The following is a 110,235-nucleotide window of genomic DNA, read 5'->3' as shown; positions in this document are numbered from 1 at the left end:
CTCGGCATCAGTCCAGAGGCGCGGCGCCATGCTGACAATCCGGCCATCGGCCAGGGGATCAGCGACTTTCCGGCCAGCGGATGGAACGCTGGGCAGCGTGGACCAAGCCGAATCGGCGCCGCAGATGACCCTCACGCCATGGGCAGGATAGGCGACATGCAGCAGCCCATACTCCACGGCGGAGCGCAGCTGGTGCGAGACATTGGCCACGGATGAGCCGGTGGCCTGCGCCATCTCAACATTGCTGGGCGCCGGCTTGCTTGCCAGGCCCTGGAGATAGGCCGCCAGGCGCAGCACCTTGGCGACGGCGACGGGCAGCTTGCTCATTGTTTCCGCTCCACATCACGGGAGAGGCCCTGCACCCGCTCACGCAGGGCCGCATGGGCGTCCTCGACGCCGCGAAGGCGGCGCATTTCCTCACGGGCCCCGGGGCGGGACCAGCGCAGTTCGACACGGCCCAGGCACAGGCTGGGCCACCACAGATCGACACCCCAGCCCCAGCCACAGCGGTGGAAGCGGATGGAATCGCGCAGCTTCGCGGCGACGGCGCGGAGGGCGGCCTTCATCCGAATTCCTCCAGCGCCGCGCGCAGGGCCTGGGCCACCTGCACACGCTGCGCCTCATCCAACCGCTGGGCCGCGCGCAGCAGGGCGGCGCAGATCTCGTCATCCTCCCGCATCATGCGCAGCACGGCCTCACCGGAGGGCGTGGCTTCCTCGCGCCGCCAGCGGGCGCAGGTTTTCGGGTGCTGGCCCGAAGCCGCCGCCAGGCGCTTGTCCGCAAATCCGGAAAGGGCGGTTGCAAGGGTCATTTGGGAGCAGACTCGCTCCCTTGAGGGAGCGGACATGCTCCATGCTCCTGCAGTAGTTTCGGGGCATGGAGACTGGTGTTACGCGACTTGGTGACCTGCGCGGGGGGAAGGTTGCAGCCTTCCTCCCGCACCCACCGGAGCGCCTGGCGCGCGGCTTTCAGCAGCTCCGCCCCATGGGCATCGCGCAGGGCGCGCGGCGCCACCAGACACAGACATTCCAGGCGGTCCGCCCGATCGGCCTCATCCGGGGCCTCATTGACCCAATCCAGGGCAAGCCGGGCGATGGAAACCGAACCCTGGCAGGCGCGCAGGACGCGCATGCGAAGGGCGACGCCGGCAGGGCGAGGCGGAAGGCAGATGGCGGTCATGCCACCCCCGGCAGCGCGCGCCGGCCAGCGATGGCGATGGACGCCATGCCGGCCGGCGGTTCACCATGGGGCTGCAACACACAACCATGGAGAACCGAGATGAAAAGCCCGTACATCGATCCGACCCAAATCGAGATCAAGGAATTCAGCAGCCGCCTGATTTCCCGGGAAAAGCCACCGGAGGAAACATACTCGCTCTCGGTGCGGATCGACTTGCCGAGAACCGCCGGCGTCATGTTCAAGCTGAAAAGCTTGCAGCTGGAAGCAACCAGCGCCTCAGTGGAGATGATCACGCAGCAACAAGCCTTAGACCTCATGCTCGACGCGCTCATCGAAACAATCCAGCGCGAGCGAGCAGCACGCCCGCCTGCACATCCGTCAGGGGCATGAGGCGCGATTCCGGCTCGGGCCCCGGGACACCCATGAAGCGCGGCCCGAACTCCGGATCGCGCGACCACAGCGCATAGGCACCCGTGCCCCAGTCGCGGATCAAGTAGAGGAGCGGCGCCAGCTCGGTTTGGGCGCGGTAGCGATCAGGCATGCCGGCAGGCTGGCGCGGTTCGGCAGAAGGTGAGCGGGGGCAGTTTTGGACACAGGGAGACAGGACGGATGACATCACGACACCTCATGGTGAGGGGTAGCTGACCGATGGAGATCACTGCCATTGCCTGGAAGTTCGCGCGGCCCATCACCGACTGGGTCGTAGGGATCGCGACGATCGGCAGGATCAGACGGCGGATGATGGAGATGGAAAGCGCAAGCACGCACCCGCTGCGCTGCACGGCGTGCCACAACAACCTCAAGGTCACGCGCATCGAGGATATTGACGGCTTCTCCGGCGGCCTCTGGGGTGAGCGCCTGACGCTGACCTGCGAAACGCCCGGCTGCGCCTTCACGGAGCGGACGCGGAACATCCCCTTCCCCAACGCACGTCATGTTCCGTGATCCAGATCGAGGAGCCGCTTTTCCAGCGAAGCGCCAGCTTCGCGCGAAATCGGATTCGCCAGGCCCAACTGCATGGCCATGGCCCGCGCCAGCATCAGCCGGGTGCGGCGCTGTTCTTCGATCAGCTCTTTCAGAAGGGGGATGAGTTCCGATGACATCACGACACCTCATGGTGCTGGCGGCGGGGATGCTGCTGACGGGGGCGGCAAGGGCGGAACTCGACTTCCCGACGCGGCCTGCGCCGGGAACCATCGCCCTTGCCATGACGATCTCTGCCGCAACCGCTGTCGCAGCGAGATGCGAGGGCCAACAGAAGGCCGGAGCCGAACAGATGCTTGAGGCCCTGCAGGCAAGGGCGGCAGAGATGGCACCCGAGCAACGCGGGTACGTCTCCGGCTACACAATGGCAAACTTCCTTGCCGACCTCATGAATGGAGCAAGCCGCGAGCAACGTCGCGCCGGATGCCGCGAGGCCTTGGCTCGGCTTGGACACGCCCAAACATCCGGCATGCGGAGAGAATGACATCACGCCGCCCGCCCCGTCCGCGCCAGCATCAGCCGGGTGCGGCGCTGTTCTTCGATCAGCTCTTTCAGAAGGGGGATGAGTTCCGATGACATCACGACACCTCATGGTGCTGGCGGCGGGGATGCTGCTGACGGGGGCGGGAGTGGCCAAGGGACAGAGCGAACCGGCCCCCCTGCTCCCCTCGTTTGGAAATCGGGATTCCGTCCGCTTCGCCCAGAGCTACGCGGCCGCGGCGGAGGTGTGGCAGTTCTGCCGGGTCTCGGCGGACAGAGACGCCGCTGAAGCCCTGCTGCGCAGGCTTCGAGCGAACCTCACCACAATGGCGGGCGACCAGCAGGCGTATGTCGCCGGCTATGTATTTGCTCGGGTTGAGGCGACGCTGGGACGCCTTCTCGATGCCGAAAGCCGCGCGAGCGAATGTAGCGCCGCACTTACTCGTCTTGGACGCGCAGAGATGCACAGGAGTAGTCAGTGACAACATCAAGCCACCTCGCGGGCAGCGTCCGCATGCCGAGGCGGGCGCCCGCGCGGCCGGTGCCGCGGGCCATCAACGACAGTTTGCGGATCGGGGCGGGCCACGCCATCAGGCCAAGGCTCGCCGTCAGGCCAATTTGCAGACAGCCAGCTCATAGAGCGCTGCCAGATGCGCACCGTAAGGCTGCCGCCAATGGCAACCCTCTCAAGGCTTCGCCCATCGTTCATCAACAGCGTGGAAAGCGTCGCACGGGCGATACCCTTTGCTGCGCAATAGGCGTCAGCGCATCGGATCAGGTCGGCTTCGAGCGTCATGCGGGCAATATGCGGATATTTCCCCGCATTTGGCAACGGGGAAGTTACCGCATGCTATCAATGTTCGTCTGCGGGTAAATTCCCGCATGGTCGAGACTGAACTGCTGAAGCGGATCGACGCGCGGCTCAAGGAATTGAAGCTGAGCGATCGCAAAGCCAGCCTCAAAGCCGAGGCGGGCGTGGATTTCGTGCGCGACATCCGGCGCCGCGGGCATAGCCCCAATGCAGCCAAGCTCGCGCGACTGGCCAGGGTGCTCGGGGTGACGCCAGCCTTCCTACTGGAAGCGAACGAAGCCGCAGTTCCACAGCCAATGCTCCAGCCCCGTTTCGCCATGCGCCAGATCCAGGTGAAGGGCGAAGTACAGGCCGGAATTTGGCGTGAAGCTTTGGAATGGCCAACCAGCGAATGGTCTGGCATTACTGTTCCGATGGACAATGATTTTCCAGGCGTAGAGAAGTTCGGCTTGCTGGTTCGCGGCGAGAGTATGAACAAACTCTATCCTGACGGCACCATTGTCGTTGTGGTCCGCTTCGCCGACATCGGCCGCCCGCCTCACCCTGGCGAGAGGGTTGTGGTGCTTCGCCGCCAACCCGGCGGCTCAGCCTTCGAGGCGACGCTGAAGGAATACGAGCGGGACACCCGCGGCAGGCATCTGCTTTGGCCCCGGAGCACAGAACCCGAGTTCCAAACCCCCTTCATCCTTGAGGCTAGCCCCGTGAATGTCGGGAACGGAGATGAGCAGTTGCCGGGGGAGATAAAGGCGGGCGTCAGCATGTCGGATGGCGAGGACCTGGTGATCCTCGCACTCGTGACGGACAGCATACGCAGGGAGCCGCGAATCGGACGACGATAGATATGCGGTAACTTCCCCGCATTAATTCTTGACGCGGTAACTTCCCCGCATATGATGCCCCTCAGCCGCCCACCCGGGTGGCTTGGAGGCATCCATGCTCGACACCCCCGCGCCCATCGCGCATTCGCCTGAGCTCACCCGGCCCCAGGCCCATACCGGCCACGTCGCCGCCGACGCGCCCCCGGCGCGCCGCCGCGATCCCGCCGCCCTGCACGCCACCATCACCGCCGGGCGCTACGCGCTGCTGCGCATGGCGATGGAGGCGCGGAAGGCCCTTTGCCACCGGCCTGAAGCGAACCTGCTCTCGGCCGTGGATGGCGCGCTGGCAGAGCTGGACCGCGGGGAGCCGCAGCAGAACGCCTATCCGGGCCTGCTGGCCCTGGACGCCCGCATCACCACCCGCCAGCTGGCCCTGTTGGTGCTGGAGGTGACGCGCACCATCCCCGAGGACCAGCGCACGCCCAGCATGCGCGCCGCCCTGGCCGATGCCGCCGGCATCGCCGCGGATGCCCTGCGACTGCCGGACGCCGCCGCATGACCCGCGCGTATGAGGCGATCGACAAGATCCGCAGCGAGGTGACCACGGATTACGCAGGCCACCAGCCCAGCGCCGTGGAGCTGTCCCGGCTGCGGTCCAGCCTGCACGCGCTGCGCGCCGCCGCCAGCCACATCTGCGATGCCCTGCCGCTGTCTCACTGCACGCCGGAGCTGCTGCAGGCCGAGAGCGCCATCCTGCTGGCGGCCACCGCGGAGGTTCAGGCCTTCCGCCGGCGCCACCCGCTGGGGCGGAGGGCTGCGTGATGCACGTCATGCTCGACCTGGAAACCCTCAGCACCCGGCCGAACGCCGCCATCATCGCCATCGGCGCCGTGGCGTTCGACCCGCAGCGGATGGAGGTGCTGAGCACCTTCGAGGCGCGGATCCGGCCGGACAGCGCCGACAGCCTGGGCGGCCATGTGGACATGGACACTGTGTCCTGGTGGATGCGCCAGCCGGATGCGGTTCGCGCGCAATGGGACGACGAAGGCGCCCAGTTCGGGAACGCCCTATCCCAACTCCACACATGGCTGCGGGGCAATCAGCACGGCCCGCTTAGCGCCCTGTGGGGCAACGGTGCCGCATTCGACAATGTGGTGCTGGCCGAGGCCTTCCGTGCCTGGGCCATGATCCGCCCCTGGTCCTACAAGCAGGACCGCTGTTACCGCACCCTGCGCGCGCTGCTTCCGCACATCGAGGAACCGCCCTTTGAGGGCGAGCGCCACACCGCCCTGGCCGACGCCCTGCACCAGGCCAAGCACTGCATGCGCCTGCTGGCGGCGCTCCGCACGGAGGCCCAGCCCAATGCGTAGCGGCTGCACCCACCTGTTCGGCCTCAGCTGGAGCCCCAGCCACCACGCCCGCGCCATGCGTCGCCGCCGCCGGCGCCGCCTGATCCGCCGCGTGACCCGCATCGGCGCCTGCCTGGCGCTGCTGGCCCTGCTGGCCTGACCCCCCACCACCCCATCCGCAGGAGCATCCCATGCTCAACCTGACCCACCACCAGCGCGCCGAGGCGCGGGCAGCCCTGGGCCTGCCCGCGCCGGGCAACACCACCACCCGCAACCGCATGGCCGTGGCCCCCGACGCGCCGGGCAAGCTCAACACCTGGCACGGCCTGGTGGCGTGCGGCGCCGCCGAGCTGCCGGACGCCGAGGGCGCGCAGGCCGAGGTGTTCCGCCTGACCCAGGCCGGCGCCCTGGCCGTGCTGCAGCCGGGCGAAAGCCTGTGCCCGCAGGAGTTCCCCGACGCGCCCGCGGCAGCGGCCTGAGGGGAGGCGGACATGTTCATCTTCCCGCCCTTCCTCCGCGCCGTGGTGCTGGCCGAATTGATGCGCTGCCACGCCAATGCGCGTGACCCGGACGAGGTGATCCCGACCCGGGATGGCCGCCCCTATCTGCGCCGCTGGCACATCACGCCGCGCGGCCAGGGGCCTGCGGTGTATCTGCACCACTTCCTGGCCAGCGATGATGACCGCGCCCAGCACGACCACCCGTGGCCCAGCCTGGGGATGCTGCTGCTCGGCAACTACTACGAGCACACCCCGCTGGACCACGAACCGGTCTTTCGCGCGACCGGCGACGTGATCTTCCGCGCGCCGGAACACACCCACCGCGTGGAGCTGGAGCGGGACACCCTGACCGGCCAGGAGCTGGAGGTGTGGACGCTGTTCATGGTCGGCCCGCGGGTGCGGCCCTGGGGCTTCCACTGCCCGCAGGGGTGGGTGCCCTGGCAGGAGTTTACCCAGCCCGGCGAGGATGGGCGCAGCGTGGGGTGCGGGGCATGACCGACGCCCCCAGCCGCGTCCAGCTCAGCCGGGCCCATGGTTGGCGGAAGCCGCCGAACACCACTGTCGTTGCCCGGCCGACACGATGGGGCAACCCGTACCGGGTGGTGGTCTGCGGCCATTCTGCGGATGACGGCTCGCCTCGCTTCGCTGGACGGCACGACTGGGAAGTGAATTACCCGAGCCATGCCACCCGGCGCGAAGCCGCCGAGCGGGCGGTGTCGTGCTTCCGCGAGAAGTTCGCGGCCGGACTCATCACACGCTGCTGCCCGGGCGACCTGCACCAGCTGCGCGGCCGCAACCTCGCCTGCTGGTGCCCCCTCGATCAGCCCTGCCACGCCGATGTGCTGCTGGAGCTGGCCAATCCCACCACCCCAACCCCGGAGGCCGCGCCGTGAGCGCATCCCAAAGCGACCCGAACACCCTGAATTCCTTCGCCATCGCCCTCGCCACTTTCGAGGACGGCCGCTTGAACCGCGACCTCACCAAGATCCAGGAGGAGGTGCTGGAGGCGATCGTGGAGGCCGCAGGCCTCAACGGCGGCAAGGCCAAGGGGGAGATCACCATCGCCCTGACCTACAAGGCCGAAGGCGGCGTGATGCAGATCACGGGCGACATCAAGACCAAGACGCCGAAGCTGGCCCGCGGCCACAGCGTGTTCTGGCTGACCCCTGAGAACAAGCTGTCCACTCGGAACCCGCGCCAGGCGGACCTCCCCTTCAGCGATGTGACCGTGCCACGCGCGCACGGCCTCGCCTGACCTTTCCCACCACCACAGGAGCCAACCATGGCCAATCCTCCGAACACCGGCAGCGCTGTGCTGCGGGCTGCCAGCGCAGGCGACGCCAGCGCGATCATCGAGACCATGAAGGAACTGCACGGCGCCAAGCTGCTGGACGTGCCCGGCGGGCACGACGGCGAGGCTGCCCGCCAGGTCCTGCTGGTGCCAAACGGATTCAGGCTGGAGAGCCCGAAGCGCTACCTCGACGAGTACCGCACGGCCCCCGAGCGCCGGAAGGGCACGGCTGTGCTGACCGACCTCGACAGCTTCATCCAGCACGCCAACCGCTTCCGCGATGGCGACAGCGTGGTGTTCGCGCATCGGGACGAGGACAAGCCCAGCATGACCAGCGTGCTGGACTATCACCGCCAGAAGGCCGAGGGCGCCCCGCGCTTCGGCGAGCATCGCGGCACCTATGCCTTCCCGCTCTCCGAGGCTTGGCAGGCCTGGGCCAAGGTGGACGGCGAGCCCATGGGCCAGCCCGAATTCGCTGCGTTCATCGAGGAGCGGGTCATGGACATCGTGATCCCGCCGACCGATGGCCGCAACGACGCAGGCGCGCTTGCGCTGGATCTGCTGGGCACCGTGGGCGGCGAGTTCGCCGGGCCGCAGAAGATGCTGGAGATCAGCCGTGGCCTGAAGCTCAACGAGAATTCGGAGGTGCAGAACGCCCAGAACCTGCAGAGCGGCGAAGTGCAGCTCGTGTTCAAGACGCAGCACACCGACGCGCTGGGGCAGCCGCTGAAGGTGCCCAGCATGTTCATTGTGCAGGCGCCCGTCTTCGAGGGCGGCGCGGCCTACAAGATGCCAGTCCGCATCCGCTACCGCACCAGCCACGGCCGCATCACCTGGACCATGGCGCGTTACCGGCCGGACCTCATCTTCTTCCACGCCTTCGACCAGGCGGCGGAGAGGGTGAAGAAGGAGACCGAGCTGCCGCTGTTCATGGGCTCGGCGGAGCGCTGATCGCCATGCCGATTCGCGCCGAGAACCGGAAGCGTTATCCGGCCGAATGGCCGGCCATCAGCCTGCGCATCCGGCGCGATCGCGCGGCCTGGCGCTGCGAACATACCGACCAGCACGGCGAGCGCTGCTTCGCCGTTCATGGCCAGCCTCACCCTATCACCGGCAGCAAGGTGGTACTGACCGTGGCCCACCTGGACCACACGCCGGAACATTGTGACGAAAGCAACCTGCGCGCCATGTGCCAGCGCTGCCACAACATTTATGACGCCCCCATGCGCCGCGCCGGCATTCAGCAGCGAGCCCGCGCTGCGCTGGCTTTGGCAGAATTGGATTTGGAGGTGAGTGATGCCTGATGGCAGCACCGTCCCACCCAACCTCTCACGCGAGGCGGCCGTGGAATGGCTGCACGCCCAGGGCTTCACGCATTTCAGTGTGTCAACGCTGGAGAAGGCGGCCCATAGGGGCGATGGCCCGCCCCGGATGCAGATTGGCCGCTTCGTGTACTACCCGGTGACTGGCCTTCGTGAGTGGCTGACCAAGCTGATTCAGGAAGGCTCCAGGCCTCGCAGGCGCCGGCGCCGCGGCGAGCCCTTAGACTGACCCGCCTTTCGCACGATCCGAACCTCGGCGAAGGGCTCGTCAAAGCCCCAGTTTTCCCGGCTCACGGGCTTGCCCAGCTGCTTCTCGATCTCCGCGAACAGCAGGTCAGCCCATAGGTCCAGGGCCGCGCGCCGCTGCACCCACATTTCACTTCGCTGATAGACGGCCATCACGCCAGGCAGTGTGGCGCTTGCCTTGTGGTTCAGCAGCTTGTCCACCACCACAGCATCCACGCCATGGTCGGCCAGCACGGAAACACCCGTGCGGCGGAAATCATGCAGCCCACCCTCTGGTAGGCCCGCCAGCTCTCGCATGGACGAAATCAGGTCCGTCCAGCCGCTGACCTTGCGGCCGGCGCGGCCGCTGAAGATGTAGTCGGTCTCCGGGGTGGTGCGGGTCGAGCGGCGCGGCAGCCAGCGCAGCAGAGCCAGGGCAGGGCCCGACAGCGGCACCAGGTGCTCACGACGCGATTTGTTGGTGATGGTGACCTGGCGCCAATGCGGGCCGAGCTGCGCGGCGTCCAGCAGCAGATCCTGATCACGCAGGGCGGCGGCCTCCCCGCGCCGAGCCAGCGTCAGGATGATGAACCGCAGGAGCGCGCCACGGCGGCCGAGATGGCCTGCCGCGATCCATGCTGCGGCCGTCTGTTCCAGGGAGTGATAGTAGCTCCGGCTCTTGGGGGCGCCCCGCACAGTGAGCTTTGCCGGCCAGTCCACGCGGATGCCCTTCAGGACCAGCTCTGTCTGCGCGAATTCGATGAAGCGCACGAACAGGGTACGCAGGTTCCGCGCCAGGTTGGGGGACGCCTGCTGGTTGATGAGGGCCTGGAAACGCGCGCCGTCATAGCTCTGGACCGACTTGCCCTGCATGTCTGGCCGCAGCACCTTCCGTTCCAGCCGCAGCAGTTCGCGCTCATGGGCGCCGGCCTGGCCCTGGGTGACGCGGGCCTGCATCTCCGCCTCTGTCCGGGTCCGCCAGCTGTCCAGCAGATCAACCAGCGGCATGCCGCCCGCGGCTTCCTGCCTGGCTTTCGCCGCGCGGGCTTCATTCTCCGCCTCGAAGTCCCGCCCCTGGCGGCCGGCGGCGCGATGCTCCATCGCCAGGTCACGCGCGACATCAGGAACAAGAGAGGGCCAGTCGCCCAGGGTCACCCACTTGTTTTGCTGGCCGCCCCGGATGTTGAGCTTGACCACATAGGTGATGCGGCCGCCAATTGAGCGGCGCACGCCGAATCCTGGGACTTTATCGTCCCAGTAAATCTCTCGCTTCTCAGGCTTGGGCAGCCTGTCCAAATCTTCGAGAGCCCGCTTGCTGATACGCATCCGATTCCGTTGCCAGACAGGAGGCCAGAGGAAATCTGGCTACCGACTGGCTATCGGTTGACCCGAAACAGAGGGAGAACGCAAGCCATTTGGGGCAACGGAGGGAAAACGGGCGAAAACGCGGAAACCCGCGGAAAACTACCAAACGGGTATCGGGGCGGCGGGATTCGAACCCACGACCTCCTGTACCCAAAACAGGCGCGCTACCAGGCTGCGCCACACCCCGGACTGGCGCGCAACCTAGGTGCGTGGGCGGGTATGCGCAAGCGCAGGTCTTTACCTTAATCTCAGGAAGTCGATGTTGTGTGCCGTCTTGCCATCATCAGTGCTGAGGTCGGCCAATATTTCACCTATGACTGAGCAGAACTTGTATCCGTGCCCTGAGCATGGGGAGGCCAGCACCACCTGCGGGTGGGCGGGGTGATGGTCCAGGATGAAATCTTCATCGGGTGTGTTCGTGAAGATACAGCTGCGCAACGCCATGGTCGGGCCGTTGCCCGCCGGGAAGTAGCGCGCTGAAAACGCGCGCAACAGCGCCTCATCCGCCGCATCCACGTCGCGGCGCATCGCCTCGGCGGGCATGGTCTCGTTCAAATGGTGATAGCGGCCGAACTTGAAGCCGGGCACCTCGACCTCGGGGAAGCCGTAGTAGCGGCCTTCCTCGACCTCCAGGTTGAAGACCGGGAAGACCTCGGGGCGGAACAGCGCGGGTTCGCTCGGCTGCAGCCAGGCCAGCACCTGGCGTTCCGGCACCGCCTTGTCCGCCAGCAGCGGGGCGAGATCGGCCATCCAGGCCCCCGCCGTCAGAACCAGCCGCCCGGCCTGGTAGCGGCCCTTATCGGTGGTGACCGTCACGCCCTCTCCGGTGCCGGAGGCTTCCCAGCGCAGCACGCGCTCCCTCGCATGGATTTCGGCCCCCGCGGCATGGGCGGCGGCGACATGGGCGATGATGGCCTTTTCGCTCATGACATAGCCACCCTCGGGCTGCAGCAGCCCCAGGTGATCCTTGGGCAGCCGGTAGCCGGGGAAGCGGGCGTTGATCTCCGCCCCGGTCAGCACCTCATGCGGCAGGTCGTGCTGGCGCGCGGCGTCCAGCGCGCCGTGGAACACGCGGCTGCCTTCGGGGCCGGCGTCGAGAGAGCCGTGCGTGTGCAGCACCCGCGCGCCCGTCGCGGCCTCCAGCTCCCGCCACAGCGCGTAGGCGCGCCTGAGCAGCGGCACATAGGCCGGGCTTTCGTAATAGGGCAGGCGGATGATGCGCGTGACGCCGTGGGATGAACCCATGCCGTGCGGGATGTCGAAGCGTTCGAGCCCCAGCACCTTGAGGCCACGGCGCGCCAGCTGCCACAGGGTGGCGCTGCCCATGCCGCCCACCCCCACCACGATCACGTCATAGGCCATCAGCCGGTCCTTATTCGGCGGCGGCGCGCCGTGCGTTCAGCCCGTCGAGATAGGCGATGCAGGCGTCCGTCGGTTCCACGTCGCCGAATTTCGCATCAAGGTCGAACAGGTTCCAGGCCACCGCCCCGGGAATACGGTCGCCCACGCATTCGCGCGCGATGATGGTGCGGAATCCGTCGGCGATGCCGTCGCACACCGTCTCCCGGACGCAGGCGGAGGCGGTGACGCCGGTGACGATGATGGTGTCCACCCCGGCGGCGCGCAGATAGCCCGCCAGATAGGTGCCGTGGAAGGCGCTGGCGCGCTTCTTCAGCAGCACCTGTTCCCCGGCGATAGGCTCGATCCGGCTGTCGATCGCCCACAGTTCAGGCTGGTCCATCCGCACCACTTCGATCGGGATCTTCTTCTGCCACAGGCCCATGTCGGTAAAGGGCGTGTCCATGTCGGTGATCTGGTAGGCGGTGGTGATGTGGACCACCGGCAGCGCGTTGCGGCGGAAGGCGGCCAGCAGCTTCTGCACGTTCGGCATCACCCGGTCGTCCATTTCCTCGCAGGTGAAGGGGTTGCCCGGGCGGGTCCAGGCATTGGCGAGGTCCACATTGATCAGCGCGGGGCGGCTGCCGAAGCCGATGCGGCGCTGGAAGCCGCGCTTCGCGTAGATCTGCCGCGCGCGCTCAAAGGCGGCTTCGAGCGTGGCATTCAGTTCCTTGTCGAACAGGGCGTCGGTCATGATGGCTCTCCGGTTTGGTGGGGCCATCCTGGACTGCGGCGGGCAGGGCTGAGAAATACTGAATATGGCTCGATTGATGCCTGCCATGGTATGAGTGGCCATGCTGCGCTTTGATCTCCGCCATCTTCGCTGCTTCCTGCAGGTCGCGCAGGAGCTGCATTTCTCCCGCGCGGCGGAACGGCTGCACATGGCCCAGCCGGCGTTGAGCCGCACCATCCGTGAGCTGGAGGCCGAGGTCGGCACCGCCCTGTTCCAGCGCAGCACCCGCCAGGTGTCGTTGACCGTGGCGGGGGAGGCGTTCCTCAAGGAATGCCGCGCGGGCCTCGCGCAGATCGAGCGCGGCGTGGCCAAGGCGCGCCGCGTGGCCGAGGGCACGAGCGGGGAGCTGCGGGTGGCCTACATGGATTTCGCCATCAATGGCCGCCTGCCCGAGCTGGTGCGGCTGTTCCGCGAACGCCACCCCGAAATCCGGCTGGAACTGCACTACATGCCCACCAGCCGCCAGCAGGCCGCCCTGCTGGAACGGCGCATCGACATCGGCTTCATGCTGGACGGCATGGGCAGCGAGGTGATGACGAGCTACCCGCTGGCCGAGGACAGCTATGTTGCCCTTCTGCCCGCCACGCACCGGCTGGCGGATGTGCCGGGCCTGACCCTGTCGGCACTGGCGCAGGAACCCTTCGTCATCGGCACCGGGGATGACTGGTTCGGCTATCGCGAAACGATCTTCGCCATGTGCCGCCAGCGCGGCTTCTTCCCCGACATCATCCAGGAAGCGTCCAGCAGCCAGGGCATTTTCGGCCTGGTCGCGGCGGGGGCGGGGGTCAGCGTCTATTCCAGCTGCGTGCGCAACGTGCAGCGCCGCGGCATCGTGGTGCGGGAACTCGACGACGTGCGCGCCGCCATATCCATCCGCGCGGTGTGGGAGAGGGAACATCCCTCACCCACGGTGCAGCGCTTCGCTGAGTTCCTGCTCAGCGTGTGGGGGCGTTGAAGATCCGCTGCTCCACCCGGTCGCCGGGGCGCAGGTTCAGCCGTTCGGCGGTGCCGGCGGCCAGTTCCAGCGTGGCGCGCACCGGCCCGCGGCTGGCGATGGTATCGAGGCTGAGCGGCGTCGTGCGCTCCGCGATGCGCAGGATGCGCCCTTCCTGGGTGATGAACACCATGTCGAGGCTGGAGATGGTGTTGCGCATCCACATCATCGACTCGCGCGGGGCGCCCCAGTCGAACAGCATGCCGCCATTGGGCGCGACGCTCGGGCGGAACATCAGGCCGATGGTCTGGTGCCCGGCATCGATCGCCATCTCCACCCGGAATTCGTGGCGGGTGCCGTCACGGGTGATGATGGTCAGCGGTTCTTCCGGCAGGGTGGGCTGCGGGCGGTCCACACCCGGCTGGGCGGATGCCGGGTTCAGCAGGGCGGGGCTGGCGGCAAGGGCCAGGAGGAAAGGCAGGGCGCGGCGCTTCATGCCCCCATCATGCCACGGGCAGCAGATTTTGCAGCAGGGCGCGGGTTTCGTCCTGTAACGGCCGGGTGCGCGGGGCATCGGCCAGGGTGGTGAACCAATGCTCGGGCGGGTTACGCCCGGCGGCGCGGTGGAAGGTCAACGCGCGCAGCACCGCTTCGGCCGGCTCCGGCAGGCGCTCGGGCGGGTTGTGGCCGTTCAGCACCCCCCACGCCCCGGCCCAGCACCGCGCGACCGACCACGGGTTGTAGCCCCCGCCGCCGAGCAGGATGAATCGCGGCGCGGCGTCCTTCAGCGCGCGCAGCACCGCCCAATGCGCCTGGTTGGACATGCCAAGGCGCGACAGCGGGTCTTCCTCGATCGCGTCGGCGCCGAATTGCAGCATGATGGCCTGCGGCCGCAGGGCGGCGACGATGGGCAGGATGCCGTGCTCCAGCACCGCCAGCATGTCGGTGTCCGATGCGGCCTCGGCCAGCGGGAAGTTGCGCGCCTGCCCGCCCGCCACGTCATCCGCCGCGCCGGTGAAGGGCCAGCGCTTGCCCTCATGTACCGACAGGGTGAACACCCGGGCGTCGTCATGGAAGGCGTCCTGCACGCCGTCGCCGTGATGGGCGTCGATATCGACATACAGGATGTTGGTCAGCCCGGCGTCGAGCCAGGTGAGCAAACCCAGCACCGCATCATTCACGTAGCAGAAGCCGCTGGCGCGGTCGGCGCGGCCATGATGGGTGCCCCCGCCCGGCACATGCACGATCCCGCCCTGCTCGGCCGTCAGCCGCGCGGCCAGCATCACGCCCCCCGCGCTGGTGGCGGGGCGGCGGAAAATCTCCCGATAGACGGGGTTGCCGTCCGCGCCGATGCGGTGGCGGTCGCGGTCGGCGGGGTCCACCTGCTGGGTCGCCTCCGCCCGCTGCAGCGCCGCGACATAGGCCGGGGTGTGGAAGCGCGTCAGTTGCTCCACGCTCGCCATCGGGCTGTCGAGGTAACGTGCGGGGTCCATCCAGCCCAGCGCGCGGATGAGGTCGAGCGCGGTGGAGACGCGCGGGATCGCGAGCGGGTGCTTGGGGCCGTAGGTCGATCGGCGGTAGATCTCGCTGCCGATGAGAAGCGGTGCGGGCATTCCTCCGATTAGGCTCTGCCAATGCGCAACCGCAACCTTTTGAGGGGCGGAACGTTTCTGGCCGCATGGGACAGGAACGCATCTTCACCAGCATCGCCAGGGGTGCCGCGCGTCAGGCCGGCCGACCCTGGGCCTTCATGCTGGCCATGGCCACCATCGTCGTGTGGGGCATCACGGGGCCGATCTTCGGCTACTCCGATACCTGGCAGCTGGTGATCAACACCGGCACCACCATCATCACCTTCCTGATGGTGTTCCTGATCCAGAACGCCCAGAACCGGGACACCGAGGCCCTGCACATCAAGCTGGACGAATTGATCCGCGCCACGAACCGGGCGCGCAACAGCTTCATGTCGCTGGAGGACCTGAGCGAGAATGAGCTGGCGCAGATCCGGCGCCAGCTTGAGCAGATGCAGGAGGGCTGCAAGCCGGAGAAGCTTGAGCCCGCCGAGTGATCAGTCCCGCTGCGGCATGCCGGTCGGGATGATCGTCTTCACCAGGCTCGCGTCCAGTTCCTCGTACTTGTGATAGCCGATGGTCTCGTAGAGTTCGGCGCGGGTCTGCATCCGCCCGATGGCGTTGTGGGTGCCGCCTTCCGCCTTGATCTGGTTGTAGAGGCCCTCCATCGCCTTGTTCGCGATGCGCAGGTGCGACACCGGCCAGATCACCATGGAGTAACCGAACTCCTCGAACTCCTGTGCGGTGAAGAAGGGCGTGCGGCCGAACTCGGTCATGTTGGCCAGCAGCTTCACGCCGGGCATGCGCTTGGCGAACTCGATGAACATCTCCCGGGTGGTCAGCGCCTCGGGGAAGATGGCATCGGCGCCGGCGTCCAGGTAGCGCTTGGCGCGATCAACGGCCGCGTCCATGCCCTCGCTGGCCACCGCATCCGTGCGGGCGATGATGTAGAGGTGGCGGCGCGCCTTGCGGGCGGCGGCGATCTTGGCGGCGAACTCATCCGCGCTCGCCAGCTTCTTGTCGTTCAGGTGGCCGCACTTCTTGGGCAGGTTCTGGTCTTCCAGCTGAACGGCGCCGGCACCAGCATCCTCAAAGGCGCGGACCATGTGCATGACGTTCAGCGCCTCGCCATAGCCGGTGTCGCCGTCGACCAGCGTCGGCAGCATGGAGGCCCGTGCCACCTGGCGGACATGGAAGCACACGTCCTCAATGGTGATCATGCCCAGGTCCGGCAGGCCCATGGTGGCCGACATGGCGGCACCCGAGAGGTAGACCGCATCGAAACCCGCCTTTTTGGCCAGCAGGGCCGCAATGCCCAGATGGGCGCCGGGCATCTGCAGGATCTGCGGGCGGTCGAGCAGCGCGCGGAAGCGCTCGCCGGCCGGAGCATTGGGCAGTTCGTCGCCGATCACGTATGGCATGGGCCTACTCCCTTGGGGTTCGCGGGGCACCATAGCGCAGCGGATCGGGCAGGACAGGCCACCTCGGGGTCTCTCAAGCCCTTTAAGGATTGAGCCGCGTTCCCAGCTACCTCTGCCGGCCGGGACTTTCCAGCCAGCCCCGCGAACCCTAAAACCCTGTAAGACAGCGGAGAGATGCACCATGGAAATGACCGGCGAGCGCCTGATTCCGGCGCCACGTGAACAGGTCTGGGCCGCCCTGAACGACCCGGAGAAGCTCAAGGCCGCCATTCCGGGCTGCGAGGCTGTCGAGAAGCAGAGCGACACCGACATGACGGCGCGCGTGGCGATCAAGATCGGGCCGATGGCTGCCCGCTTCACCGGCAAGGTGAAGCTGGAAAACCTGAACCCGCCCGAGAGCTACACCATCGCCGGTGAGGGCAATGGCGGCGCCATGGGCTTCGCCAAGGGCGGTGCCGACGTGAAGCTGGAGTCCAAGGGCCCCAGCGAGACCCTGCTGTCCTACCAGGTGAAGGCACAGGTCGGCGGCAAGATGGCCCAGCTGGGCGCGCGGCTGATCGACGCCACGGCCAAGCAGATGGCGGATCAGTTCTTCGACCGCTTCGCCGCGCAGCTCACGCCCGCGCCTGTCGAGGCCGCTCCGGTGGCCGTCGAGGGTGCGCCCGCCCCGGCTGCGGCGCCTGCCCCCGCACCGGTTCCGGTGGCGACCGGCGGGCTCTCGATCTTTGACCTGATCCCGAGCGAGATCGCCGGCATTCCCATCCCCGGGGTGATCGGCAGCTTCCTGTTCCTGATCATCCTGTACTTGCTCTTCCTGTCCTGATGAGCGTCGAGGCCACGGAGGCGCTGCTCGCCTCGCAGGGCTATGTGGCCGATCGTGCATTGGCCACCGTCGTGCATCTCGGCATGGCCATGGGCCGTCCTCTGTTTCTCGAGGGCGAGCCCGGCACGGGCAAGACCGAGATCGCGAAGGTGCTGGCCCGAGGGTTGGGCCGGGAGCTCGTTCGGCTTCAGTGCTATGACGGGCTCGATATCTCGGCCGCGGCTTATGAGTGGAATGCGGCACGCCAGCTGATGGCCATCCGCATGGCCGAAGGTGGCGAGAAGCCGGACATCTACGCGCGGGAATTCCTGCAGGAACGCCCGCTGCTGGCTGCCCTTTCCGGGCCGCCGGCCGTTCTGCTGATCGATGAGCTGGACCGCGCGGATGAGCCGTTCGAGGCCTTCCTGCTGGAGATCCTGGCCGATTTCCAGATCACGGTTCCGGAGTTCGGCACCATCAAGGCGCAGACCCCGCCTGTCGTCGTCATCACCTCCAACCGCACGCGGGAAGTGCATGACGCCATCCGGCGGCGCTGCCTGTACCAGTGGGTGGATTACCCCAATGCGGCGCGTGAGCGCGCGATCCTGAAGCTCCGCGCGCCGGGGATGCAGGACGCGCTGGCCGACCAGGTGGTCGCCTTCGTGCAGAAGCTGCGCCAGGGCGACTATTTCAAGCTGCCGGGCGTGGCGGAGACCATCGACTGGGCCAACGCGCTGGAGGCGCTGAACGCCAAGGAGCTGGAGCCCGCCGTGGTCGACGAGACGCTGGGCGTGCTGCTGAAGTACCAGGACGACATCGCCAAGCTGCGCGGTGCAGAGGCCGCCCGTCTGATCGACGAGGCGCGCGGCCCGCAGTGACCGAAGGCGCCGCGGCCTTTCTCGCGCCACCGCCTGGTCGGGCACTCGCCGCCAATGTGGTGGCGTTCGCCCGGCTGCTGCGGCGCGCTGGCCTTCCTGTCGGGCCCTCGGAAACATTGGCCGCGGCGCGCGCGCTGTCGCTGATCGATATCGGCCAGAAGGCCGAGGTCCGTGCGGCGCTGCGGGCCGTCATGGTGCACCGGCACGAGCACGCGGAGATTTTCGACACCGCCTTCGCCATTTTCTGGCGTGACCCGGAAGCGAGCCGCCACGCGGCCGCCATGGCGCTGCTGGAGGGCATGAAGCCCGAGGAGAAGCCGCGGGCAGGCAGTCGGCGCATGGCCGAGGCGATGGCGGGCGACCGTCCGCCGCCCCCGCCGAAGGAGCCGGAGGAACCGCCTCCGCTGCAGGACGCCTCGCTGACCGTCAGCGCGTTGGAGAAGCTGCAGACCATGGATTTCGAGGCCATGAGCGCCGCCGAACTGGCAATGGCGCGCGCCGAGATCCGCAAGCTGCATCTGCCGCTGGACGAACGCCCGACCCGCCGGATGCGGCTGGGCACGCGGGGTTCGCGCATCGACCTTCGCGCGACCCTGCGCCGCTCCCGCCGGACGGGCGGCGAGATCATTTCCCTGGTGCGGGCCAGGCGCATCACCCGGCCGCCGCCGCTGGTGGCTATCTGCGACATTTCCGGCAGCATGGCGCGCTATGCCCAGGTGCTGCTGCATTTCCTGCACGCCGTCACCAATGACCGCGACCGCGTTTCCTGCTTTCTGTTCGGCACGCGGCTGACCAACATCACCCGCCAGCTCAAGCATCGGGACGCGGAAGTCGCCTTCGAGATGGTGGCGAAGCTGGTGCCCGACTGGTCCGGCGGCACCCGCATCGGTGAGGCGCTGGAGAAGTTCAACAAGCTCTGGTCCCGTCGTGTCCTGGGGCAGGGGGCGGTCGTTCTGCTGATCACGGACGGGCTGGATCGCGACGGCGCGGCAGGCCTGGCGGAAGCGACCGAGCGCTTGCAACAGTCCTGCCGGCGCCTGATCTGGCTGAATCCGCTCTTGCGCTACTCGGGGTTCCAACCGAAATCGCAAGGTATCCGTGCTATGCTGCCGCATGTGCATGAGTTCCGGCCGGTCCATAGCCTGGCCTCCCTCCAGCAACTGGTGGCGGCATTGAGCGAACGAAGCAGCGGGAGGACCCGATGAGCGAGGATATCCTGTCCGTCGCCGCCGGCTGGCGTGACGCCGGCGAGGCGGTGGCGATCGCGACCGTGGTGGAAACCTGGGGCTCCAGCCCACGCCCGCCGGGCTCCCGTTTCGCCGTTTCCGAAAGCGGCCGGATGGCCGGCAGCGTTTCCGGTGGCTGCATCGAAGGCGCGGTGGCGGATGTCGCGCGCCGCACCATGCAGGACGGGAAACCGCAGCTGCTGGACTTCGGTATTTCGGACGAGATGGCCTGGGAAGTGGGCTTGGCCTGCGGCGGTAAGCTGAAGGTGTTCGTGGAGAAGCTCGGTTGACCCCCGAAACCCTTTCGCGGCTTCAGGCTGCCATCGAAGCCAAGACGCCGGTCGCCCTTTGCACCCGCCTCTCCGACGGCGCACAGCTGCTGTTCCCCGAGGATGAGGCCGAGCCCGGCCTGGCGACTGCCGCGGAGGCCGCCCTGGCCGCCGATAAGGCCGCCAATCACGAGGGATGGTTCATTCACCCCCACAACCCGCCGTTGCGCCTGTTCATCGTGGGGGCGGTGCATGCGGGCCAGGCCATCCTGCCCATGGCCGCGGCACTGGGCTATGCGGTGACGGTGATCGACCCGCGCAGCGCCTTCGCGACCGAGGAGCGTCTGCCCGGCGTGGACATCAATCACGAATGGCCCGACGACGCGATGGCCCAGCTGAAGCCCGACACGCGCACGGCCATCGTCACGCTGACGCATGACCCCAAGATCGACGATCCCGCCTTGGACGCGGCCTTACGCAGCCAGGCGTTCTACATCGGCGCCCTGGGCAGCACGCGCACCCATGCCAAGCGGGTCGCGCGGCTGCAGGAAATGGGCCACGGTGAGGATGCCGTCGCCCGCATCCACGCGCCCGTCGGCCTCGATATCCGAGCGGTGACGGCACCTGAGATCGCACTGTCCATCATGGCCGAGATCGTGGCGGTGCGCCGCGGTTCGCGGCTGGCCAGCCGCTGATGCGCTTCGGCCCGACATCCCTGCATGAGGCGAAGGGCGCGGTGCTGGCGCATACGCTGCGCTTGTCCGGACGCGTCCTGAAGAAGGGCTCCGTGCTGCAGCAGGATGACGTCGACGCCCTGCGCGCCGCCGGCATGCAGGAGGTGATCGCCGCCGTCATGGAGCCCGGTGACGTGCCGGAGGACGAGGCCGCGCACCGTATCGCGGAGGCCTTGATGGCCCCCCTGATCGCCAAGTCCCGTGCCGCGACAGGGCGCGTGAACCTGCTGGCGGATGCCCCGGGGCTTCTGGTGCTGGATACCTCGGCCATCGACCGGCTGAACGCGCTGGACGAAAGCCTGACCATCGCCACCCTGCCGAACCACAGCCTGGTGACGACGCGGGAGATGCTGGCGACGATCAAGATCATCCCCTTCGCGGTGCCGGGTGCGGTCATGCAGATCGCCGAGGCCATGCTGAAGGCCTTGCCCAAGCCTGTCTTCACCATCGCGCCGCTGCGCCCGCTCAAGGTCGGGCTGGTGATGAGTGAACTGCCCGGCCAGAAGGAAAGCGCCATGGAGGGCGCTGTCGAGGTGACGCGGGCGCGGATCGAGGCATTGAACGGCAGCATGCTGCCGGTAGAGCGCGCGAAGCACGAAACCTCGGCCATCGCCGATGCCTTGAACCGCCTTCGCAAGCAGGGGGCGGAGATGTTCCTGGTGGCGGGGGCCTCCGCGGTCGTGGACAGGCGTGATGTGGCGCCTGCCGCCATTCAACGCGCCGGTGGCCGCCTGATCCACTTCGGCATGCCGGTGGATCCCGGCAACCTGCTGTGCCTGGGTGCCATCGGGGATGCGCCGGCCATCGTGCTGCCCGGCTGTGCCAAGAGCCCGAAGATGAACGGCTTCGACCTGCTTCTGCACCGGCTTTTCGCCGGGCTGGAGGTGACAGGCCGCGAGGTGATGCGCATGGGCGTCGGGGGCCTTCTGAAGGAGATCTCCGAGCGGCCGTTGCCGCGTGACAAGGCGCCTCATTCGCTGCCCTCGCCGCACGCGCCGAGAAAGGCCCGCCAGGTCGCCGCCGTCGTCATGGCAGCGGGCAGGTCGCGCCGCATGGCTCCGCTCAACAAGCTGCTGGTCATGGACGACAAGGGCGTGGCGATGGTGACGCGTGTCGTCGATCAGGCCCTGGCCAGCCTGGCCCGCCCCGTGATCGTGGTGACAGGCCATGAGCGGGAACGGGTGCAGGAAGCACTGGCCGGTCGTCCTGTGATCTTCGCGCATGCCGAGGATTACGCGCAGGGCCTTTCGGCAAGCCTGCGCGCGGGTCTGTCGGCCGTGCCCGCACAGGCGGACGGCGTACTCGTGTGCCTCGGGGACATGCCGCTCGTCAGCGCCTCGATGATGGACCGGCTTCTGGCCGCCTTCGATCCCGAGGAAGGACGCGCCATCGTGCAGCCCACGTTTCGGGGCAAGCAGGGCAACCCCATGCTGTGGGGTAGAGAGTTCATCCCTGCGATGATGGCGGTGACGGGGGACGTCGGGGCCAGGCATCTCGTCGGATTGCACGCCGACCGCGTGGTCGACGTCGAGATGCCGGATGACGGCGTGCTGCGCGACTTCGATACGACGGAGGCACTGCAAGGCGCCCCCGGTTTCAGCAAGGTCTGAGTTCTCAGCCGGCGCGGGCCAGCCGCGCCGCACGGTTGCGTCGCTTCACAAGGTGACGCCTTCCCCAGATCAGGAAGCCGGTAACCAGCAGGCCCAGCATGGCGATCGAAGCGATGACGTTCAGAACGCTGCCGATCAACCCACCCCAGTTGCCCTCATGCAGCACGCGCGGCCAGCCCGTGGGCATGCGCCGCAGGCCATCGGCCTCCGCGCGGTAGATCACCGCGGTGCCGCTGGAATCCAGAACCCTGACGAGGCGCGCCCCGCCGATCGGCCTGACGAAATCCAGTCCGTTCAGATCATGCTGCGCGGCGACCTGCCGCAGAATGATGTCCAGGGGCGGGGCACTGCCCTGGGTGCGCGGCATGGGTGGGGTGAAGCTGATCCCGAAGGCCAGCGCCACGCCGGTCAAGGGGCTGCCGACGACAAGGGGGATGAGGAACCAGCCCGTCGCCTTGTGCCAGCCGGACAGCGTGTTCCGCAGTCTCGGCCAACCGAGCAGAAGGCCGAGCGGGGCGAGGATCACCATGGCGATGGTGCTGGCGGTGACGAGAGGCCCCAGATCCAGCAGCAGCGTCTCATGGAAGCGCCGCATGGTGCCGAATGAGGCAGCAAGCAGGCCGGGCGATGCCGGGGAGGCAGAGGCCAGCTCGTAGCTGACCATGGCGCCGCGCGGACCCATCGCGGCGGTTCCGTCATAGCCGCGGATGAACAGAGCACCCCGTGCGGCGTCAGGCCCCGCGGCCGTGGCAATCGCGGAAAGGCGTTCCAATGTTACGGTGCCGGCCGGCACGCTGGCCTTGAGGGCAGGTTCCAGCGACAGGAACAGGCCCGAGCCGATCACCAGCAGAAGGGGCAGCGAGAAGGTCAGGGCTACCCAGCGATGGAAACGTAAAAGCCAGACCTTCATCCGGTACACCTTTGCTGCGTCACGCTTTCCATAGCCGATGCGACTGAGAGTCGCTCGCGATCCACGGCGCCAATTTCACTACGAAGCGTAACGTGGACCGGGTGTCAGATCGCCCGACGGGATTTCAGCGCGGCGGCCAGGGTGCCGTCGTCCAGCACGTCCAGCGCACCCCCGATGGGCACGCCCTGAGCAAGGCGCGTGATCTGAACACCGGTGCCGGCAAGCCTCTCGGCCAGTACATGGGCGGTGGCGGCGCCATCCACCGTCGCGGGCAAGGCCAGAATGACCTCTCGCACCTTTCCTTCGGCAAGCCTCGCCATCAGGGGCTGGATCGAGAGATCCGCCGGGCCGGTACCGCCGAGCGCCGACAGAAGGCCGCCAAGCACATGATACAGCCCGTGATGCGCGTGGGCCCGTTCCAGGGCCCACAGTTCCGCCACGCCTTCCACGATGCAGATGACGTCCTGATCGCGGGCCGGATCGGAGCAGACGCGGCAGGGGTTCGTGCTGTCCAGGTTGCCGCAGAGCTGGCAAGGCCTGACCGCGGATGCCGCCGCTGTCAGGGCCTCGGCCAGTGGCAGCATGCGCGTCGGCGGGTCCTGCAGCATGCGCAGAACTGCCCGCCTGGCGCTGCGGCGGCCCAGCCCCGGCAGCTTGGACAGAAGGCCCACCAGATGCTCGATGGCATCATGCCTCATGATGCCGGGTTCAGCCTTCCTGCTGTGCCACGATGCGGGTGATTTCCCAGCCCACGGCTTCCGTACCCGGCTCGGCATGCAGGACGATCTGCTGGCTGCGGCGTGGCTCGGCGGCCATGTAGACGCTTTCCTCAAGCGCCACGCGTGCCCCGCCCGCCACCAGGCGCCAGCCATGGCCCGAGGGCAGGCGCATCAGCACATGGCTGCCGTCGCCCGAAATGCTGGCCGTAACACCGGGGTGCAGATGGAACCGCACAGTCCAGGCCAGGGTCTCGGTGCCGCCGCCAGGCAGTTCGAGCGAGTCCTCTCCGTGCAGGTCGTCCCCGCCTTCGGCGAGGTACAGCTTGCGGCGATGGATGGCGCCGAACGGCTTGCGATAGCCGTCATGGGCGATGTCCAGCCAATGGGCGTGGTCCTGCTCCTGGCGGTCCACCTCAACGCGTTCCGGCCGGCGGGCCAAGCCGTCCTCGCGCATCTCGGAGGAGGATGTGTCGGCCAGCACCAGGGTGGAATGCGCGGCCGTGGAGCGCAGCGCGTCACGCCAGTTCCCGTCCGTCATCGGCAAGGCGCCGCAGTTCACGATCAGCCGGTCGCGACCGACCGACATCTCGAAGGAAGACGTGCCCGCATGGGCGAAACGGTCCGTACCGCGCGGCAGGCCGGTCGCGACATCTGGTGCGCGGCCCGGGGGCGGTGCACCGCAATCCACGATCACAAGCGTGCGGCTCCCCTGCATGCGGTGAAAGCCCGTATCGGCGAGCACCATGGGGGCGCGGCCGCGTGCCTGGCCGTGATGCAGCACCAGATCCACCAGGGTGCCGGCTTCCTCACGCGTGCCGTTGAACAGCGCCAGCCCGCCATCCTGATGGCGGAAGAAGCGCAGTGCCTGGCACGCGCGTTCCAGCACCAGGGCCAGCTGCGTGGGCGCATTGACCCCCGCGCCGTGCAGCAGGTTGCGGATCTCGATCACATCCTGCACGGCGGCCAGATGCTGGGAGGGGCTACGTTCCACATGGCCGCCATCCGGATAGAACTGGCGCTCCAGCTCACTGGGCAGCAGACGCAGAGCGCGGCCGAGCCAACCCTCCTCCTCCAGCGCCACGGCGGCCGCCATGGCGGCCTTCAGCGTGACCAGCGCGCCCCGATGGGCGGCCTCGGCCGGCAGGCCGGCCAGAATGGTGCGGGCATCCTGGGCCAGGCGCTGCATCAGCGCGCGGCGGAAGCCGTCATCGGCGGTGGCGGCCATGAAATCCCAATGGCCGAGCCAGGCGGAAATGCGCGCACCGGCCACTTCCGGCGCCTGGGCCAGATCCTGGGTGGAGCCATGCGCCAGCCAGTCATAGGCGAGGTCACGCGCGCGCACGCGCGCCGCATCCGTGCCGAGTGCCCGCAGATCCCGCAGCCAGGCGAAACCATGCGCCGAGGCACGCCACAGCAGCGGCCCATCGGCGGGCGCCCAGCCGATGGATGGCTGCTCATCGACAGCAGGCAGCAGTGAGAAGGCTGAGCCGGCGATCTCGAATTCGCCCTGCACCAGCCTGGCGCCCCGGGCGGCCTCGCCTGGCCAGAGATCCTTGAACGGGCGCGCGGGTGCTTCCGGCACCCGAAGCGGCTTCAGCCCAGCCAGCCAGCGCCTAGCGTTGCGGATCAGATCCGGCATGTCAGGCGCTACCTCCCCCCTCTCAAAGCGGCGATCGCCGCGGCATAATCCTTGGCACCGAAGACGGCCGTGCCGGCCACCAGCACATCAGCGCCGGCCTCAAGGCACAGGGGCGCCGTGCTGGCCGTCACGCCGCCATCCACCTCCAACGCGATATCCCGGCCGGAAGCTTCGATCATCCTGCGGATCGCGGAGATTTTCGGCAACTGGTTCTGAATGAAGGATTGTCCGCCGAAGCCCGGATTGACGGTCATGACCAGCACCAGATCCACCAGATCCATCAGATACTCGATCGAGCTGGCGGGCGTTGCGGGGCACAGCACGACGCCGGCCTTCTTGCCCAGCTTGCGGATGGCCTGCAGCGAGCGGTGGATATGCGGCCCGGCCTCGACATGCACGGAGATGACATCGGCGCCGGCGTCGGCGAAGGCCTCCAGATACGGATCCGCGGGTTCGATCATCAGGTGCACGTCGAACGGCATGGCCGAGAGCGGACGAAGCGCCTTCACCAATGCCGGGCCGTAGCTGATGTTCGGCACGAAGTGCCCGTCCATGATGTCCAGGTGGAGCCAGTCGGCGCCAGCGGCCTCGATGGCGCGAAGTTCCTCGCCAAGGCGGGTGAAATCGGCGGCGAGCAGGCTGGGAGCGATACGAACGGACATATGATGTGCTGTAGCCTTACGAATGCGCCGGGGGCAACCAGGCGAAGGTCAGTTCGTGCTTGTTGTGCGCCGAGTGGAACACCCGCGCATGGGGAATAGCCGCAAACTGCGTCGCGAGATCGTGATCCGTGCCGCCCTGGAACTTGATGGAGCAGAAGATCCGCCGCGCCTTGCCCGCCGCGATCCAACGTTCCACCAGCCGCAGCAGGCGGCCCGGGTAGCAGATGACGTCGCTGAACAGCCAGTCGACCGCCTCTTCCTTCTCGGGGTCGAGCGCGAAGGCGCTGTCCTGCCGCCAGCTGACGCCGGGCATGGCGGCGACATCCGGCGCCAGCGGCGCCTTGTCCACGGCTTCCACGCTTGCGCCGAGGCGCGCGATCGCCCAGGTCCAGCCACCGGGCGAGGCGCCGAGGTCCAGGCAGCGCTGGCCGGGCTGGGGATGCTCACCGATGCGCGTTAGCCCCTCCCACAGTTTCAGGTAGGCGCGCGAGGGCGGTCCTTCCTTATCCTCGACGAAGCGGGGTTCCCCATTCGGAAAGGGGCTGCTGACGGTCGGCGAGGCCAGGATGAGTTCCGGCGACAGCAGCGTCCAGCCACCGAGATGGCTGGAAGGCGGTTGCTCCGGGAAGGCAAGGGGGGCGGCCTTCACGGGGGGCAGATGCCCTGAGATCAGCGAGGCGCGGCGATGGTGGAAGGCCGGCAACAGGGCCCAGTTGCGCTGGATGGCGCGCAGCGCATCAGCGGCTGTCTTGACCGAGGCAGCGGGCAGCAGCAGCGGCGCATTCCAGATGGCCAGCGCCCAGGCGGCAGGCTGGGCCCGCTCCGAAGACATGATCAGGCGGCCGAACTGCACCAGATGATGCACGCCCTTGCGCCGCAGTTCTTCCAGCAGCTGTTCCTCGAAGCCGACCGCTGCCACCCAGCAGGTGGCGGGCGGTTCCTCGAAGGGCCAGGGGTTCTCCGGCGGCGGCGCGGGCTCGGCGGGGGTGTCGATGGCCGCCGGGCGCATCGGTTGGCGGCGCTGACGGTGGAAGGCCGGCATGCTGGGCGCGCGCGGGGCGCGCTCGCCCTGATCCTGCTTGGGAGAGAGATGGGCGCGACGCGCCGGCGGCTTCGAGCCGGGGGCTTTCGGGGAACGAGGGCCGGGTGGGCGGGGCATGGCAGGGGCCTGGGCAGAAAAGGATAGGGACGAAGCCGGAACCGGCCATCCCCGCTGCATAGCACAGCGGGGCGAGGATTTTCAGCGCCTGAGCGCGGCGAGGCCCAGCGCGACCCAGCCCAGCATCATCGTCGTGCCGCCGACGGGCGCCACGGGGCCGAGCGAAACCCCGGCCAGCGCGCGGTACAGCACCGCACCGCAGAACAGCGCGAGGCCGGCCGCGAGCAACAGCCCGGCATAACCCATGGCCCGGTTGCGGTCGGCCCATAGCCCGAGCGCGAGCAGGGCAGGCGCATGCCACCCCGCCAGCGAGGCCACGCTTTCCAGCATCCGCCGCTCCGCCTCTCCGGCCGCGACATGCGCACCGACGGCCGCGACCGCGACGGCCAGCAGCCCCGAGACGCCCGCCAGCGCGGGCAGCAGGCGCGTCATCACCGCTTCACCTCGGCACGGTTGAACTGGAAGCCGTGGTTGCAGAATTCGCAGGTCATGGTGATCACGCCCTCCTCGGCCATGTGGTCGAGGTCGTCGTCCGGGAAGCCCGCCAGTACGCCCGACAGGCGCGCGCGGGAACACCGGCAGCCGTAGGACAGCGCGCGGGCGCGGTTGATCATCAGCCCTTCCTGGTGGAACAGGCGGAACAGCAGCTCCTCGGCCGGCAGCGCGTCATCCAGCATCTCGGCGTCGGTCAGGGTCGAGGCCAGGCTGACCGCGGTGGTCCAGGCGTCATCCGCCTCGGCTTCGGGCAGGTCGTCGATGCCCCCTGCCGCCGCCACGCGTTCCATGATGAAGGCGGTGGCGCGCCAGCCATCCTCGGTGCGCGCGCAGGCCAGGCGGATGAAGGCGCGCAGCTGCTCACTGGCGGCGAAATAGCCATGCGTCATCTCGGCCAGCGTCGCCCCTTCCAGCGCGACGATGCCCTGGTAGCGGTCCATATCCGCGCCCTGGTCGCAAGTGAAGGCGATATAGCCGTTGCCGAGCAGCGCGCCGGCGCCTGGGGCGGGTTCGACGCTCAGCAATTCGGCGAGCTTCTCGGCCTCGGCACGGGCATAGCCGCGCAGCTGGCCGTCATCGGTGCAGTCGGCGACCAGCATGGGCACCACGCCGTCACCCTTGGCCTGGATAGAGAAGCTGCCCTTGTATTTCAGCGCCGCGGCAAGGCCGGCGGTCAGCGCCAGCGCCTCACCCAGCAGCCGGCCCACCGCGTCCGGATGGTCGTGGCGCGACAGCAGCGCGTCGGCCAGCGTGCCGAGCTTCACCAGTCGGCCGCGCACCGGCTTTTTGTCCAGGTGAAAGGGCTGCACCGCCGTCGCCTCCACCACATCGGGCACGGGGGGGCGGTCGGTGCGCAGGAAATCGGGCAAGGGCTCGCTCATGGCCGTGTTGGGCGCATTACCAGCGCCCCACGTCAAGACCTGGGCGCACATGCCGCCCGTGCGTGCGCCTTTTAGGCCAGGGCTGCTTCCACCGCGTCGCCGAAACGCTCCACGATCATGCCGATCTCCTGCTCGGTCACGTTGTAGGGCGGGGCGAGGATGACGTGGTCGCCCTGGCGGCCGTCAATCGTGCCCCCCATCGGGTAACAGCCCAGCCCCCGCGCATAGGCTTCTTCGGCCACGCGGGCGTGCAGCTTGCGCGCGGGGTCGAACACCGCCTTGGTCGCGCGGTCGGCAACCAGCTCGATCGCCCAGAACAGGCCGCGGCCGCGGATGTCACCCACATGGTGGTGGTTGCCCAGCCGTTCCGTCAGCCGGGTTTCCAGCAGGCGGCCCATGGCGGCCACGTTGTCGATCAGCGCTTCCTCGCGGATCACCTGCTGCACGGCGAGTGCCGCGGCACAGGCCACCGGGTGGGACTGATAGGTATGGCCGTGCATGAAGCTGCCCGAGCCGTCGCGGATCGGCGCGATCACCGCTTCGGTCGCCAAAATGCCCCCGATCGGCTGGTAGCCGCCGCCGAGCCCCTTGGCGATCACCTGGATGTCCGGCGTCACGCCTTCCTGTTCCCAACCATGCAGGGTGCCGGTGCGGCCCATGCCCGACATCACCTCATCCAGGATCAGCAGCGCGCCGTGGCGGTCGCAGACTGCGCGCATGGCCGGGAAATAGCCGGGCAGGGCGGTGGCGCAGCCCAGCGTGGCGCCCACCACGGTTTCCGCGCAGAAGGCAATCACGTTCTGCGGGCCGAGGCGCTGGAACTCCGCCTCCAGCTCCGCCGCCAGCCGCGCCACCATCTCGGCATCGGTTTCGCCGTCCTGCCGGTCGCGATAGGCGTAGCAGGGCGAGACATGGCTGAAGGCGTCGGTCAGCAGGGGCGCATAGGGCGCGCGGCGCATCGCGTTGCCGCCCGCCGACAGCGCACCCAGCGTGTTGCCGTGGTAGCTTTGGCGCCGGGCGATGTATCTCGTGCGCTGCGGCTGGCCCTTTTCGAGGAAATGCTGCCGCGCGAGCTTGATCGCGGCCTCCATCCCCTCACTGCCGGAGGACACGAAATACGCGAAGGAAAGCCCGCCCGGACGGTGGCCGACCAGCGTGTCGGCCAGGGCCTCGGCACTTTCGCAGCCGAACAGGGCGGTGTGCGCGTAGGTCAGCTTGCCCATCTGCGCCGCCATGGCTTCCAGCACGCGCGGGTGCCCGTGGCCGAGGCAGGCCACCGCCGCCCCGCCCGAGGCATCCATCACCCGATGCCCGTCCGCCGCCGTCAGCCAGATGCCCTTGCCTTCGACGGCGAGCGGCGGGGTGGCCCGCAGGTTACGGTGGATCAGGTGGGACATGGACGCTATCCGCTTCAGCCGGGTGTCAGAATGCCCACCGTAGCACCGGTCATGCAGCACGCCAGTGTGGCGGCCCACAGGCTGGGCCAGCCAAGCCGCACGATGTCGGCCCGCCGCTCGGGGCACATGGCGTTCATCCCACCCAGCATGATCCCGAGCGAGCCGATATTGGTGAAGCCGCACAGCGCGTAGCTGAGAATGATGCGCGATCTTTCCGACAGCCCCGCGCCCCCCGACTGGGCGAGGTTGAGGTAGGACACGAACTCGTTGATCACGGTCTTGATGCCGAGCGAGGCAGCCACCGTGCCGCTTTCGGCCCAGGGGATGCCCATCATCAGCGCCAGCGGGCGGAACAGCCAGCCGGCGATGCCCTGCAGCGTCACGCCGAAGATGGGCTCGATCGCCATGTTCACCAGCGCGACGAGCGCCACGAACACGATCAGCGACGCCATGATGCCCAGCAGCAGCTGCAGCCCATCCTGCGTGCCCTGCACCAGCGCTTCCATGGTCGAGTTATACAGCGGCACCGACATCCCGCCGCCGGCCTCGGTTGGCGGCTCGGTAGCCGGAACCATCAGCAGTGCGGCCATGACCGAGGCCGGGGCCGCGATGAGCGACGCCGCCAGCAGCTGCCCTGCCGCATCCGGCACGACCGAGGAGATCATGGTGGCGTAGACCACCAGCATGTTGCCCGAAATGGTCGCGAGGCCGGCCACCATCACCACGAACAATTCCGAGAGGGTCAGCCGCGCAAGCCAGGCGCGGATCAGCAGCGGGGCCTCGACCATGCCCACGAACACATTGGCCGCGACCGAAAAACCCGCCGCGCCGCCCAGGCCGAAGCTGCGCCGCAGCCCTCGCGCCAGCAGCCCGACGATGAAGGGCAGCACCCGCCAATGATACAGCAGCGCCGACAGCGCGCCCACCACCAGCACCAGCGGCAGCGCCTGGAAGAACAGGATGAAGCTCGCGCCCGGCGCGGTTTCGGCAAAGGGCAGCGGGGCGCCGCCCAGGTAGCCGAAAACCAGCGAGGTGCCAGCCTGGGTGGCCCGGGCCAGTGCCGTCACGCCATCCCCGATTACCGAGAAGGCGGCGCGGAAGGGCGGCACCCATAGCATCAGCACGCCGAGCACCAGCTGCGCGCCGATACCCGCCGCCACCACCTGCCAGCGCACGCCGCGCCGGCACCCGCCCGACACCCAGGCCAGCAGGCACAGGCCCAGCAGCCCGGCGGCCGATTGCAGCTGCATCATGGTGCTTCGTTCTCCTCGTCCGGGCCTTCATCCACGCCGATCAAGGCCCGTGCGGCTTCGTCGGGCATGGCGTCCACCCCGCGCAGCTTGCGCGCGATGGCGCGCGTGCGGGTCTGCGCCTTGCCGATTGTGGTGGTGACGGTCCCGACCTGCTTGCTGAGGCTGCCCAGCACGTCGTCCATCTTCTGCATCTCGCTTTTCGTCGCGGCCAGAAGATCCTTCACGCCCTCGGCGTTCTTGGACAAAGCCAGCGTGACGTGGCCCAGCTGGATGGTGCGCAGCAGCGCGGGCAGCAGCGTGGGGCCGAGCACCAGCACACGATGATTGCGCCCGATATCGTCGATCAGCCCGGGGATGCGCGCGACCTCGGCGTAGAGCCCTTCCGTCGGCAGGTACATCACGCCGAATTCGACCGTGCGCGGGGGGCAGATGTATTTCTGGGCGATCTTCTGCGCCTCGCTGCGGATGCGCAGTTCCAGGGACTTGCGCGCGGCGGTCTCGGCCACCGGGTCGGCGGCTTCCCAGGCGGCCAGCAGCCTTTCGAAATCCTCGACCGGAAACTTGGCGTCGACCGGCAGCAGCACCCGCTCGCTGCCCTGCACCGGCATCACCACGCAGAACTCCACCGCGTCGGAGCTGCCCTCGCGCAGGCGGACATTCACCTCGTAGGAACCCTCGGGCAGAATATCGTCCAGCATGGCCTTCACCTGGGTCTCACCCCAGCCGCCGCGCGTCTTCACATTGCCGAACAGGCGCTTGATGTCGCCGATCTGCGCGGTCACGGCCTGCACGTCGCCCATGGCCTTCTGCACGGCGGTGAACTGGTCGATCACGCGGTTGAAGCTTTCGTTCATCTGCTTCTCGACCGCGCCGGCCAGCTGCTCGTTCACGCTGGCCTGGATTTCCGCGAGCTTCTTCTCGTTGCCCTCGCGCAGCTCCTTCAGCCGGGCATCCATCAGATCGCGCGTGCGGGTCATTTCCTCGGCGAGGGCAGTGCCCTGCTTGCCCACGCCCTCGGCCAGGGTGGTGCGCACGGCTTCCAGCGCCTGGCGGGCCTCCGCGGTGTTGGCCGCCTGGTCGCGGCGCAGGCTGGCGGCGTGTTCGGCCGCCTGTTCACGGCTGGTCGAGAGCGATTGCAGCAGCGATTTTTCCTGCCCCGCCAGCAGCTTGCCCTGTTCGACGGCAAACGCGCTGATTTCGCGGGACAGTTCGGGCAGGCGCTGGGCGAGTTCCGCCCGCAGCTCGGCCGGGATGGCGGCCTGCAGCGCGGCCAGCTTTTCCTGGGTGGCGGTGTCGGCCGGCGGTTTGCGCAGCCACAAAAGCACGACGCCCAGCAGCAACAGCAGCTGGGCGCCCAAAATCACGATCGTCTCACCGCTCATGCACAGGCCCCTTGGTTGGGGCCTGCGATTCGCGGCCCCGCATCAGTGGCGGAAGTGTCGCATCCCGGTGAACACCATGGCGAGGCCTGCCTCGTCGGCGGCGGCGATCACCTCATTGTCGCGCATGGAGCCGCCGGGCTGGATGACGGCGGTGGCACCCGCGGCGGCGGCGGCCTGCAGGCCGTCGGCGAAGGGGAAGAACGCGTCGGAGGCCACCACGCTGCCGACCGCGAGCGGGGTGTCGAGCCCGGCAGCCTTCGCGGCCTCACCGCTTTTCCAGGCTGCGATGCGGCTGCTGTCCACGCGGCTCATCTGGCCGGCGCCGATGCCCACCGTCGCACCATCCTTGGCGTAGATGATGGCGTTCGACTTGACGTGCTTGCCCACGCGGAAGGCGAAGATCAGGTCGGCCAGCTCGGCTTCGGTCGGCGCGCGCTTGGTCACCACCTTCAGCGTCTCGGCCGAGACACGGCCCGAATCGCGGCCCTGGGCCAGGAAGCCCCCACCCACGGAACGGAAGGTCATGCCCGCCGAGGCCGGGTCAGGCAGGCCGCCGGTCAGCAGCAGGCGCAGGTTCTTCTTGCGGGCGAAGGCCGCGATCGCGTCCTCATCCGCGTCGGGGGCGATCACCACCTCGGTGAAGATCGAGGCGATCTTCTCGGCGGTCGCGAGATCCAGCTTGCGGTTCACCGCGACGATGCCGCCGAAGGCGCTGACCGGGTCGCAGCGCAGTGCCAGGTCCCAGGCTTCGGTCAGGCTCGTGCCCTCGGCCACGCCGCAGGGGTTCGCGTGCTTGACGATGACGACCGTGGGCTTGTCGAACTCCGCCACGCATTCGAAGGCGGCGTCGGTGTCGTTGAGGTTGTTGTACGACAGCTCCTTGCCCTGCACCTGGCGCGCGGTCGCGATGCCGGGGCGGTTGGAACCATCGAGGTAGAAGCCCGCCTTCTGATGCGGGTTCTCGCCATAGCGCAGGGTCTGCGCCAGCTGGCCCGAGAAAGCGAGGCGGGGCGGGAATTCCTGGCCCAGCTGCCCGGCGAACCAGGAAGAAATCGCCGCGTCATAGGCCGCGGTGCGGGCATAGGCGGCGGCTGCGAATTCGCGGCGCATCTCGGCGGTGGTCCCGCCGGCTTCGACGATGCGCGCCATCTGCGCGGGGTCGGTCACCACGGCCACATCGGCGTGGTTCTTGGCCGCCGAGCGGATCATCGCCGGGCCGCCGATGTCGATGTTCTCGATGCAGTCGTCGAAGGCCGCGCCGCGCGCGACCGTCGCCTCGAACGGATAGAGGTTGACGGCGACGAGGTCGATCGGCGCGATCTGGTGCTGGGCCATCTGGGCCTGATGCTCGGGCAGGTCGCGCCGGCCGAGGATGCCGCCATGAACCTGGGGAACCAGCGTCTTCACGCGCCCGTCCAGGATCTCGGGAAAGCCGGTGTGGTCCGAGACATCCTTCACCGGGATGCCGGCGTCGCGCAGCGCCTTCGCCGTGCCGCCGGTCGAGAGGATCTCCGCCCCATGCGCGGCCAAGAAGCGGCCGAACTCGATCAGCCCGGTCTTGTCCGACACGGACAGCAAGGCGCGGCGGATGGGAAGGATCTCGGTCATGACAGGTCCCTGCGACGTTGCGGCGCCTTCAACACCCAAAGCGCGCAAAGGTCCAGCGCTGCCCGCGAATGGCAGGCAGCGCCAAAGCTAGGGCTCAGCCGGCGGCGAGCGCCTGGGCGAAGATCGCAGGGTCGGCGTTGCCGCCGCTGACCACCACGCCGATCACCTCGCCCTTCACCTTGCCCGCCAGCACGGCGGCGAGCGCGACCGACCCGCCGGGTTCGACCACGATCTTCAGATGTTCGAACGCGAAGCGCATGGCGGCGAATACTTCGTCCTGGGTGACGAACACGCCGCCCTCGACGCGGGGCTGGTTGACCGCGAAGGTCATCTCGCCGGGCTGCTTGGACAGCAGCGCGTCGCACAGCCCCGGGCCCTTGCCGTCATTGGCGATGCGGCTGCCGGCGCGCAGGCTCTGGCCGTAATCGTCCCAGCCCTCGGGTTCCACCGCCCAGACCTTGGCGCCGGGCAGGCGTTCGGCCATCACCAGCGAGCAACCGCCGAGCAGCCCCCCGCCGCCGGTGCAGACCGCCAGCGTGTCGAGCGTGAGGCCCTCCGCCGCCGCATCCTCCAGCAGCTCCAGCACCAGCGTGCCTTGGCCGGCGATGACGTCGGGGTGATCGAAGGGGGGAATGACGGTGGCGCCGCGCTCGGCGGCGAGACCGCGGGCGAGATCGTCACGGTCCACGCCATGCCGGTCGAAGGGCACGACCTCCGCCCCCCAGCGCTTGGTGGCCCGCACCTTCAGCCCCGGCGCGTCGGAGGGCATGGCGACGGTGGCGGGCATGCCGAGGGCCGCCGCCGCGCAGGCCACCGCCTGGCCGTGATTGCCCGAGGAATGGGTGACGATGCCCCCCGCGCGGGCCGCTTCGGGCAGGCGCAGGGCGGCGTTGGTGGCCCCGCGCAGCTTGAAGCTGCCGGTGCGCTGCAACGGCTCGGGCTTGATCAGCACGGTCGCCCCCACGGCGGCGTCCAACGCGGGGTGCTGCATCATGGGCGTGCGGCGGATATAGGGCGCGATGCGGTCGGCGGCGGCCACCACATCGGCGTAGCTGGGCAGGACGGACATCAGTTGAACCTCTTCGGGTCGAGCAGCGGCACGGCTTCGGCGACATCGGCGGGCGGGGCCTCGCCGCGGATCTGGGTGGCGATCAGCCGCCCGGCCGCGGGGGCGGTCTGGATACCGTAGCCGCCCTGGCCGCACATCCAGAAGAAGCCGGGCTGGCGGCCCGGGCCGATCACCAGCGACCGGTCCGGGGCGAAGGTGCGCAGCCCCGCCCAGCTGTGTTCGACGCGGCGGACCTCGATGGTCATGGCCTGCTGCATGCGGTCCACCGCGATCGCCACGTCCAGCTCATCGGGCTGGGCGTCGCAGGGTTCGGTGTCCGTTTCGTCCGCCGGGCTCAACATCAGTTTGCTGCGGGCCTCGGGGCGGGCGTACCAGGTGTGGCTGGCGTCATCGACCAGCGGCCAGTGGTGCACGTCGAAGGGCGTGGGGTCGATGATCACGCCGGTGCGGCGCTTGGGCTGCAGGCCGACCGTCGGTTCCCCGGCCAGGGTCGCGACCTCATCGCCCCAGGCGCCGGCGGCGTCGACGATGGCGGGCGCGATGAACACCGCCCCCGCGCTGGTTTCGGCGTGCCACATCCCGTCCTGACGCCAGATGCGGCTGGCGCGGTTGCGCAGGGCGATGATGCCGCCGCGGTGCTTCAACTGCCGCAGATAGCCCTGGTGCAGGGCCGCCACCTCCATGTCGAAGCAGTCGGTTTCAAGGGCGGCCGCCGCGACATAGCCGTCGCGCAGGGCCGGGACGAGTTCCTTCGCGCGGGCGGGGCTGATTTCCTCGATCACGGCCCCGCCCTGCACCAGGTCATGCAGCACCTGCACCTGGGCCGCGGGGGCGATGTGCATCACGGGCCGGTCGGCGGCCAGCGCGGTGTCGGTGAAGCCCTCCGGCGGGGATTGGAAGAATTCCTTGGATGCCGCGGTCAGCACGCGCACGTCATGCGCGCCGTAGTTGCGGATCCAGATCGCGGCACTTCGACCGGTGGTGTGATAGCCGGCGGTGTCCTCCATCTCCAGAAGGGCCACCTTGTGGGTTTCGGCCAGATTGGCCGCGGCGGTGGCCCCGGACATGCCGGCCCCCACCACGATCGCGTCCACGCGCTGCGTATCCATCACCTGCATCCTCGCATCCGCCGCGCGCGGCAAAGGGGCCGGCACGGGGGCGGCGCAGCCTCCATCACACGGCGTCCCGGCGCAACCGGGGCGCGGCGAATGGGACGCGACGCGTCAGGGCAGGCTGCGCAGATAGGCGATCAGGTCGCGCATCTCCGTGCCGCCGATGCGGGCATAATGCGGGAAGGCCATCGGAGGGGCGAGGCGCCGGCCGTCGCTGGACACACCTTGGCGGATCGCGCGCTCGATCTGCGCATCGGTCCAGCCCCGCAGCGCGGGTCCGTTGATGGCGGGCGGGACGATGGCGCCCATCGGCCCGTTCAGCGGCGGCCCGCCGGTGCCGGCGCGCGTGAAGTCGCGCTGACCGCCCGTACCCATCGGGCTGTGGCATTCGATGCAGTGGCCGAGGGGGCCGCCCAGATACGCGCCGCGCGCGATCGGCGTGTCCGCCGGGCCGGCGACGGTGCCGAGCGGCGGGCCATAGGCCGGCGGCAGCGGCATCGGGTAGCGCGATGCCTCCACCACGTTCCGCACCGGGCGAAGACTGCGCAGGTACGCGACGATGGCCGTGGCGTCACGGTCGCTGATGTCGCGGTACAGGGCGAAGGGCATGGGCGGGCCGAGCACCCGGCCATCCGGGCGCACCCCTTCGCGGATGGCGCGGATGATCTGCGCATCCGTCCAGCGGCCGATCCCGGTCTCCGGGTCGGGCGTGATGTTGCTGGTGACCGCGCGGAAGGCATTGGGTTCGTCGATCACCAGCCCACCGGCAAAGGCCATGCCGGGCAGATCGCCCTGCGGTCCCTTGGGTGTGTGGCAATTGCCGCAGGCGGCGATCCCTTCGACCAGGGTTCGCCCGCGTTCCAGTGGCGTCTGCGCGAGGGCGGGCACGGGCAGCGCCAGCAAGAGAACAACGACGGCACGTCGCAGCATCCTGAACATTCCCCGGGTTGGTTGAATTGCCTGGGGCTGATGCTGGCGTAACGGGTGCAACCGTTGCAACGTCCATTCAGACCAAGAACCGAATGACGAGGAAACCATGGCCGCTACCGACATCCTGATCCCCGCCCCCGTGCTGGAGGGCGTGATCACCGAGGTGTTCCGCCACGCCGGCTGCTCGGACAAGGAAAGCGCGCGGATCTCGAACCACCTGGTGGGTGCCAACCTCGCTGGGCATGACAGCCACGGGGTGGTGCGGGTGCCGCGCTACATCGAGTGGCTGGAGGCCGGCTATATCATCAAGGGCCAGCAGATCAGCGTGGTGACGGATGGTGGGGCCTTCGTCCTGCTGGACGGGCAATACGGCTTCGGCCAGACGGTGGCGGAGCAGGCGACGCAGTTCGCCATCAAGCGCGCGCTCGAAACCGGCTCCTGCATCATGGGCCTGCGCAACGCGAGCCATATCGGCCGTGTGGGTGACTATTCGGAAATGGCGCTGCGCGCGGGGCTGATCGCGATCAACTTCGTCAATGTCGGCGGCAGCGTGCTGGTCGCGCCTTTCGGCGGGACGGAGCGCCGTTTCTCCACCGCGCCCATCAGCGTGGGCGTGCCGCTGCCCGATGGGCCGGTGGTGCTGGATTTCGCGACCTCGCTGGTCGCGGAGGGCAAGGTGCTGGTCGCGAGCAACGGCGGCAAGCCGCTGCCCGAGGGCGCGTTGATCGAGCGCGACGGCCGGCTTTCGTCTGACCCGCACACGCTCTACGGGCCCTATGAGGCGGTGGGGCCGCGCAATGCCTCTCTCGGCACCGGGGCGATCCGCGCCTTCGGCGACCATAAGGGGTCGGGGCTGGCGCTGATCTGCGAATTGCTGGCCGGCGCGCTGACGGGCAGCGCGACCTCGGGGCCGGTGAAGGAGCGCGCGCGCATCACAAACGGCATGCTGTCCATCATGCTGTCGCCCAAGCATTTCGGTGATCAGGCAGCGTTCGAGGCAGCGGGTCGCCACTACATCGCCTGGGTGAAGGAGTGCCAGGCGGCCGATCCTGCCGCCCCCGTGCTCATTCCCGGTGAGCCCGAGGCAAAACGCCGCGCCGAGCGTCTTGCGCAGGGCGTGCCGCTGCCGCAGGAAGCCTGGGCGAATATCAGGGCCACGGCCGTGAGGCTGGGCGTGACCATACCGGAGGGCCTGTGAGCCAGCTTGCCAATAACCCCCGCTACCAGGCGCTGTCGGCGGCGCGCGAGAAGGTTCTGACCGGGGCTGCCAAGCGCGTGCCCGCCGCCACCATGGCGTCCCAGGCGCGCGCGTTGGGGCTGTGGGGCGGCAAGGAACCGCTGGTCAGCAACGACGTGCAGTTCGGCCTGCTGTTCGACCTCGCGGTCTTCGCTCCCGTGGGCGGCCACACGGCGGCCATCGAGCGTGAGCAGCGAGCGACCGCCGAAACGGCGACCGGTGAGCAGGCGGAGGTGCTCTCCGCCGCCGGCCACGCGAACTTCACCCTGTTCCACCTGCTCTCGACCGAGACAGCGGGCGGCGTGCGCTGCGTGGATGTGCTGCGCGGTACCAGCTTCGTCCTGTGGGACGCGGCGCTGGAGCGTGAGGAGTTTCTGGGCTGCGCCTTCGCCGGGCGGCTGATGCCGATCGGTGAGGTGACGCTGACCTGCGGGGCTACCGCGCCCGTCACCGATGAGGTGGTCCAGACGATGCTGGGCTTTCCGGTGCCGGAAGCCCCGCCGCCTGCCATGCTGCCGGCTCTGACCGAGCCGACGCCCGAGGAACTGGAGGGCCTGCGCGAGCAGGCGGCAAAGCCCGATTTCGAGGTGCGGCTGTACAAGACCGCGCTGAACCTCGGCCTGCTCGGGCCGCTACCGCGCCGGTAGGGGGCGCTACTGCGCCGGCTGCGGAACCCCGCCGCCGGCGGTGGGGCGGCCATACAGCGCCATGGCGCGCCGTTCGAAGGCGCGCACCATCATCTGCACCGCCTCGTTGAACACGAGGCCGATGGTCGCCTTGAGCAGCGGGCTGCGGAATTCGAAATCCACGAAGAAATCGACCTCGGTGCCCTGCGGGTGCGGGTTGAACCGCCAGTTGTTCGTCAAGTAGCGGAACGGGCCGTTCAGGTAGCGCACCTTCACCTCGTGCGGGGCGTCGAGAGCGACCTCGCTGCGGAAGGTTTCGCGGAACACCTTGAAGCCGATGGTCATGTCGGCGACCAGCTGGGTGTCGTCGCTGCTGATGATCCGCGTGCCCACGCACCAGGGCAGGAATTCCGGGTAGCGCCGCACGTCGGCCACCAGGGCGAACATCTGCTCCGGCGTGTACCGGAGCACCTTCTTCTGCGCGTGGGTAGGCATGGTCAGGCCCGGCCGAGACGCTCGAGCCTGGCGGCCTTCAGCGCCGCGAAGTCGCGGTCGGCGTGGTACGAACTGCGGGTCAGCGGCGTGGACGAGACCAGCAGGAAGCCCTTCCCGCGCGCGGTGGCAGCATAATCGTCGAACTCACCCGGTTCGACGAAGCGGGCCACGGCGGCGTGCTTCACGCTGGGCTGCAGGTATTGACCGATCGTCAGGAAATCCACATCCGCGCTGCGCAGGTCGTCCATGACCTGCTGCACTTCCATCTTTTCCTCACCCAGGCCGACCATGATGCCGGATTTGGTGAAGATGGTCGGGTCCAGCTGCTTCACCTGGTCGAGCAGCCGCAGGGAGTGGAAGTACCGCGCGCCCGGGCGGATCGTCGGATACAGCCGGGGGACGGTTTCGAGGTTGTGGTTGAACACGTCCGGCCGGGCCGCCACCACGACCTCCAGCGCGCCGTCCTTGCGCAGGAAATCCGGCGTCAGGATCTCGATCGTGGTCTCGGGCGCTGCCGCGCGCGTCGCGCGGATGACCTGGGCGAAGTGTTCCGCCCCGCCATCCTTCAGATCGTCGCGGTCCACGCTGGTGATGACGACGTGGCGCAGGCCGAGCTTGGCGACCGCATCGGCCACCCGGTTCGGTTCGTCGCCGTCCAGCGCCTTGGGCAGGCCGGTGGTGACGTTGCAGAAGGAACAGGCGCGCGTGCAGATCTCGCCCATGATCATCATGGTGGCGTGGCGCTGCGACCAGCATTCACCGATGTTCGGGCAGGCCGCTTCCTCGCAGACGGTGACGAGCTTGTTGCTGCGCATCAGCTCACGCGTCTCGTGGTAGATCGGGTGCGTCGGCGCCTTCACCCGGATCCAGGCGGGCTTCCGCTGGATGGGGTTGTCGGGCCGATGGGCCTTTTCGGGGTGGCGTGCCGCCCCGGCGGCGGGGCTGCCGCTGCCGTGACGGATTTCGATGCGCGTGGCCATGGCTGGCATATAGCCCCGGCCCCCTCCCAGCGGGAGGGGGAGTTTCATGCGGGTGGACGAAGTCTCAGATGTGAATCACGCGGCCATAGGCGTCGAGCACGGATTCATGCATCGATTCACTGATGGTCGGGTGCGGGAAGACGGTGTGCATCAGCTCGGCTTCCGTCGATTCCAGGGTGCGGGCGACCACATAGCCCTGGATCATCTCGGTCACTTCGGGGCCGACCATGTGCGCGCCCAGCAATTCGCCGGTCTTGGCGTCGAACACGGTCTTCACCAGCCCCTCGGGCTCACCCATCGCGATGGCCTTGCCGTTGCCGATGAAGGGGAAGCGGCCCACGCGGACCTCATGCCCGGCTTCCTTCGCCTTTGCTTCGGTCAGCCCGACTGAGGCGACCTGCGGGCGGCAGTAGGTGCAGCCGGGGATGTTCAGCGCGTCCATCGCGTGCGGGTGCAGGCCGGCGATGGCCTCCACGCAGATCACGCCCTCGTGGCTGGCCTTATGCGCGAGCCAGGGCGGGCCGGCGATGTCGCCGATGGCATAGACGCCCGGTTCGCCGGTGCGGCCATAGGCGTCGATCTCGATGTGGGTGCGGTCCACCTTCACCTTGGTGCCCTCAAGGCCCAGGTTCTCGACATTGCCGACGATGCCGACCGCCGAGATCAGCTTGTCGGCCTTGATTTCCTGCACCTTGCCGCCGGCTTCGATGATGGCGGTGATGCCGCCACCTTCCTTGCGCACGCCCTGCAGCCGCGCGCCGGTCAGCACCTGCATGCCCTGCTTCTGGAAGCTCTTCTGCACGAAGGCGGAGATCTCGGCGTCCTCGACCGGCAGGATGCGGTCCATCACCTCGACCAGCGTCACCTTCGCACCCATGTTCAGGTAGAAGCTGGCGAACTCGCTGCCGATGGCGCCGCTGCCCATGACGATGATGGATTTCGGCAGCGCATCGGGGACCATCGCCTCACGGTAGGACCAGATGGTCTGCCCATCGGGCTCGAGGCCCGGCAGCACGCGCGCACGCGCGCCGGTGGCCAGAATGATGTGCTTGGCCGCGATCTCGGCCACCGGCTTGCCGTCCTTCGTGACGGAGAGCTTGCCCGGGCCGGCCAGCTTGCCGTGCCCGTCATAGACGGTGACCTTGTTCTTCTTCAGCAGGTGCTTCACGCCGCCGGACAGCTGGCCCGCCACACCGCGGCTGCGCTGCACGACCTTCTTGAAATCAAAGCGCACATTGTCCGCCGCGAAGCCATAGGCATCCAGGCTGTGCAGCAGGTGGTTGATTTCGCTGGCGCGCAGCAGGGCCTTGGTGGGGATGCAGCCCCAGTTCAGGCAGATGCCGCCCAGATGCTCGCGCTCGACCAGCGCGACCTTCATCTTCAACTGGGCCGCGCGGATCGCGGCGACGTAGCCGCCCGGGCCACCGCCCACCACCACGACGTCGAATTGGTCTGCCATGTGCCTCTCCTCAGGCGGCCAACGCGCTGAGCGCGTCGCCGGTCAATCTCTGGTCGGTCCAACCATGCTGGGGCTCTGCGCCGATCTGCCCGTAGAAGTCGATCGACGGGGTATTCCAGTCGAGAACATTCCATTCGAGCGCGCCGTAGCCGCCCTCGACGGTGATGCGCGCCAGGGCCTTCAACAACGCGAGCCCATGGCCCTTGCCGCGATGGTCGGGCTGGACGAACAGGTCTTCCAGCCACAACCCACGCTTGCCGGCGAAAGTCAGCACGGTCGGGTAATACAGGGCGAGGCCCACGGCCTCAGTCCCGTGTTCCACCAGCAGGGCGCTGCACGCCCCGCTGTCCAGCAGGGCAGCGATGTCCGCGACCCCTGCCTGGAACTTGTCCTCGAGCTTCTCATAGACGGCCAGCGCCCGGATCAGGGCGTGGACCGCCCCGGCATCCGACGCGCCGGCCTGCCTGATCGTCACAGCATCAGGCTCAGCGGGTCTTCGACGACGCGCTTGAACTCGGCCATCCATTCCGCCGCCAGCGACCCGTCGATCACGCGGTGATCGACCGAAAGCTGGCAGGTCATGACGGTGGCGATGGCCAGCGCGCCGTTCTTGACCACCGCGCGCTGCTCGCCCGCGCCCACGGCCAGGATGCCGGCCTGGGGCGGGTTGATGATCGCGGCGAAGTCCTTCACGCCGTACATGCCCATGTTCGAGATGCTGAAGCAGCCGCCCTGGAATTCCTCGGGCTTCAGCTTGCCGGACTTGGCGCGCGCGCCGAGGTCCTTCATCTCGTTCGAGATCGCGGCCAGGCCCTTCACGTCGGCGTTCTTGACGATGGGCGTGATCAGCCCGTCGGGGATCGCGACGGCGACCGAGATGTCGATCTCGTCGTAACGGATGATCGCTTCCTCGGTCCAGCTGGCGGCGACACCGGGGATGCGGCGCAGCGTGACGGCGGCGGCCTTGATCACCAGGTCATTGACCGAGAGCTTGTAGGCACCCGCGCCATCCTTGGGCGAACGCGCGTTCAGCTTGGAGCGCAGGTCCAGCAGCGCGTCGAGCTCGATATCCATCGCGACGTAGAAGTGCGGGATGGTGGCCTTCGATTCCGACAGGCGGCGGGCGATGACCTTGCGCATCGTGCTGTTGGGCACGGCGGTGGTCTTCGCACCCGCGGGCAGGGCGACCGGGGCGGGCTTCGGCGCCGGGGCGGCCGCAGCGGTAGCCGCCGGTGCTGCGGCGGCAGGGGCAGCAGCAGCGGCGGGCTTGCCCAGCTGCGCTTCCACGTCGGCCTTCACGATGCGCCCGTTCGGGCCGGAACCCGACACGCCGGCGAGGCTGATGCCCGCCTGCTGGGCCATCCGCTTCGCGAGCGGGGAGGCGACGACGCGATCACCGGAAGCGGCCACTGCTGCTGTGGGGGCCGCCGTGGGGGCCGCCGCCGGTGCTGCGGCGGCGGTGGGGGCAGGGGTGGCTGCGGCGGACTTCGGCGCGGGGGCCGGGCCATCCACGCTTTCGCCTTCCTCGACCAGCACCGCGATCGGGTCATTGACCTTCACGTTCGCGGTGCCGCCGGGCACCAGGATCTTGCCGAGGATGCCTTCATCGACAGCCTCGACTTCCATGGTGGCCTTGTCGGTCTCGATCTCGGCGATCACGTCACCGGATTTGACCTTGTCGCCCTCATTCTTCAGCCAGCGCGCCAGTGTGCCTTCCGTCATGGTCGGCGACAGCGCGGGCATCAGGATATTGGTGGCCATGTGGCTTTTCCCCCTTACCGGTACGTCACACGCTTGGCGGCTTCCACCACGTCGTCAACCTGCGGCAGGGCGAGTTTCTCGAGATTGGCCGCGTAGGGCATCGGAATATCCTTGCCCGCGACACGCGCCGGCGGCGCATCCAGCCAGTCGAAGGCGCTCTCGATCACCTGCATCGCCACTTCGCCGCCAATGCCCGAGAAGGCCCAGCCTTCTTCGACCGTCACCAGGCGGTTGGTCTTCTTCACGCTGGCGACGATGGTGTCGATGTCCAGCGGGCGGATGCTGCGCAGGTTGATCACCTCGGCGGAGATGCCCTGTTCGGCCAGCTTTTCAGCCGCCTGCATCGCCATGCCGACCGAGATGGAGAAGCCCACCAGCGTCACGTCCGTGCCGGCGCGCTCCACCTTGGCCTTGCCGATCGGCAGCACGAAATCCTCGGCTTCGGGGACTTCGAAGCTGTGGCCGTACAGGATCTCGTTCTCGAGGAACACGACCGGGTTCGGGTCACGGATGGCGGCGCGCAGCAGGCCCTTGGCATCGGCGGCGGACCAGGGGGCCACCACCTTCAGGCCGGGGACATGCGCGTACCAGCTGGCGTAGCACTGGCTGTGCTGGGCGGCGACGCGCGCGGCGGCACCGTTCGGGCCGCGGAACACGATAGGGCAACCCAGCTGACCGCCGGACATGTAGAGCGTCTTGGCGGCGGAGTTGATGATGTGGTCGATGGCCTGCATCGAGAAGTTGAAGGTCATGAACTCGACGATGGGCTTCAGCCCTTCGAAGGCCGCGCCCACGGCCATGCCGGTGAAGCCGTGTTCGGTGATCGGCATGTCGAGCACGCGCTTCGGGCCGAACTCATCCAGCAGGCCCTGGCTGATCTTGTAGGCGCCCTGGTACTGGGCGACTTCCTCGCCCATCAGGAACACCTTGTCGTCGGCGCGCATTTCGGCGGCCATCGCGTCGCGCAGGGCTTCGCGCACGGTCTGGGTCTTGGTCGGGCCCCAGTCCTTCTCCTCGGAAGCTACCGAGGCGGCGGCAGGGGGGGATACCACGGCGGGCGCGGCCGGTGCGGCAGCAGGGGCAGCGGCGGCCGGGGCGGGGGCCGCGGCAGCGCCGCCCGAACCACCGTCCAACTCGGCGATCACGCTGTTCACCGACACGTTCTCGGTGCCTTCGGCGACCACGATCTTCGTCAGCGTGCCTTCATCGACCGCCTCGACCTCCATGGTCGCCTTGTCGGTCTCGATCTCAGCGATCACATCGCCGGACTTGACGCTGTCGCCTTCCTTCTTGAGCCAGCGGGCCAGCTTGCCCTCGGTCATCGTCGGCGACAGGGCCGGCATCAGGATTTCCACACCCATATCAGCGGGCCTCCAGCAGCACGTCAGTCCACAGTTCAGAAGGATCGGGTTCGGGCGAGGTCTGCGCGAAATCGGCGCTGTCCTGCACGATGGCCTTCACCTCGTCGTCGATCTTCTTCAGGTCCGCGTCGGTCACGCCGTCGTCCTGCAGGATGCGGCGCAGGTTCTCGATGCAGTCGCGCTGCTCGCGCATCTTCTGCACTTCCTCGCGCGTGCGGTACTTCGCCGGGTCCGACATGGAGTGGCCGCGATAGCGATAGGTCTGCATCTCCAGCAGATACGGGCCGTGCCCGCCGCGGCAGTACTGCACAGCGCGCTGCGCGGCGGCGGCCACCGCCTGCACGTCCATGCCGTCCACCTGCTCACCGGGGATGCCCCAGGGCGCGCCGTTCTTGCTGAGGTCGCGGCTGGCGGAGGCGCGCTCGACGCTGGTGCCCATGCCGTACTTGTTGTTCTCGATGATGAAGATGCAGGGCAGCTTCAGCAGCGCGGCGAGGTTGAGGCTCTCGAAGACCTGGCCCTGGTTGGCCGCGCCGTCGCCGAAATAGGCGGTCGAGACGTGGTCGTTGTCGCGGTACCAGTTGGCGAAGGCCAGGCCGATGCCGACGGAGACCTGGGCGCCGACGATGCCGTGGCCGCCGTAGAAACCCTTCTCGCGGCTGAACATGTGCATGCTGCCGCCCTTGCCCTTGGAGTAGCCGCCCTCACGCCCCGTGAGCTCGGCCATCACGCCGCGGGCTTCCATGCCGCAGGCCAGCATGTGGCCGTGGTCGCGATAGGAGGTGACGACCTGGTCGCCGGGCTTCAGCTGGGACTGCATGCCCACGACAACGGCTTCCTGGCCGATGTACAGGTGGCAGAAGCCGCCGATCAGGCCCATGCCGTACAGCTGGCCCGCCTTCTCCTCGAAGCGTCGGATCAGCAGCATGTCGCGGTAGCAGGAGGTGAGCTGCGACAGGTTCAGGATGGGCGCGTTGTCGCCCTTCCCCCCTTTACGTGCAGCTTTCGTCGAGGGAGCGGCCTTGGCCATGGGGAGCCTCCTTAGTGCTCCACCGATTTACGCGCGCACCAGCATTGCCACAAGGGCGAGCTTCGCTCGAAACCCTTATGGTGCAACGCAAAAAATGTAATTAACCGAATATCAGTTAAGTGTCACTCAGGTCTGAAAAGACGTTGGCCAGGGCCGTAGGGAACAACGATGTCCTGCGGATCTGACAGATTCAGAAGCGCGCGGCTGCGCTCATCCAGCTGGTCGCGATCCAGGGCGTCGCTGCGCAGGCCCGCGACGCGGCGCTGGACGACGGCCAGCTCCGTCTGGGCGGCGGCGAGCAGGCGGCGAGCTTCCTGGATGTCTTCCTGGCGATGTTCACGTGCCAGCGTGCCGCGTTCGCCATGGACGCTGTGCCAAACGAAGTAGCTGCCCAGGACGGAGAAAAACAGGAATGGGACGGCGGCTTTTACCCGCCGTTTCAGCCCGCGCCAGAAACCCATTGCCCCCAATCCCCCGACCGGAAAAAGGCGACAGCCCGGACCCCCATCCAGGCTGCAACCCTCGCTTGTATTATAGAGAAACAGTCCGCGGGACTCGTGGCAAGCCTATTCGCGCCCCGCGAATGTAATTTCGCTCAGCCGCGCAGAATGGAGCGGCCGGCGTAACGAGCGGCGGAGCCCAGCTCGCGCTCGATACGGATCAGGCGATTGTACTTGGCCAGACGGTCGGAACGGCTGAGCGAGCCGGTCTTGATCTGGCCGCAGTTGGTCGCCACCGCCAGGTCGGCGATCGTGTTGTCCTCGCTCTCGCCGGAACGGTGGCTCATCACGGCCGTGTAGCTGGCGCGGTGCGCCATCTCCACCGCGTCCAGCGTCTCGGTCAGGGAGCCGATCTGGTTCACCTTCACCAGGATCGAATTGGCGGTCTTGGTCTGGATGCCCTGGGCCAGGCGCTTGCTGTTGGTCACGAACAGATCGTCACCGACCAGCTGCACCTTGTCGCCGATCTTGTCGGTCAGCAGCTTCCAGCCCGCCCAGTCATCCTCGGACATGCCGTCCTCGATGGAGATGATGGGCCACTTGGCGCACAGAGCGGCCAGGTAATCGACCATGCCGCCGGCATCGAGCGTCTTGCCCTCGCCTTCCAGCTTGTAGAGGCCGTCGTGGTAGAATTCGGTGGAGGCGCAGTCGAGGGCGAACATCACGTCCTCGCCCAGCTTGTGGTCGGTCTTCTCGCAAGCCTTGGCGATGAAGGCCAGCGCTTCGTCCGCCGAGCCGATGTTGGGGGCGAAGCCGCCCTCGTCACCGACATTGGTGTTGTGGCCGGCGTCATGCAGCGCCTTCTTCAGGGCCGCGAAGATCTCGGCGCCGATGCGGATGGCATCGGAGCAGGTCTCCGCGCCGACCGGCATGATCATGAATTCCTGGATGTCGATGGGGTTATCGGCATGTTTGCCGCCGTTGATGATGTTCATCATCGGCACCGGCAGGGTGCGGGCAAAGGCGCCGCCCACATAGCGGTACAGCGGCAGGCCATGGTCCTGCGCGGCGGCCTTGGCCACGGCCAGGCTGACGGCCAGGATCGCGTTCGCGCCCAGGCGGCCCTTGTTCGGCGTGCCGTCCAGCTCGAGCATCGTCTGGTCGATCAGGATCTGCTCCGAGGCTTCGAGCCCGGCCAGCGCCTCGATGATCTCGCCTTCGATGTTGGCGACGGCCTTCAGCACGCCCTTGCCACCGAAGCGCGCCTTGTTGCCATCGCGCAGCTCCACCGCCTCATGCGCGCCGGTCGAGGCGCCGGAGGGGACAATCGCGGTGCCGCTGGCACCCGAGCTGAGCAGCACCTCGGCTTCGACCGTGGGGTTGCCACGGCTGTCGAGGACTTCGTTGGCGATGATGGTCTCGATGGCGGCCATAACGGTCTCCCTGGCTGGCGTAGGGTTCCGATAGGGCGCGGCGCGCATTCCGGCAAGCGGTCAAGGCCGCCGGTTGTAGGGACAAATGAAAACCGCCGGTCTCCGTGAGGAAACCGGCGGTTCAGCGAGGGGCCGAAGGGAGTGTTTACTCCGCCGCCTGGGCCACTTCCGCCATGGGGCGGGGCAGATACTTCGAGAACTCCTTCGGCACGACATGCCAGAAGCGCTCGCGCTCCTCAGCCCAGTCGTTCAGCAGGCGTGCGGCAAAGCGGCTGCCGGTCTGCTGCACGTGGCGTTCGATCAGGCGCTTCAGCTCGGCCTCCCAGTGCGGGGAAGCAAGGCGCCCCCACAGCAGGGTGTCCGGATTGATCCGCTTCTCGAAGGTCTGGGCGGCGTCATAGATGAAGGCCTGACCGCCGGTGAAGCCCGCGCCGAAATTGTCGCCGACCGAGCCCAGGACCACGACCACGCCGCCGGTCATGTATTCGCAGGCATTGGCGCCGGCGCCCTCGACCACGGCCGTGGCGCCGGAGTTGCGGACCGCGAAGCGTTCGCCCGCCTGGCCGGCGGCGAACAGCTCACCGGCCGTCGCGCCATACAGGCAGGTGTTGCCGATGATGGCGTTGTCGTTCCAGACGAGGGTCGAGGACGGCGCGGGCCGCACCACGATCTCACCACCCGACAGGCCCTTGCCCACATAGTCGTTCGCGTCGCCGAACACCTCGAGCTTGAGGCCGCGCACCGCGAAGGCACCGAGCGACTGGCCCGCCGTGCCGCGCAGGCGCACCGTCAGGTGAGCCGGCTGCAGCCCGGCCATGCCGAACTGCCGCGTGATCATGGCGGAGGTCTTGGTGCCGATCGCGCGGTGGGTGTTACGGATGTTGTAGGCCAGCTGCATCTTCTCGCCGCGCTGGAACAGGGGCGCCGCATCGCGGATCATGTCCGCGTCCAGCGTCTCCGGCACCTCGTTGCGGCCTTCGGTCGTGCAGTAGCTGGGGTAGGGGCCGGCATCGACCTTGACCAGCAACGGGTTGAGGTCGAGGTCGTCCAGATCCTCGGCACCGCGGCTGACCTGCTTCAGCAGGTCGGTGCGGCCGATCACGTCGGTCAGGCGGCGGAAGCCGAGCGAGGCGAGGATCTCGCGCACTTCCTCGGCCACGAAGCTGAACAGCGCGATCACCTTCTCGGGCGTGCCCTCGAACTTCTGGCGCAGGGCCTCATCCTGGCTGCACACGCCGACCGGGCAGGTGTTGCTGTGGCACTGGCGGACCATGATGCAGCCCATGGCGACGAGCGAGGCGGTGCCGATGCCGAATTCCTCGGCACCCAGCATCGCCGCGATCACCACGTCGCGGCCGGTCTTCATGCCGCCGTCGGTGCGCAGCTTCACGCGGTGGCGCAGGCGGTTCAGCTGCAGCACCTGGTGGGTTTCGGACAGGCCCATTTCCCACGGCAGGCCGGCATACTTGATGCTGGTGATCGGGCTGGCGCCCGTGCCGCCGGAATGGCCCGACACCATGATGGCGTCGGCCTTCGCCTTCGCCACGCCGGCCGCGATGGTGCCGATGCCGCTGCGCGACACCAGCTTCACGCACACCGTCGCGTCGGGGTTGATCTGCTTCAGATCGTAGATCAGCTGGGCCAGATCCTCGATCGAGTAGATGTCATGGTGCGGCGGCGGGGAGATCAGCGTCACGCCGGGGGTGGAGTGGCGCAGCTTCGCGATCAGCTCGGTCACCTTGAAGCCGGGCAGCTGCCCGCCTTCGCCGGGCTTGGCGCCCTGGGCGACCTTGATCTCGATCTCACGGCAGTTGTTCAGGTATTCGGCCGTGACGCCGAAGCGCCCGGACGCGATCTGCTTGATCGCGCTGTTGGCGTTGTCGCCATTGGCGCGCGGGCGGGCGCGCGCGGGGTCTTCGCCGCCCTCGCCGCTGTCGCTGCGCGCGCCGATGCGGTTCATCGCGATGGACAGCGTCTCATGCGCTTCGGGGCTGAGCGCGCCGAGCGAGATGCCGGGCGCGAGCAGGCGCTTGCGGATCTCGGTGATGCTCTCGACTTCCTCGATCGCGATGGGCTTCAGCCCGACGGTGCGGAAATCCAGCAGGTCGCGGATGGCGACCAGCTGCTGCCGGCGCACGCCTTCCGAATACCGCTTGAACATCTGGTAGCTATCATTGGCCACCGCTTCCTGCAGCATGTGGATCAGCGGGCCGTCGAAGGCGTGCGTCTCACCGCGGCGACGCAGCTTGTGCTGGCCGCCGACCGGCAGGGCGATCACGTCCGCGTCCCAGGCCTTGGCGTGCAGGGCCAGCACGCGGCGCGCGATGCCCGACAGGCCGATGCCCGAGATACGGCTGGGCACGCCGGGGAAGAACTCGTTCACCAGGGCGCGGGACAGGCCGATCGCCTCGAAGTTCATGCCGCCGCGGTAGGAGGAGATGACGGAAATGCCCATCTTGGACATCACCTTCAGCAGCCCCTTATCCACCGCCTTCTTGTAGCGGTTCACCGCCTCTTCCAGGCTGATGCCGCCGAACAGGCCGCGGCCGTGGCGGTCCGCGATGCTTTCCTGCGCGAGGTAGGCGTTGATCGAGGTGGCACCCGCGCCGATCAGCACGGCGAAGCAATGCACATCCAGGCATTCCGCCACGCGCACGTTCAGGCTGGTGAAGGTGCGCAGGCTGGTCTTGACCAGATGCGTGTGCACCCCACCCACCGCCAGGATCATCGGGATCGCCGCGCGCTCCGCGCCCTGGTTCTCGTCGGTCAGGATGACGTGGACGGCACCGGCGCGCACGCCTTCCTCCGCCTCGCGGCGGATGCGGTCGATGCCCGCGCGCAGCCCGGCCTCACCCTCGGCGACAGGGAAGGTGCAATCCACCTCCACAGCGCTCGCGCCCATGTACTGGCGCATGGTCAGGAACTGCGACGTGGTCAGCACCGGGCTTTCCAGCATCAGCATGTCGCACTGCTCGGGGTTCTCATCGAGAATGTTGCCGAGGTTGCCGAGCCGCGTGCGCAGCGTCATCACCCGCGTTTCGCGCAGGCTGTCGATGGGCGGGTTCGTGACCTGGCTGAACATCTGCCGGAAATAGTGGTGCAGCCCGCGATACTGGGAGGACAGCACCGCGATGGGCGCGTCGTCGCCCATGCTGCCCAGCGCCTCGGCCGCGTCCTCGACCATCGGGTGCAGGATGTGCTCCAGCTCCTCCATGGTCGTGCCGACGGCCAGCTGGCGGCGGCGCAGCTCGGCCACCGGCAGCGGGCGGGGTTCGTGCTGGTCCTTCTTCACCAGCTCGTCGATCTCGGTCGTGCGCTCGACCCAGCTGCCGAAGGGGCGGCGGGTGGACAGCTCGTCCTTCAGCTCACCGTCCAGCAGCATGCGGCCGGTGTCGAGGTCCACGCCGATGCACTGGCCGGGGCCGACGCGGCCCTTGGAGGTGATGCGGTCCTCAGGGACCTTCACCATCCCGGTTTCGGAACCCACGATCAGCATCGCGTTGTCGGTGACGGTGAAGCGCATCGGGCGCAGCCCGTTGCGGTCCATACCGCCCACCACCCAGCGTCCGTCGGTGGCGCACAGCGCGGCCGGGCCGTCCCAGGGTTCCATCACCGCGTTGCAGTACAGGAACAGGTCGTGGTGCAGCGGCGCCATGGTGGCGTTGTTGCCGAGCGATTCCGGCATCAGCAGCGCCTTGGCCATGGGGGCATCGCGCCCGCCGCGGATCAGCAGCTCGAAGGTGTTGTCCAGGCACGCGGTGTCGCTGTTGCCGGCCTGGATGATCGGCTTGATGTCATCCATGAACGGGTCGAGCAGCGGGTGCGCCAGGCGCGTCTCATGCGCCTTCATCCAGTTCACGTTGCCATGCAGCGTGTTGATCTCACCGTTATGGGCGATCATCCGGAAGGGCTGGGCCAGGCGCCAGGTCGGGAAGGTGTTGGTCGAGTAGCGCTGGTGATAGATCGCAAAGCGGCTGACGAAGCGTTCGTCCTGCAGATCCGGGTAGAAGGTCGACAGGTCTTCCGCCAGGAACATGCCCTTGTAGACGATCGACCGGCAGGACAGCGAGCACAGGTACAGCTCGGGGATCTGCGCGGCGATGGCCTGCTTTTCGATGCGGCGGCGGATGACGAACAGGTCGCGCTCATAAATGTCGTCTTCGACGGCATTGGGCGCGTAGATCAGGATCTGCTCGATCTCGGGGCGGGTGGCGTTCGCCTTCTCACCGATGACGGACACGTCGATCGGCACCTGGCGCCAGCCATAGATGGCGTAGCCCGCGTGCAGAATCTCGGTCTCGACGATCTGGCGGCAGCGTTCCTGCGCGCCGAAATCGGTCTTGGGCAGGAACACCATGCCCACGCCGATGCGACCCGGCTTCACCGTGTCGCCGCCGTTGCGCACGACTTCCATGAAGAAGTCCTGCGCGATCTCGACATGGATGCCCGCGCCGTCGCCGGTCTTGCCGTCGGCGTCCACGGCGCCGCGGTGCCAGACGGCCTTCAGCGCGTCGATGCCGGCCTGCACCACGTCGCGGCGCGGCTTGCCGTCCAGCGCGGCCACCAAGCCGACGCCGCAGGCGTCATGTTCCATCGTGTCCACACCGGCGGCGTCCAGCACCGCGCGGTTGGCGAGGTAGGCTTCGGCGAATTGCTTGCCCTGCTCGATCATGTCCTTCACTCCGCCGCGGTGCCGAGCGCCTGCTGCGCCCCGATATACTGATGGATCTGGTCGGCCGCGTCGCGGCCGTCACGAATGCCCCACACGACGAGGCTGGCGCCCCGCACGATGTCGCCGCCGGCGAAGACGCCGGGCAGGGCGGTCATCTGGGTGCGGTAATCGACCTTCAGCGTGCCCCAACGGGTCACGGTCAGGGCCGGTTCGTCGAACATCGCCGGCAGGTCCTCCGGATCGAAGCCCAGCGCCTTGATGACCATGTCGGCCTGCTGGACGAAGGAGGAACCCTCGATCTCCTCGACCTGCTGGCGGCCGGTGGCGTCAGGCAGGCCCAGGTGCATGCGCACGGCGCGCACGCCGGTCACGTGGTCGGTGCCCTCGAAGGCCTGGGGGGCTGCGAGCCACACGAAGCGCACGCCTTCTTCCTCGGCGTTGTACACCTCACGCATGGAGCCGGGCATGTTCGCCTTGTCGCGCCGATACAGGCAGGACACCGAAGCCGCGCCCTGGCGCACGGCGGTGCGCACGCAGTCCATCGCGGTGTCGCCGCCGCCGATGACCACAACATGCTTGCCGCGCGCGTTGAGCGAACCGTCCTCATAGGCGGGCACGCTGTCGCCCAGGCCCTGGCGGTTGGAGGTGGTGAGGTAGTCCAGCGCCTTGACCACGCCCGGCAGATCATTGCCCGGCAGGGCGATGTCGCGCGCCTTGTACACGCCGGTGGCGATGAACAGGGCAGCGTGCTTCTCGCGCAGGGCGGTCAGCGTGATGTCGCGGCCGATGTCGACATTCATGTGGAAGTGGATGCCGCCGGCCTCGAACTGCTTCCAGCGGCGCAGCACGACTTCCTTCTCCAGCTTGAAGTTGGGGATGCCATAGACCAGCAGGCCGCCGACGCGGTCGTACCGGTCATACACATGCACTTCATAGCCGCGCACGCGCAGGCGCTCGGCTGCCGCGAGGCCGGCCGGGCCCGCGCCGATGATGCCCACGCTGATGCCCAGCTCCTTGCGGGGCGTGGGGGGCTTCACCCAACCGTTCTCCCAGGCGGTGTCGACGATATACTTCTCGACGGAGCCGATGGTGACGCTGTTGAAGCCCTTCTCGATCACGCAATTGCCTTCGCAGAGGCGATCCTGCGGGCAGACGCGGCCGCAGACCTCGGGGAAGGTGTTGGTGCTGGACGCGACCTCGTAGGCTTCCTCCAGCCGTCCTTCGGCGGTCAGCTTCAGCCAGTCGGGGATGTTGTTGTTCAGCGGGCAATGGACCTGGCAGAACGGCACGCCGCACTGGCTGCAGCGGCTGGCCTGGTCCTTCGCCTTGGTGGGGTCGAATGCGGCGTAGATCTCGTTGAAGTCGAGCCGACGGGCCGCGGCTTCGCGTTTCTCCGGCGTCTGCTGCTGCAGGCGGACGAACTGAAGCATCTTCTCGACCATGGCACTTCACCCCACAAGGAAAGCGGCCGGCAAAGCCGCGAGGACGGCCATTAACAAAAGCCATCGCCCAGGAAAAGCCCTAATTGCCCATATATGGCAGTATTGCTGACTTATATGGGCGCATATCGGCTGCGCGGGAGGTTCATCCCTCATGTATCATGTGGAATAAGACATAAATCGGACCTATCTGGGGCCACGCAGATAACCGGGCGCAATCACGTCCGCCGGGTGTGGCGTTATACCAAGGGCGCTTAGACCATCCTTGCCCGTCACAACATTATCGCGCTGCAGCAGCACCAACTGGTCCCGGGTGAGGGGTTTGCCCGGCACATGCTCCATGATCCGGGCCTGCCACTCAGCTATGGCAGGGGGAATGTCCAACAGTCGCCGTCTCAGCCCAGTGTAGCGTAGCACATCCTGCATCAATTGGCGGAAGCTTCTGATGGAGGGGCCGCCGAGTTCCAGTGTCTGTCCACGAAGGGCCGGAGCCTCAAGGCAGCGCACCACGGCTTCCGCTACGTCCTCCACCCAAATCGGCTGAAATCTGGTGTTTCCGTAGAAGACGGGCATGACAGGGGAGAGGCGGGCGATCTGAGCGAAGCGGTTGAAGAAGCCGTCCCCCGCGCCGAACACCAGCGACGGGCGCAGGATCACCGCACCGGGAAAGCCTGCCAGCACCGCCTGCTCTCCCATGGCTTTCGTGCGGGCATACAGGCTGGGGCTGTCGGCGGCGGCGCCAATGGCCGAGAGGTGCACCATGTCGCGAACCCCGGCCTCGGTCGCGGCCCTGGCGATGGCCCCGGCGCCCTGGTGTTGCAGCGCCTCGAAGTCACCGCCCCTCGCCTCGGCCAGGATGCCGACGAAATTGACCACGGCGCGACTGCCACGCACCGCAGCGGCGATGGCGGCCGGGTCCCGCAGGTCGACACGCAGCGGAATGACCTGGCCCGGTTCCGCCCCCACGCACAGGCTGCGTCCGGACAGGGCGCTGCGCGACGCGACGCGGACGGTGAGCCCGCGCCTGACCAGCTTCTGCAGGACATGGCGGCCGATGAAGCCCGCGCCCCCGAACAGTGTGATGATCTCTGTCATTCGGCTTTCACCCTGTTATCCACACGAAAGATATAATGCTGAAAATTCTCTCGGTACCCCGTGTTGACGGCCCCGGCGCCTGCCTCTAAACACCCGCTCACCGCAACGTGCCCAGGTGGCGGAATTGGTAGACGCGCTGGCTTCAGGTGCCAGTGGCCGCAAGGCTGTGAAGGTTCGAGTCCTTTCCTGGGCACCATCTGCGCGTTCCTGAACAGGAGAGCGCAAGATGGTCCAAACAAGCTTCCACTCCGGTGTTACCATCCATCTGCATCAGGGCGACCTGCCTCATGATGTGGAGTTCGGCGATGTCGTCGCCGTGGATACCGAGACCATGGGTCTCGATCATCGCCGGGATCGGCTCTGCCTCATTCAGCTTTCATCCGGCAACGGCGTGGTTCACCTCGTCCAGTTCGTGCCGGAGCGCCTTGGCGGGCGCGGCTATGACTGCCCGAACCTCAAGGCGCTGCTGACCGATCCCAAGGTGGTGAAGCTGTTCCACTTTGCCCGCTTTGACCTTGCGGCGCTGCACCAGGCGCTCGGCATCGATGTGGCCCCCGTGAAGTGCACCAAGATCGCCGCCAAGCTGGTGCGCACCTTCACGGACCGCCACGGTCTGAAGGATCTGTGCCGCGAGCTGCTGGGCGTCGAGATCTCCAAGCAGCAGCAGACCAGCGACTGGGGCGCGGCCACGCTCTCACCGGAACAGCAGGCCTATGCGGCCTCCGACGTGCTGCACCTTCATGGCCTGTGGGAAAAGCTGCGTGCCCTTCTGGTGCGCGAGGAACGGCTTGAACTGGCCGAGGCCTGCTTCACCTTTCTGCCGGCGCGCGCCAAGCTGGACCTGATGGGCTACGAAGAGCCCGACATCTTCCACCACTGACGCATCAGCGCGCCTGCCGCCAGGCTTCGGCGAAGGCGCGCAGTGTATCCGCCCCGACGTCGGACACCGCCCAGTAGGTCATGCCGTCCTGCGCCCAGCGCAGCATGGTGAAGCCCGCCTCGGTGGTCAGGGTCTCTGCCCCGCGCTCACCAGGCAGCACATAGAGATTGATGGTGTGGCGCATCGCCCGATAGGCGAGCGCCGCCACGGGCCGCCCTTCCAGCACATCAAGCCGCCCGCCGATCAACGGGTATTCCGCCGGTTCACGCACCTGCGGCGCGTAGTCCAGTCGGCCCGTGAACCAGGGTTTGACCTGGTGCTGGTCTGACGACCGCACATCGACCAGGTGCTCCGCCTGCAGCGAGCGCAAATGGGCGTTCAGCAGCTGCTGCGGAAGATCACCACTGCTGCGCGGCAGGATGATGAAGGCGGCAAGCGCTGCGGCCAGCGCGAAACCCGCCGCGAAGCCGCTGCCGGGGTTCAGCCAGCGCCGGGCGGGGGCGGGTGGGGCCAGCCGGGTTTCCAACCTTCTGCGCAGAGCATCCGGCGTGCTGTGGCGCGGAAGCGCGCGAAGCCCCACCGACAGCGCACCCACACCCTGGCGTAGCGCCGCGCAATCCCGGCAGTTGGCGGCGTGGGCGGCCAGATCGGCGGCGCGGCCGGCGTCCAACTCACCATCATGCTCGGCCTGGATCAGCAGCCGTGCCTCGTCGCAATGCAGGGTCATCCCCGGGCCCCTCTCTCGATCAGCGCGCGCCGAGCGCGCCACAGCCGCGACATCACGGTGCCCACGGGAATGCCCGCGACCTCCGCGATCTCGCGATAGGACAGTTCCTCCAGCTCACGCAGCACCAGGGCCTCCCGCAGCTCCGCCGGCAGAGCGGCGAGGGCTGCTTCCAGGTCGCGGTGCTGCTGGCGGCTCACCAGCACCGCCTCGGGGTCCGGTGCGGGGTCGGTCACGGCCAGCCCATCTTCAAAGGGCTGTTCGGTGGGATCCCGCCGCGCCGCGAGCCAGGCATAGGCCTGGGTGCGCACGATCCGCAGCAGCCAGGCGCGCAGATTCTCACCGCGCCACGAGGCGGCGTAGCGCAGGGCGCGTTCCACCGCGTCCTGCATCACATCCTCGGCCGCGGCAGGGTCGCGCACCAGCCACCGCGCCAGATTATAGGCGGCGTCCAGATGCTCCGGCAGTTGTTGCCGCAGGGCCGAGGTCACTCAGCGTCTCCGCTAGCCGACGATGATCCGGCCGCGCATATGGGGGTGCAGCGAACAAAAGTAACTGTAGGTGCCGGCCGCCGCGAAGGTGAACTCGAAGACCTCCGTCGTGTCCATGATGCGCGAGCGGAAGGCACGCGGATTGTCGGTCGAGACGACGTTGTGCGGCGTGTCGTCCTTGTTGGTCCAAACGACCGTGGTGCCGGGCGCGACCCTTAATTCCCTCGGGAAATAGTCATGCTCGTCGATTGTGACGGCCGCACGCTCCTGGGCGCGCGCGGCAAGGGGCGCGACCAGCATGGCGGGCAGGCCGGCGCGCAAAAGCTGGCGCCGGCGGGGAAGGCGATCCATGCGCTCAACCCTCCAGCGGCGAGGAAACGACGGCCAGCGCGCCGTCATTCTGCACGCGGCTGACGCGGTTGATGCCGAGCAGCTTCCGAAGCTCGCCGGGCGGCAGGTCCCGGATGGGGCCGGCGCTGGGCCTGCTGCCTGGTGCCGGCTGCGGAAAGGCGGTCGACATGCCGGTGTGGAAGGCGACGTGGCCTTCGATCTTCTGCATCGTCTGGTGAATGTGGCCGTTGAGCACGGTCACGCTGCCGAAGCGGGCCAGCAGGCGCAGCAACTGTGCGCTGTCCTCCGTGCCCCAGCCCCACGGCTCATGCACCACCCATAGCGGGATATGAGCGAAGACGACGATCGGGGTGGAGGCGGTGCGCGCGGCCAAATCCTGCTCCAGGAACCGCATCTGCTCGGCGCCGATCATGCCCATCTTGCCGGCCTGCAGGTTGGTCACGTTGTTGAGGCAGACGAAGTGCACCCCGCCTTGGTCGAAGCTGTAGAAGCCGCCTGTCCGCGCGCCCTGCGGGAAGCGCTGGTAGAAGTCCTTGCCGTCGTCCTCCACCACGTCGTGCTCGCCGGGTGCGTAGTGGGTCTCGATGCGGGCGCCGTTGATGATCTGCGTCGCGCGATCGAATTCCCCCGGGCGCGACAGGTGGGTGATGTCGCCGGTGTGCAGCATCAGTGCCGGGTTGAAGCTTTTCGCGCGGTCGAGCGACTCGCGCAGCGTCACCACCGGATCGGGGTTGGGCGCCATGTTGAAGCCCAGATGGGTGTCGCTGATGTGCACGAAGCTGAAGCTGCCCTGCGCGCTCTGCGCATGGGCCTCGGCGCTGCCGAGAAGGCTGGAGCGGGGAATGCCGCCAGCCACCGTCCACAACAGGCCGGAACCGGCCCACAGCATGCATTCCAGCGCATGCCGGCGGCCGTGGTCGGGGTGTTCGTCGTTCCGCATCGCGGGCTCCTCGGAAGTGGTTCCGGGGAGATGACCGGGATGCGGGACGGTTTATTCCCGCGGAGCTGAAAAAATCAGCGGCGGGCGCGCCCGCCCTGGATCCAGGCGCGCAGTCGCGCCAGCGCCTCGGTCAGCAGCGCATCGTTCTTGCAGAAGGCGAAGCGCACGTACTGAGAGGGGGCGTTAGGCGTGGCGTAGAACGCGCTGTTCGGGATGGCGGTGACCTTCGCTTCCTCGGTGATGGCGCGGCAGAAGGACACATCGTCGCCCGTCCAGCCCAGCGGGCGCACGTCCACCGTGATGAAGTAGGTGCCGCGTGTCTCCAGAACGCCGAAGCCCAGATCGGCGAGCCCCTCGCGCATCAGGTCGCGCTTGGCCTGCAGGGCGGAAGCGAGGCCCGTGAAATACTCATCGCCCTTGGCCAGGCCCACGGCCACGCCGCGCTGCAGGTTGGGCGCCGTGGTGAAGGTCAGGTTCTGGTGTGCCTTGGCGACATTGGGCTGCAGCACGCGGTCGCAGGTGATGTAGCCGACCTTCCAACCCGTCAGGTTGAAGGTCTTGCCGGCGCTGCCGATGCGCATGCAGCGCTCGCGCATGCCCGGCACCGACATCAGCGGACGATGCTTCCAGCCGTCGAAGATCAGGTGCTCATACACCTCGTCGCAGATCGCGTAGCAATCGTGCTTGCGCACCAGCTCGGCGATGAAGGCGAGTTCGGCCTCGGTGAACACCTTGCCGGTGGGGTTCATCGGCGTGTTGAACAGAATGGCCTTGGTGCGCGGATTGAAGGCGGCGGCGAGTTCCGCGCGCGGCAGGTCCCATTGCGGCGGCTGCAGGCGCACGATGCGCGGCACCGCACCCAGCAGCCGGACGGTCGGCGCATAGGTGTCGTAGAGCGGCTCGATCAGGACGACCTCGTCGCCCGGGTCCAGCACGGCCATCAAACAGGCAGTGATCGCCTCGGTCGCGCCGGAAGTGACCACGACCTCGGCATTCGGGTCCACCTTGATGCCGTAGAAACGCTCATTGTGGTTCGCGACGGCCTGGCGCAGTTCCGGCACGCCGGTCAGGGGCGGGTACTGGTTGCGGCCGTCCTTCAGCGCGGCGGCCGCGGCGTCGATGACGTCGTCGGGGCCGTCGTAGTCAGGGAAACCCTGGCCCAGGTTGATCGCGCCGTGCTCATTCGCCAGCGCGCTCATCACGGTGAAGATGGTGGTCCCGATGCCCGACAGGATGCTGTTCTGTGGGCGAATCGCGGAGTTGCGCGGCGCTGCTTCGGACATGGCGGTTCCGGTATTCCTGGATGCGGCATCGGGTTTATCGGGCGACCCGCCCCTCTGCGCAAGAAGGGGGATGGCTTCGCCTATTTGGTGTGCATTGGGCGCAAAAATCAATCAATCGCAGGCGCTTCTCTGGACCTAGCCACCGCCCCCCGGATTGTGGCCTACTGCGGTCCCATGCCATGAGTGCTCGCCCGCGAGGAATTACAGTGATTGCGGCGGGCCAAACATTTCCGGAAACGCCCCGGCAAGACAGGACGCGATGAAGAAGATCGAAGCCATCATCAAGCCCTTCAAGCTCGACGAGGTGAAGGACGCCCTCCATGACATCGGCCTTCAGGGGCTGACGGTCGTCGAGGCAAAGGGTTTCGGGCGTCAGAAGGGCCACACCGAGCTGTACCGCGGCGCGGAATACGTCGTGGACTTCCTGCCCAAGGTGAAGATCGAGGTCGTGTGCGATGATGCGCTGGCCGAACGTGCCATCGAGGCCATCATGGCCGCCGCCCGCACGGGCCGCATCGGTGACGGCAAGATCTTCGTGTCCACCATCGAAGAGGTGATCCGCATCCGCACCGGTGAGCGCGGCGAGGACGCGGTCTGACGAATTCCGGGCATTTCCGGTCTGGAAATGCCTAGAACTTTGCCACGCCGGCTGGGGAGAGCGTCCCGGGCCAGGTTCGAGGCAGCGGCGGTTTCCCGCCGGAATGACATACTGGGACGCTGACTAAGCAGGAGACCCTCATGGCGAAGAAGCCCAACGACGCCGTTTCCAAGGTCATGGAAATGATCAAGGAGAACAGCGTCGAGTACGTTGACCTCCGGTTCACCGATCCCCGCGGCAAGTGGCAGCACACGGCGCAGCACGTGTCGACCATCGAGCCCGCGATCTTCGAGGAAGGCTTCATGTTCGACGGTTCGTCGATCGCCGGCTGGAAGGCGATCAACGAGTCCGACATGATCCTGATGCCGGACGCCACGTCCGCCTGCATGGACCCGTTCTCGGCCAAGCCGCAGATGATCCTGTTCTGCGACATCTATGAGCCTTCGACCGGCCAGCGCTACAACCGCGACCCGCGCTCGACCGCCAAGAAGGCCGAAGAGTACCTGAAGAGCACCGGCATCGGTGACACCGCCTTCTTCGGCCCCGAGGCCGAGTTCTTCGTGTTCGACAACGTGAAGTTCGGCACGGGCGGCAACTACGGCATGTTCAAGCTCGAGAGCATCGAGGGCCCGGACGCCGGCATCAAGGACTTCCCCGAGGGCAACATGGGCCACCGCCCTGGCGTCAAGGGCGGCTACTTCCCGGTGAACCCGGTCGACAGCGAAGTCGACCTGCGCGCCGAGATGCTGTCGACCATGATCGAGATGGGCGTCCCCGGTGAGAAGCACCACCACGAGGTGGCGCAGTCTCAGCATGAGCTCGGCACCAAGTTCGGCACGCTGGTCCAGCAGGCCGACTTCATGCAGATCTACAAGTATGTGATCCACAATGTGGCGCACAGCTACGGCAAGTCCGCGACCTTCATGCCGAAGCCGATCTACGGCGACAACGGCTCGGGCATGCACGTTCACCAGTCCATCTGGAAGAGCAACAAGCCGGTCTTCGCGGGCAACGGCTATGCCGACCTGTCCGACAGCGCGCTGTACTACATCGGTGGCATCATCAAGCACGCGAAGGCGCTGAACGCCTTCACGAACCCGTCCACCAACTCCTACAAGCGCCTGATCCCGGGCTTCGAGGCCCCCGTGCTGCTGGCCTACTCGGCCCGCAACCGTTCCGCCTCCTGCCGCATCCCCTACGCGACGAGCCCCAAGGCCAAGCGCGTGGAGGTCCGCTTCCCGGATCCGACCGCGAACCCCTACCTCGCCTTCGCCGCCATGCTGATGGCCGGCCTGGACGGCATCAAGAACAAGATCCACCCGGGCGAAGCCATGGACAAGGATCTGTACGACCTGCCCCCCGAGGAGCTGAAGGGCATCCCGACGGTGTGCGGCAGCCTGCGTGAAGCCCTGGGCGCGCTCGAAGCCGACCATGACTTCCTGCTGGCCGGCGACGTGTTCTCCAAGGACCAGATCGAGAGCTACATCGAGCTCAAGTGGTCCGAGGTGTACCGTTTCGAGCACACCCCGCACCCGGTCGAGTTCGAGATGTACTACTCCTGCTGATCCCTGCCGGGACCAGCGAGACAGGAACCCGCCGGAGCAATCCGGCGGGTTTTTTGTTGGCCGGAAACAGTTCCATGCTAACTTGCATGCAAGAACGATATTTCCGGGAGAAACATCATGCGCCGTCGCGCCCTTTTGGCGACCAGCCTCGCCTTGCCGTCGCTGGCTCACGCGCAGTCGCGTACCATCACCATCATGTGCCCCTTTGCCGCCGGCGGGCCGACTGATCTCATTTCACGCCTGATGGCCGAGTACATGGGCCCGCATCTCGAAGCCCAGGTCGTGGTGGAGAATGTGACGGGCGCGGGTGGCACCATCGCAGCGGCCCGCGTGGCCCAGGCCCGTCCCGACGGCACGACGGTACTCATGCACCACATAGGGCTGGCCAGCGCGGCCACGCTGTATCGGCGCCTGCCGTTCAACGTCGAGGAGAGCTTCGCCCCGATCGGCCTGGTGACGGAAGTGCCGCAGATGGTGGTGGCGCGACCGGAGTTCCCAGCGGCCAATCTCACGGAGTTGCTGGCGAAGATGCGCGCAGAGGGCGACAAGCTGACGATCGGCCATTCCGGCCAGGGCAGCAGCGACCATCTGGCAGGGATGCTGCTGCAGAAGGAGGCCGGCACGACGCTGACGGCAGTGGGTTTCCGCGGCTCCGCACCCGCCACGACGGAACTGATGGCGGGGCGTCTCGACCTCTATGCCGGCCAGGCGACCATCCTGGCGCCGCTGGTGCGCGAGAACCGCGTCCGCCCCTTTGCCGTCGCATCGGAAACGAGGCTTCCCGGCCCGGGGCTCGACCAGGTGCCGACCGCGCAGGAACTGGGCCATGGCGACCTGACGATGAGCGTGTGGCATGCTTTGTACGCGCCGCGCGCCACGGATGAAGCCGTGGTCAATCGTTTCTCATCCGCCCTGCAGAAGGCGCTGACGGCACCGCGCGTGATCCAGCGCTTCGCGGAGCTGGTGACCGCGCCCGTAGCGCCGGAACGGGCCACGCCGGCCTATCATCGCCGCTTCCTTGCGGCCGAGGTCGCCCGCTGGCGGCCGGTCATCCAGGCTTCGGGCGCCTACGCAGACTGAAAATCGGCACTTTTCCGCGCGCCGGCAGGGTTGGCGCGCGGGGTTTCCGGCGATAGCCTCCGGCGCTCTTTTTCCCTGAGGAACGCGCCATGCCCGCCCTTGCCGAACGGCTCAACGAAGTGAAGATGTCCGCATCCGTGGTGATGGGGATGAAGGCCCGGGAGCTGCAGGCGCAGGGCATCAAGGTCATCAGCCTGAACTCGGGTGAACCCGATTTTCCCTCGCCCACGCACGCCATCGAGGCGGCCCACAAGGCGGCGCTGGCCGGCGACACCAAGTATCCCCCCCAGGACGGCACGAAGGAGCTCAAGCTCGCCGTGCAGGCGAAGTTCAGGCGCGACAACAATCTGGACTATGCGCTGGACGAGATCATGATCGCCAATGGCGGCAAGCAGATCATCTTCAACGCCTTCATGGCCACCCTGAACCCGGGTGACGAAGTGGTGGTGCCCGCCCCGTACTGGATCAGCTACGCCGACATGGCCAAGGTCGCCGGCGGCGTGCCCAAGACCGTCAGCTGCCCGCAGAACAACGGTTTCCGCCTGCGCGCCGAGGATCTGGAAGCGGCCATCACCCCCAAGACCAAGTGGGTGATGCTGAACTTCCCGAACAACCCGACCGGCGCCGCCTGCTCGCGTGAGCAGATGAAGGAGATCGCCGAGGTGCTGCTGCGTCATCCCGACGTGTGGGTGATGACGGACGACATGTATGAGCACCTGATCTATGACGGCTTCGAGTTCTGCACGATCGCCGAGGTGGAACCCCGCCTGAAGGACCGCGTGCTGACGGTGAACGGCGTGTCCAAGACCTATGCCATGACCGGCTGGCGCGTGGGCTTCTGCGGCGGTCCGAAGGCCCTGATCAAGGGCATGATCAACATGCAGGGCCAGGCGACCAGCGGCATCTCCACCGTCAGCCAGGCTGCCGCGGCTGCCGCGCTGACCGGCCCGCAGGAGCTGGTGGCGGAGCGCCGCGAGGAATATCGCGGCCGCCGCGACCTGGTTGTCGAGCTGCTGAACGGTGCCCCGGGCGTGATCTGCCACAAGCCGGAAGGTGCGTTCTACGTCTATCCGAACATCGCGGGCTGCATCGGCAAGACCTCCGCCGGCGGCAAGAAGATCGAGAACGACACCGACTTCGCGATGGCGCTGCTGGAGGAGAAGCACGTGGCGACGGTGCAGGGCGCTGCCTATGGCATGAGCCCCTATATCCGCATCAGCTACGCGACTGACCGTGAGACGCTGCGTGACGCCTGCACGCGCATCCAGGAGTTCTGCAAGGGCCTGTCGTGATCATCCGCGCCGGGCTGGACGCGGATACCGCGCACTACATCCGCCTGATCGGCGACGCCTGGGCTGAGTTCCCGGGCGTCGTCTTCGATGTGGATGCCGAGTTGCCGGAACTGCGCCACCTGGCGAGCTGGTTCGAAGGGCAGGGCGGGCGCGTCTGGCTGGCCGATGGGCCAGACGGGGTGCCGCTGGGCATGGTGGGCGTGCGGCCGCACGGTTCCGACCAGGCCTGGGAAATCTGCCGGATGTATGTGGACAAGGCGGCGCGCGGCACGGGTGTCGCGCACCGCCTTCTGGACCAGGCGGAAGCCCACGCGCGTGAACAGGGCGCGGAGCGGCTGATCCTGTGGACCGACACGCGCTTCATGGGCGCGCACAAGTTTTATGAAAAGCGCGGCTTTGTCCGCCAGGGTGCCATCCGCATCCTGGATGACCTCTCCAAGTCGCTCGAGTTCCGATACGCGAAGCCCCTCAGCGGGCTTGTTGTCGATATCCTGGATGCCGCGGCGGCCACCAGCGCGGAATTGCGCCTGGCCGAGATACTGACCGCCTGTGTCGAGGATGGCGCCGCCATTCCCTTCCTGCCCCCGATGCCGAAGCATGAGGCTCAGGCCTATTGGCGCCGGACCTCCAGCGAGGTCGCGGCCGGCGACCGCATCCTGCTGGCTGCGTGGTATGAGGGCCAGATCACCGGGGCGGTTCAACTGCGCCTCGCCATGCCGCCCAGCCAGCAGCACCGGGCAGAGATCGAGATGCTGCTGGTGCATCCGCAGGCCCAGCGCCTGGGAATAGGCCGTCATTTGCTGGGCCGTGCCGAGCAGAGCGCCGAGCGCCTGGGCCGCCGGCTACTGACCCTGCAGACCCGCACCGGAGACAAGGCAGAGGCCGCCTATCGCGCCCTGGGCTGGGTCGAGGGCGGCCGGATCCCCGGCTATGCGCTGGACGCGGCAGGCGGCAGCCATGACGGGCTGTTCCTGTACCGGCAACTGCCCGGCTAAGCCGACAGAAACTCCAGCTTCTCCCCCTCGAACACGCCGCAGGTCAGCGGCCCGCCGTAAACGGCGCCCGTGTCCAGGTTTACGCGATTGGAATGCCGTTCTGGCAGACGGTCGCGTGTGGGGGTGTGGCCGTGAACGACGATCACGCCGTGGTCCGCCTGGCTGTCGAGGAACGGTCGGCGGATGCGGATCAGGTCCTCACTGTCCTGGGCCTCCAGCGGGACGCCTGGGCGGATGCCCGCATGCACGAACAGGTAGCCGCCGTGGCGGTAGCTCAGGCGCAGGCCGCGCATCCAGGCGACATGTTCCGCCGGGGGGCGCCACGCACCGCGAGGGCCATCAGGATCCAGACCCCAGCTTCTCAGGGCCGTATCGCCGCCATTGTAGAGCCAGTCGGTGCATGCCGCGCCGTCGCCATCCATGGCGGCCAGTGCGGTTGCCTCATGGTTGCCCATCAGGAAGATGCTCGGCAGCTCGAAGTTCATGAGCGTGCGGACAACGCCCGCGCTGTCCGGGCCGCGATCGATGTAATCGCCCAGATGGACCACGACCGCCTGAGCGACCGGATAGGCCTTGATGTCCGCCCTGATGGCCGCGTGCAGCGCCTTCAACTTGTCGAGGCAGCCGTGAATATCACCAATGGCATAGATGCGTTCGCCACGCGGCAGCATGTGTTGTCGTCACCCGTTTCCTGTCGCGGCCACGGGGCCGCAACAGGGGCGGGATGTCAACCAGGGTCAGCGCGCGTTGGCGCTGGCCTCGCTACGGGTGCTGCCGGCGCGCTGGGCCAGGGCGGCGGCCATGAACTCGTCGATCTCGCCGTCCAGCACCGCGTCCGGGTTGCCCTTTTCGAGGTTGGTGCGCAGGTCCTTCACCAGCTGATAGGGCTGCAGGACATAGTTGCGGATCTGGTGGCCCCAGCCGATGTCGGTCTTGCCGGCCTCGGTCGCGTCGTTCACCGCCTCGCGCTTGCGCAGTTCCAACTCATACAGGCGCGCCTTCAGCATCTCCATCGCGATCACGCGGTTGCGGTGCTGGCTGCGGTCCTGGGTGGAGGCCGCGACGATGCCGGTCGGGATATGCGTGAAGCGCACGCCCGATTCCGTCTTGTTCACGTGCTGACCACCGGCGCCGGAAGCGCGGAAGGTATCGGTCTTGAGGTCGGCCGGGTTGATGTCGATCTCGATCTTGTCGTCGATCACCGGGTAGACATAGACGCTGGCGAAGCTGGTCTGGCGGCGGGCTGCGGCGTCGAAGGGGCTGATGCGCACCAGGCGGTGCACGCCGCTTTCGGTCTTGAGCCAGCCATAGGCATTGCTGCCCGACACCTGCAGCGTGGCGGATTTGATGCCCGCCTGCTCGCCTTCGGATTGTTCGGTCAGCGTCACCTTGAAGCCGCGGGCTTCGGCCCAGCGCATGTACATGCGCAGCAGCATCTGGGCCCAGTCCTGGGCTTCCGTGCCGCCGGCGCCGGCGTTGACTTCGAGGTAGGCGTCGTTCTGGTCGGCTTCGCCCGACAGCAGGCTTTCGATCTCGCGGTGCTTCGCGTCGGCGGCGAAGGCCACGAGGTCGGCGACGGCCGCATCGGCGGTATCGGTGTCGCCCTCGGCCTCGGCCAGCTCCACCAGCTCCAGCGCGTCACGCACGTCCTGCTCAAGCTTGAGCACGCCGTTGATCTGGGTATCCAGCCGCGTGCGCTCACGCATGAGCTTCTGCGCTTCGTCGGCGTTATTCCAGAGGGTGGGGTCCTCGGCCCGAGCGTTCAGCTCTTCGAGGCGGCGGGAAGCGGCATCCCAGTCAAAGATGCCTCCTCAGCAGGGACACCGAAGCGGTGATCTGCTCGTGCAGTTGTGTGGCGTCAGCTCGCATGGGCGGGGTATGGGGCTTCAGGCCCCATAGAGCAAGGGGGCAGGGCATGGCCCCACCCCCTTGTCGTCAGTTCAGCGGCGCCACCAGCCGCCGCGCTTGGGCGCGCCGTCGGTCTCGCTGATCACTTTGGGCTGCACCGGCGCGGCGGACACCGCTTCCACCCCTTCCTGCGGCGTAGCCGCCGGCGGCAGGGGGGCGACCTCAGGCGCCGGGGCGCTGGCGGGCACCGAGGATTCGGTGACGGCCAGGCGCTTCGGCTGCACTAGCGGCGCGATCACCGGCTCGTTGGAGGCCACGACGGGCTCCGGGGCGGGCGCGGCTGCAACCACAGGGGCCGGGGCAGCGGCAGGGGCCGGCGTAGGAGCCGGGGCCGGAGCCGGCACGGGGGCAGGTGCCTCGGCGACCGCCAGGGCGACAGGCGCTGCGGCCGGACGGCTGGCGGCTGCCTGTTCCGCCGCCAATTCCGCCGCTTCCATGGCCGCCAGGATCGGGTCCACGGCATTGGCGAAGGGGTCAGCCGGGGTCGGTCCCTGCCAGGTCGGCTTGGGCGCGGGGCGCGGGCGCTCCGGTGCAGGCGCCGGGGCGGGCGGCTGCTCGGCCTTGGCCGCGGGGGCTTCCTCATCCTCGGCGACGGTTTCGCCATCCTGGCCGGGCTCGCGACGGTTGCGGCCACCGCGGCGGCCACGGCGGCGACGGCGCGGACCGTCCTCGCTGAAGCTGTCATCGGCACCGGCCTCGGCAGGGGCTGCGTCTTCGGACTCGGCCTCTTCCTCGGCGGCAGCCTCGGGCGCTTCCTCGGCGGCGGGGGCGTCGCCCTCGGCCTTCTCGCCGGCTTCGGGCTGGCCCTGCTCGTCGCGGCCGCGACCACGGCGGCGGCGACGGCGGCGACGGCGGCCATCCGCGCTTTCGCCATTGGCTGCGGCCTCGCCCTCGGCGGTCTCCTCGGCCTCGTCGACCGGCTCCTCTGCGGCGGCTTCCTCGACCACCGGCTCGGGGCTGTAGTCCATGCGAACGGCACCGCTCGGGCGCTCATCCGCCGGGCGTGCCTCGCTGGCGCGCAGGCGATCGATCCGCAGCAGGGTGGTGCCGGTCAGGGTATTGTCCACCCCGAACTGCACGGCCATGCCGAAGCGCTCCTCGATCTGGCTCAGCCGATCGCGCTTCTTGTTCAGCAGGTACATCGCCACTTCGGCGCGCACATGCACCATGATCTCGGCGGCACGGCGCTTGGAGCCTTCCTCCTCGATCGCGCGCAGCACATGGATCGCCGCACTTTCGGGGCTGCGGACCAGGCCACGGCCGGCGCAATGTTCGCAGGTGACGAAGGTCTGCTCGATCAGGCTGGGCCGCAGGCGCTGGCGAGACATCTCCAGCAGGCCGAAATGGCTGATCCGGCCGACCTGGATGCGGGCGCGGTCGCCACGCAGGGCGTCCTTCAGCCGGCGCTCGACCGAGGCATCGTGCTTGGAGGACTCCATGTCGATGAAGTCGACCACGATGAGGCCGGCCAGATCGCGCAGGCGCAGCTGCCGGGCGATCTCGTCGGCGGCTTCGAGGTTGGTGCGGTAGGCCGTGTCCTCGATGTTGCGCTCACGCGTGGCGCGGCCCGAGTTCACGTCGATGGCGACCAGCGCTTCGGTCTGGTTGATGACCAGATAGCCGCCGGACTTCAGCTGCACCGTGGGCGAGTGCATGGCGTCGAGCTGGTTCTCCACCCCGAAACGGGCAAAGAGCGGCATCGGGCCGTCGCGATAGGCCTGAATCTTGCGCGCATTCTCAGGCATGAGCATGCGCATGAAGTCGCGGGTCTGCTGGTAGGCGTCCTCGCCATCCACCACGATCTCATCCACGTCACGGGCATAGCCGTCGCGGATGGAACGCTTGATGAGATCGGCTTCCTCATAGATCAGCGCAGGCGAAATCGACTGCAGCGTGCGCTCGCGGATGTTGTCCCACAGGCGCAGCAGGTACTCGCAGTCGCGCTTGATCTCGGGCTTCGGGCGCTGGGCGCCGGCGGTGCGAATGATGAGGGACATGCCGTTGGGCAGGTCCAGCTCGTCGATCGCTTCACGCAGGCGGCGGCGGTCGGAGACGGAGGTGATCTTGCGGGAGACGCCGCCGCCGCGCGGGCTGTTCGGCATCAGCACGGAATAGCGGCCGGCCAGGGAGATATAGGTGGTCAGCGCGGCACCCTTGCCGCCGCGCTCTTCCTTCACGACCTGGATCAGCAGGATCTGCCGGCGGCGGATGACTTCCTGGATCTTGTAGTTGCGCAGGAACTTGGGCGGCACGCGGCGGGCGGTCGGGTCCTCGGAGGGGCCCTCGTCATCGTCCTCGTCCTCGACGGGGGCGGCCTCGGCGGGCGCGGCCTCGCCGATCACCTCGGGCGGCGCCATGTCCTGGTCGATGGACTCGACGCCGGCGGCGGCGTCGGCACTGGCCTCGGCGGCCGGCGTCTCGGAATCCGTGAGATCGCCAGGAAGTTCAGCCTCGCGGGGCTCCTCCGCCTCGGCGGCCAGGGCCGCTTCCAGCCCGGCCTCGGCACTGCGGCGCTGTTCTGCGACGGCAGCCTTGCGGGCGCGGCGTTCGGCGGAACGGGCTGCGGCGCGCTCCTCTTCGTCGGCCGCCTCGCGGGCCTCGGCTTCCTGCAGCTCGATCAGCTTCTGCCGGTCGGCGACGGGAATCTGATAGTAGTCGGGGTGAATTTCGCCGAAGGCGAGAAATCCGTGGCGGTTGCCGCCGTATTCTACGAAGGCGGCCTGCAGGCTGGGTTCGACGCGAACCACCTTGGCCAGGTAGATGTTGCCCTTGAGCGGGAGGCGATGGGCGGCTTCGAGGTCGAATTCCTCAAGTCGCGACCCATCCAGCACCGCCACGCGGGTTTCTTCCGCGTGGGATGCATCGATCAGCATCCGCTTGGTCATGACAATGTTGCTCCAGGCCCCGCAGGCGCGTGGGCGCTCTACCGGGGCGGCATGGGGTCTCGGAAACCGAGAAGGACCGGCAATGTGTCGTCGGGCAAGCCATGGCGGCGTTGCGCAATCCTTGTCTCGGGCGACGCGGCCTTGGGGAACGCCCCAGATCCGCGTCGGATCACTCACGCCCAACCGCGATCGGCGCCATCCGGCGCTTCAAGCGGGTCAACGATGGCAACCAGCGGCCCTCTGCCACATGAAGCGGACGGGCGGGCCGCGGGTGCTTGCATGGGCGCCTGCCTGGCGGCTCTCGGCAAAATCGGGGAAGGTCGGTCCGACCGAACCCGAAGGCCGTGAGCGGCACGGTGAGCCCCCCCGAACCGGGGCGGGCGCCGAGGCCAGCATGCGCCCAGCTTCTGCATCGCCGGGCGCCTCACCATAACAGCGTGTCGGGCCCTCGCAAGTGCCTGGATTTCGGCAGCCTCCGGGGGGTGGCTGCGGCCTTGCGAACAAAGCGGGTGCAAAGGCGGCCGCTTCGGCTTAATATTCAGGCAGCGTATCGGGGGATGCGCTGCTACTGACAGGGGCCGGCCGCCGTTCAGGAGGCCGGAAAGTGCTGATTTCATGACAAGCGATCCGAGATGGTCGCGCAGGTCGTTGCTTGGGGCTTTCATCGGAAGTGCCGGTTTCGGTCTGGGCGACGTGCCCACCGCCGAGGCCCGGGAGGCCTCTCAGAGATCTCGTCCTGCCGCGCGTCCACGACGCCCCAGGGCGGCGCCGGCCGCGCCGGCACCTTCCACCCGGGCCGCATTGCCGCTGGTTGTGCTTGACCCGGGCCATGGCGGTCGTGACCCGGGGGCCACCGGGCGCAACGGCACACAGGAGAAGCGTATCGTCCTGGCCGTCGCGCAGGAGCTGCGTCGACGGCTCGAGGCGGGTGGCAAGTGCCGCGTGGCCATGACCAGAACCCAGGATCGGTTCGTGCCGCTGGCGGGCCGCGTTGCCTTTGCGCGACAGCGCGATGCGGCGCTGCTGCTGTCCATCCACGCCGACAGCGCGCCGACCCGCGAGGCGCGAGGGGCCAGTGTCTACACATTGTCGGAAACGGCTTCGGATCCCTTGGCCGCGGCCTTGGCGCGGCGTGAGAACCTGGCGGACCAGGTCGGGGGCCTTCGCCTGCCGTCGGTCCCGCCGGACGTGCAGCGGATTCTGCTCTCGCTGATGCGGGATGAGACGCGTCGGGGTAGCGAGCGCGTCGCGAGCGCAACCCTGGCGGCCTTCACGGGTGACGTACCCCTGCTCTCCAACCCGCATCGGCGCGCGGGTTTCGTGGTCCTCAAGGCGCCTGATGTACCCAGCGCGCTGGTCGAGCTGGGCTTCCTGTCTCACCCGAGCGACGAGGCGGCGCTCAATCGCCCGGCCTGGCGGGCGCGGCTTGCGGACTCGCTGGCCGAAGGCATCCATGCCTATCTCGGGCGACGCATCGTCACCTGAAAAAGTATCATAACCGGCGCGTATGATGCCGATGCCGAGGCTCGATTGGAGAGTTTCGGCGTGAGGGAGCATCTCTGTCTCACCGAAGGGCGGCACGGGCCGCCCCCTCAGATGAGAGACCGAGACCATGAACCGCTTCGCTTTTGCCGCCGCCGCCGTCGCCCTGATGGCTTCCACCTCCGCCTTCGCGCAGGGCCCGCAACTGGAGGGTGACTTCGCCAGCCAGCATGTCGTCTATGACGAAGCCAATCGCGGCAACATCGTGGGTGGCGGCAGCGTTGCCGTGATCCGCGTGGACCAGGGCCGCCCGGTGCTGGGCTACACCAATGATGGCCCCGTGCAGCAGGGCGTGGCGGGCATGACGCCGGTGGTGCAGAACATCGCGGGCCGTGACCGCACCGTGTGGGTCAACAGCCGCGGCTGAACCTTCGGGCCGGGGCGGCTCCCTCCCCCTCCCGAAGCTCCGGCCCCTTCAGGCCGTCTCTCGAAGGAGGGGCGGCCTTTTTCATTTTCAGGGGTGCCCTGCGTGAATAGATGATGGACTGTACCGTCCGGCACCCTATTTCGGCACACCATGGATCGCTTTCACGAATTGCAGGTCTTTCGCCGCACCGTAGAGGTCGGGAACGTCACCCACGCAGCCGAGTTGCTGCATGTCAGCCAGCCGGCCGTTTCACGCACCTTGGCCAATCTGGAATCCAGGTTGGGCGTAGAGTTGCTGCGGCGGAGCAAACGCGGCGTCTCGGTGACTGAGGCCGGCCAGGATTTCTACCAGCAGGCCGTGGACATACTGGACCGCCTGGATGAGGTGGAAACGGGTGTGGCCGCGCAGCGCGGCGCGCTCTCGGGCAGTATCCGGTTGGCCACCACCACCATGCTGTTCACCGATATCCTGGCATCGATCATCGCAGGCTTCACCGCGCAGAACCCCGACGTGAAGGTCGAGAGCCTGCTCGGCATGCAGTCCCTCGATCTGTCCGCGGCCAACATCGACCTGGCCATCCGAGGCGGGCGACCCGGCGGCCAGGATCTTGTCGTGCGCAAGCTCGGGATCGTCGAGATCGCACTATATGCGTCTCCGGCCTATCTCGCCCGGCACGGGATGCCCGAAACCCCTGACGACCTGGCGCAGCACAGTCTGATCGGCAGCGCCCTGGATGGCGGCCGTGGCTACTGGCAACTCGAATCGGAGACCGAAGGCGGCGTAGGGATGAGCCTGCCTGTGACGGTCCATCACCGGGCCGACGAGCTGCTGGGAACCATGGCGCTGTCCCAGGCGGGGCTCGGCATCACGCTGGCCCCGAAATACGGTGCGGCGACGCGCGGGTTGCAGCGGGTATTGCCGAACTGGCGCGCGGCCGGTCCCTCCATCTTTCTTGTCTGGCCCTCCGTGCGGCACATGCCGGCGCGGGTCAGGGCGCTGGCGGATACCTTCATTGCCGAGCTTCCCGCGCGCCTCAGGGGTATCAGGCCTGCCGCGGTGTCATCATAACCGGCGCGTATGATGCCGATGCCGAGGCTCGATTGGAGAGTTTCGGCGTGAGGGAGCATCTCTGTCTCACCGAAGGGCGGCACGGGCCGCCCCCTCAGATGAGAGACCGAGACCATGAACCGCTTCGCTTTTGCCGCCGCCGCCGTCGCCCTGATGGCTTCCACCTCCGCTTTCGCGCAGGGCCCGCAACTGGAAGGTGACTTCGCCAGCCAGCATGTCGTCTATGACGAAGCCAATCGCGGCAACATCGTGGGTGGCGGCAGTGTTGCCGTGATCCGCGTGGACCAGGGCCGCCCGGTGCTGGGCTACACCAATGATGGCCCCGTGCAGCAGGGCGTGGCGGGCATGACGCCGGTTGTGCAGAACATCGCGGGCCGCGACCGCACCGTGTGGGTCAACAGCCGCGGCTGAACCTTCGGGCCGGGGCGGCTCCCTCCCCCTCCCGAAGCTCCGGCCCCTTCAGGCCGTCTCTCGAAAGAGAGACGGCCTCTTTTGTTTTCCGGGTGTCAACGCCACAGGCCGCGCGCTGCCAGCCAGTCCTGCACCAGCTTCGCCACCTCGTCGCTGTTGCGGTCCATCATGATCATGTGGCTGTTCCCCCGGATGCCGCGCTCAGGCAGATCCACCACATCCACGCTGCCGCCCGCTGCGCGCACCGCTTCGGCAAAGCGCACGCCGTTGCCGCGGATGGTCGGCCAGCGGGCGTCCTGCGCGATGTAGTCGCCGTAGACCATCAGGACCGGCACGTTGCGCAGCGCCTCGACGCGGGCCGGATCACCCACGGCGGCGGGTTCGATCAGCACCAGCGCGCGTACCAGGTCAGGCCTTGCCTGGGCGGCGCGCCAGCCGAATTGGCCGGCCTGGCTGTGCACCATCACCACGGAAGGGCCGGTACGCTCCAGCAGGGCGATGTAGGACTCCAGCGTCAGCGCATCGGTGGTGGTGAAGCGCGGCACCACCTGCCGCATGAAGTTCATGTAGCTCTCGCGGTCCGCCGGGAACTGGTTGCCCGGCAGCAGGTCGCCCCGCTGATAGCTGCCTTGGCCGTTGCCGATGCGGAAACGCTCGAAAGGGTTGTCGACCGTCAGCGTCAGCGCCTGGCCACCGGTCTGTTCCGGGATCTGGGACCAGCCGGCGCGCCCGCGTTCCACCGCATCGCTGACCACCACATGCCAGCCGCGACGCAGGAAATAGTGCTGCCATCCCTCGCGCCCGTCCGGGGTGGTTTCCCAGGTCACGCCCGTCAACCCGCCGCCATGCCACATCAGCAGCGGCGCGCTGCCGCGCAGCGGGCGGGGCACGAAATACTGGGCGTACATGGAGCCCATCAGATAAGTGCCGTTCGGGTCGACGCGCGCGGGCACGCCGCCGGGGGTGAACAGCACCTCGCGCACGGGCTGGCCGCTGACCACGACCTCACGGCCGCCGACATGGAAGCTGCCGAATCGTTCGAGGGTGAGGGGTTCGGGGGCCTGGGCCTTCACGGCGCCGGCCGCCAGGAAAGGTGCGGCGAACAGCGCCGCACGAAGCAGATTACGCATTGGATTTCCTCCGTCATTGGCAGGCAGGCTGCCCGAAGGCCGCCTGCCTGCCAAGCCGAGGAAAGGTCAGGCAGGGTCCTGGGTATCGAGCGCGTAGCCGGCGCTTCGGACGGTACGGATGATGTCGAGCTCGCCATCGGCGTTGATCGCCTTGCGCAGCCGGCGGATGTGCACGTCCACCGTGCGCGGCTCCACATGGATGTCCCGGCCCCACACCGCGTCCAGCAGCTGTTCGCGCGTGAACACCCGGCCCGGATGCTGCAGGAAGAATTCCAGCAGGCGGTATTCGGTCGGGCCCAGGTGCAGCGCGCGGCCCGCGCGCGTCACGCGATGGGCGTCCTGGTCCATGGACAGGTCCAGGAAGGCCAGCGTGCCCTTGGTGGGAACCGAGCCGGACCGGCGCAGCAGCGCCCGGATGCGCGCCAGCAGCGCGTCCACCGCGAAAGGCTTGGTGATGTAGTCGTCCGCGCCGAGGTCCAGGGCGCGCACCGCGTCCTGGTCCTCGGTCCGGGCCGTGACCATGATGATGGGCAGGTCGCGGGTGGCGGGCTTGCGGCGGATCTGGCGGCACACTTCGATGCCGGACAGGGAAGGCAGCATCCAGTCCAGCAGGATCAGGTCCGGGCGGGCCTCGGCGACGCGCAGCAGCGCCTCCTGGCCGTCGGTTGCTTCCTCGACGCGGAAGCCCTGCTTTTCCAGATTGTAGCGCAGCAGCGTCAGCAGCGGCGCTTCGTCTTCGACCACCAGGATGGTGGGCTTCGCCATGCCGTTGAAACCATCGGGCATGTGGTTGGTCCTTTCCTCAGGGCCTTATTCGGGTGCGCGAACCACCGCATAGGCCGATACATCGGCCTTGGGGCGTTCGTCGGGCAGGTTCTCGCCGACCACGGCGAAGTGCACGCGCTCGGCGATGTTGGTGGCGTGGTCGCCGATGCGTTCGAGGTTCTTGGCCACGAACAGCAGGTGGGTGGCGGCCGTGATGTTGCGCGGATCCTCCATCATGAAGGTCAGCAGTTCACGGAAGATGCCGTTGTAGATGTCGTCGACCTGCTCATCGCTGGCCCAGACCTCATCGGCGCGGGCCACATCGTCGTTCACCAGCGCGTCGATGGCGCCCTTCAGGTTCTCCTGAACCAGGTGCGCCAGGCGGCTGAACCCGTTCATGGAGGAGAAGGCGGGCTGGTTCGCGATGACGATCGCGCGCTTGCCGGCATTGCGGGCGTAGTCGCCGATGCGCTCCAGGTCCTGGCTGACCTTCATGCAGGCGATGATCAGCCGCAGATCCTGGGCCATGGGCTGGCGCAGGGCCAGCAGGCGCACGCTGAACTGCTCGATCTCACGCTCAAGCGCGTCGATCTCGCCGTCACGCGCCACGACCTCGGCCGCAAGGTCGGTGTCGCGGCGCACCAGGGCGCGGGTGCTCTCGGCCACCTGCTGTTCCACCAGGCCGCCCATGCGGGCGATCATGGCGCGCAGGCGCTTCAGCTCCTGGTCATAGGACGTCACGATGTGCTGGGAGGGCTCGTTTGTGGGCATCTATGCGTCCTCCTCGGTCAGCCGAACCGGCCGGTGATGTATTCCTGGGTCTTCTGGTGCTTCGGCGCGGTGAACATCTGGCCGGCGGGCGCCACCTCGATCAGCTCACCCAGGTAGAAGAAGGCGACCTGGTCGGCGCAGCGGGCAGCCTGCTGCATGTTGTGCGTCACGATGGCGATGGTGAAATCGCGCTTCAGCTCGTCGATCAGCTCCTCGATCTTCAGGGTGGAGATCGGGTCGAGCGCCGAGGTCGGCTCATCCAGCAGGATCACCTCAGGCCGCACCGCGATGGAGCGGGCGATGCAGAGGCGCTGCTGCTGGCCACCGGACAGGCCCATGGCGGAGGTGTGCAGGCGGTCCTTCACCTCGTTCCAGATGGCGGCCCGGGTCAGCGCCCATTCGATCCGCACGGCCATGTCGGCCTTGGACAACTTCTCATGCAGGCGGATGCCGAAGGCGATGTTTTCCCAGATGGTCATCGGGAAGGGCGTCGGCTTCTGGAACACCATGCCGATGCGCGAGCGCAGCTCGTTCAGGTCGATCTTCGGGTCCAGCATGTTGCGACCGTCCATCAGCACCTCACCTTCGGCGCGCTGGCCGTTGTAGAGGCTGTACATCCGGTTCAGCACGCGCAGCAGCGTGGACTTGCCGCAGCCGGAAGGGCCGATCATGCCCGTCACCTGGCGCGCGGGCAGGTCAAAGTTGATGCCCTTCAGCGCCTTGGGCAGCGTCGGGCCATAATAGAAGTCGAGGTTGCGGACGGAGATCCGGGGCTCGGCGGTGACGCCGGCGTCGTTCCGGGCCTGGATGCCGCCGAAGCCGGAGGCCGGGGTGGTGTCGGTCATGGACATCGGGGGCTCCGTTTACTTGCGCCGCGCCAGGAACAGGCGGGCGGTGATGTTGATGGCAAGCACGCCGAGGGTAACGATCAGCGCGCCCGTCCAGGCCACGGCGATCAGGTCGGGGAAGCCGGAATTGGCCTGCTGGTAGATGGCGATGGGCAGGCTGCCCATGGCATTGCCCAGGTTCCAGCTGACGACGTTGTTGCCGAAGCTGGTCAGCAGCAGGGGCGCGGTCTCACCGGCGATGCGGGCGAAGGCCAGCAGCACGCCCGTGACGATGCCCGACAGGGCGGCCCGATAGGCCACCAGTGTGATCATCTTCCACTTCGGCGCGCCCAGGCCGATCACGGCCTCACGCAGGGTGTTCGGCAGCAGCTGGAGCATGTCCTCCGTCGTGCGGACCACGACGGGGATGACCAGGATGGCGAGTGCGATGGAGCCCGCGATGGCCGAGAAGCCACCCGTGGGCAGCACCACCAGCTGGTAGACGAACAGGCCGACCAGCACCGAGGGAGCGGAGAGCAGCACGTCCGAGACGAAGCGCACCGCGTTGCCGAGCGCCGTGCCCTTTGCATATTCGGACAGGTAGGTGCCGACCAGGATGCCGATGGGCACGCCGATCAGCACGCCCATGCCGGACTGCACCAGCGTGCCCAGGATGGCATGCAGCAGGCCGCCGAGCGGCGCGGTGTCGTCGCCATAGGTGGTGGGCTGGAACTCACGGGTGAAGGTGATCAGGTCCAGCCGGGGCAGGCCCTTCACCAGCAGGGTGAACAGAATGGAGGCCAGGAAGAACAGGCCGACCAGCGTGGCGCCGATGCAGAACAGGCGGATGATCTGGTCCATCACGCGACGGCGGCGGCTCATGGCGCGCGCGGTCGCTTCCTCGGCCGGGGTGCGGGTGAAGGTCATGGTCGTGGTGCTCATGGCGATCAGCCCTTCATCCGGGAGTGCAGGAGCCAGCGGGACACCGCCAGGACAATGAAGGAGATGACGAAGAGAATGAAGCCAAGCGCGAACAGCGAGGACTGCTTCAGGCTGCCGGCCAGGCTCTCCGGGAACTCCATGGCGACGACGGAGGCGATGGTGGTGGTCGCATCGAAGATGCTGCCGGCCATCCGGTTCGCGTTGCCGATGACGAAGGTCACGGCCATCGTCTCACCCAGTGCGCGGCCGAGGCCGAGCATGATGCCGCCGACCACCGAGACGCGGGTGTAGGGGAGCACCACGTTGCGGACCACTTCCCAGCGCGTGGCGCCCAGGCCGTAGGCGCTTTCCTTGTAGACCGCGGGCACCTGCTCGAACACGTCGCGCATGGTGGCCGCGATGAAGGGGATGATCATGATCGCGATGACCAGGGCCGCCGCGAAGATCGAGGTGCCGGCGTAGTTGTTGCTGTCGAAGATCACGCCGATCAGGGGGATCGTCGCCAGTTCCATGCCGATGGTGAACTGGATCTTCTGCTGCACGAAGGGGACCAGCACGAACAGGCCCCACATGCCGAAGATGATGGAGGGAACGGCGGCCAGAAGCTCGATCGCGATGCCCACCGGCCGGCGCAGCCACTGGGGCGCGAGCTCGGTCAGGTAGAAGGCGATGCCGAAGGCGAGCGGCACGGCGAAGGCGATGGCGAGCAACGAGGAGAAGATGGTGCCGCTGACGGCAACGGCCGCGCCGTAGCGCTCGCGCCCCTCGACCGGGTTCCATTCGGTGCTGAACAGGAAGCCCAGGCCGAATTCCCGGAAGGCGGGCAGGCCGCCGAGGAAAAGGGTGATGATGATGCCGCCAAGCAGAAGCAGGACGAGCAGACCCGCCCCCTTGCACAGCCAGGCGAAGACCAGATCGCCGGTGGCGCCGGCGCTTCGGCGGCTCACCGTATCAGAGGTGGTTGCGGACACGCGCAGACCTTTTCGCTGAACTCAGGCGGGGGATAATCGAAAGGGCACCCCCAGGTCACCCCGGGAATGCCCTTCCTGTCAGATCAGGCGGTCCAGATGGCCGCGCCGTCCGGGGTCTTCACCTCGCGCGCCCAGGCGGCGCGGATCTGGTTCTGCACCGAGGCCGGCAGGGGGAAGTATTCCAGGCGCTCCGCGATCTGGCCGCCGTTCTTGAACGCCCAGTCGAAGAACTTCATCGTGTTGCGGCTGCCCTCGACCTTGTCCGCGGCCGGGTTGATCGGCAGCAGGATGAAGGTGGGGGAGACGATCGGCCAGGTGTCGTCGCCGTTCAGGTCGATCAGGTCCGCGGCGAAGCCCGGCACCGCCCAGTTCGCCTGCGCGGCGGCGGCGGAGAAGGTCTTGGTCTCGGGCTTCACGAACTTGCCGGACTTGTTGCGCAGCTGCGTCGTGGTCAGGCGGTTCACCGTGGCATAGGCGTTCTCGGTGTAGCCGATGGAGCCCGGGGTGTTGCGGACCGCGTTGGCCACGCCCTCATTGCCGCGGGCGCCGTTGCCGGCCGGCCACTGCACGGAGGTGGCGGCGCCGGGGCCGTTCTTCCAGGTGTCGGAAACGCGCGACAGATAGGTGGTGAAGCCGAAGGTCGTGCCCGAGGCGTCGGCGCGGTACACCGGAGAGACCGGGACGGGCGGCAGGCGCAGGTCGCGGTTCAGCTCGGCGATGCGGGCGTCGTTCCAGCGGGCGATGCGGCCCATGAACAGGTCGACGACCAGCTCCGGGGTCAGCTTCAGCGCGTCGGTGGCCACGCCCGGCAGGTTCACGATCAGCACGATCGCGCCGGTCACGGTCGGGAACTGCATCAGCTTGCGCTCGGCCAGCTGCGCGGTCGGCAGCGGGGCGTCGGAGGCGCCGAAATCGACCGTGCGGTTCGTGATCTGGTTGATGCCGCCGCCGGAGCCGATGGACTGGTAGTTCAGCTGGATGCCCGCACCTTCACGCGCGGCCTGGGCCCAACGCTCATAGACGGGGCGGGGGAAGGAGGCGCCGGCGCCGGTGATGGTCGCCTGCTGCGCGGAAGCGCCGGTGGCGGCGAAAGCAACGGGAAGCGCCGCGCTGCCCATCAGAAGGCCGCGACGGTTGATGCCGTGAGTCACGAGAATTCTCTCCGGTTTGTGATGCCGCGACCCTGGGGCCCCTGGCTCGGGGAGGCTTCTATGAGCGTTCCGGGACAGCCGGATTTCACTTAGATGACAGTTCGATGACATCGGATGTGGATGAACTCTAGATTCATCCACATCCTTCGTCACATCAAGGCTTTGTGTACCAGCTCGGCTTCCGTTTCTCACGAAAAGCGGCCAGGCCTTCGCGGCCCTCATCGCTGGCCCGCTGGCGCCAGCTTTCATAGGCCAGCATCGACATCTCGCGCGGGTGAAGCGTCAGCCCGTTGCCCGCCAGGAAGCTGTCCTTGGTCATGGCGATGGCAGTCGGGCTGCTGTGCATCGTCTCATCGAGGATGTGCGCCAGCCGTGCCTCGATGGCGTCCTCCGCCACGACCTCATGCACCAGGTTGATGCGCAGCGCCTCCTCGGCATCGAAGCGCTCGCCGGTCAGCGCATAGCGTCGGGTGTGACGCAGACCGATCGCGTTGACCATATGCGTCGAGATCGGGGAGGGTGCCACGCCCACCCGCACCTCGGTCAGGCCGAAGATGGCATCCGGTGTGGCCAGCGCCACGTCGACGCAGCACACCATGCCGGCGCCGCCGCCGAAGCAGGCGCCCTTTACCAGGGCGAAGGTCGGGCGCGGGAACTCATTGAGCAACTGCATGGCGGTCACGGTGCCCATGCTCGCCTCATGCGCGCGCTCGGGCGGGTAGCCGGCGGCCTCGGCCAGCCAGTTCAGGTCGGCGCCGGCCTGGAAATGCTTGCCGGCGCCGCGGATCAGCAGCGCACGGACAGTGGGGTCGGGGGCCAGTTGCCGCAGCCCGGCGATCAGCGCCTCAAGCAGGGCGCCATTATAGGCGTTGCCGAATTTCGGGCGATTGAGCGTGACGGTGACGATGCCCCGCGCATCGCGCGAGAGCAGGACGGGTGCTTCCTCGGTCATTGTTTCCTCGTTCAATGCCAACAGCCTGGACGCATCACACATGTGGCGCAACCGCCATGACATCGCCCTGACACCGCCACGCTCGGCGCGCGTTATCGTCCGCACAGGAGGATATCATGAACCAACGCCGTCTCTTTATTCTGTCCGGTCTGGCGACCCTGGTGGGCGCCCCGGTCCTGATGGCTACCGAGGCGTCGGCCCAGCCGATGCCGATTCCGGAGCGCCGCCACGAGGGCCCGCCGCCCCGCCCGCCGGGCCGCGGCTATGAATGGCAGCCTGGCCACTGGAACTGGAACGGCCGCCGCTATGTCTGGAACCGTGGCCGCCATGTGCGCCCGTCGCGCCCGGGGCGCCACTGGGAGGAAGGCCGCTGGGAGGAACGCCGGGGTCGGCAGGTCTGGGTACCGGGCGCCTGGCGCTAGGCGCCTTACCAACCGGGCCGTTTGAGTTAAGCTGGCGGCTTCCTGACGGGAGGAAGCCGCCATGCGCCCCACGCTCTATGGTCCTCGCCACGCTGTTTCGGCCGGGCATTATCTGGCCGCGATGGCCGCCTCCACGGTGCTGGAGAATGGCGGCAATGCCGTCGATGCGGGCTGCGCCGCGGGCATGGCCCTCGGCGTCCTGCTGCCTGACCTGGTGAACGTCGCGGGTGTCGCGCCGATCATCATCCGGCTGGCCGACGGCACGGTGGAAAGCATCGCGGGGCTCGGCCACTGGCCCGCTTCCCTCCCGCCCGACATCTTCATGCGCGAGCACGGCGGCAAGATCCCCAATGGGGTGCGTCGCACCGTGGTGCCCGCCGCGCCCGATGCCTGGATCACCGCGCTGGAACGGCACGGCACCTGGCGCTTCGAGGATATCGCCAGCTTCGCGATCCGCTTCGCCGGGGAGGGCTTTGCCGTATTCCCGCTGCTGCGTGAGAGCATCCTTTCACACCGCGCCGATTATGAGCGGTGGGAAAGCAACCGCGCGATCTTTCTTCCCGGTGGCCGCGTGCCCGAAGTCGGCGAATTGTTCCTGCAATCGGATCTCGCCCGCACCCTGACCTATATGGCGGATGAAGCCCGCGCGGCGCCCACGCGCGAAGCGGGGCTGAAGGCGGCGCATGCGGCCTTCTATAAGGGTGATATCGCCAGGACGATCGTGGCGCACCAGAAGGCAGAGGGCGGCTTCCTCTCCGCCGAGGATCTGGCCACTTTCCGCAGCCGCATCGAACCCGTGGTGCGCCGCAGCTGGCGCGGTCATGAGGTGATCACCTGCGGTCCCTGGTGCCAGGGCCCGGCGCTGCTGGAGGCGCTGCTGCTGGCCGAACAGGCCGGCATCGCCGGCATGGCGCATAACAGCGCCGACTACATCCATACGCTGGTCGAGGCCATCAAGCTGGCCATGGCCGATCGCGAGGCGTTCTTCGGTGATCCCGCCTTCATGGACGTGCCGATCGATGCCCTGCTGTCGCCCGAGCATATCCGGGCGCGTGCTGCCGGTATCGGCGATACGGCGCATCCGGGCATGCCGGAACCGATCCTGGGCCGGTTGAACGCCATCCCCGACCCCTCGCCCGCGCATATGCCGACCGTGGAGGCCGACACAACCTATGTCGCGGTGGTGGATCGCTGGGGCAACGCCTTCTCGGCCACGCCCAGCGACGGGTCCTGGAACGCGCCGGTCACGCCGGGCCTTGGCATCATCCCCTCGAACCGGGGCAGCCAGTCCCGGCCTGACCCTGCACACCCGTCGGGCGTCGCCCCAGGCAAGCGCCCGCGCCTGACGCCGAACCCGGCCATGATCGTGACCAAGCAGGGCGGCGTGATGCCGTTCGGGACGCCGGGTGGCGATGTGCAGATCCAGGCGATGATCCAGGTGGTGCTGAACGTGTTCCAGCACGGCATGGAACTGCAGGACGCCATCGAGGCGCCGCGCATGGCCAGCTATGCCTTCCCGTCCTCCTTTGCGCCCTTCGAGTATTTCCCCCGCCGCGTCGCCATCGAGAGCCGCGTGGCCCCGGAAGTGCGGGCCGAGCTGACCGCGCGCGGGCATGAGGTGAAGGAATGGCCGGACATCACCTGGCTGGCCGGTGCGGTCGAGACAGTGCTTTCGATGCCCGACCGCAAGCTGGTGGCGGCCGGGGCGGACCCTCGCCGGCCCGCCTATGCGATAGCCGGGTAACAGTTTCACACCGCGGCATACTGACACTTCCGGGTATCGCGCTTATCTGGGCGCGATGACCGAGCGCACCCATTTCGACACGCTGAAGAGCCTGGCCCCCTATCTGTGGCCCAAGGGCGAGACGGAGCTGCGCCTTCGGGTCGTGGCATCGCTGGTGCTGCTGGTGCTGGGCAAGGCGGCCAATGCCGTGGTGCCCATCTTCTTCGCGCGCGGCGTGGATGCGCTGACGCCCCATTCCGGCCCGGCCGCCATGGTCGCGGTGCCCATCGCGCTGATCGTGGGCTATGGCCTGATGCGCGCGCTGTCGTCTCTGTTCGCCGAGGGACGCGACGCGGTCTTCACCAAGGTGCAGGCGCGGGCCACCCGGCAGATCGCGCTGTCGGTGTTCAAGCACCTGCACGCCTTGTCCCTGCGTTTCCACCTCGATCGCCAGACCGGCGGCCTGACCCGGCTCATCGAGCGCGGCGTGCGCGGCATCACCTTCGTGCTCGATTTCGCGCTGTTCAACATCGTGCCCACCATCTTCGAGATCCTGCTGGTGGCGGTGATCCTGTGGGGGATGTTCGACTTCTCCTTCGCGGGGGTCACGCTGGGGGCGGTCGCGATCTACGTCACCTTCACGCTGATGTTCACCAACTGGCGCCTGCAGTTCCGCCGGCGGATGAACGAGACGGACCAGCAGGCCAATACGCGCGCCATCGACAGCCTGCTGAACTATGAGACGGTGAAGTATTTCAATGCCGAAGGGCATGAGACGCGCCGTTATGACAGCTCTCTGGCGCGGTATGAGAAGGCCTGGACGAAGTCCGAGGTCTCGCTGAACGCCCTGAATGCCGGCCAGCAGGCGATCATCGCGGTGGGGCTGACCATCATCATGCTGATGGCCGCCCAGGGTGTCAGCGCGGGCCGGATGACGGTTGGCGATTTCGTGCTGGTCAACACCTATATGATGCAGCTGTTCATCCCGCTGAATTTCCTGGGTTTCGTCTATCGCGAGATGAAGCAGGGCCTGACCGACATGGAGGCCATGTTCACCCTGATGCGGGAGGAACGCGAAGTTTCGGACGCCCCGGGTGCCGCTCCCCTGCCGCCCGGCCCGGGTGCGCTGGTGTTCGACGACGTGCGCTTCGCCTACCGCCCCGACCGCCAGATCCTGAAGGGGGTTTCCCTGTCGGTTCCGGCCGGCAAGATGCTGGCGATCGTCGGGCCGACCGGGGCGGGCAAGTCCACCATCTCCCGCCTGCTGTTCCGCTTCTATGACGTGACGGGCGGGCGGATCCTGATCGACGGCAGCGATATCCGGCAGGTGACGCAGGACAGCGTGCGCCAGGCGATCGGCGTGGTGCCGCAGGACACGGTGCTGTTCAACGACACCATCCGCTACAACATCGCCTATGGCCGCCCCGACGCCACGCAGGAGGAAATCGAGGCCGCCGCCAAGCTGGCGCAGGTGCACGACTTCGTCCTCTCCATGCCGGACGGCTACGACACCATGGTGGGCGAACGGGGGCTGAAGCTCTCGGGCGGCGAGAAGCAGCGGGTGGCCATTGCCCGCACCATTCTGAAGAATCCGCGCATCCTGATCCTGGACGAGGCGACCAGCGCGCTCGACACCCGGACGGAGCAGGAGATCCAGCAGGCCCTCCGCACGGTGGCCCGCAACCGCACCAGCCTGGTCATCGCGCATCGCCTCTCCACCGTGGTGGAGGCCGACGAGATCATCGTGCTGCGCGGTGGCGAGGTGGCAGAGCGCGGCAACCATTCCGAGTTGATCGCGGCGAACGGCCTTTATGCCGAGATGTGGCGGCGCCAGTCCGAGGCGCTGGAGGCCGCGGAAGCCGCCGCGGCGGCCCAGGCCGCAGCCGGCCTCGATCGTTCCAGCAGCGCACGTTCCCAGGGCGAGCGCGGCTGACATGACAAAGACGTAACGCTCCCCGGCTTTTCGTTGCGGGCGCAATGGCCCATTTCAAACGTATGAACTCCACGGAAACCCACGCATGAACCAGGAATTCGACGCCGACGCGCCCGAGGATCTCAGCTACGCCGGCTCCGTGGTGGACAAGGCCATCGAGTATATGATCGAGCAGAAGATCAACCCGATCTCCGCTGCCTCCGCCCTGCTGGGTGGGGCGCTGGGCCTGCTGTCGCGCAATCTGGACGACCATGCGGTGGCCCAGGTGCTGCGCCAGGCCCTGGCCAGCGTCGAGGCCGGCGAACTGCGCGACCTGCCGAGCCTGCCACGCCGCAGCTAAAGCATCGCCAGCGGCCGCTTCCGCTTGGGCGGGGGAAAGGCCGCGTCGATCGCCGCCAAGTCCTGGTCGGTCAGTTCCAGCGCCAGGGCCGCGGCATTTTCCCGCGCTCTCTCCGGCTTGCCCGACTTCGGAATGGCGATCACCCCAGGGTGGCGGATGCTCCAGGCCAGCGCCACCTGGGCGGACGTCGCCTTGTGCCGGGCCGCGATGGCGCCGAGTGCCGGATTGCGCAGGATCGGGCCCTGGCCCAGGGGCGAATACGCCATCAGTGGCATGTTCCGCTGCTGCATCCAGGGCAGCAGGTCGAACTCAACCCCACGCTCTCCAGGATGCAGAAGCACCTGATTGGTGGCGCAGCGCGGGTCGTCCAGCTCCTGCATGTCGTCCAGATCCAGGTTCGACACGCCCCAGCTGCGGATATGTCCCGCCTCGCGCATGCGTTCCATGGTCTCCGCCGTTTCCTCCAGCGGCACGCCGCCGCGCCAGTGCAGCAGGTAGCAGTCCAGAACATCGGTCTTGAGGCGCTTCAGGCTGCGGGCCAGTGCCTGAGGCAGCCGCGTAGCGCCCGCATTGTGCGGATAGACCTTGGAAACGACGAACAATTCCTCGCGCGGGCGGCCGGCGATGGCCTCCGCGATCAGGGTCTCGGCCGCGCCGTCGCCGTACATTTCTGCGGTGTCGATCAGTGTCAGCCCTGCATCCAGCCCGGCGCGCAGGGCGGCCAGCTCCTCTTGCCGCCGGCGGGGGTCTTCCCCCATCTTCCAGGTGCCAAGACCCAGAGCCGGTAACACCCGGCCGCCCGCCCAAGTCACCGTTTTCGCCATCGGAAGCCCCCCTATGAAGCGCAGCCTTGTCCTGACCCTGTTTCTCGCATGGCCGGCCATGGCGCAGAACCCGCAACCGCCGGCCGATATCGGTGAATCCTTCGGCACCTGGCGGCTGGGCTGCATGACGGACCGGATGACCGACCGCACCGCCTGCCTGCTGCGTCACCAGAATTGGGTGGAACGCCCCGGCGGCGGCCCGGGCCTGGCGCTCGAGATTCAGGAGCGCGGGGGACGCCTCGTGCCCGTGGTCACCGCGCGTGACCTGGGGCTGGAGGGTGCCTCGCGCGGGTTGATGGCCCTGGCCGGCAAGGTGCAGATCCGCCTGGGCCGCAACCCGATGGTCGAAATGGCCTGCGGGCTGGAAGGGCGCACGCTTGCCTGCTTCCCGCGCGCCGAGGAAGCCGAGCGCATGGAACGCGAACTGCGCGATGCCCCCTTTGCCTTGGTGCGCCCCACGGGCCTTGGTGCCGGCGGCAGCAGTCCGGAGCCGGTGGAGATGCCCCTTTCCGGCACTGCCGAGGCGATGGCGCGCTACCGCCGTTTCGTCCCTCCCGGCCCGCTGCGGACCGAGGAAGGGACAGAGTTTCGTGACTTCCTGGGCCGCATGCAGCGCATGTTCCAATAGGTTCAGCGCAGCATCTCGAAGTAGCCGGTCTCCTCCTCCAGCCTTCCGTGCTCCATGGCCCGGAAGTCATAGCGGGAGACGATGCCCGCCACCTTGCCGTTCTGCACGATCGGCATGTGGCGCACGCCTGCATCATTCAGCAGGCGAAGCGCCTCCATCGCATCGGCTTCCGGCGGCAGGGTAAGGGGCGAGGCCGTCATAACCGAGGCCAGCGTGCAGGTGCGGGTATCGTCCGCGCCGGCCAGGCAGCGCAACGCATCCCGGCCGGTGAAGATACCAAGCAGCCTGCCGTCCGCCCGGGCCACCAGCACGGCACCGACGCGACGCGCCAGCATGGCGGCGGCCGCATCCTTCACCGAGGTCTCGGGCGGCATGACCAGCGGCTTCTGGTCGCGCACCAGTTCATGCATGCAGCGTGATGGCATGATGTCCTCCCGTCTTGCTTTTGCCGCAGCATGACGGGAGGAAGCTCAGGCAGCCTTGATCTGGGACAATCTCAGTCCAGCTCGGCGCCCGCGGCGGCCAGGATCGTCAGCAGGCTCGCGCTCATGCCCCGCAGGCTCTCCTCGCGCTCGACGTCGATCCATTCCTCAAGGCTGTGCGCCCTTCCGCCGCGCCCGCCGCTGCCGATGCGCAGGGCAGGGATGCCCAGGCTCATCGGAATGTTCGCGTCGGTGCTGCTGTCCTCATAGCTGACGGTGTAGCCGTGATAGGCCACGGCCGCGGTGGCGGCCGCCACGATGGGATTGTCATGCGCGGTGCCGCCGGCCGGCCGATCGCCGATCGGGATGATCTCGGCGGAGACGGTGCCGTCGCGGGTGTCGCGCGTGGCATTCTCCTGCGCGACGGCGCGTTCCACGATGGCGCGGAACTCGGCGTCGATGCGGGCCAGCTCGGCCGGGGCGCGGCTGCGCAGGTCCACCTCGATGCGCACTTCGTTCGGAATGGCATTCACGGAGGTGCCGCCCGAGACGATGGACACGCAATGCGTCGTCTGCGGGGTACGCGGCACCTGGATGGCGCCGATGCCGCGCGTGGCCTCGGCCATCGCATACATGGGGTTCACCAGGCCGAAGGCGCCGAAGCTGTGTCCGCCGGGACCACGGAACACCACGCGATACCGCTTGGAACCCACGCCGCCGGTCACGATCCGGTCCACCTCGGGGCTGTCCACCGTCAGGAAGGCGTCGATCTTGCCGGCGTGGCGGCCCTTGGTGAACAGGTGGCGCACGCCGCGCAGGTCACCCAGCCCTTCCTCGCCCACGTCACCCACGAACAGGATGTCCGCACGGGTGCGGATGCCGGCCGCGTCCAGCGCGCGCAGGAAGGCGAGGTTCACCGCCAGGCTGCGGGTATCGTCGCCGACGCCGGGCGCGAACAGCTTCGTTCCCTCGCGCCGCACGCGCACGTCGGTGCCGGCGGGGAACACCGTGTCGAGGTGGGCGGCGACGACCAGGGTCTCGCCGTTGCCGAAGCCACGGCGGCGGCCCATCACATTGCCGGCCTCGTCCTGCTCCACTTCCTCCAGCCCGTGCTGCTGCAGCATCGCCAGATAGGCGGCGGCGCGGGCTTCCTCGCCGAAGGGCGGGGCGGGGATCTCAGTCAGGCGGATGATGTCTTCCACCGTGCGGTCGTGCTCGGCCCGCATGGTGTCGCAGGCGGCGCGGAAGCGCGGGTGGGTGGCGATGGCGGCGACGGTGTCTTTCACGGTGGATACCCCACGGTTAGTTGCCGATGGGTTCGCATGAGGTGGCCGGGGTGTCGAGAGGGGGGGAGCCCCCTCCCGTCGCCCGTCAGTTCATCCGCAGGCCGAGGCGCTGGATGACCGCGGTCTCCTCCTCCGTCGTGCGGAGTGCGGCTGTCCGGTAGTCGTCGCTGTTCAGATAGAGCAACGGCATGTCGAACCGTTCAAGCGCGGCCAGGTGGATGGGGTCGTTCAGCGCCTGGCGGAAGGCGTCGTGCAGGATGCGCACCACCTCGGGGTCCATGTTCTTCGGCCCCGCGAGGCCATAGGGAGAGGTCGACACGATGTTCGTGCCCAGCTCCTTCAGCGTCGGCACATCCGGGTAGCGGCGCGCCCGTTCAGGGCCCCAGGTGCACAGCAGGCGGAACTGCCCGGCATCCACCAGCGGACCCCAGCTGGTGCTGTCCGCCATGGCATTGGTCTGGCCTGAGAGCAGGGCCTGCGCGTTGTCGGAACCGCCGCGGAACGGCACATGCAGGAACTCGATGCCCTGCTCGGCCGCGATGCGTTCCATCGTGATGTGCAGCGTGGTGCCCACACCAGGGGAGCCGTAGGAGACCCGGCCGGGGTTGGCCTTGGCGTGGGCCAGGAACTCCTGCCAGTTGCGCCATGGCGCATCCGCCTTCACCGCCACGCCGAACAGATAGCCCGTCATGTGGATGATGTAGGTGAAGTCCTTCGTCACGTCCCAGGTGGGGCGGCTGGTCATCGCGGGCAGGCGGAATGCGGTGATGGGCAGCTGGCCGACCAGATAGCCGTCGCCCCGCGGTTCCGCCGCCATCATCTGCGCGGCCAGGGTGCCGCTGACGCCGCCGCGGTTCTCGATCACTACCGGCTGGCCCAGGACGCGGGTGGCGGCTTCCGCCAGGGCGCGCATCTGGCCGTCGGAGGAGCCCCCGGCCGGCCAGGGCACGATCATGCGGATGGATCGGTTGGGAAAGCCAGGCTGCGCCAGGGCAGGGCTGGCCAATGCTGAACTGCCGGCGAGCGCCAGCATGCCACGGCGCCCCAGGGAATGGGTCATGGTGCTTCCTCCTTGCCGCGCGGTTGTTCCGCGCTTGCCCGTAGTGTTCCCGGCCCCGCGCCTGCGGATCAAGCCAGAATCGCCACGCATCCACGCCATGCGGCCCGGGCGGGATGCGCCCGGCCCCGGCCCATTGCACAGTGCCGCGCGATGGCGAACGGCAACGACAATCTGAAGGGGGCTGCGCTGATGGCGCTCGCCGCCTGCCTGTTCGCCACGGAGGTGCTGGTGGTGCGCGTGCTGCATGAGCGCGGGATTCCAGTGCAGGTCCAGGTGCTGTTCCGCTCGATGGGGCAGTTGTTCTGGGTGGCGCCGCTGTTGATGCGGTCAGGCACGGCGGCCTTTGCTACCCATCGTCTGCCCATGCACCTGCTGCGCGGCTTGTGCAGCATCACGACCTGGACGCTCTATTTCCTCTCCTATCGCTACCTCGATTTGGCGACCGCGACGGTGCTGTCCTTCACCAATGTGATGTTCACGACGATGCTGGCCGGCCCCCTGCTGGGCGAAAGGGTCGGTGTGGCGCGATGGGTGGGCACGGTCGGCGGTCTGCTGGGCGTAGCGGTGATGCTGCGGCCGGGGGCCGAGATCTCCCTGCCGGGCGCTGTCGTCGCATTGCTGGCCGCCCTTTCCTGGTGCGGCATCACGCTGACCAGCCGCTCACTGACCCGCACCGAGACCACGCAAAGCGTGGTGGGCTGGGTGGGGCTGGTCACCACGGCGGCGGCCATTCCCTTCGCGATGACCGGCTGGGTCACGCCCGGCGGGACGGACCTGCTGTGGCTGGTCGGCTTCGGCCTGTTCACCCCCGGCATCATCTGGCTGGTGACCGAGGCGCTGCGTGCCGGTGAGGCCAGTGCGGTGGCACCTTTCCAGTATCTGCGCCTGATCATCATCGCGGGCTTCGGCTGGGCCTTGTTCGGAGAAGTGCCTGACATGGCCGCAGCCATCGGCGCCGCCTTCATTCTGGGTGGCGCCGTCGTCATCACGGTCGCGGAGGCACGACGCCGGTGATCCTGCTCGAAGCCCTGCCGCTGCTGCTGTTGCTGGGCCTGCTGGCTGCCGGGCGCGCCAGCCCGGTCGTCGCCTGCCTGCTGGCGCTGGCCGCGAGCATTCCAGCCCTAGCACTGAAGCACGGCATGGCGCTGCCGGGGCTGTTGGCGGGTGAGACCATCATCGGTGCCTATCTGGCCATCGCACCCATGACGATCGTCGCCGGCGGCCTGGCCTTTCACTCGGCCGTGGCGGCGGCGCCCGGCAGCGAGCGGAAGCAGCCCCCCGATGCCGCGCGCATATTCGCTGCCGTCGTGCCGCTCGGGGCCTTCCTGGAATGCGTCACCGGCTTCGCGGTGGGGGCGGTCTTCGCCTTGTCCTCCCTGCGGGCGATGGGCGTGCGTGGGCCGGTCGCGGCGGCGCTGGCCGTGCAGTCGCTTACGCTGGTTCCGTGGGGTGGGCTTGGTCCCGGGACAGCCCTGGGCAGCGCCCTGGCGGGCGTGCCGGTCCAGGCAACGGCGCAGGTCGCGGCCTTGCCGACCGTCGCCTGGATGCTGCTGAACCTGCCCTTGCTGTGGCACCTGCAGGCACGGGCCGGGGCAGCGCCGGACCTGCGTGAGAAACTGGCCCAGACCGGGCTGATGTGCCTGCTGCTGGCGCTGCTGCTGCTGGCCAACTGGCTGCTGCCCTATGAGATCGCGGGCGTGGTCGCCACCGGGCTGACGACCATCCCGGCGCTGTGGCGCGCGCAGCCGCCGGCAGGGCTGCGCAGCGCGCTGCGCCTGGCGGCACCCTATCTGATGCTGGTGGCGGCGCTGCTGGGCGCGCGGCTGGTGCCCAATCCGCCTGCCTGGCATCCGTTCACGGCCTTTCCCGCCTTTCCCATCACCCATGTCGCCGTGGTGCTGGCGGTGGTGGCAGGCGCCATGCTGCTGGCGCGCGGGCGCCTGCCGGCGGGCATGGACGCGCTGCGCCGCGCCAGGCGGCCGGCGGTGGCCATGCTGCTCTATGTCGTTCTCGGCCGCTGGCTGGCGGGCGGCGGGGTGGCGGCGGAACTGGCCCAGGCCCTGGCCACCGGCCTGGGCGCGGCCGCGCCCTTCGCCATGGCGCCCATGGCCCTGTTGTCCGGCATCATCACGGGCAGCAATGTCGGCAGCAACGCCGCCCTGATGCCGGTGCAGGCCGCGCTGGGTGCGGCCTTCGGCATGGATCCGGCGCTGGTCGCGGGGCTGCAGAGCTTTGCCGGCGGTGGCGGGGCGGGCATGAGCGCGGCCGGATTGGCCATGCTCTGCGGCCTGCTGGCCGACGGCACCAGGCCAGGCCAGGTCTGGCGCCTGCTGCTGCCGAGCATGGCGGCACTGCTCTTCGCCGGCACGGCCCTGCTGCTGCTGGGTTAGGGCCGCCCCGGCTTTACGGCGTGCCGCATCTGGGGCACGTCATCATGCCATGACCCAGATCGTCGAAACGGATGTCGCCATCATCGGTGCGGGCCCCGCGGGCCTGTTCGCCGTGTTCGAATGCGGCATGCTGAAAATGCGCGCCACCCTGATCGACACGCTGGAGGCGGTGGGCGGCCAGTGCAGCGCGCTCTACCCCGAGAAGCCGATCTATGACGTGCCGGGCTTCCCCTCGGTGCAGGCCGGCGATCTGATCGAAAACCTGAAGGCGCAGATGGCGCCCTTCAAGCCGGTCGAGCTGCTGGCCCAGCGTGTCGAGAGCCTGTCGCCCGAGGGCGAGGGCTTTGTGCTGGGGACCAGCGCGGGCAACACCGTGAAGGCCAAGGCCGTGATCATCGCCGCCGGCGCCGGCGCCTTCGGCCCCAACCGCCCGCCGCTGGAACGGCTGGAGGAATTCGAGGCGACGGGCGCCGTGCGCTACATGGTGACGCGGCGCGAGGAGTTCCGCGGCAAGCGCGTCGTCATCGCCGGTGGCGGCGACAGTGCCGTGGATTGGGCACTGAGCCTGAAGGACGTGGCCGCCAAGGTGGTGGTCGTGCACCGTCGCCCGAAGTTCCGCGCCGCGCCCGAGACCGCCGCCCAGCTGGAGGAAGCCGCCGCGCGCGGCGAGATCGAGCTGGCCATCCCTTACCAGCTGCATGGGCTGGAAGGTGAGGGCGGGCAGATGCAGGCCGTGACGCTCTCGACACTCAAGGGTGAGGTCAAGCGCGTTGAGGCCGATCACCTGCTGGCCTTCTTCGGCCTGTCCACCGACCTCGGCCCCATCGCCGAGTGGGGGTTGGGTCTGGAGCGCAGCCATATCGCCGTGGAACCCGCGACCTGCGAGACCTCCATCAAGGGCGTCTATGCCGTGGGGGATGTGGCGACCTATCCGGGCAAGCTGAAGCTGATCCTGCAGGGCTTCTCCGAGGGCGCCATGGCGGCCCATGCCATTCATCCCCGCGTCTTCCCGGGGCAGGAGCTGCATTTCGAATACAGCACCAGCAAGGGCGTGGGCGGCTGACGTGCCGTGATCCTGCCGCTGCTGCTGAAGGCGCTGCTGACCGGCGGCATCGTCGCGGCGGCGGCGGTGGGCGCGGCGCGGCTGGGCCCGGTCTGGGGCGGGTTGATCGCCACTCTTCCGACTTCCGCGGCGCCTGCCTTCATCCTGCTGGGCCTGGCGCATCCGCCTGAATTCGTGGCTCAGGCCGCAGCCACCGGGCTGGCCAGCAACATTGCCACGGCGCTCTACCTGTTCCTGCTGGTTCGCGGTCTGCCGAGGCTCGGGCTATGGCGCGGCATGGCGCTCGCCGTGCCGGGCTGGGCGGTGGCGGCAGGGCTCATGACTTGGCTGGCACCCGGCTATTGGATGGCCCTGGTGCTGAACGTCCTGGCCTATGGGCTGGCCATCCAGGGCACTGCCCCTGCCTTGGTTGAGAGCGCGCCGGTCGCCCTTCGCCCGGCGGCCTGGTGGGAATTGCCGTTGCGCGCCGCCCTGTTGGGGCTGGTGGTGGCCAGCGTGGTGTCCGCCGCGGGCGGGCTGGGGCCCATGCTGACGGGCTTTGCCACCATGTTTCCGGTCGCGCTCACATCGCTGACCATTGCTGCCGTGCCGCGCATGGGTGTGCAGGGCACCGCTCGTCTGCTGGCCGGTGCCACGCGCGGCATGCTGGGCTTCATCGCCTTCATGGCGGTGCTGGCGGGCCTTGCGCCCGTGCTGGGCGCCTTGCCCGCCGTGGGCTGCGGCCTGGTGGCCGCGCTGTCCTGGGGGGCGGGCGTTCTGCTGTTGCGCGCGCGCCGCGCGTGATCAGCCCATGCCGAGCGCGCTGAGCGCCGGCGGAATCTCGGCCTCAACCGCCTGCATGCTGGCGTCGAGCGGAGCATCAGTCTGCTTCGCGGCGGCTTCGAGCCCGGCCAGGGCCTCCGCCAGCGGTTTCAGTCCGAAATTGGCGGCCATGCCCTTCAGCGCATGGGCGTGTTCACGCGCCACCTCCCGCTGCTGCAAGGCGATCGCGCTGCGCAGCTTGGGCGCGCGTGTCAGCAACTCCTCGCCGCACAGCTTGGCGAGCCCTGGTGGCAGGGCCATCGTTCCGGTTGTGAGGCCTGTGCGAGACGGGCCGGACGCGCGGGGGCGGTGCAGGCTTGAATCGATCATGAACGAGGTTCTGCCTCACAACTTTGTGGGCGGAAAAACACAGTCTCGTGAGCGTGATATTTCAACCACAGGATGTGTAGCACTCGCCTGGGCTCGGAAGCGGGCTGTCACGAGAACATCGCCGCCGCGTCACGCCGTTCTCATGGGCGTTTCATGAGCAGTTGTTAACAGAGCCCCTCAGTCACCGGGGATCTGTCACACATGTCGTTCAGCCTCTCGTCACCCATCAACTTCAGCGGTTTCACGGGGGCGGGCTTTGCGCCGACACCCGGCGCCGGCCAGCTCGATTCCGATTTCTGGCGCATCCAGGGCTTCAGCGACAATGCGGGCCTGATGGATTACGGCGCCACCGCGACGACGGGCGACTATGCGCGCGGCGTGCTCAGCGGTGATCCGACCACGGCCGGCGTCTATGCGGTGGAGACGGGCGTCGCGTCGCTCGGCACCTCCTTCGTGATCCAAACGACCGGCGCGGAGTTCGGCACCACCCCGGGGACCATCACCCTGCGCGTGCAATATCTGGGCACCGAGACGCTGAGCAGCTTCGTCTTCGACTATGACGGCGTGTACCGGAACAACGCCGGGCGCTCTGTCGCGGTCGACCTGTCCTATGCCGTGTCGTCGGCCGCCGCGCAGCCGGCCGCCTTCACCGGCATCGCGGCCCTCGGCTTCTCCACCCCGATCGCGGCCGATGCGGGCGCGGGCTTCAGCGCCGTCGAATTCGCGGCGCAGACCCTGAACGCCACCATCCAGACGGGCGACTACATCTTTCTGCGCTGGACCATCGGCGACAATGGCGGCAGCGGCAGCCGTGACGAGGTGGGCTTCGACAACATCAGCCTGAGCGTGCCGTCGGCCGAACCGTCCACCGCCATCGACCTGTCCCCCGGCACGCTGAACCAGCTGGAAGGCAACAGCGGCAGCACCGCCTTCAGCTTCAGCGTGACCCGCGCGGACACGACACCCGGCGATACCGTGGTCAAGGCGACCATCGCCTCCGCGACCCTTTCCGCCGGAGAGATCGCCTCCGTCACCGTGGACGGCGTGCCCGTCACGGGCTTCGCTTTCGGCGCGGCCTTCGACGTGCCCCTCACCGGCAGCGCCACCGCGGCAGAGATCGTGGTGAATGTGCGGGCCGATGTGGTGCAGGAAGCCAATGAGAGCTTCACCGTCACCCTGTCCGATGCCGGGACCGGCTATGCCGTCGGCGCCGCGACCGCGACTGCCACGGTCATTGACGACGACCAGCCGGTGACCCGCATCCACGATGTGCAGGGCAGCGGCCCTGCTTCGCTGATGGTCGGCCAGACCGTCACGCTCGAGGGGGTGGTCACCGGCGACTACCAGAACGGCGATGCCGACGGGAACCGCAACCTCCAGGGCTTCTACCTGCAGGACCTGATGCCGGACGGCAACGAGCTGACCTCCGAGGGCATCTTCGTCTACCAGGCCGACGGCGCTGCCTCGCCGATCACCGATGTGCGGGTGGGCGACATCATCCGCGTGACCGGTGTGGTGAACGAGAACTTCAACGAAACCCAGCTCAATGTCTCCAGCTCCTCGCTGCAGATCCAGATCATCCGGGGCGGCGCCTACACCCAGCAGGAAGTGATCGACAACTTCGCGCTCGACGTGAACCTGCCGGCCACCGGCACCATCACGGCCGGCGGCCGCGTCCTGCCGGACCTGGAATTCGCCGAGGGCATGCTGATCCGCCTGCCCCAGACCATGACCATCACCGAGATGTTCAACCTCGACCGCTATGGTGAGATCCGGGTCGCGCAGGGCGGGCAGCAGACCCAGTTCGCGCAGACCGACACGCCGGACGCCGCGGGCTATGCCCAATACCTGCAGGAGCTGGGCGCCCGCTCGCTGCTGATCGACGATGGCCTGAACATCCAGAACCCCTCGACGGTGCGGATCTTCGACCAGGCGATCACCACCGCCAACGCGCCGCAGATGGGCGACAGCTTCTCGGGGCTGGTCGGCAATCTGGGGTACGGCTTCAATGAGTACCGGCTGCAGACGGCGAACAACCCCACCATCGTGGACACAGCCCCGCGCAGCGATGCCCCGGCCCGCGAGGGCGACATCCGCCTGGCGAGCGCCAATCTGCTGAACTACTTCACCACCCTGGCCGATGGCAGCATGACCGGGCCGGGCAATGCCTTCGAGCCGCGCGGCGCGACCAATGCGGGTGAGCTCGCCCGGCAGAAGGAGAAGCTCTACACCGCGCTCGACCAGCTCGATGCCGATGTGATCGTGGTGAATGAGCTGGAGAACAACGGCTTCGGCCCCGGCAGCGCCATCCAGACCCTGGTGGATGAATTCAACGCGGCCCAGGGCACGCCTGGCCTGTGGTCCTTCGTGAACCCCGGCACTCAGTATCTGGGTGGCGACGCGATCAAGGTCTCGATCATCTATCGCACCGATCGCGTCCAGCTCGCGACCGGCACCAACCCCGCCGTTCTGGACGACAGCGACATCCCGGGCCTGATCTCCGCCGGGCTGCTGCCCGCCGATTTCCTGTCCCGCAGCAGCAAGGGCGCGGTGTTCAACGGTGCCGACACCAGCCGCGCCGTGCTGGTCACCAGCTTTGAGCAGTTGGGCAGCGGCGAGGTCTTCACCGTGGCCGGCGTGCACAACAAGTCCAAGTCGGGCACCGGCACGGGGGCGGATGCGGACCAGCTGGACGGCTCCGGCAATTGGCAGAACCAGCGCCTGCTGGCCGCCCAGGCGCTGGAGGCCTTCCTGAAGACCAACCCCACCGGCGCGCACGATGCCGACACGGTCATCATGGGCGACTTCAATGCCTATGCGAAGGAAACCTCTGTCCAGCATCTGGCCGGTGCCGGCTATGGCAGCCTGGTCGAGAGCTGGATCGGCAACGACAATGCCTCCTCCTACGTGTTCGACGGCCAGAAGGGCTATCTGGACAATGCCCTGGCCAGCGGCGACTTCGCCGGGCTGGTGGTGGGCGTGCATGAGTGGCACCTGAACGCGCAGGAAGCCGATCTGCTCGACTACAACACGGATTTCGGCCGCCCCACGACCGTGTTCGACCCGAACAGCCCGGTCCGCTACTCCGACCATGACCCGGTCATCGTCGATCTGCTGCTGGATGGCGCGGTGCAGGGCTTCACGGGCGGTGTCCGTCAGGTGTCCTCCAACACCATCGCCGATGCCAGCCGCGGCCTGGCCGCCGGCAGCGAGCTGACGATCCGCAAGGCATCGGCCGGCGACCTCGGCAATGCCGGCATCCACTCCGATGGGCTTACGGTGAACACGGGTGCCGCGACGGACGGATTCTTCGTCCTGGCCGAGACGCTGCAGCGGCTGGGCTTCTCCGGCACCGGCCATGTGGATGCGGTGGGCAATGCCCTTGCCAACACGCTGGCCGGCAATGACGGAGACAACACGCTGGCGGGCAAGGGCGGTGACGACAGCATCCTGGGCGGCGGCGGCAACGACCTGCTGTTCGGCGAGGAAGGCGATGACGAGCTGTTCGGCAACGATGGCGACGACACCCTGCTGGGCGGCGCCGGCCATGACCTGATGGCCGGCGGCCTCTGCAATGACGCCTATCTGGTCGAGGATGCCGGGGACGTTGTGCAGGAAGCGGAGGCGGCTGGAACCGATACGGTCTTCGTGGCCGTCGATGGCTGGACGGCAGGCGCGAACATCGAGTTCATCCGCCTGACCGCCGGCGCCACCAGCGTGACCGGCGGCGCCACCGGCGAGGAAATGGTGGCGAATGCCGCCTTCGGCTCCGTGCTGAACGGCGGTGGCGGCGACGACACGCTGTGGGGCCAGAATGGGGCCGATACACTTCTGGGCGGCGAGGGCGACGACACCCTGCGCGGTGGTGCCGGCAACGACACCCTCGAAGGCGGCGCGGGCAACGACAAGCTGGTGGGCGGCGCTGGCGCCGACATCTTCGTGGCGGGGCCCGGCACGGATGAACTCTTTGACTTTTCCCGTGCCGAGGGCGACCGGATCGACGCGAGGGCCCTGGGCCTGACCTCGGCCGACATGCTGACGGCCGAGGTGCTGCAGGTCGGCGGCGGCGGCACGCTGATCCACACCGCTTTCGGCCAGATGGGCGTCTATGGCGTGACCGACCTGCGGGCCGAGGACTTCATCTTCGCCTGAGCGCGATGGCGCCTGTCAGCCTTCGCGGGCGGGCAGGCGCCGCAGCAGGAACAGCATCACGGCCAATGCCGGCAGGGCGGCGGCCGTGGTCAGCACGAAGAACCAGCTCCAGCCCAGCCCCTGGGCCAGCACGCCGCCCGCGCCGCCCAAGGTGCGCAGCGGTACCGAGGCCAGAGATGACAGCAGCGCGTATTGCGTGGCGGTGAAGGCGCGGGCCGTCAGAGAGGACAGGTAGGTCAGGAAAGCCGCGTCCGCGAGGCCGTCGGTGAAGTTCTCCACCCCCACCTGCACGAACAGCATCGGCATGCTCGGCGCCCAGCCCAGCACGACGTAAAGCAGGTTGGACAGCATCTGGAACAGGCCGGTGATGATGAGCGCGCGGCCGGTGCCCAGCTTGGCCACCACCCAGCCGCCCGCAAGCGCCCCACCCAGCGTGGCGAACATGCCGAAGAAGCCCGAAACAGCCGCGACATCCCCCCGCGAGAAGCCGAGTTCCCGATAAAACGGTGCTGTCATCACGCCCGCCAGCGCCTCGCCCAGCTTGAACAGCCCGACGAAGATCAGGATGGCCAGCGCGTGGCGCCGCGTCAGGAACTCCGCGAAGGGCTCGACCACGCCCAGCCTCAGCCGCGCGCCCCAGGGCAGGGGTGCCTGGGGGGCGCGGTCCACCTCCGGCCCCAGCAGCGTGCCGATCAGGCCCAGCAGGATCAGGCCCGCGCAGTAGATGAACACGCCGTCCCAGCCCAGCGTCCCGACCAGCGCCAGCCCGCCGGTGGAGGAGGCCAGCAGCGCACCGCGATAGCCCCAGACATAGGCGGCCAGGCCGTAGCCTTGCTGCTCCTCCTCCAGCATCTCGATACGCCAGGCATCGACGACGATGTCCTGGCTGGCCGAGAGGAAGGCGATGAGCACGGCGATGGCGGCCGTCACCTGGGCGGCACTGGCGGGGCTGGTCTGGCCCATGGCGATGATGGCCACCATCAGTGCCGGCTGGATCAGCAGCAGCCAGCCGCGCCGGCGACCCAGCCGCGCCAGCCCCGGCGGCGCGATCTGGTCCAGCACCGGGGACCAGAGGAATTTGAAGCTGTAGGCCAGCCCGATCCAGGCGGTGAAGCCGATGGCCGCCAGCGACAGCCCGCTTTCGGAAAACCATTGCCGCAGCACGAAGCCCGAAAGCGGCAGCGGCACCCCGGCTGAGAAACCCAGCAGCAACAGCACGAGGAAGCGGCGATCGCGCCAGAAAGGGGTCGGGTTCGGCATGATTTCGGGCGTAGCGGCGGGCCCGCCCGGCTGCAAGCGGCTATGGCGAGAAGGGCGTGCAGGCCGACTTGGCCTTCATCTGGCCCACGACCCGCAACAGGAAGGTCAGCTTGCTGGTCTGGTCACCCGCGGTGCCACCCATCAGATTCCAGATGGCGTCGAAGCAGTACTTCGAATCCTCCAGCTTTCCCGCGGCGTCGAAGAAGCCCACGCCCACGCAGCCTTCCAGATGATGCGGCCGGCTGGCCGGATGGAACAGGATGTTCTTCTTCTTGGTGGCCTCGGCATCCTTGCCCAGCCAAGGGTTCAGGACGAACGATTTGTACTTCGAATGCCAGTACATCATGGAGGGCGTGTAGTCCTCATCGCCGTTCATGTGCACATAGCCGTCCATGCGTTCCATGGTCTGGAACTCATAACCACCGATGGTGAGCGTGCCGACCAGACCGTGTGCCGCGGGCTTCGCGACACCTTCCTTGTCGTACGGAATATGGCGGATGTACTGGTTGCCGCGCGTATAGGTGATGACTGAGTCAGCCATGACGTCCCCTCCCTGCTCGGCGGGGACGTTACTGGTTGCTGGCCTTCATAAACAATCGTTCATATGAATGCGGCGCCATGCATTACCGCTCACGATTTCTCAAGGAGGGGTGCCCTGCACGCGGTCGACCGGGAAGCCCTGGCTTCGGGCGATTTCCAGCGCCCGCGTATAGTCCGGCAGCTCCATGCGCGGTGTACGTGAGAGGATCCACAGCATATCGCGATCCGGCGTGCCGACGACCGCCCAGCGGTATTCGGGGTCCAGGCCGATCACCCAGTAATCGCCGTGGAACGGCCAGAAGAAGCTGACGCGCAGACGCGCATTGCCGCTGCCGTCCTGCGGGGTGGCCACCGCGCTGGCTTCCTTGACCGCGTTGTTCGCCAGCGCGTTGCGGCAACGGTTCACGACGTCGATGCGCCCATCCTCACGCGCGGTGTAGGTCGCGGTCACGCCCTCGCACCGGGCGTCGCTGCTGTCCTGGAAGCGGGTGGGAAGCCGCGCGATCTCGTACCAGGTGCCGGTATAGCGGCTGAGATCGACCGAGGGCACGGTCTGCGGCAGGCCGGGCGCCGGCTGGGTGGGCACGACGGCGGCGCAGGCGCCCAGCATCGCCGACAGGCCGAGAACGGGGATCAGCGCACGCATCATCCGGGAATGCTTCCTTCCGGCAGGTTCACCACATGGTCATGGATCGCGCCCGCGGTGGTGAACCAGATGTCCCGGCGGCGCGCCAATATGCGCTTCAACGCGCCACGCAGCATCGCGATGCGATAGGGCTGGCCGATAATATAAGGATGCAGCGCGATCCCCATCACCTGGGGAATGCCGTCGCGCACCTGGCGCAGGCGCTCGTTGAAATCCTCGACGATCATGTCGGCGAATTGGGCCATGCCGTCCTTGCGGGCGACGATGGCCGGGATGTCGTTGTTTTCCTGGGGATAGGGAATGGCGAGCAGCCTGCCGGCGCTTGTGGTCTTCCACACCGGCATGTCGTCCATGCACCAGTTCAGCGTGTATCGGTAACCGGCTTCGGCCAGCAGGGCAGGGGTGGCGCGGCTTTCCGCGATCCAGGGTGACAGCCAGCCGCGCGGGGCCACGCCCTCGTGCCGGGCCATCGCGTCGGTGGCCTCGGCGATCATGGCCCGCTCCTCGGCCTCGGTCATGGTGGATTGGCGCTCGGAGTTGGTACGGCCGTGGCCGGCCATCTCATCGCCGCGCGCACGGTGGGCGGCCACCAGCTCGGGTGCGTGATGGTACATGCTGCTGTTGAGCAGCACGGTGCAGGGCAGCTTCAGCTCATCCAGCATCTGCAGCAGCCGCCAGGCGCCGACCCGGTTGCCATAGTCCCGCCAGGCGTAATTCAGGATATCCGGATGCGGGCCGCCGGGGGCCAATTCCGCGCCCAGACCTTCGCCGAAGGCGAAATGCTCCAGGTTCACACCCAGGTAGACGGCCAATTTTGCACCGTTGGGCCAGTTCCAGCGCGCGCGGCCCACCCAGGGATGATAGGGAAAATAACCATGAGTAGGGAGCATGCGCTGTTCCTGATCCGGTGCACGGGCTATCTGGCGGGACTATGGCCGAACGGCAAGCGAGAGGTGTGAGCCTTGGCTGAGGCGGGACAGTTTGACAGGGCCGCGGCCAAGGCGGGCCGGAAGTTGCTGGGGCAGGAATTGCGGCGGCTGGGCGGAAGGGCCTGGTTGCCGGTGGTGCTCGGCCTGGCGGTGGCGGGTGCCGGTATCGCCCAGGCATGGCTGCTGGCCAGTCTCGTCGCCGGGTTGTTGGGCCTGGGCACCGGCGGCTGGCCCGAGCTGATCGGCGCCGCCGCGCTCGCCTTGCTGGCCGCCGCCCTGGTTTCCGCGCAGGAGATCGCCCAGGGTGCCGCAGGCCGCGCCGCACGGGCCGGACTTCGGGCGCGGGTGTTCGCTGCCCTGCTGGCGGCCGGCCCCGCCGATGGCCGCGCAGCCGGTGAAAAGGCTTCCCTGGCGGTGGAGCAGGTTGAGGCGCTGGACGGTTATTTCTCCCGCTGGCTGCCTGCCGCGTTGCTGGCGCTGATGGTGCCGGCCGGCATCATCGTGGCGGTGTGGGTATTCGATTGGGTCTCGGGGCTGGTGCTGCTGGTCATGGGCATGCTGGTGCCGGTGTTCATGGCCGTGGCCGGCATCGGCGCCGCGCGCGCCAGCCGTCGGCAGTTCGATGCGCTGGCCAGGCTTTCCGGCCGCTTCACCGACCGGATTCGCGGCCTCTCGACCCTCGTGCAGTTCAATCGGGCTGAGGACGAGGCCGTGGCGCTGGGTGCCGCGGCCGAGGAACTGCGCACGCGCACCATGCGCGTGCTGCGGGTGGCTTTTCTTTCCTCGGGCGGGTTGGAGCTGCTGGCAGCTGGGACGCTGGCCTATCTGGCCTGGCGGCATGGCTCCCTGCTGGGGCACAACCACCCGGATGCCGTGACGGCCCTGTGGTGCATCCTGGTGGTGCCGGCCTTCTTCCAGCCGCTGCGCAACTTCTCCGCCGCCTACCATGAGGCGCAATCCGCGCGCGGTGCCGCCGCCGCGCTGGCGCCGCTGCTGGCCGACGCCGCGCCCCAGGGACTTGCGCTCGAGAAGGTCCCGCCGCTGGTCGCGCTCTCCTGCGCGGATGTGAAGCTGAACTATGCCGCGGGCCGCCCTCCGGCGCTGGATGGCCTCAGCTTCTCGCTGCCTGCGGGCGAGACCCTGCTGCTGGCCGGTGCTTCGGGGTCCGGCAAGTCCAGCCTGCTGGCGCTGCTTCTGGGGTTCCGGCGACCGGATGCGGGCCGGATCGCGATCAACGGGCAGGACATCACGCGCCTGCGCCCGGCGGAGCTGCGCCGCATGGTGGCCCATGTCGGGCAGCGGCCGCACATTTTCGCCGGCACCATCGCGGAGAACATCGCCTTCGCCCGCCCCGAGGCCGGCCGCGCCGCCATCGAGGCCGCGGCGGAGGCCGCCCAGGTGCTGGCCTTCACCGACCACCTTCCGCTCGGCCTGGACACGCCGGTGGGTGAGGGGGGGCACGGCCTTTCGGGCGGTCAGGCGCAGCGCGTGGGCCTGGCCCGCGCCTTCCTGCGCGAGGCCCCGCTGGTTCTGCTGGATGAGCCCACAGCCTCGCTGGACCCGGGCACCGAAGGCATCGTGCTGGAGGCCATCCGCAAGCTGTGCATGGGCCGCACCGCCATCGTCGCCACCCACTCCGCCGCTGCCCTGCGCGGGCTGCCTGGCCGGGTCCTGGTGCTGGAAAACGGGCGTGCCTCCGGCCGCCGCGCGGCGGCGGGGGAGTAGCGCCATGCGGCAAGATCTGATGCGCATTTGGGGTCTGTGGGCCACTCGGCGCGGTTGGCTGCTGGGTGGCCTGGCGGTGGCTGTTCTGTCCGCGCTGTCGGCGGTGGCGCTGCTGGCGCTGGCGGGCCAGGGTGTGGCGGCGGGCGTCGCGGGCGCGGGCGGCGCGGTGGCGCTGTTGTTGACGCGCCCCATGGTGCTGATCCGCCCCGCGCTGCGCTGGGCGGAGCGCATGGTGAGCCACGAGGCCACATTCCGTGCCCTGGCCGACACCCGCGTCTGGTTCTTCCGCCGCCTGGCGGAGCGCATGCCGGCTGGCCTGGGCCATACCGGCGCCGGTGATGCCCGTGCCCGCATGATCGCGGATATCGAGGCGCTGGACGGGCTCTATCTGCGGGCCCTGCTGCCGGCGGTCGCGGCTGCGGCCGTGGTGCTGGTCACGGCCCTGCTGCTGGGCGCCAACCCGGGTCTGGCGGCGCTGGTGGCGCTGCCCCTCGCGCTGGCCATCCTGCTGCCGATCTGGCTGGCGCGCAGCGCAGCCCCTGCCGCCGAGGCCGTGACCGAGGCGCGCGGCGCGGTGCATCGCGCAGCCCTGGACCCTCTGCTGGGGCTGACCGAGACCCTGGCCAACAATGCCGAAACGCGCGCCGCAGACAGGCTGGCAGCGGCGACCGGGGCGATGCACGCGGCAGAGCGCCGGCTGTCCCGCCGTTCCGCCTTGGGCGGCTCGCTGGGTACGCTGTGTGCCCAGGCGGCGCTGCTGGGTGCCCTGGGCTGGGCGCTGTCTGGTTCGGGCGGGCTGGGCCTGGCGGTGCTGGGCCTGTTCCTGGCGCTCGCCGCCGGGGAGACGCTGGCGCTGGTGCCCCGCGCCGGGGCTTCGCTGGCGAGCGCCGGCGCTGCCGCGCGGCGGTTGCTGGCCCTGGCCGACGCGCCCCCGCCGGTGCTCGAACCCGACGCACCGGCGCCGCTGCCCCGCGGCAACACGCTGCGCTTCGAGGGCGTCACATTCTCCTGGGGCGAGGGCCGCGACACGGTGCTGCGCGGCCTGGACCTGGAATGGCGTGAAGGCGAGCGGCTGGCGCTGCTGGGCGCTTCAGGCGCGGGGAAGTCCACCCTGGCGCGTCTGATGCTGAAGTTCGCGGCGCCCGATGCCGGCCGGATCACGCTGGGCGGTCAGGACATCGCGGGTTTGGCCGCGCCCGACCTGCGCGGCCGCATCGCCTGCCTGGCGCAGGATGCCCGTATCTTCGAGGGCAGCGTGGCCGAAAACCTGCGCATCGCGGCGCCGGCCGCGCCGGATGCCGCGCTTTGGCGGGTGCTGGCGCAGGTCGGCATGGCGGAGTTCATCCGTTCCCTGCCGGCGGGGCTGGACACCGATTGCGGCGAGGGTGGCTCCCGCTTCTCCGGCGGGCAGGCCAGGCGCATCGCGCTGGCCCGCGCGCTGCTGCAATCCGCGCCCCTGCTGGTGCTGGATGAGCCCGGCTGGGGCCTGGATGCCGAGACCGAACGCGCCTTCCTGGCCGTGCTGGAGGAAGCAACGCGCGGGCGCTCCGTGCTGCTCATCACCCATCGGCTGGTCGGGGTGGAAAGGCCCGACCGGGTGCTGCGGCTGGTGGGCGGGCGGCTTTTCCCGGCCGCCGCTTAGCCCGCGAGGCTGATACCCCGCAGCAGCTCCGCTTTTTCCGCCACATCGCGCGCCAGCCGGGCGGCGAAGACATCGGCGCTCGCGTGATAGGCCTCTGGCTGCAGCGCATGTCGCGCGGCTGCCCTGTAGCCTTCCTCGCCCGCGACGGCGGCGCAGGCCGCTTCCAGCAGGGCGATGCGGTCCGGCGGGGTCGCGGCGGGCGCCAGCAGGCCGCCGAAGCTGGTGGGTGCGACGTCGAACCCCTGCTCGACCGCCGTCGGCACGTCCGGGAAAGCCGGGTTGCGGGCGGTGTCGAACACCGCCAGCAGCCGCATGTCGGGCCGGTTCGAGGCCGAGGCCAGCACGATCGCCGCCACGTCGATGCGCCCTGCCAGCACCTCCGTCATCACAGCGCCGTCGCCCCGGAAGGGCACATGGGTCATCTCCACCCCCGCGGCACGTGCCCATTGCAGCATGGCCAGATGGGGAATGGAGGCGATGCCCAGGCTGCCATAGGTCAGGCTGCCGGGGGCGGCCTTCGCCGCCGTCACCAGGTCACGCAGGGACCGGTGCGGCGAATCCGACCGCACCGCGATCGCCTGGGCGTTGGAGAACATCTGATAGATCGGCCGCAGTGCCTCGGGCCGCACGCCGGATCCGGGCTGCGTGACGGGCAGCACCGACAGCACCAGGGCCGGCGCGAAGGCCAGGGTGTAGCCGTCGGGTGCCGCGCGGGCCACGGCTGAGGCGCCGACAGCGCCGGCCGCGCCGTCACGGTTCACGATCACCACCGGCTGGCGCAGCCGCGGCGCGAGGCCGGCTGCCATGGCGCGCGCCATCAGGTCGGTCGCACCGCCGGCGGCATAGGGGTTGATGACCTGGATGGGCCGGCTGGGGAACGCCTCCTGGGCCAGTGCGGGCGTCGCCAGCAAACCCATGGCGAGAATTTGCCGGCGCGCGGGCCCCACCCGGCGCGGCCGCAGTCCATCATGCATATCCGTTTCCACTCCCTGGCCTTACCGGCCTTGGAATGGAAGCTAATCGGGGGAGCGGAGCCCCGCGACGGAAAACTCCGATCTGTCCACCTGGTGGACTACAGCTGCTCCCGCTGCACGGCGCCTGGCGGCGGCGGGGCGGCGCGATCGCCTTCGACCAGGAAATCGCGCAGGCCGCGCCGCACCTGGAACTCGAACTCCGTGTTCAGGTCGAAGGCCGAGCGGCGCAGCAGGCTGCTGGCCACGCTATTGCGTGACGCATTGGTGCTTTCGGCGGGGGCGGTGCGGCGCACCTCGGCCTCGACAAAGCCCAGGCGCCTCTGGTTGCCGTCTCGAATCTCCAGCCGGGCCGCCAGGACGCAGACGAGACGTTCACCCGGGTCGCCGCTGAACAGGCCGCCCTGGCGCGGCAGGCGCTCCATGGCGATGGAAGCGCGGCTGACGACGAAACGGGCCGTATTCTGATTGCCGAAGGCGGCGACGCGATCGCGGCCCATGACGCGCACGGCCTCGGCGGCGCTGGGGCTCATCATCCGGCCCAGATCGTTGGGCCCGCTGCTCGGGTCCTCCGGGTCGATATCGACGCTGGCGACGTTCAACCTCAGCTGCGGCAGATAGCTGTAGGCGATGTCGGGCCCGGCAGGCACAGGGGGCGGCGGGTTGCCGCAGGCGGAAAGCCCGGCAACCGGGGCCAGCAACAGCAGATGGCGACGCTTCATCGGGTTTCCCCCTCAGTCAGGTCCAGCACCAGCACCTGGTGGCCGAGGCCCTCCAGGAAGCGGCGCAAGTCACGCGGTAATATGGCAGTGCTGGCGGTGTTTCGCAGCGGGTGGCACCAGAGCGGATCGTCACCCTCGGCGATCGCGGCGTCCAGCACGAAACGGACGGCGCCGGGGGCGGCGTTCACCAGCCCGAGCGGCGTGACGCTGCCGGGTTCCACACCCAGCGCGTCGCGCAACTCATCCGCGCTGGCCATGGAAACGCGCGGCCAGCCTGCCAGCCGTGCCAGTTGGTTGACCGATACGCGACGGTCTTCCTTCAGCGTCGCCAAGCAGAAGGGGCCGGCTTCCTTCACCGGCTTCAGAAACAGGTTCTTGCAGTGCAGCCCCGGCATTTCGTGGCGCACTTCCTCAGATTCCGCCACGGTGAAGACCGCGCGATGCTCATGGGTGCGCGCGGCGATGCCCGCCGCGGCCAGCATGTCGAGGGCCTTGTTCACTAGCGGCGCCGGAAACGTTCGACGGCGGCCACCAGGGCGGTTCGGATGCCGGGTTCCAGCGCCGAATGCCCGGCGTCCGGAATGATCGTCAGCCGCGCACGGGGCCAGGCGGCGGCGAGGTCGAAGGCGGTCTCGGTCGGGCAGACCATGTCGTAGCGGCCCTGGACGATCTCGGCCGGGATATTGGCCACACGGTCCATATGCGCCAGCAGTCCGCCCTCCGGCAGGAACAGCTTATGGGCGAAGTAATGGGCCTCGATCCGCGCGAGGCCGAGTGCCGTGCGGTCCTGGGCGAAGCTCGCTACCGTGTCCGGGCTCGGCAGCAGGGTGGAGCAGGATCCCTCATAGCCGCTCCAGACCCGCGCGGCAGGCAGGTGCACGCTGGGGTCGGGGTTCGTCAGGCGCCGCAGATAGGCACCCAGAAGGTCGTCGCGCTCCTCCTCGGGGATGAACTCGGCGAACTGCGTCCAGGCATCCGGAAAGACGCGGCGCAGGCCGTTGAGGAACCACTCGACCTCGGTATCGCGCCCCAAGAATATGCCGCGCAGCACCGCGCCGATCACCCGCTCCGGGTGGGCCTGGGCATAGGCGATGGCCAGCGTGGAGCCCCAGCTGCCGCCGAACAGCAGCCATTTCTGGATGCCGAGGAAGTTCCGCAGTACCTCGATGTCGGCCACCAGATGCGGCGTGGTGTTCTCGGCCAGAGATCCGAGCGGCTTCGACCGGCCGGCGCCGCGCTGGTCGAAGATGATCAGGCGCCAATGCGCGGGGTCGAAGAAGCGGCGATGCACCGCGCCCGCGCCTGCCCCCGGACCGCCGTGCAGAAACAGCACCGGCTCGCCGGCGGGGTTGCCCACCTGCTCCCAGTACATGACATGTCCGTCGGACAGCGGCAGAAAGCCGGTCTCGAAGGGCGCGATATCGGGGAACAAATCGCCTCTGGGCATGGAATCGTTATCGGGCCTTGAGGCTTGTCTTTCAACATCCCCCTTTGGGTTTGTCGCGTGACGGCCTAATTGTATGCGATCATGCCGACGCCGGACCCAGCACAAGGTACCGAGACGCGCCGCCAGCCCCCGGGCATGGTGGCCTGCGCCGTTTGCGGCACGGAAAGCCGCCAGCCTTCCTTCCGCCCCTTGCCGCCGGAGCAGGCGCCGGACCTGGATTTGCGCCCGGGTGAGCCCCTGCGCGGCTCCATCGACCGCTGGCTGCAGCAATGCCCGCGCTGCAGCTATGCCGCGCCCGACATACGCCAGGCGCGGCCCTCCGCCCCGCGTGTCGTGGCGGCCGCGCCCTTCCGGTCATTGGTGGCGGACCAGTCGATTCCGCCGCTGTCGCGCCGGTTCCTGGCCTGGGCGCATGTGCTGGATGAAACGGGCGCGATGCATGAGGCCGCGGAGGCCATGCTGCAGGCGGCCTGGACGGCCGACGACCTGAACCGCCCCGATCTGGCCCAGGCCTGGCGCATGGAGGCGGTGGCGCTGTGGCGGGCCGGGCCGGCGCTGGACGCGCCGCAATCCCTGCGCGTCATCGATGCGCTGCGTCGGGCCGAGGCCTGGGAGGCGGCGGAGGATGCCATCGCCGCCCTGCGCCGCGCGGAACCGTCGGAAGACGCGGTCAGGGTTCTGGTGCTGGAGGCCCGGCTGGTCGAGGCACGGGATGCCGGTCGCCACACGGTGGCGAGCGCGCTGCCGCCGCCGGCGCGCCGGCCGCATGTCTCTCACCACAAGGTCAGCCCGAAGGGGGCTGGCCTGTTCGGCTGGCTGGGGCGGCTGTTCGGCCGCAAGAGGTAGAGGGGAGGATTACTCCTCCTCTTCCTCGTCCTCATCCTCGATGATCGGTTCAGCGGCGGCCTTGCCCTTGTCGCCGCCCTTTTCCGCGCCGCGCATATGCGTGATCAGCCGGTCGATGGCCGTCAGCTTGTCGGTCTTCTCGATGGCCGCGAACTCCGCGGCCAGGCGGTCCAGCGCCTGCTCGTAGATCTGGCGCTCGGAGAAGGACTGGTCGGGCTGGCCGGCATTGCGGAACAGGTCGCGCACCACCTCGGAGATCGCGATCGGGTCGCCCGAGTTGATCTTGGCCTCATATTCCTGGGCACGGCGGGACCACATGGTGCGCTTGATGCGCGCGCGGCCGCGCAGCGTCTCCAGCGCCTGCTTCACGATGGCGGGGCCCGCCAGCTTGCGCAGGCCGGCGGTGGCGGCCTTGTTGGTCGGCACCCGCAGGGTCATGCGGTTTTCCTCGAAGGTGACGGTGATCACCTGCAGGGAGGTGCCGGCCACTTCCATGGTCTCGATACCCTGAACGGTGCCGACGCCATGCGTCGGGTACACCACCATGTCACCAGCTTTGAAATCGACTTTCACGGGGGGCCCTTCGGAAGGAACGGCCGGAGCGCCTGCCTGGGTTTCCGCCAGGCCGGTGCCCCGACGGGCTTGCATCGGTAAGCGCGGCGATAGACTGAAAGCGCCGCGAAGGCCAGTCATGGCAGGGCGAACCGGCGGAATTACCGCCGCGGGCGGCGGCATTTCCACGGGCACGGGCGGGGCCGCCTGTGCCTCGACGGCCGGCTTGGCGGCTTTGGGCTTCTTCTCCGCCGGGGCGGAGGGCTTGCCCGTGGCGCTGCTCCCGTCCGAGGATTTCGCGGAAGCGCGCGCTGCAACAGCCATTTCCCGACCTTTCAGGCGCCGGTGGTGCCGATGCTGGGCCCCCGGCGCGATGACGAAACGATGCGGTACCCATGGCCATTCGGAAAAGAAAACCGAATGGCCGCCTGATTGACGGACTGTATTTCAATTTTCCGAGCATATCAGAAATCTTGACCCCGGTCACGCGGCTTGGCCTGCAGTGCTTCGGCGGTCGATGCTGCCATGATCCCTTCGCCGAATTGTCA

The 110,235-nt window shown here is 68.2% G+C and carries 115 protein-coding genes and 2 tRNA genes (1 of these 117 only partly in view); 49 read left to right on the top strand and 68 right to left on the bottom strand.

The genetic code is table 11. The annotated features are described in order from the left end of the window. The 3 genes in view from EOD42_RS02955 to EOD42_RS02945 are tightly spaced (each overlapping or abutting the next) and all read right to left on the bottom strand, a layout consistent with a single transcriptional unit that may run on beyond the window. Positions 1-327 carry the 5' portion of a GcrA family cell cycle regulator gene (locus EOD42_RS02955; protein ID WP_127785745.1) on the bottom strand. The gene continues 927 nt to the left of window position 1, outside the view, so 327 of the gene's 1,254 nt are visible here — the first part of the coding sequence; the start codon lies at positions 325-327; its stop codon lies beyond the left edge, outside the window. Further along, entirely contained in the window at positions 324-566 is a 243-nt protein-coding gene (locus EOD42_RS02950) for a hypothetical protein (protein WP_127785743.1), read from the bottom strand. Before EOD42_RS02950 ends, EOD42_RS02955 begins: the two co-directional genes overlap by 4 nt. Next, positions 563-811, bottom strand: a complete 249-nt coding sequence (locus tag EOD42_RS02945) for a hypothetical protein (RefSeq protein WP_127785741.1) — start codon at positions 809-811, stop codon at positions 563-565. Before EOD42_RS02945 ends, EOD42_RS02950 begins: the two co-directional genes overlap by 4 nt. A 173-nt stretch (positions 812-984) precedes the next feature. Between EOD42_RS02945 and EOD42_RS02940 the strand changes: the two genes are divergently transcribed. Both EOD42_RS02940 and EOD42_RS02935 read left to right on the top strand, forming a co-directional pair. Then, the gene (locus EOD42_RS02940) at positions 985-1,569 is read left to right on the top strand and encodes a hypothetical protein (protein WP_127785739.1); all 585 of its coding nucleotides are present in this window, start codon (positions 985-987) and stop codon (positions 1,567-1,569) included. 258 nt (positions 1,570-1,827) lie between these two features. Then, a complete protein-coding gene (locus tag EOD42_RS02935; protein ID WP_127785737.1) occupies positions 1,828-2,124 on the top strand; it encodes a hypothetical protein in 297 nt (98 codons plus the stop codon). Here the strand turns inward: EOD42_RS02935 and EOD42_RS25765 are convergent. Beyond that, positions 2,112-2,282 (bottom strand): hypothetical protein, encoded by a 171-nt coding sequence (locus tag EOD42_RS25765; RefSeq protein ID WP_164867750.1) that lies wholly within the window; start codon positions 2,280-2,282, stop codon positions 2,112-2,114. The genes EOD42_RS02935 and EOD42_RS25765 overlap by 13 nt on opposite strands. Between EOD42_RS25765 and EOD42_RS02930 the strand changes: the two genes are divergently transcribed. Beyond that, positions 2,276-2,647, top strand: coding sequence for a hypothetical protein (locus EOD42_RS02930; RefSeq protein ID WP_127785735.1), 372 nt, complete (start codon positions 2,276-2,278; stop codon positions 2,645-2,647). The genes EOD42_RS25765 and EOD42_RS02930 overlap by 7 nt on opposite strands. An 88-nt stretch (positions 2,648-2,735) precedes the next feature. Next, positions 2,736-3,125 carry a hypothetical protein gene (locus tag EOD42_RS02925; protein WP_127785733.1) on the top strand — a complete coding sequence of 130 codons (390 nt, stop codon included), beginning with the start codon at positions 2,736-2,738 and terminating at the stop codon, positions 3,123-3,125. A 5-nt stretch (positions 3,126-3,130) separates the two neighbouring features. Here the strand turns inward: EOD42_RS02925 and EOD42_RS02920 are convergent, their stop codons facing one another. Continuing rightward, positions 3,131-3,439 (bottom strand): hypothetical protein, encoded by a 309-nt coding sequence (locus tag EOD42_RS02920; protein ID WP_127785731.1) that lies wholly within the window; start codon positions 3,437-3,439, stop codon positions 3,131-3,133. 86 nt (positions 3,440-3,525) lie between these two features. On the opposite strand from EOD42_RS02920, the gene EOD42_RS02915 reads away from it, so the two are divergent. From EOD42_RS02915 to EOD42_RS02870, 11 genes are all read left to right on the top strand, one after another. Beyond that, positions 3,526-4,293 carry a LexA family transcriptional regulator gene (locus EOD42_RS02915; protein ID WP_127785729.1) on the top strand — a complete coding sequence of 256 codons (768 nt, stop codon included), beginning with the start codon at positions 3,526-3,528 and terminating at the stop codon, positions 4,291-4,293. 94 nt (positions 4,294-4,387) lie between these two features. Continuing rightward, a complete protein-coding gene (locus EOD42_RS02910) occupies positions 4,388-4,831 on the top strand; it encodes a hypothetical protein (protein WP_127785727.1) in 444 nt (147 codons plus the stop codon). Next, positions 4,828-5,094, top strand: a complete 267-nt coding sequence (locus tag EOD42_RS02905) for a hypothetical protein (protein WP_127785725.1) — start codon at positions 4,828-4,830, stop codon at positions 5,092-5,094. Before EOD42_RS02910 ends, EOD42_RS02905 begins: the two co-directional genes overlap by 4 nt. Beyond that, positions 5,094-5,642 (top strand): 3'-5' exonuclease, encoded by a 549-nt coding sequence (locus tag EOD42_RS02900; RefSeq protein WP_240654942.1) that lies wholly within the window; start codon positions 5,094-5,096, stop codon positions 5,640-5,642. The genes EOD42_RS02905 and EOD42_RS02900 overlap by 1 nt, the downstream gene beginning before the upstream one ends. Next, complete coding sequence (locus EOD42_RS25760; protein WP_164867749.1) at positions 5,635-5,781, top strand: hypothetical protein; 147 nt, start codon at positions 5,635-5,637, stop codon at positions 5,779-5,781. Before EOD42_RS02900 ends, EOD42_RS25760 begins: the two co-directional genes overlap by 8 nt. A gap of 31 nt (positions 5,782-5,812) precedes the next feature. Beyond that, complete coding sequence (locus EOD42_RS02895; protein ID WP_127785721.1) at positions 5,813-6,100, top strand: hypothetical protein; 288 nt, start codon at positions 5,813-5,815, stop codon at positions 6,098-6,100. Between the two features lie 12 nt (positions 6,101-6,112). Beyond that, the gene (locus EOD42_RS02890; RefSeq protein ID WP_127785719.1) at positions 6,113-6,616 is read left to right on the top strand and encodes a hypothetical protein; all 504 of its coding nucleotides are present in this window, start codon (positions 6,113-6,115) and stop codon (positions 6,614-6,616) included. Beyond that, entirely contained in the window at positions 6,613-7,014 is a 402-nt protein-coding gene (locus EOD42_RS02885; protein ID WP_127785717.1) for a DUF4326 domain-containing protein, read from the top strand. The genes EOD42_RS02890 and EOD42_RS02885 overlap by 4 nt, the downstream gene beginning before the upstream one ends. After that, complete coding sequence (locus EOD42_RS02880) at positions 7,011-7,376, top strand: hypothetical protein (RefSeq protein WP_127785715.1); 366 nt, start codon at positions 7,011-7,013, stop codon at positions 7,374-7,376. The genes EOD42_RS02885 and EOD42_RS02880 overlap by 4 nt, the downstream gene beginning before the upstream one ends. A gap of 27 nt (positions 7,377-7,403) precedes the next feature. Continuing rightward, the gene (locus EOD42_RS02875; protein WP_127785713.1) at positions 7,404-8,363 is read left to right on the top strand and encodes a DUF2303 family protein; all 960 of its coding nucleotides are present in this window, start codon (positions 7,404-7,406) and stop codon (positions 8,361-8,363) included. 5 nt (positions 8,364-8,368) lie between these two features. Continuing rightward, positions 8,369-8,716, top strand: a complete 348-nt coding sequence (locus EOD42_RS02870) for a hypothetical protein (protein ID WP_127785711.1) — start codon at positions 8,369-8,371, stop codon at positions 8,714-8,716. Positions 8,717-8,908: 192 nt separating this feature from the next. On the opposite strand, the gene EOD42_RS02860 is transcribed toward EOD42_RS02870, so the two are convergent. The 4 genes from EOD42_RS02860 to EOD42_RS02845 all read right to left on the bottom strand — a co-directional run bounded on the left by EOD42_RS02860 (position 8,909) and on the right by EOD42_RS02845 (position 12,416). Next, complete coding sequence (locus EOD42_RS02860) at positions 8,909-10,285, bottom strand: site-specific integrase (protein ID WP_127785708.1); 1,377 nt, start codon at positions 10,283-10,285, stop codon at positions 8,909-8,911. 152 nt (positions 10,286-10,437) lie between these two features. Then, positions 10,438-10,511 (bottom strand) — tRNA-Pro (locus EOD42_RS02855). 50 nt (positions 10,512-10,561) lie between these two features. Then, positions 10,562-11,686 carry an N-methyl-L-tryptophan oxidase gene (gene solA, locus EOD42_RS02850; protein WP_127785706.1) on the bottom strand — a complete coding sequence of 375 codons (1,125 nt, stop codon included), beginning with the start codon at positions 11,684-11,686 and terminating at the stop codon, positions 10,562-10,564. 10 nt (positions 11,687-11,696) lie between these two features. After that, positions 11,697-12,416, bottom strand: a complete 720-nt coding sequence (locus EOD42_RS02845; protein ID WP_127785704.1) for an isochorismatase family protein — start codon at positions 12,414-12,416, stop codon at positions 11,697-11,699. Between the two features lie 100 nt (positions 12,417-12,516). On the opposite strand from EOD42_RS02845, the gene EOD42_RS02840 reads away from it, so the two are divergent. Further along, on the top strand, positions 12,517-13,410 hold the full coding sequence (locus EOD42_RS02840) for a LysR family transcriptional regulator (RefSeq protein WP_127785702.1): 894 nt from the start codon (positions 12,517-12,519) through the stop codon (positions 13,408-13,410). Here EOD42_RS02840 and EOD42_RS02835 read toward each other — a convergent pair. Both EOD42_RS02835 and EOD42_RS02830 read right to left on the bottom strand, forming a co-directional pair. After that, positions 13,391-13,885 (bottom strand): DUF192 domain-containing protein, encoded by a 495-nt coding sequence (locus EOD42_RS02835; RefSeq protein ID WP_127785700.1) that lies wholly within the window; start codon positions 13,883-13,885, stop codon positions 13,391-13,393. The genes EOD42_RS02840 and EOD42_RS02835 overlap by 20 nt on opposite strands. Before the next feature lie 7 nt (positions 13,886-13,892). Beyond that, the gene (locus EOD42_RS02830; protein WP_127785699.1) at positions 13,893-15,002 is read right to left on the bottom strand and encodes an acetoin utilization protein AcuC; all 1,110 of its coding nucleotides are present in this window, start codon (positions 15,000-15,002) and stop codon (positions 13,893-13,895) included. A gap of 65 nt (positions 15,003-15,067) precedes the next feature. On the opposite strand from EOD42_RS02830, the gene EOD42_RS02825 reads away from it, so the two are divergent. Then, positions 15,068-15,457: a low affinity iron permease family protein gene (locus EOD42_RS02825; protein WP_127785697.1), complete on the top strand. Its 390-nt coding sequence runs from the start codon at positions 15,068-15,070 to the stop codon at positions 15,455-15,457. On the opposite strand, the gene prpB is transcribed toward EOD42_RS02825, so the two are convergent. Then, positions 15,458-16,381 carry a methylisocitrate lyase gene (gene prpB, locus EOD42_RS02820; protein WP_127785695.1) on the bottom strand — a complete coding sequence of 308 codons (924 nt, stop codon included), beginning with the start codon at positions 16,379-16,381 and terminating at the stop codon, positions 15,458-15,460. It lies immediately after the preceding gene. A 181-nt stretch (positions 16,382-16,562) separates the two neighbouring features. On the opposite strand from prpB, the gene EOD42_RS02815 reads away from it, so the two are divergent. The 6 genes from EOD42_RS02815 to EOD42_RS02790 are packed head-to-tail and all read left to right on the top strand — an operon-like array spanning position 16,563 to position 21,900. Then, positions 16,563-17,204: a CoxG family protein gene (locus EOD42_RS02815; protein WP_127785693.1), complete on the top strand. Its 642-nt coding sequence runs from the start codon at positions 16,563-16,565 to the stop codon at positions 17,202-17,204. Next, the gene (locus EOD42_RS02810) at positions 17,204-18,061 is read left to right on the top strand and encodes an AAA family ATPase (protein ID WP_127785691.1); all 858 of its coding nucleotides are present in this window, start codon (positions 17,204-17,206) and stop codon (positions 18,059-18,061) included. The genes EOD42_RS02815 and EOD42_RS02810 overlap by 1 nt, the downstream gene beginning before the upstream one ends. Next, on the top strand, positions 18,058-19,266 hold the full coding sequence (locus EOD42_RS02805; protein WP_127785689.1) for a vWA domain-containing protein: 1,209 nt from the start codon (positions 18,058-18,060) through the stop codon (positions 19,264-19,266). The genes EOD42_RS02810 and EOD42_RS02805 overlap by 4 nt, the downstream gene beginning before the upstream one ends. Continuing rightward, on the top strand, positions 19,263-19,577 hold the full coding sequence (locus EOD42_RS02800; protein WP_127785687.1) for an XdhC family protein: 315 nt from the start codon (positions 19,263-19,265) through the stop codon (positions 19,575-19,577). Before EOD42_RS02805 ends, EOD42_RS02800 begins: the two co-directional genes overlap by 4 nt. Further along, positions 19,574-20,251 (top strand): XdhC family protein, encoded by a 678-nt coding sequence (locus EOD42_RS02795; protein WP_127785685.1) that lies wholly within the window; start codon positions 19,574-19,576, stop codon positions 20,249-20,251. Before EOD42_RS02800 ends, EOD42_RS02795 begins: the two co-directional genes overlap by 4 nt. Further along, positions 20,251-21,900 (top strand): NTP transferase domain-containing protein, encoded by a 1,650-nt coding sequence (locus tag EOD42_RS02790; RefSeq protein ID WP_127785684.1) that lies wholly within the window; start codon positions 20,251-20,253, stop codon positions 21,898-21,900. The genes EOD42_RS02795 and EOD42_RS02790 overlap by 1 nt, the downstream gene beginning before the upstream one ends. A 4-nt stretch (positions 21,901-21,904) precedes the next feature. On the opposite strand, the gene EOD42_RS02785 is transcribed toward EOD42_RS02790, so the two are convergent. From EOD42_RS02785 to EOD42_RS02720, 14 genes are all read right to left on the bottom strand, one after another. Continuing rightward, positions 21,905-22,810, bottom strand: coding sequence for a PepSY-associated TM helix domain-containing protein (locus tag EOD42_RS02785; RefSeq protein ID WP_127785682.1), 906 nt, complete (start codon positions 22,808-22,810; stop codon positions 21,905-21,907). Between the two features lie 104 nt (positions 22,811-22,914). After that, the gene (gene recR / locus EOD42_RS02780; RefSeq protein ID WP_127785680.1) at positions 22,915-23,508 is read right to left on the bottom strand and encodes a recombination mediator RecR; all 594 of its coding nucleotides are present in this window, start codon (positions 23,506-23,508) and stop codon (positions 22,915-22,917) included. Positions 23,509-23,518: 10 nt separating this feature from the next. Then, a complete protein-coding gene (locus tag EOD42_RS02775; protein WP_206020221.1) occupies positions 23,519-25,168 on the bottom strand; it encodes a heparinase II/III family protein in 1,650 nt (549 codons plus the stop codon). Between the two features lie 8 nt (positions 25,169-25,176). Continuing rightward, the gene (gene rpe / locus EOD42_RS02770; protein ID WP_127785678.1) at positions 25,177-25,830 is read right to left on the bottom strand and encodes a ribulose-phosphate 3-epimerase; all 654 of its coding nucleotides are present in this window, start codon (positions 25,828-25,830) and stop codon (positions 25,177-25,179) included. Positions 25,831-25,846: 16 nt separating this feature from the next. Further along, positions 25,847-26,989, bottom strand: a complete 1,143-nt coding sequence (locus EOD42_RS02765) for an SAM-dependent methyltransferase (RefSeq protein WP_240654830.1) — start codon at positions 26,987-26,989, stop codon at positions 25,847-25,849. Between the two features lie 81 nt (positions 26,990-27,070). Beyond that, positions 27,071-27,421: a DUF423 domain-containing protein gene (locus tag EOD42_RS02760; protein ID WP_127785677.1), complete on the bottom strand. Its 351-nt coding sequence runs from the start codon at positions 27,419-27,421 to the stop codon at positions 27,071-27,073. Further along, positions 27,421-28,365, bottom strand: coding sequence for an Hsp33 family molecular chaperone HslO (gene hslO / locus EOD42_RS02755; protein ID WP_127785675.1), 945 nt, complete (start codon positions 28,363-28,365; stop codon positions 27,421-27,423). Before hslO ends, EOD42_RS02760 begins: the two co-directional genes overlap by 1 nt. Before the next feature lie 71 nt (positions 28,366-28,436). After that, positions 28,437-29,762, bottom strand: coding sequence for an aspartate aminotransferase family protein (locus EOD42_RS02750; protein ID WP_127785673.1), 1,326 nt, complete (start codon positions 29,760-29,762; stop codon positions 28,437-28,439). A 14-nt stretch (positions 29,763-29,776) separates the two neighbouring features. Further along, positions 29,777-31,015 (bottom strand): NupC/NupG family nucleoside CNT transporter, encoded by a 1,239-nt coding sequence (locus tag EOD42_RS02745; protein WP_127785671.1) that lies wholly within the window; start codon positions 31,013-31,015, stop codon positions 29,777-29,779. Beyond that, a complete protein-coding gene (gene rmuC / locus EOD42_RS02740) occupies positions 31,012-32,397 on the bottom strand; it encodes a DNA recombination protein RmuC (protein ID WP_127785669.1) in 1,386 nt (461 codons plus the stop codon). The genes EOD42_RS02745 and rmuC overlap by 4 nt, the downstream gene beginning before the upstream one ends. Before the next feature lie 42 nt (positions 32,398-32,439). After that, complete coding sequence (gene purH / locus EOD42_RS02735) at positions 32,440-34,005, bottom strand: bifunctional phosphoribosylaminoimidazolecarboxamide formyltransferase/IMP cyclohydrolase (protein ID WP_127785667.1); 1,566 nt, start codon at positions 34,003-34,005, stop codon at positions 32,440-32,442. Positions 34,006-34,099: 94 nt separating this feature from the next. Continuing rightward, positions 34,100-35,074 (bottom strand): threonine ammonia-lyase, encoded by a 975-nt coding sequence (locus EOD42_RS02730; RefSeq protein ID WP_127785665.1) that lies wholly within the window; start codon positions 35,072-35,074, stop codon positions 34,100-34,102. Continuing rightward, positions 35,074-36,183, bottom strand: coding sequence for an NAD(P)/FAD-dependent oxidoreductase (locus EOD42_RS02725; RefSeq protein WP_240654826.1), 1,110 nt, complete (start codon positions 36,181-36,183; stop codon positions 35,074-35,076). Before EOD42_RS02725 ends, EOD42_RS02730 begins: the two co-directional genes overlap by 1 nt. 114 nt (positions 36,184-36,297) lie before the next feature. Further along, positions 36,298-37,116: a c-type cytochrome gene (locus EOD42_RS02720; protein WP_240654823.1), complete on the bottom strand. Its 819-nt coding sequence runs from the start codon at positions 37,114-37,116 to the stop codon at positions 36,298-36,300. 106 nt (positions 37,117-37,222) lie between these two features. On the opposite strand from EOD42_RS02720, the gene EOD42_RS02715 reads away from it, so the two are divergent. After that, on the top strand, positions 37,223-38,314 hold the full coding sequence (locus EOD42_RS02715; protein WP_127785659.1) for a malate/lactate/ureidoglycolate dehydrogenase: 1,092 nt from the start codon (positions 37,223-37,225) through the stop codon (positions 38,312-38,314). After that, positions 38,311-39,000, top strand: a complete 690-nt coding sequence (locus tag EOD42_RS02710; protein WP_127785657.1) for a hypothetical protein — start codon at positions 38,311-38,313, stop codon at positions 38,998-39,000. Before EOD42_RS02715 ends, EOD42_RS02710 begins: the two co-directional genes overlap by 4 nt. Before the next feature lie 6 nt (positions 39,001-39,006). Here EOD42_RS02710 and EOD42_RS02705 read toward each other — a convergent pair whose 3' ends face one another. From EOD42_RS02705 to EOD42_RS02650, 12 genes are all read right to left on the bottom strand, one after another. Beyond that, positions 39,007-39,474 carry a type II toxin-antitoxin system RatA family toxin gene (locus tag EOD42_RS02705; protein WP_127785655.1) on the bottom strand — a complete coding sequence of 156 codons (468 nt, stop codon included), beginning with the start codon at positions 39,472-39,474 and terminating at the stop codon, positions 39,007-39,009. Between the two features lie 2 nt (positions 39,475-39,476). Beyond that, positions 39,477-40,454, bottom strand: a complete 978-nt coding sequence (lipA, locus tag EOD42_RS02700) for a lipoyl synthase (protein ID WP_127785653.1) — start codon at positions 40,452-40,454, stop codon at positions 39,477-39,479. 64 nt (positions 40,455-40,518) lie between these two features. Then, positions 40,519-41,913 (bottom strand): dihydrolipoyl dehydrogenase, encoded by a 1,395-nt coding sequence (gene lpdA / locus EOD42_RS02695; RefSeq protein WP_127785651.1) that lies wholly within the window; start codon positions 41,911-41,913, stop codon positions 40,519-40,521. Positions 41,914-41,923: 10 nt separating this feature from the next. Further along, entirely contained in the window at positions 41,924-42,388 is a 465-nt protein-coding gene (locus EOD42_RS02690) for a GNAT family N-acetyltransferase (RefSeq protein ID WP_240654820.1), read from the bottom strand. Beyond that, positions 42,385-43,674 (bottom strand): pyruvate dehydrogenase complex dihydrolipoamide acetyltransferase, encoded by a 1,290-nt coding sequence (locus EOD42_RS02685; protein WP_127785648.1) that lies wholly within the window; start codon positions 43,672-43,674, stop codon positions 42,385-42,387. The genes EOD42_RS02690 and EOD42_RS02685 overlap by 4 nt, the downstream gene beginning before the upstream one ends. 14 nt (positions 43,675-43,688) lie before the next feature. Beyond that, entirely contained in the window at positions 43,689-45,035 is a 1,347-nt protein-coding gene (locus EOD42_RS02680; protein WP_127785646.1) for a pyruvate dehydrogenase complex E1 component subunit beta, read from the bottom strand. 1 nt (position 45,036) lies between these two features. After that, positions 45,037-46,065, bottom strand: a complete 1,029-nt coding sequence (gene pdhA / locus EOD42_RS02675; RefSeq protein ID WP_127785645.1) for a pyruvate dehydrogenase (acetyl-transferring) E1 component subunit alpha — start codon at positions 46,063-46,065, stop codon at positions 45,037-45,039. A 122-nt stretch (positions 46,066-46,187) separates the two neighbouring features. Beyond that, a complete protein-coding gene (locus EOD42_RS02670) occupies positions 46,188-46,526 on the bottom strand; it encodes an FtsB family cell division protein (RefSeq protein WP_127785643.1) in 339 nt (112 codons plus the stop codon). Between the two features lie 134 nt (positions 46,527-46,660). Further along, positions 46,661-47,938 carry a phosphopyruvate hydratase gene (gene eno / locus EOD42_RS02665; protein ID WP_127785642.1) on the bottom strand — a complete coding sequence of 426 codons (1,278 nt, stop codon included), beginning with the start codon at positions 47,936-47,938 and terminating at the stop codon, positions 46,661-46,663. Positions 47,939-48,083: 145 nt separating this feature from the next. After that, positions 48,084-52,610 (bottom strand): glutamate synthase large subunit, encoded by a 4,527-nt coding sequence (gene gltB / locus EOD42_RS02660; RefSeq protein WP_127785640.1) that lies wholly within the window; start codon positions 52,608-52,610, stop codon positions 48,084-48,086. Positions 52,611-52,615: 5 nt separating this feature from the next. Continuing rightward, complete coding sequence (locus EOD42_RS02655) at positions 52,616-54,052, bottom strand: NAD(P)-dependent oxidoreductase (RefSeq protein WP_127785639.1); 1,437 nt, start codon at positions 54,050-54,052, stop codon at positions 52,616-52,618. Between the two features lie 183 nt (positions 54,053-54,235). Next, positions 54,236-55,144: a complex I NDUFA9 subunit family protein gene (locus EOD42_RS02650; RefSeq protein WP_127785637.1), complete on the bottom strand. Its 909-nt coding sequence runs from the start codon at positions 55,142-55,144 to the stop codon at positions 54,236-54,238. A gap of 109 nt (positions 55,145-55,253) precedes the next feature. Between EOD42_RS02650 and EOD42_RS02645 the strand changes: the two genes are divergently transcribed. Both EOD42_RS02645 and EOD42_RS02640 read left to right on the top strand, forming a co-directional pair. Then, positions 55,254-55,340 (top strand) — tRNA-Leu (locus EOD42_RS02645). A 30-nt stretch (positions 55,341-55,370) separates the two neighbouring features. After that, positions 55,371-56,024 carry a ribonuclease D gene (locus EOD42_RS02640; RefSeq protein WP_127785635.1) on the top strand — a complete coding sequence of 218 codons (654 nt, stop codon included), beginning with the start codon at positions 55,371-55,373 and terminating at the stop codon, positions 56,022-56,024. 4 nt (positions 56,025-56,028) lie between these two features. Here EOD42_RS02640 and EOD42_RS02635 read toward each other — a convergent pair whose 3' ends face one another. From EOD42_RS02635 to EOD42_RS02615, 5 genes are all read right to left on the bottom strand, one after another. Further along, a complete protein-coding gene (locus EOD42_RS02635; protein ID WP_127785633.1) occupies positions 56,029-56,751 on the bottom strand; it encodes an anti-sigma factor family protein in 723 nt (240 codons plus the stop codon). Continuing rightward, positions 56,748-57,239, bottom strand: coding sequence for a sigma-70 family RNA polymerase sigma factor (locus EOD42_RS02630; RefSeq protein WP_127785631.1), 492 nt, complete (start codon positions 57,237-57,239; stop codon positions 56,748-56,750). The genes EOD42_RS02635 and EOD42_RS02630 overlap by 4 nt, the downstream gene beginning before the upstream one ends. 12 nt (positions 57,240-57,251) lie before the next feature. Continuing rightward, on the bottom strand, positions 57,252-57,590 hold the full coding sequence (locus tag EOD42_RS02625) for a cupredoxin domain-containing protein (protein WP_127785629.1): 339 nt from the start codon (positions 57,588-57,590) through the stop codon (positions 57,252-57,254). Positions 57,591-57,594: 4 nt separating this feature from the next. Beyond that, complete coding sequence (locus EOD42_RS02620) at positions 57,595-58,530, bottom strand: metallophosphoesterase family protein (protein WP_127785627.1); 936 nt, start codon at positions 58,528-58,530, stop codon at positions 57,595-57,597. Between the two features lie 74 nt (positions 58,531-58,604). Beyond that, the gene (locus EOD42_RS02615; RefSeq protein WP_127785626.1) at positions 58,605-59,813 is read right to left on the bottom strand and encodes an aminotransferase; all 1,209 of its coding nucleotides are present in this window, start codon (positions 59,811-59,813) and stop codon (positions 58,605-58,607) included. Between the two features lie 259 nt (positions 59,814-60,072). Here EOD42_RS02615 and EOD42_RS02610 point away from each other — a divergent pair, with 259 nt between their 5' ends. The 5 genes from EOD42_RS02610 (at position 60,073) to EOD42_RS02590 (ending at position 65,343) form a co-directional block, all read left to right on the top strand. After that, on the top strand, positions 60,073-60,411 hold the full coding sequence (locus EOD42_RS02610) for a P-II family nitrogen regulator (protein ID WP_127785624.1): 339 nt from the start codon (positions 60,073-60,075) through the stop codon (positions 60,409-60,411). Positions 60,412-60,551: 140 nt separating this feature from the next. After that, on the top strand, positions 60,552-61,976 hold the full coding sequence (glnA, locus tag EOD42_RS02605) for a type I glutamate--ammonia ligase (protein WP_127785622.1): 1,425 nt from the start codon (positions 60,552-60,554) through the stop codon (positions 61,974-61,976). 117 nt (positions 61,977-62,093) lie between these two features. Then, positions 62,094-63,056 (top strand): Bug family tripartite tricarboxylate transporter substrate binding protein, encoded by a 963-nt coding sequence (locus EOD42_RS02600; protein WP_127785620.1) that lies wholly within the window; start codon positions 62,094-62,096, stop codon positions 63,054-63,056. An 89-nt stretch (positions 63,057-63,145) separates the two neighbouring features. Beyond that, positions 63,146-64,348, top strand: coding sequence for a pyridoxal phosphate-dependent aminotransferase (locus tag EOD42_RS02595; RefSeq protein ID WP_127785618.1), 1,203 nt, complete (start codon positions 63,146-63,148; stop codon positions 64,346-64,348). Beyond that, positions 64,345-65,343 carry a GNAT family N-acetyltransferase gene (locus tag EOD42_RS02590; RefSeq protein ID WP_240654818.1) on the top strand — a complete coding sequence of 333 codons (999 nt, stop codon included), beginning with the start codon at positions 64,345-64,347 and terminating at the stop codon, positions 65,341-65,343. Before EOD42_RS02595 ends, EOD42_RS02590 begins: the two co-directional genes overlap by 4 nt. On the opposite strand, the gene EOD42_RS02585 is transcribed toward EOD42_RS02590, so the two are convergent. The 3 genes from EOD42_RS02585 to EOD42_RS02575 all read right to left on the bottom strand — a co-directional run bounded on the left by EOD42_RS02585 (position 65,340) and on the right by EOD42_RS02575 (position 70,136). Next, entirely contained in the window at positions 65,340-66,014 is a 675-nt protein-coding gene (locus EOD42_RS02585) for a metallophosphoesterase family protein (RefSeq protein WP_127785614.1), read from the bottom strand. The genes EOD42_RS02590 and EOD42_RS02585 overlap by 4 nt on opposite strands. Before the next feature lie 66 nt (positions 66,015-66,080). Continuing rightward, a protein-coding gene (prfB, locus tag EOD42_RS02580; protein WP_127785612.1) for a peptide chain release factor 2 occupies positions 66,081-67,212 on the bottom strand; the annotation gives its coding sequence in 2 pieces (ribosomal slippage) (positions 66,081-67,142 and positions 67,144-67,212; 1,131 coding nt in all). Positions 67,213-67,283: 71 nt separating this feature from the next. Next, complete coding sequence (locus EOD42_RS02575; protein ID WP_127785610.1) at positions 67,284-70,136, bottom strand: Rne/Rng family ribonuclease; 2,853 nt, start codon at positions 70,134-70,136, stop codon at positions 67,284-67,286. 801 nt (positions 70,137-70,937) lie between these two features. On the opposite strand from EOD42_RS02575, the gene EOD42_RS02570 reads away from it, so the two are divergent. The 4 genes from EOD42_RS02570 to EOD42_RS02555 all read left to right on the top strand — a co-directional run bounded on the left by EOD42_RS02570 (position 70,938) and on the right by EOD42_RS02555 (position 73,524). After that, a complete protein-coding gene (locus tag EOD42_RS02570) occupies positions 70,938-71,621 on the top strand; it encodes an N-acetylmuramoyl-L-alanine amidase family protein (protein WP_240654815.1) in 684 nt (227 codons plus the stop codon). Positions 71,622-71,748: 127 nt separating this feature from the next. Next, on the top strand, positions 71,749-72,045 hold the full coding sequence (locus EOD42_RS02565) for a hypothetical protein (protein ID WP_127785604.1): 297 nt from the start codon (positions 71,749-71,751) through the stop codon (positions 72,043-72,045). Positions 72,046-72,195: 150 nt separating this feature from the next. Next, a complete protein-coding gene (locus EOD42_RS02560; RefSeq protein ID WP_127785606.1) occupies positions 72,196-73,113 on the top strand; it encodes a LysR family transcriptional regulator in 918 nt (305 codons plus the stop codon). Positions 73,114-73,227: 114 nt separating this feature from the next. Further along, positions 73,228-73,524: a hypothetical protein gene (locus EOD42_RS02555; protein WP_127785604.1), complete on the top strand. Its 297-nt coding sequence runs from the start codon at positions 73,228-73,230 to the stop codon at positions 73,522-73,524. Between the two features lie 95 nt (positions 73,525-73,619). On the opposite strand, the gene EOD42_RS02550 is transcribed toward EOD42_RS02555, so the two are convergent. From EOD42_RS02550 to EOD42_RS02515, 8 genes are all read right to left on the bottom strand, one after another. Next, a complete protein-coding gene (locus EOD42_RS02550; protein WP_240654812.1) occupies positions 73,620-74,654 on the bottom strand; it encodes an alpha/beta hydrolase family protein in 1,035 nt (344 codons plus the stop codon). A gap of 66 nt (positions 74,655-74,720) precedes the next feature. Continuing rightward, complete coding sequence (gene phoB / locus EOD42_RS02545) at positions 74,721-75,440, bottom strand: phosphate regulon transcriptional regulator PhoB (protein WP_127785602.1); 720 nt, start codon at positions 75,438-75,440, stop codon at positions 74,721-74,723. Positions 75,441-75,464: 24 nt separating this feature from the next. Then, entirely contained in the window at positions 75,465-76,190 is a 726-nt protein-coding gene (gene phoU / locus EOD42_RS02540; RefSeq protein WP_127785600.1) for a phosphate signaling complex protein PhoU, read from the bottom strand. A 17-nt stretch (positions 76,191-76,207) separates the two neighbouring features. Next, positions 76,208-77,035, bottom strand: a complete 828-nt coding sequence (gene pstB / locus EOD42_RS02535) for a phosphate ABC transporter ATP-binding protein PstB (RefSeq protein WP_127786553.1) — start codon at positions 77,033-77,035, stop codon at positions 76,208-76,210. Between the two features lie 18 nt (positions 77,036-77,053). Continuing rightward, positions 77,054-77,959 (bottom strand): phosphate ABC transporter permease PstA, encoded by a 906-nt coding sequence (pstA, locus tag EOD42_RS02530; protein ID WP_127785598.1) that lies wholly within the window; start codon positions 77,957-77,959, stop codon positions 77,054-77,056. Between the two features lie 5 nt (positions 77,960-77,964). Then, positions 77,965-78,906, bottom strand: coding sequence for a phosphate ABC transporter permease subunit PstC (gene pstC / locus EOD42_RS02525; RefSeq protein WP_240654806.1), 942 nt, complete (start codon positions 78,904-78,906; stop codon positions 77,965-77,967). A gap of 107 nt (positions 78,907-79,013) precedes the next feature. Further along, positions 79,014-80,081 (bottom strand): phosphate ABC transporter substrate-binding protein PstS, encoded by a 1,068-nt coding sequence (gene pstS / locus EOD42_RS02520; protein ID WP_240654803.1) that lies wholly within the window; start codon positions 80,079-80,081, stop codon positions 79,014-79,016. Between the two features lie 154 nt (positions 80,082-80,235). Further along, a complete protein-coding gene (locus EOD42_RS02515; RefSeq protein ID WP_164867748.1) occupies positions 80,236-81,033 on the bottom strand; it encodes an enoyl-CoA hydratase-related protein in 798 nt (265 codons plus the stop codon). A 116-nt stretch (positions 81,034-81,149) separates the two neighbouring features. Between EOD42_RS02515 and EOD42_RS02510 the strand changes: the two genes are divergently transcribed. The 4 genes from EOD42_RS02510 (at position 81,150) to EOD42_RS02495 (ending at position 85,451) form a co-directional block, all read left to right on the top strand. After that, a complete protein-coding gene (locus EOD42_RS02510; protein WP_127786551.1) occupies positions 81,150-81,455 on the top strand; it encodes a YXWGXW repeat-containing protein in 306 nt (101 codons plus the stop codon). Positions 81,456-81,516: 61 nt separating this feature from the next. Beyond that, entirely contained in the window at positions 81,517-83,199 is a 1,683-nt protein-coding gene (locus EOD42_RS02505) for a gamma-glutamyltransferase family protein (protein WP_127785592.1), read from the top strand. 55 nt (positions 83,200-83,254) lie between these two features. Next, positions 83,255-85,111, top strand: coding sequence for an ABCB family ABC transporter ATP-binding protein/permease (locus EOD42_RS02500; RefSeq protein WP_127785590.1), 1,857 nt, complete (start codon positions 83,255-83,257; stop codon positions 85,109-85,111). 85 nt (positions 85,112-85,196) lie between these two features. Next, entirely contained in the window at positions 85,197-85,451 is a 255-nt protein-coding gene (locus EOD42_RS02495) for a hypothetical protein (RefSeq protein ID WP_127785588.1), read from the top strand. Here EOD42_RS02495 and EOD42_RS02490 read toward each other — a convergent pair. Then, positions 85,448-86,275: an aldo/keto reductase gene (locus EOD42_RS02490; RefSeq protein ID WP_127785586.1), complete on the bottom strand. Its 828-nt coding sequence runs from the start codon at positions 86,273-86,275 to the stop codon at positions 85,448-85,450. The two genes, EOD42_RS02495 and EOD42_RS02490, sit on opposite strands and share 4 nt — an antisense overlap. Before the next feature lie 13 nt (positions 86,276-86,288). On the opposite strand from EOD42_RS02490, the gene EOD42_RS02485 reads away from it, so the two are divergent. After that, positions 86,289-86,903, top strand: a complete 615-nt coding sequence (locus EOD42_RS02485) for a hypothetical protein (RefSeq protein WP_127785584.1) — start codon at positions 86,289-86,291, stop codon at positions 86,901-86,903. Between the two features lie 2 nt (positions 86,904-86,905). On the opposite strand, the gene EOD42_RS02480 is transcribed toward EOD42_RS02485, so the two are convergent. The 3 genes from EOD42_RS02480 to EOD42_RS02470 form a co-directional block, all read right to left on the bottom strand. Then, complete coding sequence (locus tag EOD42_RS02480) at positions 86,906-87,328, bottom strand: CBS domain-containing protein (RefSeq protein ID WP_127785582.1); 423 nt, start codon at positions 87,326-87,328, stop codon at positions 86,906-86,908. 71 nt (positions 87,329-87,399) lie between these two features. Next, positions 87,400-88,611 carry a M20/M25/M40 family metallo-hydrolase gene (locus EOD42_RS02475; protein WP_206020220.1) on the bottom strand — a complete coding sequence of 404 codons (1,212 nt, stop codon included), beginning with the start codon at positions 88,609-88,611 and terminating at the stop codon, positions 87,400-87,402. Positions 88,612-88,696: 85 nt separating this feature from the next. After that, complete coding sequence (locus EOD42_RS02470) at positions 88,697-89,671, bottom strand: tripartite tricarboxylate transporter substrate binding protein (RefSeq protein ID WP_127785580.1); 975 nt, start codon at positions 89,669-89,671, stop codon at positions 88,697-88,699. A 150-nt stretch (positions 89,672-89,821) separates the two neighbouring features. Here EOD42_RS02470 and EOD42_RS02465 point away from each other — a divergent pair, with 150 nt between their 5' ends. From EOD42_RS02465 to EOD42_RS02450, 4 genes are read left to right on the top strand one after another with little or no spacing between them, the layout of a single operon-like run. Beyond that, on the top strand, positions 89,822-90,685 hold the full coding sequence (locus tag EOD42_RS02465; protein WP_240654799.1) for a DMT family transporter: 864 nt from the start codon (positions 89,822-89,824) through the stop codon (positions 90,683-90,685). Continuing rightward, positions 90,682-92,061 (top strand): L-lactate permease, encoded by a 1,380-nt coding sequence (locus EOD42_RS02460; RefSeq protein WP_127785578.1) that lies wholly within the window; start codon positions 90,682-90,684, stop codon positions 92,059-92,061. Before EOD42_RS02465 ends, EOD42_RS02460 begins: the two co-directional genes overlap by 4 nt. 49 nt (positions 92,062-92,110) lie before the next feature. Continuing rightward, complete coding sequence (locus EOD42_RS02455; RefSeq protein ID WP_127785576.1) at positions 92,111-93,124, top strand: NAD(P)/FAD-dependent oxidoreductase; 1,014 nt, start codon at positions 92,111-92,113, stop codon at positions 93,122-93,124. 6 nt (positions 93,125-93,130) lie between these two features. After that, complete coding sequence (locus EOD42_RS02450) at positions 93,131-93,907, top strand: hypothetical protein (RefSeq protein ID WP_127785574.1); 777 nt, start codon at positions 93,131-93,133, stop codon at positions 93,905-93,907. Here the strand turns inward: EOD42_RS02450 and EOD42_RS02445 are convergent, their stop codons facing one another. After that, positions 93,908-94,186 (bottom strand): Hpt domain-containing protein, encoded by a 279-nt coding sequence (locus tag EOD42_RS02445; protein ID WP_164867747.1) that lies wholly within the window; start codon positions 94,184-94,186, stop codon positions 93,908-93,910. Between the two features lie 270 nt (positions 94,187-94,456). Here EOD42_RS02445 and EOD42_RS02440 point away from each other — a divergent pair, with 270 nt between their 5' ends. Beyond that, entirely contained in the window at positions 94,457-98,407 is a 3,951-nt protein-coding gene (locus EOD42_RS02440) for an ExeM/NucH family extracellular endonuclease (protein WP_127785570.1), read from the top strand. Between the two features lie 15 nt (positions 98,408-98,422). Here EOD42_RS02440 and EOD42_RS02435 read toward each other — a convergent pair whose 3' ends face one another. The 4 genes from EOD42_RS02435 to EOD42_RS02420 form a co-directional block, all read right to left on the bottom strand. Continuing rightward, the gene (locus tag EOD42_RS02435) at positions 98,423-99,667 is read right to left on the bottom strand and encodes an AmpG family muropeptide MFS transporter (RefSeq protein ID WP_127785568.1); all 1,245 of its coding nucleotides are present in this window, start codon (positions 99,665-99,667) and stop codon (positions 98,423-98,425) included. A gap of 40 nt (positions 99,668-99,707) precedes the next feature. Beyond that, on the bottom strand, positions 99,708-100,208 hold the full coding sequence (locus EOD42_RS02430) for a hypothetical protein (protein ID WP_127785566.1): 501 nt from the start codon (positions 100,206-100,208) through the stop codon (positions 99,708-99,710). A 99-nt stretch (positions 100,209-100,307) separates the two neighbouring features. Then, complete coding sequence (locus EOD42_RS02425; protein ID WP_127785564.1) at positions 100,308-100,856, bottom strand: lipocalin family protein; 549 nt, start codon at positions 100,854-100,856, stop codon at positions 100,308-100,310. Then, the gene (locus tag EOD42_RS02420; RefSeq protein ID WP_127785562.1) at positions 100,853-101,743 is read right to left on the bottom strand and encodes a polysaccharide deacetylase family protein; all 891 of its coding nucleotides are present in this window, start codon (positions 101,741-101,743) and stop codon (positions 100,853-100,855) included. Before EOD42_RS02420 ends, EOD42_RS02425 begins: the two co-directional genes overlap by 4 nt. A gap of 171 nt (positions 101,744-101,914) precedes the next feature. On the opposite strand from EOD42_RS02420, the gene cydD reads away from it, so the two are divergent. After that, positions 101,915-103,507 (top strand): thiol reductant ABC exporter subunit CydD, encoded by a 1,593-nt coding sequence (gene cydD / locus EOD42_RS02415; RefSeq protein WP_240654936.1) that lies wholly within the window; start codon positions 101,915-101,917, stop codon positions 103,505-103,507. Between the two features lie 19 nt (positions 103,508-103,526). Beyond that, positions 103,527-105,149: a thiol reductant ABC exporter subunit CydC gene (gene cydC / locus EOD42_RS02410; protein ID WP_164867746.1), complete on the top strand. Its 1,623-nt coding sequence runs from the start codon at positions 103,527-103,529 to the stop codon at positions 105,147-105,149. Here cydC and EOD42_RS02405 read toward each other — a convergent pair. From EOD42_RS02405 to pip, 4 genes are all read right to left on the bottom strand, one after another. Next, positions 105,146-106,066: a tripartite tricarboxylate transporter substrate binding protein gene (locus tag EOD42_RS02405; protein WP_164867745.1), complete on the bottom strand. Its 921-nt coding sequence runs from the start codon at positions 106,064-106,066 to the stop codon at positions 105,146-105,148. The two genes, cydC and EOD42_RS02405, sit on opposite strands and share 4 nt — an antisense overlap. A gap of 155 nt (positions 106,067-106,221) precedes the next feature. Then, positions 106,222-106,842: a hypothetical protein gene (locus EOD42_RS02400; protein ID WP_127785554.1), complete on the bottom strand. Its 621-nt coding sequence runs from the start codon at positions 106,840-106,842 to the stop codon at positions 106,222-106,224. Further along, a complete protein-coding gene (locus EOD42_RS02395) occupies positions 106,839-107,342 on the bottom strand; it encodes a prolyl-tRNA synthetase associated domain-containing protein (RefSeq protein ID WP_127785552.1) in 504 nt (167 codons plus the stop codon). The genes EOD42_RS02400 and EOD42_RS02395 overlap by 4 nt, the downstream gene beginning before the upstream one ends. Further along, positions 107,342-108,289, bottom strand: coding sequence for a prolyl aminopeptidase (gene pip, locus EOD42_RS02390; protein WP_127785550.1), 948 nt, complete (start codon positions 108,287-108,289; stop codon positions 107,342-107,344). The genes EOD42_RS02395 and pip overlap by 1 nt, the downstream gene beginning before the upstream one ends. An 81-nt stretch (positions 108,290-108,370) precedes the next feature. On the opposite strand from pip, the gene EOD42_RS02385 reads away from it, so the two are divergent. After that, complete coding sequence (locus tag EOD42_RS02385; RefSeq protein ID WP_127785548.1) at positions 108,371-109,135, top strand: hypothetical protein; 765 nt, start codon at positions 108,371-108,373, stop codon at positions 109,133-109,135. 9 nt (positions 109,136-109,144) lie between these two features. Here the strand turns inward: EOD42_RS02385 and EOD42_RS02380 are convergent, their stop codons facing one another. Next, positions 109,145-109,708 carry a CarD family transcriptional regulator gene (locus tag EOD42_RS02380; protein WP_240654796.1) on the bottom strand — a complete coding sequence of 188 codons (564 nt, stop codon included), beginning with the start codon at positions 109,706-109,708 and terminating at the stop codon, positions 109,145-109,147. Positions 109,709-110,235 lie beyond the last annotated feature (527 nt).

This window comes from Rhodovarius crocodyli (assembly GCF_004005855.1).
Classification (GTDB): Bacteria; Pseudomonadota; Alphaproteobacteria; order Acetobacterales; family Acetobacteraceae; genus Rhodovarius; species Rhodovarius crocodyli.
Note: the sequence above shows the minus strand (reverse complement) of the source record. Positions and strands in the feature narration are given on the sequence as shown.

Excerpts from the sequence above, each read along its gene's own strand:
- EOD42_RS02950 (WP_127785743.1), bottom strand. The coding sequence starts at position 566 with ATGAAGGCCGCCCTCCGCGCCGTCGCCGCGAAGCTGCGCGATTCCATC.
- EOD42_RS02945 (WP_127785741.1), bottom strand. The coding sequence starts at position 811 with ATGACCCTTGCAACCGCCCTTTCCGGATTTGCGGACAAGCGCCTGGCG.
- EOD42_RS02940 (WP_127785739.1), top strand. The coding sequence starts at position 985 with ATGGGCATCGCGCAGGGCGCGCGGCGCCACCAGACACAGACATTCCAG.
- EOD42_RS02935 (WP_127785737.1), top strand. The coding sequence starts at position 1,828 with ATGGAGATCACTGCCATTGCCTGGAAGTTCGCGCGGCCCATCACCGAC.
- EOD42_RS02930 (WP_127785735.1), top strand. The coding sequence starts at position 2,276 with ATGACATCACGACACCTCATGGTGCTGGCGGCGGGGATGCTGCTGACG.
- EOD42_RS25765 (WP_164867750.1), bottom strand. The coding sequence starts at position 2,282 with ATGTCATCGGAACTCATCCCCCTTCTGAAAGAGCTGATCGAAGAACAG.
- EOD42_RS02925 (WP_127785733.1), top strand. The coding sequence starts at position 2,736 with ATGACATCACGACACCTCATGGTGCTGGCGGCGGGGATGCTGCTGACG.
- EOD42_RS02920 (WP_127785731.1), bottom strand. The coding sequence starts at position 3,439 with ATGACGCTCGAAGCCGACCTGATCCGATGCGCTGACGCCTATTGCGCA.
- EOD42_RS02915 (WP_127785729.1), top strand. The coding sequence starts at position 3,526 with ATGGTCGAGACTGAACTGCTGAAGCGGATCGACGCGCGGCTCAAGGAA.
- EOD42_RS02910 (WP_127785727.1), top strand. The coding sequence starts at position 4,388 with ATGCTCGACACCCCCGCGCCCATCGCGCATTCGCCTGAGCTCACCCGG.
- EOD42_RS02905 (WP_127785725.1), top strand. The coding sequence starts at position 4,828 with ATGACCCGCGCGTATGAGGCGATCGACAAGATCCGCAGCGAGGTGACC.
- EOD42_RS02900 (WP_240654942.1), top strand. The coding sequence starts at position 5,094 with ATGCACGTCATGCTCGACCTGGAAACCCTCAGCACCCGGCCGAACGCC.
- EOD42_RS25760 (WP_164867749.1), top strand. The coding sequence starts at position 5,635 with ATGCGTAGCGGCTGCACCCACCTGTTCGGCCTCAGCTGGAGCCCCAGC.
- EOD42_RS02895 (WP_127785721.1), top strand. The coding sequence starts at position 5,813 with ATGCTCAACCTGACCCACCACCAGCGCGCCGAGGCGCGGGCAGCCCTG.
- EOD42_RS02890 (WP_127785719.1), top strand. The coding sequence starts at position 6,113 with ATGTTCATCTTCCCGCCCTTCCTCCGCGCCGTGGTGCTGGCCGAATTG.
- EOD42_RS02885 (WP_127785717.1), top strand. The coding sequence starts at position 6,613 with ATGACCGACGCCCCCAGCCGCGTCCAGCTCAGCCGGGCCCATGGTTGG.
- EOD42_RS02875 (WP_127785713.1), top strand. The coding sequence starts at position 7,404 with ATGGCCAATCCTCCGAACACCGGCAGCGCTGTGCTGCGGGCTGCCAGC.
- EOD42_RS02870 (WP_127785711.1), top strand. The coding sequence starts at position 8,369 with ATGCCGATTCGCGCCGAGAACCGGAAGCGTTATCCGGCCGAATGGCCG.
- EOD42_RS02860 (WP_127785708.1), bottom strand. The coding sequence starts at position 10,285 with ATGCGTATCAGCAAGCGGGCTCTCGAAGATTTGGACAGGCTGCCCAAG.
- solA (WP_127785706.1), bottom strand. The coding sequence starts at position 11,686 with ATGGCCTATGACGTGATCGTGGTGGGGGTGGGCGGCATGGGCAGCGCC.
- EOD42_RS02845 (WP_127785704.1), bottom strand. The coding sequence starts at position 12,416 with ATGACCGACGCCCTGTTCGACAAGGAACTGAATGCCACGCTCGAAGCC.
- EOD42_RS02840 (WP_127785702.1), top strand. The coding sequence starts at position 12,517 with ATGCTGCGCTTTGATCTCCGCCATCTTCGCTGCTTCCTGCAGGTCGCG.
- EOD42_RS02835 (WP_127785700.1), bottom strand. The coding sequence starts at position 13,885 with ATGAAGCGCCGCGCCCTGCCTTTCCTCCTGGCCCTTGCCGCCAGCCCC.
- EOD42_RS02830 (WP_127785699.1), bottom strand. The coding sequence starts at position 15,002 with ATGCCCGCACCGCTTCTCATCGGCAGCGAGATCTACCGCCGATCGACC.
- EOD42_RS02825 (WP_127785697.1), top strand. The coding sequence starts at position 15,068 with ATGGGACAGGAACGCATCTTCACCAGCATCGCCAGGGGTGCCGCGCGT.
- prpB (WP_127785695.1), bottom strand. The coding sequence starts at position 16,381 with ATGCCATACGTGATCGGCGACGAACTGCCCAATGCTCCGGCCGGCGAG.
- EOD42_RS02815 (WP_127785693.1), top strand. The coding sequence starts at position 16,563 with ATGGAAATGACCGGCGAGCGCCTGATTCCGGCGCCACGTGAACAGGTC.
- EOD42_RS02810 (WP_127785691.1), top strand. The coding sequence starts at position 17,204 with ATGAGCGTCGAGGCCACGGAGGCGCTGCTCGCCTCGCAGGGCTATGTG.
- EOD42_RS02800 (WP_127785687.1), top strand. The coding sequence starts at position 19,263 with ATGAGCGAGGATATCCTGTCCGTCGCCGCCGGCTGGCGTGACGCCGGC.
- EOD42_RS02790 (WP_127785684.1), top strand. The coding sequence starts at position 20,251 with ATGCGCTTCGGCCCGACATCCCTGCATGAGGCGAAGGGCGCGGTGCTG.
- EOD42_RS02785 (WP_127785682.1), bottom strand. The coding sequence starts at position 22,810 with ATGAAGGTCTGGCTTTTACGTTTCCATCGCTGGGTAGCCCTGACCTTC.
- recR (WP_127785680.1), bottom strand. The coding sequence starts at position 23,508 with ATGAGGCATGATGCCATCGAGCATCTGGTGGGCCTTCTGTCCAAGCTG.
- EOD42_RS02775 (WP_206020221.1), bottom strand. The coding sequence starts at position 25,168 with ATGCCGGATCTGATCCGCAACGCTAGGCGCTGGCTGGCTGGGCTGAAG.
- rpe (WP_127785678.1), bottom strand. The coding sequence starts at position 25,830 with ATGTCCGTTCGTATCGCTCCCAGCCTGCTCGCCGCCGATTTCACCCGC.
- EOD42_RS02765 (WP_240654830.1), bottom strand. The coding sequence starts at position 26,989 with ATGCCCCGCCCACCCGGCCCTCGTTCCCCGAAAGCCCCCGGCTCGAAG.
- EOD42_RS02760 (WP_127785677.1), bottom strand. The coding sequence starts at position 27,421 with ATGACGCGCCTGCTGCCCGCGCTGGCGGGCGTCTCGGGGCTGCTGGCC.
- hslO (WP_127785675.1), bottom strand. The coding sequence starts at position 28,365 with ATGAGCGAGCCCTTGCCCGATTTCCTGCGCACCGACCGCCCCCCCGTG.
- EOD42_RS02750 (WP_127785673.1), bottom strand. The coding sequence starts at position 29,762 with ATGTCCCACCTGATCCACCGTAACCTGCGGGCCACCCCGCCGCTCGCC.
- EOD42_RS02745 (WP_127785671.1), bottom strand. The coding sequence starts at position 31,015 with ATGATGCAGCTGCAATCGGCCGCCGGGCTGCTGGGCCTGTGCCTGCTG.
- rmuC (WP_127785669.1), bottom strand. The coding sequence starts at position 32,397 with ATGAGCGGTGAGACGATCGTGATTTTGGGCGCCCAGCTGCTGTTGCTG.
- purH (WP_127785667.1), bottom strand. The coding sequence starts at position 34,005 with ATGACCGAGATCCTTCCCATCCGCCGCGCCTTGCTGTCCGTGTCGGAC.
- EOD42_RS02730 (WP_127785665.1), bottom strand. The coding sequence starts at position 35,074 with ATGTCCGTCCTGCCCAGCTACGCCGATGTGGTGGCCGCCGCCGACCGC.
- EOD42_RS02725 (WP_240654826.1), bottom strand. The coding sequence starts at position 36,183 with ATGGATACGCAGCGCGTGGACGCGATCGTGGTGGGGGCCGGCATGTCC.
- EOD42_RS02720 (WP_240654823.1), bottom strand. The coding sequence starts at position 37,116 with ATGCTGCGACGTGCCGTCGTTGTTCTCTTGCTGGCGCTGCCCGTGCCC.
- EOD42_RS02715 (WP_127785659.1), top strand. The coding sequence starts at position 37,223 with ATGGCCGCTACCGACATCCTGATCCCCGCCCCCGTGCTGGAGGGCGTG.
- EOD42_RS02705 (WP_127785655.1), bottom strand. The coding sequence starts at position 39,474 with ATGCCTACCCACGCGCAGAAGAAGGTGCTCCGGTACACGCCGGAGCAG.
- lipA (WP_127785653.1), bottom strand. The coding sequence starts at position 40,454 with ATGGCCACGCGCATCGAAATCCGTCACGGCAGCGGCAGCCCCGCCGCC.
- lpdA (WP_127785651.1), bottom strand. The coding sequence starts at position 41,913 with ATGGCAGACCAATTCGACGTCGTGGTGGTGGGCGGTGGCCCGGGCGGC.
- EOD42_RS02685 (WP_127785648.1), bottom strand. The coding sequence starts at position 43,674 with ATGGCCACCAATATCCTGATGCCCGCGCTGTCGCCGACCATGACGGAA.
- EOD42_RS02680 (WP_127785646.1), bottom strand. The coding sequence starts at position 45,035 with ATGGGTGTGGAAATCCTGATGCCGGCCCTGTCGCCGACGATGACCGAG.
- pdhA (WP_127785645.1), bottom strand. The coding sequence starts at position 46,065 with ATGGCCAAGGCCGCTCCCTCGACGAAAGCTGCACGTAAAGGGGGGAAG.
- EOD42_RS02670 (WP_127785643.1), bottom strand. The coding sequence starts at position 46,526 with ATGGGTTTCTGGCGCGGGCTGAAACGGCGGGTAAAAGCCGCCGTCCCA.
- eno (WP_127785642.1), bottom strand. The coding sequence starts at position 47,938 with ATGGCCGCCATCGAGACCATCATCGCCAACGAAGTCCTCGACAGCCGT.
- gltB (WP_127785640.1), bottom strand. The coding sequence starts at position 52,610 with ATGATCGAGCAGGGCAAGCAATTCGCCGAAGCCTACCTCGCCAACCGC.
- EOD42_RS02655 (WP_127785639.1), bottom strand. The coding sequence starts at position 54,052 with ATGGTCGAGAAGATGCTTCAGTTCGTCCGCCTGCAGCAGCAGACGCCG.
- EOD42_RS02650 (WP_127785637.1), bottom strand. The coding sequence starts at position 55,144 with ATGACAGAGATCATCACACTGTTCGGGGGCGCGGGCTTCATCGGCCGC.
- EOD42_RS02640 (WP_127785635.1), top strand. The coding sequence starts at position 55,371 with ATGGTCCAAACAAGCTTCCACTCCGGTGTTACCATCCATCTGCATCAG.
- EOD42_RS02635 (WP_127785633.1), bottom strand. The coding sequence starts at position 56,751 with ATGACCCTGCATTGCGACGAGGCACGGCTGCTGATCCAGGCCGAGCAT.
- EOD42_RS02625 (WP_127785629.1), bottom strand. The coding sequence starts at position 57,590 with ATGGATCGCCTTCCCCGCCGGCGCCAGCTTTTGCGCGCCGGCCTGCCC.
- EOD42_RS02620 (WP_127785627.1), bottom strand. The coding sequence starts at position 58,530 with ATGCGGAACGACGAACACCCCGACCACGGCCGCCGGCATGCGCTGGAA.
- EOD42_RS02615 (WP_127785626.1), bottom strand. The coding sequence starts at position 59,813 with ATGTCCGAAGCAGCGCCGCGCAACTCCGCGATTCGCCCACAGAACAGC.
- EOD42_RS02610 (WP_127785624.1), top strand. The coding sequence starts at position 60,073 with ATGAAGAAGATCGAAGCCATCATCAAGCCCTTCAAGCTCGACGAGGTG.
- glnA (WP_127785622.1), top strand. The coding sequence starts at position 60,552 with ATGGCGAAGAAGCCCAACGACGCCGTTTCCAAGGTCATGGAAATGATC.
- EOD42_RS02600 (WP_127785620.1), top strand. The coding sequence starts at position 62,094 with ATGCGCCGTCGCGCCCTTTTGGCGACCAGCCTCGCCTTGCCGTCGCTG.
- EOD42_RS02595 (WP_127785618.1), top strand. The coding sequence starts at position 63,146 with ATGCCCGCCCTTGCCGAACGGCTCAACGAAGTGAAGATGTCCGCATCC.
- EOD42_RS02585 (WP_127785614.1), bottom strand. The coding sequence starts at position 66,014 with ATGCTGCCGCGTGGCGAACGCATCTATGCCATTGGTGATATTCACGGC.
- EOD42_RS02575 (WP_127785610.1), bottom strand. The coding sequence starts at position 70,136 with ATGACCAAGCGGATGCTGATCGATGCATCCCACGCGGAAGAAACCCGC.
- EOD42_RS02565 (WP_127785604.1), top strand. The coding sequence starts at position 71,749 with ATGAACCGCTTCGCTTTTGCCGCCGCCGCCGTCGCCCTGATGGCTTCC.
- EOD42_RS02560 (WP_127785606.1), top strand. The coding sequence starts at position 72,196 with ATGGATCGCTTTCACGAATTGCAGGTCTTTCGCCGCACCGTAGAGGTC.
- EOD42_RS02555 (WP_127785604.1), top strand. The coding sequence starts at position 73,228 with ATGAACCGCTTCGCTTTTGCCGCCGCCGCCGTCGCCCTGATGGCTTCC.
- EOD42_RS02550 (WP_240654812.1), bottom strand. The coding sequence starts at position 74,654 with ATGCGTAATCTGCTTCGTGCGGCGCTGTTCGCCGCACCTTTCCTGGCG.
- phoB (WP_127785602.1), bottom strand. The coding sequence starts at position 75,440 with ATGCCCGATGGTTTCAACGGCATGGCGAAGCCCACCATCCTGGTGGTC.
- phoU (WP_127785600.1), bottom strand. The coding sequence starts at position 76,190 with ATGCCCACAAACGAGCCCTCCCAGCACATCGTGACGTCCTATGACCAG.
- pstB (WP_127786553.1), bottom strand. The coding sequence starts at position 77,035 with ATGACCGACACCACCCCGGCCTCCGGCTTCGGCGGCATCCAGGCCCGG.
- pstA (WP_127785598.1), bottom strand. The coding sequence starts at position 77,959 with ATGAGCACCACGACCATGACCTTCACCCGCACCCCGGCCGAGGAAGCG.
- EOD42_RS02515 (WP_164867748.1), bottom strand. The coding sequence starts at position 81,033 with ATGACCGAGGAAGCACCCGTCCTGCTCTCGCGCGATGCGCGGGGCATC.
- EOD42_RS02510 (WP_127786551.1), top strand. The coding sequence starts at position 81,150 with ATGAACCAACGCCGTCTCTTTATTCTGTCCGGTCTGGCGACCCTGGTG.
- EOD42_RS02505 (WP_127785592.1), top strand. The coding sequence starts at position 81,517 with ATGCGCCCCACGCTCTATGGTCCTCGCCACGCTGTTTCGGCCGGGCAT.
- EOD42_RS02500 (WP_127785590.1), top strand. The coding sequence starts at position 83,255 with ATGACCGAGCGCACCCATTTCGACACGCTGAAGAGCCTGGCCCCCTAT.
- EOD42_RS02495 (WP_127785588.1), top strand. The coding sequence starts at position 85,197 with ATGAACCAGGAATTCGACGCCGACGCGCCCGAGGATCTCAGCTACGCC.
- EOD42_RS02490 (WP_127785586.1), bottom strand. The coding sequence starts at position 86,275 with ATGGCGAAAACGGTGACTTGGGCGGGCGGCCGGGTGTTACCGGCTCTG.
- EOD42_RS02485 (WP_127785584.1), top strand. The coding sequence starts at position 86,289 with ATGAAGCGCAGCCTTGTCCTGACCCTGTTTCTCGCATGGCCGGCCATG.
- EOD42_RS02480 (WP_127785582.1), bottom strand. The coding sequence starts at position 87,328 with ATGCCATCACGCTGCATGCATGAACTGGTGCGCGACCAGAAGCCGCTG.
- EOD42_RS02470 (WP_127785580.1), bottom strand. The coding sequence starts at position 89,671 with ATGACCCATTCCCTGGGGCGCCGTGGCATGCTGGCGCTCGCCGGCAGT.
- EOD42_RS02465 (WP_240654799.1), top strand. The coding sequence starts at position 89,822 with ATGGCGAACGGCAACGACAATCTGAAGGGGGCTGCGCTGATGGCGCTC.
- EOD42_RS02455 (WP_127785576.1), top strand. The coding sequence starts at position 92,111 with ATGACCCAGATCGTCGAAACGGATGTCGCCATCATCGGTGCGGGCCCC.
- EOD42_RS02445 (WP_164867747.1), bottom strand. The coding sequence starts at position 94,186 with ATGGCCCTGCCACCAGGGCTCGCCAAGCTGTGCGGCGAGGAGTTGCTG.
- EOD42_RS02440 (WP_127785570.1), top strand. The coding sequence starts at position 94,457 with ATGTCGTTCAGCCTCTCGTCACCCATCAACTTCAGCGGTTTCACGGGG.
- EOD42_RS02435 (WP_127785568.1), bottom strand. The coding sequence starts at position 99,667 with ATGCCGAACCCGACCCCTTTCTGGCGCGATCGCCGCTTCCTCGTGCTG.
- EOD42_RS02430 (WP_127785566.1), bottom strand. The coding sequence starts at position 100,208 with ATGGCTGACTCAGTCATCACCTATACGCGCGGCAACCAGTACATCCGC.
- EOD42_RS02425 (WP_127785564.1), bottom strand. The coding sequence starts at position 100,856 with ATGATGCGTGCGCTGATCCCCGTTCTCGGCCTGTCGGCGATGCTGGGC.
- EOD42_RS02420 (WP_127785562.1), bottom strand. The coding sequence starts at position 101,743 with ATGCTCCCTACTCATGGTTATTTTCCCTATCATCCCTGGGTGGGCCGC.
- cydC (WP_164867746.1), top strand. The coding sequence starts at position 103,527 with ATGCGCATTTGGGGTCTGTGGGCCACTCGGCGCGGTTGGCTGCTGGGT.
- EOD42_RS02405 (WP_164867745.1), bottom strand. The coding sequence starts at position 106,066 with ATGGGTTTGCTGGCGACGCCCGCACTGGCCCAGGAGGCGTTCCCCAGC.
- EOD42_RS02400 (WP_127785554.1), bottom strand. The coding sequence starts at position 106,842 with ATGAAGCGTCGCCATCTGCTGTTGCTGGCCCCGGTTGCCGGGCTTTCC.
- pip (WP_127785550.1), bottom strand. The coding sequence starts at position 108,289 with ATGCCCAGAGGCGATTTGTTCCCCGATATCGCGCCCTTCGAGACCGGC.
- EOD42_RS02385 (WP_127785548.1), top strand. The coding sequence starts at position 108,371 with ATGCCGACGCCGGACCCAGCACAAGGTACCGAGACGCGCCGCCAGCCC.